General features: G+C 50.6%; 124 protein-coding genes and 1 pseudogene (1 of these 125 cut by a window edge). 39 read left to right on the top strand and 86 right to left on the bottom strand.

From position 1 onward, the window contains the following. Window positions 1-114 precede the first annotated feature (114 nt). From FGB90_RS10005 to FGB90_RS10015, 3 genes are all read right to left on the bottom strand, one after another. Window positions 115-1,185 (bottom strand): tetraprenyl-beta-curcumene synthase family protein, encoded by a 1,071-nt coding sequence (locus FGB90_RS10005; RefSeq protein WP_138810711.1) that lies wholly within the window; start codon window positions 1,183-1,185, stop codon window positions 115-117. A 273-nt stretch (window positions 1,186-1,458) separates the two neighbouring features. Further along, window positions 1,459-2,697, bottom strand: a complete 1,239-nt coding sequence (locus FGB90_RS10010; protein ID WP_138810712.1) for a M14 family zinc carboxypeptidase — start codon at window positions 2,695-2,697, stop codon at window positions 1,459-1,461. Window positions 2,698-2,871: 174 nt separating this feature from the next. After that, window positions 2,872-3,483, bottom strand: coding sequence for an AAA family ATPase (locus FGB90_RS10015; RefSeq protein WP_138810713.1), 612 nt, complete (start codon window positions 3,481-3,483; stop codon window positions 2,872-2,874). Window positions 3,484-3,590: 107 nt separating this feature from the next. On the opposite strand from FGB90_RS10015, the gene FGB90_RS20125 reads away from it, so the two are divergent. Beyond that, the gene (locus FGB90_RS20125; protein ID WP_281280041.1) at window positions 3,591-3,719 is read left to right on the top strand and encodes a hypothetical protein; all 129 of its coding nucleotides are present in this window, start codon (window positions 3,591-3,593) and stop codon (window positions 3,717-3,719) included. Between the two features lie 290 nt (window positions 3,720-4,009). Here the strand turns inward: FGB90_RS20125 and FGB90_RS10020 are convergent, their stop codons facing one another. From FGB90_RS10020 to FGB90_RS10035, 4 genes are all read right to left on the bottom strand, one after another. Then, the gene (locus tag FGB90_RS10020) at window positions 4,010-4,942 is read right to left on the bottom strand and encodes a ribose-phosphate diphosphokinase (protein ID WP_138810714.1); all 933 of its coding nucleotides are present in this window, start codon (window positions 4,940-4,942) and stop codon (window positions 4,010-4,012) included. 207 nt (window positions 4,943-5,149) lie between these two features. Further along, window positions 5,150-5,485: a hypothetical protein gene (locus tag FGB90_RS10025; protein WP_138810715.1), complete on the bottom strand. Its 336-nt coding sequence runs from the start codon at window positions 5,483-5,485 to the stop codon at window positions 5,150-5,152. Window positions 5,486-5,508: 23 nt separating this feature from the next. Next, window positions 5,509-5,925 (bottom strand): hypothetical protein, encoded by a 417-nt coding sequence (locus FGB90_RS10030; RefSeq protein ID WP_138810716.1) that lies wholly within the window; start codon window positions 5,923-5,925, stop codon window positions 5,509-5,511. Between the two features lie 137 nt (window positions 5,926-6,062). Beyond that, complete coding sequence (locus tag FGB90_RS10035) at window positions 6,063-7,436, bottom strand: MATE family efflux transporter (RefSeq protein ID WP_138810717.1); 1,374 nt, start codon at window positions 7,434-7,436, stop codon at window positions 6,063-6,065. A gap of 139 nt (window positions 7,437-7,575) precedes the next feature. Between FGB90_RS10035 and FGB90_RS10040 the strand changes: the two genes are divergently transcribed. After that, window positions 7,576-7,815 carry a hypothetical protein gene (locus tag FGB90_RS10040; RefSeq protein WP_138810718.1) on the top strand — a complete coding sequence of 80 codons (240 nt, stop codon included), beginning with the start codon at window positions 7,576-7,578 and terminating at the stop codon, window positions 7,813-7,815. Between the two features lie 394 nt (window positions 7,816-8,209). Here FGB90_RS10040 and FGB90_RS10045 read toward each other — a convergent pair whose 3' ends face one another. From FGB90_RS10045 to FGB90_RS10060, 4 genes are read right to left on the bottom strand one after another with little or no spacing between them, the layout of a single operon-like run. Next, entirely contained in the window at window positions 8,210-9,358 is a 1,149-nt protein-coding gene (locus tag FGB90_RS10045) for a glycoside hydrolase family 43 protein (RefSeq protein WP_138810719.1), read from the bottom strand. Continuing rightward, the gene (locus tag FGB90_RS10050; RefSeq protein WP_138810720.1) at window positions 9,355-11,133 is read right to left on the bottom strand and encodes a glycoside hydrolase family 2 protein; all 1,779 of its coding nucleotides are present in this window, start codon (window positions 11,131-11,133) and stop codon (window positions 9,355-9,357) included. The genes FGB90_RS10045 and FGB90_RS10050 overlap by 4 nt, the downstream gene beginning before the upstream one ends. A 53-nt stretch (window positions 11,134-11,186) precedes the next feature. Continuing rightward, entirely contained in the window at window positions 11,187-12,410 is a 1,224-nt protein-coding gene (locus FGB90_RS10055; RefSeq protein WP_138810721.1) for a family 1 glycosylhydrolase, read from the bottom strand. A gap of 22 nt (window positions 12,411-12,432) precedes the next feature. Continuing rightward, window positions 12,433-13,467 carry a family 43 glycosylhydrolase gene (locus FGB90_RS10060; protein WP_138811205.1) on the bottom strand — a complete coding sequence of 345 codons (1,035 nt, stop codon included), beginning with the start codon at window positions 13,465-13,467 and terminating at the stop codon, window positions 12,433-12,435. A 391-nt stretch (window positions 13,468-13,858) separates the two neighbouring features. Between FGB90_RS10060 and FGB90_RS10065 the strand changes: the two genes are divergently transcribed. The 5 genes from FGB90_RS10065 to FGB90_RS10085 all read left to right on the top strand — a co-directional run bounded on the left by FGB90_RS10065 (window position 13,859) and on the right by FGB90_RS10085 (window position 19,044). Continuing rightward, complete coding sequence (locus FGB90_RS10065) at window positions 13,859-15,190, top strand: ABC transporter substrate-binding protein (protein WP_138810722.1); 1,332 nt, start codon at window positions 13,859-13,861, stop codon at window positions 15,188-15,190. Between the two features lie 97 nt (window positions 15,191-15,287). Beyond that, window positions 15,288-16,229, top strand: coding sequence for a carbohydrate ABC transporter permease (locus FGB90_RS10070; RefSeq protein ID WP_138810723.1), 942 nt, complete (start codon window positions 15,288-15,290; stop codon window positions 16,227-16,229). A 15-nt stretch (window positions 16,230-16,244) separates the two neighbouring features. Further along, a complete protein-coding gene (locus tag FGB90_RS10075; protein WP_138810724.1) occupies window positions 16,245-17,078 on the top strand; it encodes a carbohydrate ABC transporter permease in 834 nt (277 codons plus the stop codon). A gap of 5 nt (window positions 17,079-17,083) precedes the next feature. Further along, a complete protein-coding gene (locus tag FGB90_RS10080) occupies window positions 17,084-17,740 on the top strand; it encodes a DUF624 domain-containing protein (protein ID WP_138810725.1) in 657 nt (218 codons plus the stop codon). A gap of 116 nt (window positions 17,741-17,856) precedes the next feature. Continuing rightward, window positions 17,857-19,044: an ROK family transcriptional regulator gene (locus tag FGB90_RS10085; protein WP_246056137.1), complete on the top strand. Its 1,188-nt coding sequence runs from the start codon at window positions 17,857-17,859 to the stop codon at window positions 19,042-19,044. 85 nt (window positions 19,045-19,129) lie between these two features. Here the strand turns inward: FGB90_RS10085 and FGB90_RS10090 are convergent, their stop codons facing one another. Further along, the gene (locus FGB90_RS10090; RefSeq protein ID WP_138810727.1) at window positions 19,130-19,684 is read right to left on the bottom strand and encodes a DUF3267 domain-containing protein; all 555 of its coding nucleotides are present in this window, start codon (window positions 19,682-19,684) and stop codon (window positions 19,130-19,132) included. 127 nt (window positions 19,685-19,811) lie between these two features. On the opposite strand from FGB90_RS10090, the gene FGB90_RS10095 reads away from it, so the two are divergent. Together FGB90_RS10095 and FGB90_RS10100 are read left to right on the top strand one after the other, a co-directional pair. Continuing rightward, window positions 19,812-20,537 (top strand): MerR family transcriptional regulator, encoded by a 726-nt coding sequence (locus FGB90_RS10095; RefSeq protein ID WP_138810728.1) that lies wholly within the window; start codon window positions 19,812-19,814, stop codon window positions 20,535-20,537. Window positions 20,538-20,687: 150 nt separating this feature from the next. Further along, entirely contained in the window at window positions 20,688-21,401 is a 714-nt protein-coding gene (locus FGB90_RS10100; RefSeq protein ID WP_138810729.1) for a 3-ketoacyl-ACP reductase, read from the top strand. A 230-nt stretch (window positions 21,402-21,631) separates the two neighbouring features. On the opposite strand, the gene FGB90_RS10105 is transcribed toward FGB90_RS10100, so the two are convergent. After that, window positions 21,632-22,114, bottom strand: a complete 483-nt coding sequence (locus FGB90_RS10105) for a hypothetical protein (RefSeq protein WP_138810730.1) — start codon at window positions 22,112-22,114, stop codon at window positions 21,632-21,634. A gap of 256 nt (window positions 22,115-22,370) precedes the next feature. On the opposite strand from FGB90_RS10105, the gene FGB90_RS10110 reads away from it, so the two are divergent. The 5 genes and pseudogenes from FGB90_RS10110 to brfA form a co-directional block, all read left to right on the top strand. Further along, window positions 22,371-22,808, top strand: a complete 438-nt coding sequence (locus FGB90_RS10110) for an OsmC family protein (protein WP_138810731.1) — start codon at window positions 22,371-22,373, stop codon at window positions 22,806-22,808. A gap of 13 nt (window positions 22,809-22,821) precedes the next feature. Then, window positions 22,822-23,196 (top strand): YidH family protein, encoded by a 375-nt coding sequence (locus FGB90_RS10115; RefSeq protein ID WP_138810732.1) that lies wholly within the window; start codon window positions 22,822-22,824, stop codon window positions 23,194-23,196. Between the two features lie 29 nt (window positions 23,197-23,225). Further along, complete coding sequence (locus FGB90_RS10120; RefSeq protein WP_138810733.1) at window positions 23,226-24,641, top strand: MBL fold metallo-hydrolase; 1,416 nt, start codon at window positions 23,226-23,228, stop codon at window positions 24,639-24,641. A gap of 18 nt (window positions 24,642-24,659) precedes the next feature. Then, window positions 24,660-25,046: a rhodanese-like domain-containing protein gene (locus FGB90_RS10125; protein WP_138810734.1), complete on the top strand. Its 387-nt coding sequence runs from the start codon at window positions 24,660-24,662 to the stop codon at window positions 25,044-25,046. A gap of 102 nt (window positions 25,047-25,148) precedes the next feature. Next, window positions 25,149-25,364 (top strand): annotated as a pseudogene (gene brfA / locus FGB90_RS20235) (ribosome rescue factor BrfA); the annotation flags it as partial. 76 nt (window positions 25,365-25,440) lie between these two features. Here the strand turns inward: brfA and FGB90_RS10130 are convergent. The 3 genes from FGB90_RS10130 to FGB90_RS10140 form a co-directional block, all read right to left on the bottom strand. Beyond that, window positions 25,441-26,532 carry a M42 family metallopeptidase gene (locus FGB90_RS10130; protein WP_138810735.1) on the bottom strand — a complete coding sequence of 364 codons (1,092 nt, stop codon included), beginning with the start codon at window positions 26,530-26,532 and terminating at the stop codon, window positions 25,441-25,443. Between the two features lie 122 nt (window positions 26,533-26,654). Beyond that, window positions 26,655-27,104: an NUDIX hydrolase gene (locus FGB90_RS10135; protein ID WP_138810736.1), complete on the bottom strand. Its 450-nt coding sequence runs from the start codon at window positions 27,102-27,104 to the stop codon at window positions 26,655-26,657. 396 nt (window positions 27,105-27,500) lie between these two features. Then, complete coding sequence (locus FGB90_RS10140; protein ID WP_138810737.1) at window positions 27,501-28,478, bottom strand: hypothetical protein; 978 nt, start codon at window positions 28,476-28,478, stop codon at window positions 27,501-27,503. Between the two features lie 397 nt (window positions 28,479-28,875). Between FGB90_RS10140 and FGB90_RS10145 the strand changes: the two genes are divergently transcribed. Continuing rightward, complete coding sequence (locus FGB90_RS10145) at window positions 28,876-29,442, top strand: AAA family ATPase (RefSeq protein WP_138810738.1); 567 nt, start codon at window positions 28,876-28,878, stop codon at window positions 29,440-29,442. A gap of 51 nt (window positions 29,443-29,493) precedes the next feature. Here FGB90_RS10145 and FGB90_RS10150 read toward each other — a convergent pair whose 3' ends face one another. Together FGB90_RS10150 and FGB90_RS10155 are read right to left on the bottom strand one after the other, a co-directional pair. Next, entirely contained in the window at window positions 29,494-30,021 is a 528-nt protein-coding gene (locus FGB90_RS10150) for a hypothetical protein (protein WP_210237233.1), read from the bottom strand. 215 nt (window positions 30,022-30,236) lie between these two features. Then, window positions 30,237-30,701 (bottom strand): DIP1984 family protein, encoded by a 465-nt coding sequence (locus FGB90_RS10155; RefSeq protein ID WP_138810740.1) that lies wholly within the window; start codon window positions 30,699-30,701, stop codon window positions 30,237-30,239. 231 nt (window positions 30,702-30,932) lie between these two features. Between FGB90_RS10155 and FGB90_RS10160 the strand changes: the two genes are divergently transcribed. Beyond that, on the top strand, window positions 30,933-31,295 hold the full coding sequence (locus FGB90_RS10160) for a hypothetical protein (RefSeq protein WP_138810741.1): 363 nt from the start codon (window positions 30,933-30,935) through the stop codon (window positions 31,293-31,295). A gap of 149 nt (window positions 31,296-31,444) precedes the next feature. On the opposite strand, the gene FGB90_RS10165 is transcribed toward FGB90_RS10160, so the two are convergent. The 3 genes from FGB90_RS10165 to FGB90_RS10175 all read right to left on the bottom strand — a co-directional run bounded on the left by FGB90_RS10165 (window position 31,445) and on the right by FGB90_RS10175 (window position 33,668). Beyond that, window positions 31,445-31,921 carry a DinB family protein gene (locus FGB90_RS10165; protein WP_138810742.1) on the bottom strand — a complete coding sequence of 159 codons (477 nt, stop codon included), beginning with the start codon at window positions 31,919-31,921 and terminating at the stop codon, window positions 31,445-31,447. Further along, window positions 31,922-32,674: a class I SAM-dependent methyltransferase gene (locus tag FGB90_RS10170; protein WP_138810743.1), complete on the bottom strand. Its 753-nt coding sequence runs from the start codon at window positions 32,672-32,674 to the stop codon at window positions 31,922-31,924. It abuts the gene before it with no gap. Window positions 32,675-33,113: 439 nt separating this feature from the next. Continuing rightward, a complete protein-coding gene (locus FGB90_RS10175) occupies window positions 33,114-33,668 on the bottom strand; it encodes a DUF3231 family protein (RefSeq protein WP_246056138.1) in 555 nt (184 codons plus the stop codon). A gap of 387 nt (window positions 33,669-34,055) precedes the next feature. Between FGB90_RS10175 and FGB90_RS10180 the strand changes: the two genes are divergently transcribed. The 3 genes from FGB90_RS10180 (at window position 34,056) to FGB90_RS19670 (ending at window position 37,106) form a co-directional block, all read left to right on the top strand. Then, the gene (locus tag FGB90_RS10180; RefSeq protein ID WP_138810745.1) at window positions 34,056-34,889 is read left to right on the top strand and encodes a manganese catalase; all 834 of its coding nucleotides are present in this window, start codon (window positions 34,056-34,058) and stop codon (window positions 34,887-34,889) included. 95 nt (window positions 34,890-34,984) lie between these two features. Further along, a complete protein-coding gene (locus FGB90_RS10185) occupies window positions 34,985-36,937 on the top strand; it encodes an aconitate hydratase (protein ID WP_138810746.1) in 1,953 nt (650 codons plus the stop codon). Between the two features lies 1 nt (window position 36,938). Beyond that, window positions 36,939-37,106 carry a hypothetical protein gene (locus tag FGB90_RS19670; RefSeq protein WP_171051778.1) on the top strand — a complete coding sequence of 56 codons (168 nt, stop codon included), beginning with the start codon at window positions 36,939-36,941 and terminating at the stop codon, window positions 37,104-37,106. A gap of 54 nt (window positions 37,107-37,160) precedes the next feature. On the opposite strand, the gene FGB90_RS10190 is transcribed toward FGB90_RS19670, so the two are convergent. Further along, window positions 37,161-37,658 (bottom strand): spore coat protein, encoded by a 498-nt coding sequence (locus tag FGB90_RS10190; RefSeq protein ID WP_138810747.1) that lies wholly within the window; start codon window positions 37,656-37,658, stop codon window positions 37,161-37,163. A 207-nt stretch (window positions 37,659-37,865) separates the two neighbouring features. Between FGB90_RS10190 and FGB90_RS19960 the strand changes: the two genes are divergently transcribed. Next, on the top strand, window positions 37,866-38,576 hold the full coding sequence (locus tag FGB90_RS19960; protein ID WP_171051780.1) for a hypothetical protein: 711 nt from the start codon (window positions 37,866-37,868) through the stop codon (window positions 38,574-38,576). 163 nt (window positions 38,577-38,739) lie between these two features. Next, the gene (locus FGB90_RS10200; protein ID WP_138810749.1) at window positions 38,740-40,668 is read left to right on the top strand and encodes an electron transport protein; all 1,929 of its coding nucleotides are present in this window, start codon (window positions 38,740-38,742) and stop codon (window positions 40,666-40,668) included. A 41-nt stretch (window positions 40,669-40,709) separates the two neighbouring features. Here the strand turns inward: FGB90_RS10200 and FGB90_RS10205 are convergent, their stop codons facing one another. Together FGB90_RS10205 and FGB90_RS10210 are read right to left on the bottom strand one after the other, a co-directional pair. Then, entirely contained in the window at window positions 40,710-41,381 is a 672-nt protein-coding gene (locus FGB90_RS10205) for a reverse transcriptase-like protein (protein ID WP_138810750.1), read from the bottom strand. Window positions 41,382-41,394: 13 nt separating this feature from the next. Further along, window positions 41,395-42,081 (bottom strand): MerR family DNA-binding transcriptional regulator, encoded by a 687-nt coding sequence (locus FGB90_RS10210; RefSeq protein WP_138810751.1) that lies wholly within the window; start codon window positions 42,079-42,081, stop codon window positions 41,395-41,397. A 135-nt stretch (window positions 42,082-42,216) separates the two neighbouring features. Here FGB90_RS10210 and FGB90_RS10215 point away from each other — a divergent pair, with 135 nt between their 5' ends. Further along, on the top strand, window positions 42,217-42,708 hold the full coding sequence (locus tag FGB90_RS10215; protein WP_138810752.1) for a DUF6022 family protein: 492 nt from the start codon (window positions 42,217-42,219) through the stop codon (window positions 42,706-42,708). Between the two features lie 38 nt (window positions 42,709-42,746). On the opposite strand, the gene FGB90_RS10220 is transcribed toward FGB90_RS10215, so the two are convergent. Then, on the bottom strand, window positions 42,747-43,010 hold the full coding sequence (locus FGB90_RS10220) for a DUF4190 domain-containing protein (RefSeq protein ID WP_138810753.1): 264 nt from the start codon (window positions 43,008-43,010) through the stop codon (window positions 42,747-42,749). Between the two features lie 169 nt (window positions 43,011-43,179). On the opposite strand from FGB90_RS10220, the gene FGB90_RS10225 reads away from it, so the two are divergent. Next, window positions 43,180-43,746, top strand: a complete 567-nt coding sequence (locus FGB90_RS10225; protein WP_138810754.1) for a GrpB family protein — start codon at window positions 43,180-43,182, stop codon at window positions 43,744-43,746. Window positions 43,747-43,920: 174 nt separating this feature from the next. Here FGB90_RS10225 and FGB90_RS10230 read toward each other — a convergent pair whose 3' ends face one another. Genes FGB90_RS10230 through FGB90_RS10250 form a run of 5 tightly spaced genes read right to left on the bottom strand, consistent with a single transcriptional unit; the run spans window position 43,921 to window position 47,772 of the window. Further along, window positions 43,921-44,499, bottom strand: a complete 579-nt coding sequence (locus FGB90_RS10230) for a hypothetical protein (protein ID WP_138810755.1) — start codon at window positions 44,497-44,499, stop codon at window positions 43,921-43,923. Beyond that, window positions 44,492-44,857 (bottom strand): ASCH domain-containing protein, encoded by a 366-nt coding sequence (locus FGB90_RS10235; protein WP_138810756.1) that lies wholly within the window; start codon window positions 44,855-44,857, stop codon window positions 44,492-44,494. The genes FGB90_RS10230 and FGB90_RS10235 overlap by 8 nt, the downstream gene beginning before the upstream one ends. After that, window positions 44,857-45,426: a GNAT family N-acetyltransferase gene (locus FGB90_RS10240; RefSeq protein ID WP_138810757.1), complete on the bottom strand. Its 570-nt coding sequence runs from the start codon at window positions 45,424-45,426 to the stop codon at window positions 44,857-44,859. Before FGB90_RS10240 ends, FGB90_RS10235 begins: the two co-directional genes overlap by 1 nt. Window positions 45,427-45,484: 58 nt before the next feature. Then, entirely contained in the window at window positions 45,485-46,732 is a 1,248-nt protein-coding gene (locus FGB90_RS10245) for an MFS transporter (protein ID WP_171051781.1), read from the bottom strand. Further along, a complete protein-coding gene (locus FGB90_RS10250; RefSeq protein WP_171051782.1) occupies window positions 46,717-47,772 on the bottom strand; it encodes an ArsR/SmtB family transcription factor in 1,056 nt (351 codons plus the stop codon). Before FGB90_RS10250 ends, FGB90_RS10245 begins: the two co-directional genes overlap by 16 nt. A 127-nt stretch (window positions 47,773-47,899) precedes the next feature. Between FGB90_RS10250 and FGB90_RS10255 the strand changes: the two genes are divergently transcribed. Next, window positions 47,900-48,286 (top strand): DUF2512 family protein, encoded by a 387-nt coding sequence (locus tag FGB90_RS10255; protein ID WP_138810760.1) that lies wholly within the window; start codon window positions 47,900-47,902, stop codon window positions 48,284-48,286. A 161-nt stretch (window positions 48,287-48,447) separates the two neighbouring features. On the opposite strand, the gene FGB90_RS10260 is transcribed toward FGB90_RS10255, so the two are convergent. From FGB90_RS10260 to FGB90_RS10305, 10 genes are read right to left on the bottom strand one after another with little or no spacing between them, the layout of a single operon-like run. After that, window positions 48,448-48,906 carry a hydrogenase maturation protease gene (locus tag FGB90_RS10260; RefSeq protein ID WP_138810761.1) on the bottom strand — a complete coding sequence of 153 codons (459 nt, stop codon included), beginning with the start codon at window positions 48,904-48,906 and terminating at the stop codon, window positions 48,448-48,450. Further along, window positions 48,906-50,315, bottom strand: coding sequence for a nickel-dependent hydrogenase large subunit (locus tag FGB90_RS10265; RefSeq protein ID WP_138810762.1), 1,410 nt, complete (start codon window positions 50,313-50,315; stop codon window positions 48,906-48,908). The genes FGB90_RS10260 and FGB90_RS10265 overlap by 1 nt, the downstream gene beginning before the upstream one ends. After that, window positions 50,308-51,219, bottom strand: a complete 912-nt coding sequence (locus FGB90_RS10270) for a hydrogenase small subunit (protein ID WP_246056139.1) — start codon at window positions 51,217-51,219, stop codon at window positions 50,308-50,310. Before FGB90_RS10270 ends, FGB90_RS10265 begins: the two co-directional genes overlap by 8 nt. After that, window positions 51,216-51,716, bottom strand: coding sequence for a cytochrome b5 domain-containing protein (locus FGB90_RS10275; RefSeq protein WP_138810763.1), 501 nt, complete (start codon window positions 51,714-51,716; stop codon window positions 51,216-51,218). The genes FGB90_RS10270 and FGB90_RS10275 overlap by 4 nt, the downstream gene beginning before the upstream one ends. A 57-nt stretch (window positions 51,717-51,773) precedes the next feature. After that, window positions 51,774-52,769, bottom strand: a complete 996-nt coding sequence (gene hypE / locus FGB90_RS10280) for a hydrogenase expression/formation protein HypE (protein WP_138810764.1) — start codon at window positions 52,767-52,769, stop codon at window positions 51,774-51,776. A 4-nt stretch (window positions 52,770-52,773) separates the two neighbouring features. Further along, entirely contained in the window at window positions 52,774-53,880 is a 1,107-nt protein-coding gene (hypD, locus tag FGB90_RS10285) for a hydrogenase formation protein HypD (RefSeq protein ID WP_138810765.1), read from the bottom strand. Continuing rightward, entirely contained in the window at window positions 53,855-54,088 is a 234-nt protein-coding gene (locus FGB90_RS10290; RefSeq protein WP_138810766.1) for a HypC/HybG/HupF family hydrogenase formation chaperone, read from the bottom strand. Before FGB90_RS10290 ends, hypD begins: the two co-directional genes overlap by 26 nt. Window positions 54,089-54,090: 2 nt before the next feature. Then, complete coding sequence (locus FGB90_RS10295; RefSeq protein ID WP_138810767.1) at window positions 54,091-55,266, bottom strand: Kae1-like domain-containing protein; 1,176 nt, start codon at window positions 55,264-55,266, stop codon at window positions 54,091-54,093. Next, a complete protein-coding gene (gene hypB / locus FGB90_RS10300; protein ID WP_138810768.1) occupies window positions 55,251-55,910 on the bottom strand; it encodes a hydrogenase nickel incorporation protein HypB in 660 nt (219 codons plus the stop codon). Before hypB ends, FGB90_RS10295 begins: the two co-directional genes overlap by 16 nt. Then, window positions 55,900-56,289 carry a hydrogenase maturation nickel metallochaperone HypA/HybF gene (locus tag FGB90_RS10305; protein ID WP_138810769.1) on the bottom strand — a complete coding sequence of 130 codons (390 nt, stop codon included), beginning with the start codon at window positions 56,287-56,289 and terminating at the stop codon, window positions 55,900-55,902. The genes hypB and FGB90_RS10305 overlap by 11 nt, the downstream gene beginning before the upstream one ends. A gap of 543 nt (window positions 56,290-56,832) precedes the next feature. Here FGB90_RS10305 and FGB90_RS10310 point away from each other — a divergent pair. The 5 genes from FGB90_RS10310 to FGB90_RS10330 all read left to right on the top strand — a co-directional run bounded on the left by FGB90_RS10310 (window position 56,833) and on the right by FGB90_RS10330 (window position 62,322). Further along, entirely contained in the window at window positions 56,833-58,683 is a 1,851-nt protein-coding gene (locus FGB90_RS10310) for a M4 family metallopeptidase (protein ID WP_138810770.1), read from the top strand. A 274-nt stretch (window positions 58,684-58,957) separates the two neighbouring features. Then, window positions 58,958-60,106: a S8 family peptidase gene (locus FGB90_RS10315; RefSeq protein ID WP_246056140.1), complete on the top strand. Its 1,149-nt coding sequence runs from the start codon at window positions 58,958-58,960 to the stop codon at window positions 60,104-60,106. A gap of 254 nt (window positions 60,107-60,360) precedes the next feature. Then, entirely contained in the window at window positions 60,361-60,738 is a 378-nt protein-coding gene (locus tag FGB90_RS10320) for a GntR family transcriptional regulator (protein ID WP_138810771.1), read from the top strand. Beyond that, a complete protein-coding gene (locus FGB90_RS10325) occupies window positions 60,735-61,616 on the top strand; it encodes an ABC transporter ATP-binding protein (protein WP_138810772.1) in 882 nt (293 codons plus the stop codon). The genes FGB90_RS10320 and FGB90_RS10325 overlap by 4 nt, the downstream gene beginning before the upstream one ends. Beyond that, a complete protein-coding gene (locus tag FGB90_RS10330) occupies window positions 61,603-62,322 on the top strand; it encodes a hypothetical protein (RefSeq protein WP_138810773.1) in 720 nt (239 codons plus the stop codon). Before FGB90_RS10325 ends, FGB90_RS10330 begins: the two co-directional genes overlap by 14 nt. A 100-nt stretch (window positions 62,323-62,422) precedes the next feature. Here the strand turns inward: FGB90_RS10330 and FGB90_RS10335 are convergent, their stop codons facing one another. From FGB90_RS10335 to FGB90_RS10350, 4 genes are all read right to left on the bottom strand, one after another. Further along, the gene (locus FGB90_RS10335; RefSeq protein ID WP_246056141.1) at window positions 62,423-64,246 is read right to left on the bottom strand and encodes a Xaa-Pro dipeptidyl-peptidase; all 1,824 of its coding nucleotides are present in this window, start codon (window positions 64,244-64,246) and stop codon (window positions 62,423-62,425) included. Between the two features lie 285 nt (window positions 64,247-64,531). After that, window positions 64,532-64,801 carry a hypothetical protein gene (locus FGB90_RS10340; protein ID WP_138810774.1) on the bottom strand — a complete coding sequence of 90 codons (270 nt, stop codon included), beginning with the start codon at window positions 64,799-64,801 and terminating at the stop codon, window positions 64,532-64,534. An 85-nt stretch (window positions 64,802-64,886) separates the two neighbouring features. Next, complete coding sequence (locus tag FGB90_RS10345; RefSeq protein WP_138810775.1) at window positions 64,887-65,303, bottom strand: putative signal transducing protein; 417 nt, start codon at window positions 65,301-65,303, stop codon at window positions 64,887-64,889. 133 nt (window positions 65,304-65,436) lie between these two features. Further along, complete coding sequence (locus FGB90_RS10350; RefSeq protein WP_138810776.1) at window positions 65,437-66,036, bottom strand: hypothetical protein; 600 nt, start codon at window positions 66,034-66,036, stop codon at window positions 65,437-65,439. Window positions 66,037-66,225: 189 nt separating this feature from the next. Here FGB90_RS10350 and FGB90_RS10355 point away from each other — a divergent pair, with 189 nt between their 5' ends. Beyond that, a complete protein-coding gene (locus tag FGB90_RS10355) occupies window positions 66,226-66,312 on the top strand; it encodes a YjcZ family sporulation protein (protein ID WP_138811209.1) in 87 nt (28 codons plus the stop codon). Window positions 66,313-66,359: 47 nt separating this feature from the next. Here the strand turns inward: FGB90_RS10355 and FGB90_RS10360 are convergent, their stop codons facing one another. From FGB90_RS10360 to FGB90_RS10415, 12 genes are all read right to left on the bottom strand, one after another. Then, a complete protein-coding gene (locus tag FGB90_RS10360; RefSeq protein ID WP_138810777.1) occupies window positions 66,360-66,809 on the bottom strand; it encodes a GNAT family N-acetyltransferase in 450 nt (149 codons plus the stop codon). Continuing rightward, window positions 66,793-67,119: a hypothetical protein gene (locus FGB90_RS10365; RefSeq protein ID WP_138810778.1), complete on the bottom strand. Its 327-nt coding sequence runs from the start codon at window positions 67,117-67,119 to the stop codon at window positions 66,793-66,795. The genes FGB90_RS10360 and FGB90_RS10365 overlap by 17 nt, the downstream gene beginning before the upstream one ends. A 276-nt stretch (window positions 67,120-67,395) precedes the next feature. Beyond that, the gene (locus FGB90_RS10370) at window positions 67,396-68,103 is read right to left on the bottom strand and encodes a nucleotidyltransferase domain-containing protein (protein ID WP_138810779.1); all 708 of its coding nucleotides are present in this window, start codon (window positions 68,101-68,103) and stop codon (window positions 67,396-67,398) included. Then, on the bottom strand, window positions 68,100-68,585 hold the full coding sequence (locus FGB90_RS10375) for a GNAT family N-acetyltransferase (RefSeq protein ID WP_171051783.1): 486 nt from the start codon (window positions 68,583-68,585) through the stop codon (window positions 68,100-68,102). Before FGB90_RS10375 ends, FGB90_RS10370 begins: the two co-directional genes overlap by 4 nt. Before the next feature lie 55 nt (window positions 68,586-68,640). After that, on the bottom strand, window positions 68,641-70,080 hold the full coding sequence (locus FGB90_RS10380) for an ATP-binding cassette domain-containing protein (protein WP_246056142.1): 1,440 nt from the start codon (window positions 70,078-70,080) through the stop codon (window positions 68,641-68,643). A gap of 62 nt (window positions 70,081-70,142) precedes the next feature. Further along, a complete protein-coding gene (locus tag FGB90_RS10385) occupies window positions 70,143-70,688 on the bottom strand; it encodes a GNAT family N-acetyltransferase (RefSeq protein ID WP_138810782.1) in 546 nt (181 codons plus the stop codon). Continuing rightward, on the bottom strand, window positions 70,675-71,520 hold the full coding sequence (locus FGB90_RS10390; RefSeq protein WP_138810783.1) for a DUF4037 domain-containing protein: 846 nt from the start codon (window positions 71,518-71,520) through the stop codon (window positions 70,675-70,677). The genes FGB90_RS10385 and FGB90_RS10390 overlap by 14 nt, the downstream gene beginning before the upstream one ends. 98 nt (window positions 71,521-71,618) lie before the next feature. After that, a complete protein-coding gene (locus FGB90_RS10395; protein ID WP_138810784.1) occupies window positions 71,619-73,685 on the bottom strand; it encodes an ABC transporter ATP-binding protein in 2,067 nt (688 codons plus the stop codon). After that, window positions 73,682-75,436, bottom strand: a complete 1,755-nt coding sequence (locus FGB90_RS10400; RefSeq protein WP_138810785.1) for an ABC transporter ATP-binding protein — start codon at window positions 75,434-75,436, stop codon at window positions 73,682-73,684. The genes FGB90_RS10395 and FGB90_RS10400 overlap by 4 nt, the downstream gene beginning before the upstream one ends. A gap of 510 nt (window positions 75,437-75,946) precedes the next feature. Beyond that, complete coding sequence (locus FGB90_RS10405; RefSeq protein WP_138810786.1) at window positions 75,947-77,137, bottom strand: DUF2812 domain-containing protein; 1,191 nt, start codon at window positions 77,135-77,137, stop codon at window positions 75,947-75,949. After that, a complete protein-coding gene (locus tag FGB90_RS10410) occupies window positions 77,134-77,430 on the bottom strand; it encodes a PadR family transcriptional regulator (protein WP_138811210.1) in 297 nt (98 codons plus the stop codon). The genes FGB90_RS10405 and FGB90_RS10410 overlap by 4 nt, the downstream gene beginning before the upstream one ends. A gap of 166 nt (window positions 77,431-77,596) precedes the next feature. Continuing rightward, window positions 77,597-78,811, bottom strand: a complete 1,215-nt coding sequence (locus FGB90_RS10415) for an FAD-dependent oxidoreductase (RefSeq protein ID WP_138810787.1) — start codon at window positions 78,809-78,811, stop codon at window positions 77,597-77,599. Between the two features lie 94 nt (window positions 78,812-78,905). Here FGB90_RS10415 and FGB90_RS10420 point away from each other — a divergent pair, with 94 nt between their 5' ends. Together FGB90_RS10420 and FGB90_RS10425 are read left to right on the top strand one after the other, a co-directional pair. Further along, on the top strand, window positions 78,906-79,520 hold the full coding sequence (locus tag FGB90_RS10420; RefSeq protein WP_138810788.1) for a TetR/AcrR family transcriptional regulator C-terminal domain-containing protein: 615 nt from the start codon (window positions 78,906-78,908) through the stop codon (window positions 79,518-79,520). A 148-nt stretch (window positions 79,521-79,668) separates the two neighbouring features. Continuing rightward, window positions 79,669-80,136 carry a hypothetical protein gene (locus tag FGB90_RS10425; protein WP_138810789.1) on the top strand — a complete coding sequence of 156 codons (468 nt, stop codon included), beginning with the start codon at window positions 79,669-79,671 and terminating at the stop codon, window positions 80,134-80,136. A 415-nt stretch (window positions 80,137-80,551) separates the two neighbouring features. On the opposite strand, the gene FGB90_RS10430 is transcribed toward FGB90_RS10425, so the two are convergent. Continuing rightward, window positions 80,552-81,304, bottom strand: a complete 753-nt coding sequence (locus tag FGB90_RS10430) for a class I SAM-dependent methyltransferase (RefSeq protein ID WP_138810790.1) — start codon at window positions 81,302-81,304, stop codon at window positions 80,552-80,554. A gap of 337 nt (window positions 81,305-81,641) precedes the next feature. Next, on the bottom strand, window positions 81,642-82,067 hold the full coding sequence (locus FGB90_RS10435; protein WP_138810791.1) for a VOC family protein: 426 nt from the start codon (window positions 82,065-82,067) through the stop codon (window positions 81,642-81,644). Window positions 82,068-82,234: 167 nt separating this feature from the next. Here FGB90_RS10435 and FGB90_RS10440 point away from each other — a divergent pair, with 167 nt between their 5' ends. Continuing rightward, complete coding sequence (locus FGB90_RS10440; protein WP_138810792.1) at window positions 82,235-83,065, top strand: alpha/beta fold hydrolase; 831 nt, start codon at window positions 82,235-82,237, stop codon at window positions 83,063-83,065. Window positions 83,066-83,092: 27 nt separating this feature from the next. Here the strand turns inward: FGB90_RS10440 and FGB90_RS10445 are convergent, their stop codons facing one another. The 4 genes from FGB90_RS10445 to FGB90_RS10460 all read right to left on the bottom strand — a co-directional run bounded on the left by FGB90_RS10445 (window position 83,093) and on the right by FGB90_RS10460 (window position 85,521). Continuing rightward, window positions 83,093-83,347 (bottom strand): stage VI sporulation protein F, encoded by a 255-nt coding sequence (locus FGB90_RS10445; RefSeq protein WP_246056143.1) that lies wholly within the window; start codon window positions 83,345-83,347, stop codon window positions 83,093-83,095. Between the two features lie 470 nt (window positions 83,348-83,817). Further along, entirely contained in the window at window positions 83,818-84,072 is a 255-nt protein-coding gene (locus FGB90_RS10450; protein ID WP_138810793.1) for a hypothetical protein, read from the bottom strand. A gap of 161 nt (window positions 84,073-84,233) precedes the next feature. Further along, the gene (locus tag FGB90_RS10455; RefSeq protein ID WP_138810794.1) at window positions 84,234-84,650 is read right to left on the bottom strand and encodes a flavoprotein; all 417 of its coding nucleotides are present in this window, start codon (window positions 84,648-84,650) and stop codon (window positions 84,234-84,236) included. 127 nt (window positions 84,651-84,777) lie between these two features. Continuing rightward, window positions 84,778-85,521 carry an SDR family oxidoreductase gene (locus tag FGB90_RS10460; protein ID WP_138810795.1) on the bottom strand — a complete coding sequence of 248 codons (744 nt, stop codon included), beginning with the start codon at window positions 85,519-85,521 and terminating at the stop codon, window positions 84,778-84,780. A gap of 261 nt (window positions 85,522-85,782) precedes the next feature. Here FGB90_RS10460 and FGB90_RS10465 point away from each other — a divergent pair, with 261 nt between their 5' ends. The 3 genes from FGB90_RS10465 to FGB90_RS10475 all read left to right on the top strand — a co-directional run bounded on the left by FGB90_RS10465 (window position 85,783) and on the right by FGB90_RS10475 (window position 87,949). Continuing rightward, window positions 85,783-87,357 (top strand): polysaccharide deacetylase family protein, encoded by a 1,575-nt coding sequence (locus tag FGB90_RS10465; RefSeq protein WP_138810796.1) that lies wholly within the window; start codon window positions 85,783-85,785, stop codon window positions 87,355-87,357. Window positions 87,358-87,451: 94 nt separating this feature from the next. Then, window positions 87,452-87,721 (top strand): hypothetical protein, encoded by a 270-nt coding sequence (locus FGB90_RS10470; RefSeq protein WP_138810797.1) that lies wholly within the window; start codon window positions 87,452-87,454, stop codon window positions 87,719-87,721. Window positions 87,722-87,760: 39 nt separating this feature from the next. Then, window positions 87,761-87,949 carry a hypothetical protein gene (locus FGB90_RS10475; protein ID WP_138810798.1) on the top strand — a complete coding sequence of 63 codons (189 nt, stop codon included), beginning with the start codon at window positions 87,761-87,763 and terminating at the stop codon, window positions 87,947-87,949. Between the two features lie 440 nt (window positions 87,950-88,389). Here FGB90_RS10475 and FGB90_RS10480 read toward each other — a convergent pair whose 3' ends face one another. The 3 genes from FGB90_RS10480 to FGB90_RS10490 all read right to left on the bottom strand — a co-directional run bounded on the left by FGB90_RS10480 (window position 88,390) and on the right by FGB90_RS10490 (window position 91,855). Beyond that, on the bottom strand, window positions 88,390-89,022 hold the full coding sequence (locus FGB90_RS10480; RefSeq protein WP_246056144.1) for an O-methyltransferase: 633 nt from the start codon (window positions 89,020-89,022) through the stop codon (window positions 88,390-88,392). A 631-nt stretch (window positions 89,023-89,653) separates the two neighbouring features. Continuing rightward, a complete protein-coding gene (gene fabF, locus FGB90_RS10485) occupies window positions 89,654-90,895 on the bottom strand; it encodes a beta-ketoacyl-ACP synthase II (protein ID WP_138810800.1) in 1,242 nt (413 codons plus the stop codon). Window positions 90,896-90,922: 27 nt separating this feature from the next. After that, window positions 90,923-91,855 carry a beta-ketoacyl-ACP synthase III gene (locus tag FGB90_RS10490; protein ID WP_138810801.1) on the bottom strand — a complete coding sequence of 311 codons (933 nt, stop codon included), beginning with the start codon at window positions 91,853-91,855 and terminating at the stop codon, window positions 90,923-90,925. Window positions 91,856-92,071: 216 nt separating this feature from the next. Between FGB90_RS10490 and FGB90_RS10495 the strand changes: the two genes are divergently transcribed. Continuing rightward, window positions 92,072-92,464, top strand: a complete 393-nt coding sequence (locus FGB90_RS10495; RefSeq protein ID WP_138810802.1) for a hypothetical protein — start codon at window positions 92,072-92,074, stop codon at window positions 92,462-92,464. An 82-nt stretch (window positions 92,465-92,546) separates the two neighbouring features. On the opposite strand, the gene FGB90_RS10500 is transcribed toward FGB90_RS10495, so the two are convergent. From FGB90_RS10500 to FGB90_RS10535, 9 genes are all read right to left on the bottom strand, one after another. Then, entirely contained in the window at window positions 92,547-93,845 is a 1,299-nt protein-coding gene (locus FGB90_RS10500) for a lysine N(6)-hydroxylase/L-ornithine N(5)-oxygenase family protein (RefSeq protein WP_246056145.1), read from the bottom strand. A 330-nt stretch (window positions 93,846-94,175) separates the two neighbouring features. After that, window positions 94,176-94,586, bottom strand: a complete 411-nt coding sequence (locus FGB90_RS19830) for a hypothetical protein (protein ID WP_210237234.1) — start codon at window positions 94,584-94,586, stop codon at window positions 94,176-94,178. Window positions 94,587-94,759: 173 nt separating this feature from the next. Further along, window positions 94,760-95,092, bottom strand: a complete 333-nt coding sequence (locus FGB90_RS10510) for a hypothetical protein (RefSeq protein WP_246056146.1) — start codon at window positions 95,090-95,092, stop codon at window positions 94,760-94,762. A gap of 463 nt (window positions 95,093-95,555) precedes the next feature. After that, window positions 95,556-96,110, bottom strand: coding sequence for a DinB family protein (locus FGB90_RS10515; RefSeq protein ID WP_138810804.1), 555 nt, complete (start codon window positions 96,108-96,110; stop codon window positions 95,556-95,558). A 39-nt stretch (window positions 96,111-96,149) separates the two neighbouring features. Then, window positions 96,150-97,112, bottom strand: a complete 963-nt coding sequence (locus FGB90_RS10520; RefSeq protein WP_138810805.1) for a BMP family ABC transporter substrate-binding protein — start codon at window positions 97,110-97,112, stop codon at window positions 96,150-96,152. Between the two features lie 112 nt (window positions 97,113-97,224). Next, the gene (locus FGB90_RS19680; protein ID WP_171051785.1) at window positions 97,225-97,392 is read right to left on the bottom strand and encodes a hypothetical protein; all 168 of its coding nucleotides are present in this window, start codon (window positions 97,390-97,392) and stop codon (window positions 97,225-97,227) included. 331 nt (window positions 97,393-97,723) lie between these two features. Continuing rightward, a complete protein-coding gene (locus FGB90_RS10525) occupies window positions 97,724-98,233 on the bottom strand; it encodes a YsnF/AvaK domain-containing protein (protein WP_138810806.1) in 510 nt (169 codons plus the stop codon). A gap of 105 nt (window positions 98,234-98,338) precedes the next feature. After that, window positions 98,339-98,824, bottom strand: a complete 486-nt coding sequence (locus FGB90_RS10530) for a YsnF/AvaK domain-containing protein (protein WP_138810807.1) — start codon at window positions 98,822-98,824, stop codon at window positions 98,339-98,341. 125 nt (window positions 98,825-98,949) lie between these two features. Next, window positions 98,950-99,723, bottom strand: coding sequence for a hypothetical protein (locus tag FGB90_RS10535; RefSeq protein WP_138810808.1), 774 nt, complete (start codon window positions 99,721-99,723; stop codon window positions 98,950-98,952). Between the two features lie 143 nt (window positions 99,724-99,866). On the opposite strand from FGB90_RS10535, the gene FGB90_RS10540 reads away from it, so the two are divergent. After that, entirely contained in the window at window positions 99,867-101,078 is a 1,212-nt protein-coding gene (locus tag FGB90_RS10540) for an NAD(P)/FAD-dependent oxidoreductase (protein WP_138810809.1), read from the top strand. A 36-nt stretch (window positions 101,079-101,114) separates the two neighbouring features. On the opposite strand, the gene FGB90_RS10545 is transcribed toward FGB90_RS10540, so the two are convergent. From FGB90_RS10545 to ctaG, 11 genes are all read right to left on the bottom strand, one after another. Beyond that, entirely contained in the window at window positions 101,115-101,873 is a 759-nt protein-coding gene (locus FGB90_RS10545; RefSeq protein WP_138810810.1) for an alpha/beta hydrolase, read from the bottom strand. A 228-nt stretch (window positions 101,874-102,101) separates the two neighbouring features. Continuing rightward, window positions 102,102-102,281: a YjzC family protein gene (locus FGB90_RS10550; RefSeq protein WP_138810811.1), complete on the bottom strand. Its 180-nt coding sequence runs from the start codon at window positions 102,279-102,281 to the stop codon at window positions 102,102-102,104. 253 nt (window positions 102,282-102,534) lie between these two features. Continuing rightward, the gene (locus tag FGB90_RS10555) at window positions 102,535-102,837 is read right to left on the bottom strand and encodes a HesB/YadR/YfhF family protein (RefSeq protein ID WP_138810812.1); all 303 of its coding nucleotides are present in this window, start codon (window positions 102,835-102,837) and stop codon (window positions 102,535-102,537) included. 132 nt (window positions 102,838-102,969) lie between these two features. Then, on the bottom strand, window positions 102,970-105,417 hold the full coding sequence (locus FGB90_RS10560; RefSeq protein ID WP_138810813.1) for a YhgE/Pip domain-containing protein: 2,448 nt from the start codon (window positions 105,415-105,417) through the stop codon (window positions 102,970-102,972). Window positions 105,418-105,714: 297 nt separating this feature from the next. Further along, window positions 105,715-106,299, bottom strand: coding sequence for a TetR/AcrR family transcriptional regulator (locus FGB90_RS10565; RefSeq protein ID WP_138810814.1), 585 nt, complete (start codon window positions 106,297-106,299; stop codon window positions 105,715-105,717). Window positions 106,300-106,397: 98 nt separating this feature from the next. Next, window positions 106,398-106,637: a molybdopterin converting factor subunit 1 gene (gene moaD / locus FGB90_RS10570; protein WP_138810815.1), complete on the bottom strand. Its 240-nt coding sequence runs from the start codon at window positions 106,635-106,637 to the stop codon at window positions 106,398-106,400. Next, a complete protein-coding gene (locus tag FGB90_RS10575) occupies window positions 106,634-107,104 on the bottom strand; it encodes a molybdenum cofactor biosynthesis protein MoaE (RefSeq protein ID WP_138810816.1) in 471 nt (156 codons plus the stop codon). Before FGB90_RS10575 ends, moaD begins: the two co-directional genes overlap by 4 nt. Beyond that, entirely contained in the window at window positions 107,101-107,619 is a 519-nt protein-coding gene (gene mobB, locus FGB90_RS10580) for a molybdopterin-guanine dinucleotide biosynthesis protein B (RefSeq protein WP_138810817.1), read from the bottom strand. The genes FGB90_RS10575 and mobB overlap by 4 nt, the downstream gene beginning before the upstream one ends. After that, window positions 107,616-108,902 carry a molybdopterin molybdotransferase MoeA gene (locus FGB90_RS10585; RefSeq protein WP_138810818.1) on the bottom strand — a complete coding sequence of 429 codons (1,287 nt, stop codon included), beginning with the start codon at window positions 108,900-108,902 and terminating at the stop codon, window positions 107,616-107,618. Before FGB90_RS10585 ends, mobB begins: the two co-directional genes overlap by 4 nt. Before the next feature lie 282 nt (window positions 108,903-109,184). Next, window positions 109,185-109,820 (bottom strand): SCO family protein, encoded by a 636-nt coding sequence (locus FGB90_RS10590; RefSeq protein ID WP_138810819.1) that lies wholly within the window; start codon window positions 109,818-109,820, stop codon window positions 109,185-109,187. 55 nt (window positions 109,821-109,875) lie between these two features. Then, window positions 109,876-110,823, bottom strand: a complete 948-nt coding sequence (gene ctaG, locus FGB90_RS10595) for a cytochrome c oxidase assembly factor CtaG (RefSeq protein ID WP_246056147.1) — start codon at window positions 110,821-110,823, stop codon at window positions 109,876-109,878. Between the two features lie 255 nt (window positions 110,824-111,078). Here ctaG and FGB90_RS10600 point away from each other — a divergent pair, with 255 nt between their 5' ends. Further along, the gene (locus tag FGB90_RS10600) at window positions 111,079-111,924 is read left to right on the top strand and encodes a Cof-type HAD-IIB family hydrolase (RefSeq protein WP_138810820.1); all 846 of its coding nucleotides are present in this window, start codon (window positions 111,079-111,081) and stop codon (window positions 111,922-111,924) included. 183 nt (window positions 111,925-112,107) lie between these two features. Here FGB90_RS10600 and FGB90_RS10605 read toward each other — a convergent pair whose 3' ends face one another. Next, window positions 112,108-112,846, bottom strand: the 3' portion of a protein-coding gene (locus FGB90_RS10605; protein ID WP_138810821.1) for a GAF domain-containing protein. 122 nt of this gene lie beyond the right edge of the window; 739 of the gene's 861 nt are visible here — the last part of the coding sequence; the start codon falls outside the window, past its right edge — the gene reads right to left on this strand; its stop codon occupies window positions 112,108-112,110.

Below are 112,846 nucleotides of genomic sequence, written 5' to 3' on the forward strand. Positions count from 1 at the left end.
CATGGTCCCAGAGGCTGGTCGGCCTTTCTTCACTTCTACTATAAAAAAATAGTAGCACAGACCATGGCCTTGGTCTGTGCTACTAATGTTAGTATGTTTCGTGATACTCTCCCTTTAATCACGTGTAGCTTTTCCCTGCCGGTACATCCAGTTATTCATGTAGAAAAACAAGCCTTCCGCTCCGCCCTTTTTAAGGATCTGCCTGCTTTTCTGCCTGAAAATCCGGTCTTTTTTCACCTTATCGTCAGAAAGGTAAATGGCAATCAGGCCCTTTCGGATAAAACGGTGAAACCGCTCGTCCGGGAGCCCTTCAATCCCTTTTCCCGCCTGCCGGTAAAACTCGCCGAGTCTGTCCAGCATCTCACTCTCGCTCTCGTAATAACTGCAGAAGTTAAGATCTCCTTCCCGTTCGTCTTCTTCCTGGTCGATATAGTAGTCAAGCATAATATGAAGCCCCTGAACCCACGGATAATATCCATCCTTAATTTGATCAGCCTCAGCCCGGCTCAGCTCACTGTTTCCCGCTGCATAGGAAGTCAGGCAGAAAATGCCGAGCGTGGACCCTGCGCATGCCGAAAACTCATACCAGCTCATTTCCGGAAGTTTACCCTGGTGCTTTTCAAACCAGGCTTCCAGAAGCGGAACCCGCTCCGACAGCTCCACATGCTTGTACACCTGCAGATCCCCGTAAAGAGAAGCCAGTTCAACATTGGCCGCTTTCACAACTTCGTAAGCGGGAAAAGTCCGAGCCGCTTCCTGGCATACTCTCACAAGTGAGGCCAGGTACCCGCCGTCCTCTTTTTCCTTTCGAAACCGGTAGTAATCCCTCACTGTTGCCCCCGGTGTCAGCGCGTCGGCCAGGCTCTCATGAAGCGCCCTGAAGTCATCGGCATCAAGGGATGTGCTACGGTCACACAGGTTATCAAGGTAGTCACAGATGGTCTGGTACGCCACAATAAATCGGATCGCTTCTGCCCTGTCCTTTCCCGCAAGCAGGCCGTAAACGGCCCCTCCCTTACAATGAAACGCCTTGTCATCAATACTCATGAGAGCTTGGGACCGCAGTTCAGGGTCGGGAATCCCCTCGGCAAAAGTACGCCATTTTCCAAGCTCCTCCCTCACGACCGGAATCACTTTCCTGTAAACCTGGTACAAAAGTGTCCACGAACGAGCAGGTACGCCCACATTCATCCCTCCATATACAGTCTTTATCTTTAGCATGTGCGAACGGACAGCTATAAATGCCAGTATATGGAGATAACTTCTTTTTTTGGCTGGAATATCCCTTCTGCTTCGGGAAAGTTGGGCCATAACTCCCTTCTTTTTCCGGGAGATTTGTCAAATTTTCTTGCCAGTAAGGAAAATACCCGTTCCTTTTTCCTGCTCTGCCCATGACACGCTGAAAAGCTGCCGGGCTTCAAGTACCCGGCAGCTCTGTAATACTATATTACATCCTTTTTACAAATTCGGCGGTCCAATCCGCGGGCTGTTGCGCGGAATTTCAGTGTCGTAGAATTCAGGATCAATGTCATAGATTTCGCCTGTGGCTAGTCCCAGCAGGGTCTCATAAAGTCCGATATAAGACTGCTGAATCAGCATGCCGCTGCCCTTTTGGCCGGTGTGACCGCCTGGATGCTGCTGACCGCGGGTTTCATAGAGCATGATCGCAGCATCGTTCAGGGAATAGCTGCCAAGTGCTGTCCCAGGAAGATCGACCTCAGGAAAGAGGGATATGGCACCGAAAGGAGAGTTCCCTTTCTGAAGTACCTGGTAGACATGGGAGTTCACCTGTTTGGATAGTTCCAGGGATTCTTCGCTCAGCTGGTAATCCACACCGTCGTAGGAAACCACATTATCCTCATCCACAACCTGACCAAGAATCTGAAGTGTATTCAGGCGGTCGTCATCCTCGGATACAGTATTGCTGTACCGGTGATGGTGGTCGATAAACAGATCCGGCTGAAGCTCCTCAAACACATCCCGGGAAGCCCTTGCTTCAGGAGTGACATAGAAACCAGGCTCTGTACCAAGACCTGGAAGAAGATCCGCATCTTCCGGTGACAGCTCAAAAGAAAGATCCGGGTGGAAGTCACGGTTCACATCATAGCCGAGCTCACCGCTCACCGCGTCTTCACCATGGTACCACGGTGCAGGTGTATCAGCGTCAAGTCCCCACTCTTCCGGCGTCCACTCCTGAAGGTTCCGGCGCTGCTTCGACTGCCCCTGCTCCACTTCGAATGTTTCCGATCCATCAGGGTTAAGCATCGGAAGAATGTATACTGTTACGTTATCGAGAATCTTTCTGACATCTTTATTGTTACTCATTGTCAGGTTGTGAATCAAACTGAGCGCAGCCTCTGTGCCGCCCTGTTCGTCTCCGTGAATCTGAGTCTGAAGGAACACTTTCGGGTTATCCGTGTCCGCATCACCGAACTTGGCTACGTAAATCGGGTAATCATATTCCGCGGAGTGACCCACCACTTCCAGTTCGAGCCGGTCGTGCCTGTCCCGCTCAGCAATCTGCTCCAGTTTCTCATGAAGTTCATCAGGTTCCATGAAACGCTCCAGCATAACCTGCTGCCCGGGCTGGATCCACGGACCATTCGGTTTTGACTGGGGTTCTGCTGCCGCCCCACCGGGCAGCACGACTGAAAGGGCCATTGTGGCCGCTAAACTCACGCCTAAAAATCTCTTCATTCCAACACCCTCCTTTATTTTTACCAACTCAATTTTCGCCTGTCTAAATATAAAATTCAACACTTTTCAGAAAAATAAGACAATAAATCCAGGTGTTTTTTTATATCTGGCGACTTTCGTCGGATACCGCCGGATCAACGCCCCGCCACATCTTCAATCAAGGGGCAAAAAGGTTCAGTTATTTATCACTACATCCGCGTTTTGTGCGGGGCGTATGTTTTTCAGATAATAATCCTCCCCCGCCCAGTAACGCCGCTGATATTTTGCGCGGCGGTCCTCCATGCTCCCTATGTAGTCATCCCGCTTCAGAACCCGCTCACAGCGCGTTTCCCTGGGGCAGTCAAGATAAATGACATAATCAAAGAATGGCAGCCACTCCGGACGCTGAAGGAAGATCCCCTCTAAAATTACCAGTGCGCCGGCCGGCACATGAAGATCCCCTGTTTTTACAGTATCCGCCCTGCGGCCGTAAAAGGGCAGACTGATCCTGCTCTTCCCTTCTGTTAACGGGTGGAAAAGTGTTTCTTTCAGCCTCCCGGCATCCCACTGAAGAAAATAATACTCGTACCACTCGGGATGACCGGTGTTGTACCGCTGTTTTCGGACAGTCACAAAGTCATCGATGTGAACCAGGCAGACGATTTGTCCCCGTCTTTCAATCTCCTGTTTCAGCTCGGCTGCGATCGTTGTCTTCCCGGCCCCACTCAGTCCATCCAGAGCGGCAACAGGGTTCCTGCACTTTCGCTTCAACGAAATCAATTTATCTGAAAGCTCATCAAGTTTCATAGACTTCAAGCCTTTCCTGGTCTGATTAAATCCCACAGTTTCACACTGGCCCGCCTTTCCTGTCCGGGAGTATACTTAGACTCATGAACCGGAAGGAGGTATCCACGTTGACTCTTCTCATCGAAAGTTTAACAGGGCTCTTTTCCCTTGCCGCAGTCTCACTTCTCGGCTTTCAGTTTATTGAATTTCTTCACGCTGCTTTGGATCTCCTGGCCCAGTACAGAAATCATTCCTGATTATAAGCGGATCCTGCCAAAACGGGCAGGGTCTTTTTTCGTTCCGGACCGGCGGGCTGAGCAGTCCGGGGGCCAGGCCGCTGCTAAGTACAAGTAATAAAGAATAAGTACAAGTAAACACAATTAAGTACAAGTAAATCCAAATAAGTACAAGAAATTCCGTTCTAAGTATAGGTAAATCCCGCTATGTACAACAAAACCGCCCCGCCTCCCCCGCTCCCCCTGCACACCAGCACTAAAACCAAAAACCCCGGCCTCCTCTCAAAAGGAAACCGGGGTCACAAAAGCCGTTATTCAAAAAGCGTACTCACTGATTCGTTGTTCTGTACTTTTTCAATCGCCTTGGCCAGAAGCGGAGCGAGAGTGAGGACGGTTACTTTGTCGATCGCCTTCTCCTCCGGCAGGAAAATCGAATCGGTCGTCACGACCTCAACGATGTCGGATTCCTCGATCCTGTCCATAGCAGGATCCGACAGCACAGGATGCGTGGCACAGGCGTACACTTCCTTGGCGCCGCGCTCCATAAGGTGCTTCGACGCCGTCGTAATCGTCCGTGCCGTATCAATCATGTCGTCAATAATGATCGCCGTTTTGCCTTCCACCTCACCGATGAAGTTCATACCGCTCGTCTCCCGGCGGTTCCGGTCGATGAGCGCAATCGGTGCGTCAAGAATGTCACCGATCTGACGGGCGCGGACGACACCGCCGTTTTCAGGTGCCACTACAACAACATCCTCAAGATTTTTCCCTTTAAAATAATCCGCAAGAATCGGAATCGAATTCAGGTGGTCCACCGGAATGTTGAAGAATCCCTGCACCTGCGGGGCGTGGATGTCCACCGTGATAATACGGTCGGCACCGGCTTTTTCAATCAGGTTTGCGATCAGTTTTGCCGTAATCGGCTCCCGGGAGCGGGCTTTGCGGTCCTGGCGGGAATACCCGAAGTACGGAATCACGCAGTTAATCGTGTTGGCTGACGCACGCTTCATGGCATCCACCATGATAAGAAGCTCCATCAGATACTCGTTCCCCGGCGTGGACGTTGACTGGACGAGGTACACATCGTCACCGCGGATACTTTCCTCAATATTCATCTGGATTTCACCGTCGGAAAAACGCTTGATCGTGCTTTTCCCCATCTCGGCACCGAGATGGCGGACAACATCCTCTGCAATCTGCTCGTTTGAATTCAGGCTGAACACTTTCATTTTTGCTGTGGTCATAAGGACCTCCTAAAGATATGTACTGGTCGATTATTAGTATAAAACGAAACGGGAATTTTCGCTAATGGAAGGGATTGGATGGCCGGTATGCTCTCAACGTATTTTCCCACGAGAAAAAGTGTTACTTATACATTAACCACTCCATCCCCCAAACTAAACCCAATACAAAGCAACCCCCGCCCCGAAAAAGCGAAGGCCTATCTCCTCTTATACCGACGACACATCTCCCTTTCTGACCTTCCAGACTGTTCTCACCAGCTGGATCAGCAGAAGCGCTGCCGCCGCATACATCCCGCCCGTCATCGCCGTACCCAGCGGAAACAGCGTCCCGGCAAGAAAAAGCCCGAGAAGCCCTGCCTGAAAGCAGATCGTCCGTCTGCTGTACTCCTCCATCAGCAGCGTCTGTGCGATCGATGCCGCCCCAACCGGGATCATAAACTGAAACACGTATGCCGCTGTCCCTGTCTGAAACACGAAAGCTCCCACCACGACTACACTCATAAGAATCAACTGGTAAACAAGCAGTCCTCTTCTTTTACCCATCAGACAAGCTCCTCCCCTTTTTGCTACTGCCGCTCCAGTTCAAACCTTTCTTCTTCATCGTCCCATTCCATAAAGACCGTAATTGTCTCCAGGTCCGTGTCCGGCCCTGCACCGAGTGCTGTCTGGCTCATACTCAGTTCTCTGTCATCCAGCGTACTCTCACCATCGAATGTGTACGTTCTTCTCCAGGCGGAATTTGTAAGCTCGTACCCGTAGGTTATTTCAGCCACATCAGCCAGCTCTTCCCGTTCTCCCTTGTATCTAATGTCAAGCGCCTCTGTCGAAAAGGTTTCCTCACTCGCCCCTCCTGCTCCGTTGGAATACTCCAGCGTATACACTCCGCTCCAGTGCTCGCCCTCTCCAATGTACACAACCGTTTCCGTCTGGGAACAGGCCGAAGCTGCCAGCAGTAAAAGTGCGAATAATAAGACTTTCCCCACCACACATCACCTCCGAATAAAAACTGCTTACTCACTCTTACGCTCCCGCGCCCGTAAAGTTCCCAATTTCAGCCAATTTCACTTCACAAAAAAAGAGCTCCCCCTCAAAAGGGGAAGCCCGATCAGCCTGAACTATCTTAATTTTCCACAAACGGCACATCCGCCTGCTCGGCGCGGCGCTGGACGATCAGCAGCCGCACAAAGAAACCGGCTGCCGCACACGTGAGGCCCAGCGTAATGCCGACCCAGAGCCCGAACGGCCCCATCCACGTGTACGCAGCGAGCAAGTACCCGGCCGGAATGCCTACGAGCCAGTACGACACAAACGCTGTGTAAAACGGCACTTTCACGTCCTTGTAGCCCCGAAGTACCCCCTGAAGCCCGGACTGTGCCGCATCAGAAAGCTGGTACACGATGGCGATGATAATGAACTGGCCAGCCATGGCAACAACCTCCCAGTCGCTCGTGTACAGAAGGGCGATCTGTTCCCGGAAAAAGTAGAGAAATACCGCCCCCACCGCGAGAAATCCGATGGCGCCCCACACGCCGAGGTGGGCGTACGTCCGGGCAGCCTGAAACTTCCGGCCGCCGACGGAAAATCCGACCACGATCGTGAGCGCCATGGAAATGCTCAAAGGAATCATGAAAATGAGCGACGTAAAGCTGAGCGCCACCTGGTGCGCCGCCACCGTCACCGTCGTAAACATAACTCCCATCAGAAGCGTTACAACGGAAAAAATGCTCGACTCAAAAAAGATCGAAAGCCCGATCGGCACCCCGATCCCGAGCTGCTCCTTCCACGTCGTCCACGACGGTCTGAACCAGCGGACAAAGATCTGGAACCGGCGGATCATTGGAATCTTAAACGTCATTACAACGCTGATCACAAAAATAATCCAGTACGTCGCCGCTGTCGCGTATCCAGCACCGATCCCGCCGAGAGCCGGCAGGCCGAAATTCCCGAATATAAAGCCGTAGTTTAAAAGAATATTAAATGGCACGGCGATGATCACGATCGTCATCGTGATTCGTGTCAGCCCCTGGCCGTCAAAGAAGTTCCGCAGAACGCTCGCAAGAAACAGCGGCACGATCCCGAACGCAAGGCCGATCAGGTAGTGAAACGAAATATGATGCACCGCAGACTCCAGATTCATCACTCCAAGAATCGGCTCAAGCACCACACCACCGACCGCCACCACAATTGCCGCTATAACCACTGCCAGATAGAGAGACTGTGTCACAGCATAGGGAATCCGCTCCTTCTGACCGCTCCCTACGAGCTGGGCGATAATCGTTGTGACCGCCAGCAGGATCCCGTTTATCCCTGCAAAAATGGGCAGCCACAGGCTCGATCCGATAGCCACACCGGCCAGATCGTCCGTTCCCACGCGCCCGCTCATAATCGTATCCACCAGGTTCATGGCAAAAAAGCTCACCTGCGTGACCATAATCGGCCACAGAATCCTCAGAAACAGCTTCACTTTTTCCCGTCCCGACTCCACGTGTTCCATACCTGCTCACCTGCCAATCCGTTGTTCCAAAGATGCCTTCTGCTATCTTACACCATTTTGTAAAAAAAAGAAGGGTTTACGCCGTGAAGCGCCCCGGGAAGAGCCATGTAACGATATCTATAAAAGGAGAGGATCACTCATGACCCAGCACCGCCTGAACACACTTGAAGAAGGCCAGAACTACTCCGCAAAGGAACTGGACAGCTTCGTTTCCACAACAGACGTCGTCCTTCTTGCCACCAACGAGGAGCAGCTCTTCACCGAACCCGAGCGCCATTACCGCGTCGTCCGGAGTTTCAAAGGCTTCTTTGAGCACTCCTCCGAAAACGGTGAAAAATACTTCCGGGACAAAAAAGCGTATCTCGTGGAAAAAGTGTAGCTTCCGGAAAATGCACTTTTCAATCTCCCCAAAAAAGCACGTCCATCCTGCTCGGATCGGACGTGCTTTTGATTTCGTTTTCCTTACTTTCTCCACTTCACCCGTCAATCTTCCAGAGGATTAATCTCCATCCTGCTCGGGGCGTAAATTCGTCAGAAGTGTCCCCCTGTAGCCTGCCTGACTGTTCTGGAAAACTACAGCTTTCCCTTTTTGCGTCCATTCCAGGGACGCTTGTTCTATTCCATTCAGTCTAACCGATGCTTTCCCTTCGTACACCTCTGCCCGCAGAGTATGAAAGGCCTCGTAATTAAAATTATCCGGAAGGGAATTTTCCACTAAAAAGACGGTGTCAGCCTCGGCCCGCGCAAAAACAGCAAACATAGCGGCCCGCCTGTTAAATAACCCAGGAAAGATGGGTATTCTCGTCAATATAAGCCAGATGCCCACCAGCTTCCTCACCTTTTTCTCCGGTAAATGCCGCGTTTGTTTCGAACAGAAAGTCTTCATAAACGTGACCGGCAAGCCCTTCGTTTATCTCTCCAGCGTCGGTCATGAATCGCCCATCAAAATCCGCTGTGCGGGGCAGCGGCCGTTCCCAGGTAACAGGTGGCTCCAGCCGTATGTGATCCTTTTCCCAAAAGAGCCTGCCGAGACGCACTCTCCGTTCCGGCAGATCCTCGTCCGGTTCATAACCGTGATACACAATAAAATCCTCTACCCCATCCGGCCCTTTCACCACCACGTGATGGCCAGGACCGTGACAGGCATCATTCGTTTTTAAAATCGGCTCTCCACCACGCCATTTATTCCAGCTCTGATCTGTCATTCCACCATTTCCTATCGGGACATTTGAAGTCGCATAATATACGCCGTAGGTGTCATCGCCAAAGAATCCTGCACTGTACATCTGGTAGTAGATGCCCCTTCTTTTAAGAATAAACGGCCCCTCGTTCCAGAAAAAGGTGTTTTCTTTGTTGCCCTCCCACTCATGCTCCGGTTTAACAACCATTGCAGGATGACCGCTTAAAGATTCAAGGCTTGCCATCCGATCGACTACATTACCCGTTCCGATAACGCCGCTCGGTCCCCGTGTATGCTCGTTCCGTACGTTATAGAACATGTACCAGGAACCGTCATCATCCTTGAACGGATGGGCATCAATTGACCATTCATCGGTAAGCGGCTGCTCCGCAAGCGAAAACGGCCCTTCAGGAGATAGGCTTTTAGCCACCCCGATTCTTCTGATTCCGTCATCGGCACCGCCGTCTTCCCTCCTGACCGCGCCGGTTACATACATATAGAATACACCGTTATCGTAGATCACTTCAGGTGCCCACAGATCGATCTGGGCCCAGTGAGTCTGATCATCCGAAGCCTTCAGGGCAGTCCCGCACGGTTCCCAGTTTACAAGATCCGGGGATCTGTATACAGGTACCGTTCGGGGACCTGTGTGGTACAAGTAATACATACCATTGTGCTTCAGTACTGCCGGATCACCATGGTCGAGTCCTTTCACTGAAATAATCGGGTTTTTATATGTCATTTACCCTCTTCCTCACTGGTATAACGGTCTTTTTTTTGGCCTTCATTAATTAATCTGATCGTTTCCAGCGCAATTTTAGGCTTTCGGTCATACGTAAGCAATCCGTTGATCTCCTGCTCTACGTCCGTAAGCTGCGTATAACAGAATCCCTGTACAAGAGGGGATTCAAGCATTGCGGAGACCACATCATAATACCTGCGGGCAAAGTCCTCGTCATCAGTAGCGCCGGAATATCCCCACCCTTCCCATTCACTTTTCTTGTAGGCGATTCCGCCGAATTCGGTCACCTGAACAGGCTCACCTTGATAGCCGTATCCCGGCACATATATGAGCCTGTGGCCGGGCGTTGATTCCATAATTGTATCAACTGAAATGTAACGTTCCTTCAGAACTTCTTTGTCGCTTTCATAATCATGAATGGTACACAGGTCGGATTTTGTATGCTCCCAGCCATCGTTTGACATTACAAGGCGAGTGGAGTCAAGAGACTTGGTGAGATAGTACATACCAAGAGTATGATCCTGCTGTCGCTTATCCGCAAGAAGCTTCGGTACACCCCAGCTTTCGTTTACCGGCACCCAGGCAACAATAGAAGGATGATTGTAATCCCGTTCAACTGCTTCCTGCCACTCAGCTGTCATGCGCCGTACTGCTTCATCTGAATAGGTGTAGGCATTGGCCATCTCCCCCCATACGAGGAGACCAAGCCTGTCTGCCCAGTAGAGGTAGCGTGGGTCCTCAATCTTCTGGTGTTTTCTAGCTCCGTTGAAACCCATTTCCTTTGTCAGTTCCACATCTTTCCTGATTTCATCGTCTGACGGTGGGGTTAACAGACCGGCTGGAAAGTACCCCTGATCCAGAACGAGCTTCATGTAGTAAGGGCGGTTGTTCAGCATCACGATGCCGTTTTCGATTGAAATTTTTCTCATGCCGAAATAGCTTTCCACTTTGTCCATAACCTGGCCATGATCTTTTAACCGGAAAACTACATCATAAAGGTTCGGATGCTCGGGGCTCCAAAGACGTCCCTCGTCATGGACATGGAAATCCTGCAGTGAAATGCTTCTAGTCCCCCTGTTGCCGTTAAGAGTAAGCGAATCCACTGCCACCCGCTCTCCCTTGAAGCTGATTTCGACTTCAAGCTGCTGCCCGGGCTTGCTTCCATTCACCGTGTAATCAATGGTGATTTCATCTTTATCCACATCCGGTGTTAGCTTCACCTTTTTAACATGGGAAACAGAGACAGGCTCAAGCCAGACCGTCTGCCAAATCCCTGTGGTCCTTGTATAAAAGATTCCTTCCGAACGTTCTTTCCAGTACTGCTTTCCCCTTGGCTGATCCAGGTCTTTAACCGCATCTTCAACCCGGACAACCACTTCGTTATCGCCTCTTACCAATTCTCTGGTCACATCCGCGTGAAACGGACAATGTCCTCCTTCATGCGAAGTAACGTAAGTTCCGTTCACCCACACCTGAGCCTGGTAATCCACTGCCCCAAAATGAAGCATAATTCTCTGCCCGTTCCATTTCTCAGGTACGGTAAAAGTACGCTTATACCAGACCCGGTCATGAAAGTCCTGCTCGTTAATCCCGCTAAGTTCACTTTCATAACAGAACGGTACATTAATCTCCCTGGAAAATTGATGACTCTCATACCACCTGTTTTCCAAACCTTCATCCTGATCATCGAAATCAAATTCCCATTTGCCATTCAGGTTCATCCATTCTTCACGGACAAACTGCGGGCGTGGATACTCCGAACGTGGAATTGACATACTGACGCACTTCCTCTCAAATTGAATGATTTGTTTTTTCTGCATGTTTAAAATTAATCACTGTTCTTTGCCAGCTCTTGAAACTTTCTGTATACGCTGTTTTTTTCCCGAACAAGTACACCATCTTTCATGACCAGTGTAATTAAACCAAACGGTAAAAGCTCGTCCTCAACTGATTTTCCCGAAGTCCGGTATTCCCAGTCTACAAGATCCATAAAGGGAAACCACGTAACCCCAGTGACCGGCAACCCTTCGGAACGAAGCTGCATGCATGCCTTTTTACTCGCCTCAAGCCATTGATTTCTGTCATATTCTGAACCTCTGAAACTTGTTTCCGTAATCATTACCGGCTTTTTGTACCTCCAGTAAAACTCGCGGATAATGTCACTCATATCCTCCTCATCACCCAGGATATGAGGAGTAATAATATTACCCATATTATCCCGTTTAACTTCGTGTACACTGAATTGCGGGTAGTAGTTTACCCCGATGACGTCAGGCTCGGTCGGATTTTCCAGAAACACTTCAAGCTCGGAGGGGGTAATTCCATAGTCGAGAAGGAAAGAATAGAGCGGGTGCTCGGAATTGATCTTTCCCTGAATCAATTCCCACATCACCATGCTGTTTTCATTCCACAGCTGCGCCTCGTCTTCGAGCTTCTCATCCCGGGTATAATACTTCTTAGTAGCATCCACATGGACAAAAACAGCATCAGGTACTTCTTTCGAAACGCTTTCAACAGTCTGTATAATCCCCTTGCCCAGCTGGACTATCAGACGGTAAAAACCGCTAAGACCCTTCTGGTAAGGTGGCCACACACCGTTCCACCCGCAGAATTCAGCATTCACATAGGGCTCGTTCAGGGGGGTGTAATATTTAATAAAATGTCCATAACGGCGGGCAAACGATGCGGCATACCGGCTGACAGCCTGCGGATATCTGCCGTTTAAAAACTCCCCATGAAGCCAGTCGGGTGTTCCATAATGCATCAGGTCGATAATGGGGACCAGGCTCCTGTTACTGCTAAAATAATCCATTACTTCATCAACCCAGGACCAGTCGTATACACCTTCTGTTTTCTCCACCCTATGCCACGGTATTCCGTACCGGATCATCGTTGCACCAGCGGCCCTCGCCTTTTCAAGATCCTCTTTCCAGTAAGTATAATGCTGTGTCAGTTGATATTCATCAAGCGGCCGCTCTCCCTTTTCAGTCTGTGTGACAAATGTATTCTCAATACCGACGGCCCATACAAGCGGTTCCAACTCCTTGTTCATTCCCGTACCGCCCTTCCTGAAATTACTGTTCTATGGCTGGCCCCTCAAGAGGCCCTTCCCCCGGTACACCGTCTTCAATTACCGGCCATCCGTCTTCCCAGATGATGCGGTCAAGCATGAGAGGGCGTCTTGTCACACCACTTCCGATCCAGGGGTTGTCCCTGTCGATTGCGTGATAGAGCATCCAGTCCTGACCGGCATCATCAGTGACCACAGCGTTATGTCCGGGGCCGGCAAATCCCTCCCCACCACTGAGAATTACTGTTCCGCTTGACTCGTTCAGATCATTTCCATCCTGATCCAGGTAGGGTCCATCAAAAGCTTCCGCCCGGCCGACAGCTACTCTGTACTCACTGAACTGTCCTTCACAGCAGGATCCCTTGGATCCGAAGAAATAAAAGTAATTGTCTCGCTCGATAATATATGGAGCTTCAAAATCTGTCCCCGCAATCTGGAATTTTTCGCCAACATAATCAAACCCATCATCGGAAATTTCTATTCCCCATATGCCGTACCAGCTGCCCCAGAACAGGTAGGGAGTGCCATCTTCTTTTATAAACAGCTGAGGATCAATGGAATTTGGAACACCGATTTCCTCACTGTCAAACAGCTTCCCCTGATCATCAAACGGTCCAGCCGGGTCATCCGCTACAGCCACTCCGATAGCAGGATTTGGATCTCCCCACGTAGACTGTGAATAAAATAGATAATACTGGTCATTAAACTGGACAATGTCAGGTGCCCAGATGCCTCCATCATCCTTCCAGTCGGGTTTTGACTGAAATGCCTCACCCACATACTCCCAGTCAGTCAGGTTATCGGAGCGGACAATCGGGACAATCCTGCTACCCATTCCGTCACCCCAGTTGTCCTCCGTACCATATGCGTAAAAATATCCATCCTCACCCCTAATAACTGACGGGTCAGCAATAACTGGTTCAAATACCGGATTTTGATAATCAGGCCCAGCTTCCGGGGTGGAGTCATTCGTCATAAAATAGATGCTTCCTGCAGCAAGTACAGCAGCCGTCAGCACCCCCGCAAGGACTTTTTTCATCAAAAAATTCCCCCTGTTCCTGCAGCTCAGGCTGCAAACAAATAAGTAAATTTAATTAATTTATATATCCATCTTACATAAAACGCTTTCATTTGTTAACTGTTTTTTTGAATTTTTCTGTTTTCATTAACGGGATCCTTGATGTATTTAAACAAACCCCTCTCTAATCCATTTCTATCTATTTATCAGACAATTGATTTTTTTTAGAAATAAAGCTTGCCTCCTCTCGTCGATTACGTTAGGATGAGCATAGAATATAAATTTAATTTATAAAGTAGAGAAAAAAGTTCTTTTTTTACTCTATTAATGTAAGCGCTTTTAAACTCGATTTCGGGATTGTGAGTGAATCAGTCACTCTTCCATATACAAACCTATTAAGGGGGAAACAGTTATGAAAAAAAGCAGATTTCTATTGTCGCTTGGACTTGGGACAGGCCTTCTTGCCCTGTCAGCGTGCGGGGACCAGCCTACGCAGGAAGATCAGGCAGGCGACGGGGAAAACGGTGACGGAGATGCGGAAGAGCAGGTTGAGACTGAGACGCCGGGTAACGTAGGCGATGCTGATATCACACTTGAATTCTGGAATGGGTTTACCGGACCCGACGGTGAGGATATTGCGAAGATTATCGCGGATTTCAATGAAGAGCACGAAGGCGAAATTGCGGTTCGCACCCAGACGATGCCCTGGGATAATTTCTATGATCAGTATCGTACGGTCGTTACTGCAGGCGAAGCACCAGACATAGCCATCATGCACCTCGACCAGGTGGCAGGCTATGCGAGATATGATCTTCTGACGCCGCTTGATGAACTGTTTGAAGGTATTGGTCTGGAAGAAGAGGATTTCATTTCGGAAGTATGGAATGCAGGAGTTTACGAGGACAACCGATACGCGATTCCACTTGATGTGCATCCGCTTACGCTGTTCTACAATGTGGATCTGCTTGAAGAGGCCGGCTATTCCGAACCGCCTGAAACCTACGACGAACTCGTTGAAATGTCACTTGCCGTTCAGGATGCCACAGATGCCTACGGGATCGCGATGCCGGTCTACTGGCCAAGTAATATGATCTTTTACAGCTCTCTTGTCTCCCATGGTGGAGAAACTGTGAGTGAAGACGGGATGACGGCTCTTTATAACTCCCCTGAGGGTGAGGAAGCTCTCCAGAAAATGGTTGATCTTGTTTATGAGCATGAAGTATCCCCTTCCGATGTCCAGCAGGATGGTGAAGTGACACTGTTCCGTCAGGGTAACAGCGCCTTCCACCTTAACGGAATCTGGATGACTGCAGGTTTTGAGGATCAGGACGGTCTTAACTTTGCTGCTGCTCCGGTACCGAGCTTCGGTGGTGAAGAAGGCGTCTGGGCAGGGTCTCATAACTTCGTACTTCCTGTTCAGCAGGATGAAGATCCGGAAAAACAGGAAGCAGCCATGAAGTTTATCGAGTATGTGTCCGAAAATAGCCTTCAGTGGGCAAAAGCCGGACAGGTTCCTGCTTCCTACTCTGTTCTGGAAAGTGATGAATTCAGAGAGCTGGAGCATCAGTACAACGCTTCTCAGCAGACATTCGTCTTTCCACCTGCCACAGCGTTTTATGCTGACACCTGGGGACCAACCGGTCCAGCTGTTGACGAGACGATGCTCGGACAGCTTGATCCAGCTGAAGCACTGGAGCGGGCAGCACGCGAAGGTGAAGCAAACGCCGAAGAGGCTGCACAGTAACGATTCAATCTCTTAATGTAAGTTACCGAAGAGTATAACCTGGATATAATGAGGAGGGAATTCCCTCCTCATTATCAAATTAGGGAGAGGAATGAGTATGAAACTACAAAAAAATGGCGGCATTCCACTGCAAAGGCCGGTTAAGCCCGGCAAAACAGACTGGAAGGAAAAATACGCGCCTCTGTTATTTATTTCACCGCATTTATTCTTTTTCATTATTTTTCTGGCCTATCCTACGATTTACGGGATTTATATCAGCTTTCACAGCTGGAACTTTTTTACCGACGCAGCGTTTGTCGGTCTTCAGAACTATGCAAATATCCTGTGGAATACAGACAGCCTGTTCTTTGACTACTTCTGGTCTGCCTTCAGAGCGACGCTCATTTTTGTTATTCTATCAGTTCCCTTTCTTGTAATAATTCCTTTGTTTCTCGCAATTGGGATTAACGCAAGACCTTTCGGCCACAACTTCTTCCGGGCTTTGTTTTACGCACCAAGTCTTCTTTCGGTTGTTACAGTTGTTCTGATCTGGATCTGGCTTCTTGATACGAATGCCGGACTCATTAACTATTATCTCGCCTATACTGGACTTGATGCCATACCATGGCTGACCCGTGCACCCTGGGTGTGGATTTCCCTTGTCCTGATGACAATCTGGTGGACAATCGGTACAAATATGATTCTGTTTCTCGCAGGTCTCAGTGAAATTCCCGACCACCTTTATGAAGCCGCGAAAATTGACGGAGCCAATAAAATTCAGCAGTTTTTCCATGTGACCCTGCCGGGGCTGAAAGCACCAATGGCTTTCGTTGTTATCATGACCACACTTGCCTCATTTAACGTAATGGCCCAGCCCCAGCTTGCTACCGGGGGAGGGCCCGGATACGAAACGCGGGTGTTAATTCTGTATATATATGAAGTCGGTTTTACAGGTGGAAATCCGCGTGCCGGTCTTGCGGCAGCGATGTCCGTCATACTCGGGATGATACTGCTTTCCATCAGTTTAATTCAGTTTAAATTAATGACAAAGGAAAAATAGACAGGAGGAAATACAATGGCTGTAGAAGATAAATCTTCAAAGTGGCTCAGTTTCATCTTTTTGAGTATAATGGCGCTGTTCTGGATTCTGCCGCTGCTTTGGGTTCTGTCAACTTCCCTTAAGCCCGAAAGTCAGGCAATCTCCTGGCCAATCCGGTGGATCCCGGAAACCATCACCTTTCAGAATTACATGGACGTCTTCGTTCGTCAGGATGTTCCCATTCTCAGGTGGTTCTGGAACAGCTTCTTTATCGCAACCGTTCACACGGCTTTAATGCTGCTGTTCAATTCCATGTCTGCCTACGCCTTTGCAAGGCTTAAGTTCAGAGGCCGGGATATTCTGTTCTGGAGTCTCATGGGAACCATGATGATCCCACCGGTGATGAACCTGGTACCTCTCTACGGACTCATTAGTACACTTGGATGGGTCAATAACTATGCTGCAATGATTTTCCCGGGTCTTGCCAGTGTTTTCGGTATCTTTTTGTTAAGGCAGTTTTTTATCGGAATTCCGCACGAACTGGAGGAAGCAGCACGGATCGACGGAGCCTCAACCTTCTTTATATACTGGAAAATCATTCTCCCGCTTGCTAAGCCTTCACTGGTCGTTCTTGCCCTCTTTACCTTTATGGCAAACTGGAACGACTATCTGTGGCCTTTAATCGTTACAACAAGCGCGGATATGAGGACACTGCCGGTTGGACTTGCCATTATGCAGGGGCAGTTTAACATACAGTTTGCAAAACTTATGGCCGCAACACTGTTTTCTGCCCTTCCGGTGATTATTCTCTTCATCTTCGCCCAGCGCTTTATTGTGAAAGGCATTGCCCTTAGCGGAATCAAAGGATAGTTGCTATGAGACATGCATTGACTGTTTTTTACCGTTCGATATTTGATACGTATCAGAATCTGGGTACTGTATTGTGGGCCACTGTTTTATGGTGGCTCAGCATCCTCCCTGTTTTCACCCTTGGCCCTGCAACTGCAGGGCTCATTTATGTAATCAGGCAGAAACAGCTTGGAAAATCAGTCCGCCCAGCCGATTACTGGTATGCTTTTCGCCTCTACCTGAAGCCAGGTCTCGTCTTTACACTGCTTTACCTGCTAGTGAGCGTGCCGGGGGTCGTCTACTTTTTCCTTCTTATACAGGGCGGCACCTTCCTAACCTACTTTGGCGCGATCATAGTTCTTTATATCCTGATCTTGTGGCACCTGCTTTTGCTTTATGCCATGCCGCTTATGGTGGAGCAGCAAATTCATTCCTCTTCCCTGCTCCTCAAACGGGCGCTCCGTCTTGTAACGGAGAATTACATTTTTACAGTAAATATAGCGCTATACATGGTAATATTAACTATTATCTGTACTGTGATTTCCATTTTCATTGTGATCTGGTCAGGGTGGATTGCGATGACCGCCTGCAATGCCATGCGATATCTTATGTCAAAATACGATAATACCTACTCTTTTAATCCTGAAGTTAAATGGGGACGTGTATGGCGGCCGTGGAAATAACTTTCATTCTTCAGGAGTCTCTACGAAAAGGTTTGTCACTTCAGTCCGGTGAGTTTCTATAAGAATAGAGGTTTAAAAATATGACATTTATACCCAGAACAGGAAGCTTTGAAGGGATGAAATCGCTGAACAAAACAGCCATCCTTAATCTTGTCCGATTGCAGGGGCCGATCTCAAGGGCACAGATTGCAAAAATAACAACGCTTACTCCGGCTACTGTCGGCACGATTGTGAGCGAACTTCTTAAAGAAGGTATTTTAATAGAAGAAGCTGACCGGGGCAAGTCAAGGGGCGGCAGAAAACCAATCATGTTGAGCATTAATGCAACCAGGTTTTATGTAATCGGCGTCTACGGTGCAGCCGAAGTAGTGAATACAGCAATTGCATCTCTGGATGGAAAAGTGAAACAGGAAGTGACTCGGCCTTTATCCTCTCCCCCATCAAGGGAAGATTTCCTGAATATCATTAAAGAGAATATTCATCAGGTTATGAATATGGAGGAAGCCGGTGAAGAATCTGTCATCGGGGTCGGGGTTGCCATGCACGGTCTTGTAGATACAGAAAATGGGGTTTCGGTTTTTGCCCCCCATCTTAATCTCGAGAATATTGCCTTAAAGGAGCATCTTGAGCAGGAGTTCGCTGTGCCGGTTTTTGTGGAGAATGATGTCCGGGCCCTTACTTTAGCTGAAAGCTGGTACGGGGAAGGACAATCTGTTTCCAACTTTATTTGTATCAGTGTTGGTCGGGGGGTTGGGTCCGGTATGGTTTTAAACAATAAGATTTTCCGAGGACCATCCCAGACTGCGGGTGAAATCGGGCACACAACTGTCGATGTTGGCGGCCCTCAATGTCACTGTGGCAATCATGGATGCCTTGAAACCTATGTCTCCGAGCACGCTATTCTCCACCGTATAAAAAAAGGCATGCGGATGGGCAGAAGTACCGTTCTGAACGAGTGGCTGAGAGAAGATGAAAACCACCTTACACTGGAAATGGTTTTTAAGGCTGCTGCTGAAGGTGATTCCCATGCGATTGAAACACTTGAAGATGCCGGCAGGTACCTTGGAATTGCAATTGCCAACCTGATTAACCTTTTAACCCCTTCTAAGATTATTCTTGAGGGCCGCCTCTTTAAAGCAGGTAATGTGATACTCACTCCTCTTCACCAGATGGTCGAAAAAGGTTCTCTTCGTCATACAAAGGAAAAAACGAATATCACCATTTCTTCCCTGGGCAAGGCAGGGATGCTGACCGGGGCGTTTACACTGGTCCTTAATAATATCTTCATCCCCGAGGAAGGATAATTCAAATTACATTTCCACTAGCTACGCACCAAAGCACGTCCATCCTGCTCGGATCGGACGTGCTTTTCCTTTCCTGCTTTAATCGCTATGCCCTTTTCACATACACCCTGCAGCCGATTTCACTCGGATGATCCTCCACGAGAGCGTCCCGCTCAAACTCCTCAATCGAGCGGATAATCAGCCAGTCCCCGATCGAGCCGACCAGAAGAATCGTCCCCACCATCATCCAGAAATGGCTTCCCGTAAGAAAGGCATACGCAAGCGGCCCCACACCGAGCACAACCGGGAGCATGACGGCAAACCGGTACGCCCCTGCCCGAATCGGCACTCGGCAGTGGGCATAGGGCGTGACACTCTTCCACATTACACCGAGCTTCACATCCCCCGGCTTTACCTTCCCTGCCACGATGTAGCCCAGCGCATGAAGCAGCTCATGTAAAAAAAAGAAAACGATCACCGTCAGGGCCATCCAGAGCAGCTCCATCATCTCTCCATCCCTGCCTCCCCACACAATTCGGAAGGCAATCAGGATCACCACAAACAAGGTTCCGCCCCAGACCAGCCCTTTTTTGTTGGCAAATTTCGCTGAAAACGTCCGGTCATATATCTTGTACTTCTCTTCGTTCAACTCATTCTGCACCCGTTTCCCCCCGTACCCTGCTTTTTTTCCACTCTACACCAGGTTTTCAGTGTTCTTCAACAGATCCCGGTTGACCCTCACGCTGCGTGATACTCTAAAGTAAGAAACGAAAGGAGGTGCCGGAATCATGAAAATCAAAGAAGCTGCCGATCTCGCCGGTGTCAGCGTCAGAACCCTTCACCACTATGACGAAATCGGACTACTCACACCCGACACTGTTACTGATGCCGGTTACCGGCTTTACTCGGAGGCGAACCTGGAAAAACTCCAGCAGATTCTCTTTTTCAAAGAGCTGGGCTTTTCCCTTCAGAAGATTCAAGTCATTCTTGAAGATCCGGATTTTGACCGGAGTGAGGCACTCCAGCTGCAGCACGAGGCGCTCCTTGAAAAAAGGCAGCGGCTGGACCGGATGATCAACACGATTGAAAAAACAATCAGACACGAGAAAGGAGAAATCGACATGAGCAGAAAAGAGAAATTTGAAGGCTTTGACTTCAGCACGAACCCATACGAAGAGGAAGCCCGCCGGCGCTGGGGAGACGAGGCGGTCGACCGTTCAAACGAAAAGGTGAAGCAGTTTGACCAGAGCAAGCAGGAGGAAATGAACGCCCTCTACCGGGAACTCGCAGCAGTCCACCACCTGGATCCAGCGTCCAAGGAGGCCCAGGAGACGATCGGAAAATGGTACCGGATGCTCCAGCAGTTCGGTAATTACACCCCTGAAATGTTCCGAGGACTCGGGGAAATGTACGTGGCTGACGAACGGTTCACAAAAAACATCGACCGGTTCGGCACGGGTCTCGCCCGCTTTATGAAGGACGCTATGGCAGAATTTGCCGACAGAAAAAAATGACCTTTACCCGCCATGCGGACAACCCCGCATGCGGGGTTCTGTGTTAATGCGGTTTATCTATGTTATGGTGAAAAAATAGAGGGCAGTTTCGCCTGACAACTTTGAATGTAAATAATAAATTTTTATAATCAGAAAGGATGAACTAAACACATGCAGTCACTCGAAGGAAAAAATGCACTCATTACCGGCGGCAGCCGGGGAATCGGTCTTGCCACAGCCAGGGAACTGGCAAAGGAAGGCGTACGCCTCGGTCTGATCGGCCGCTCCGGAGAACACCTTGCTTCAGCTGAAAAAGAACTCAAAGATCTCGGCGCCACGGTGGTTACAGCAGCTGCCGACGTAGCAGACGAAGCCGCCGCGCACGAAGCTGTCAAAACAATCGAAAATGAACTGGGCGCCATCGACATCCTTATCAACAACGCCGGCATCGCCATCCGCGGCAAGTTTGCCGACATCCCGGCTTCCGACTGGCAGAGAGGATTCGACGTCAATGTGATGGGCATCGTCCATGTCACCCAGGCCGCCCTTCCGAAAATGATCGAAAAGAACCGCGGTGACATTATCAATATTTCCTCCATGTCCGGTCTCAAGGGATCGAAAGGCTCGAGCGCCTACAGCGCCACAAAGTTTGCCGTAATCGGTATGAGTGAAGGCCTTATGCAGGAGGTCCGCCCCCACAATATCCGCGTGAGCGTCCTCACACCGAGCCTCGTGGAAACGGATCTCACCCGCGGTGACGCCGAGCGTGATCCGGAAAAATTCACCCAGGCCGAGGATCTCGCCGAGTTCATGGTGAGCCAGCTTAAACTCGAACAGCGCACTTTCGTAAAAACCGCCGCTCTGTGGGCAACGAATCCGTTTTAATCAAAAAGCAGGGACCTGACGTTAACTCGTCGGTCCCCGCTTTTTTATACCCGGTTCCTTCATTAAAAATTCAGTTCGCTACGTTCGAGGCCGATTTCGCTACGTTGACCCGGGTGTTCGCTACGTTCAGTGCTGATTTCGCTACGTTGGCCCGGGTGTTCGCTACGTTCGAGGCCGATTTCGCTACGTTGGCCCGGGTGTTCGCTACGTTGCCAGGCTACCCTCCCCGGCTACTGTTCCTCCCAGTCCTCCCACTCGAGTTTCACGCCCCAGCGGCCCGCCAGTTTCTCGAGCTTTTCCTCGTACTCGATATATTTCTCATCAGACTGCATGAGCAGATCGAATGCCGTCTCCTCCCCTGACTGCCAGGCTTCCTCTGACGCAATATGAAGACGAAGCGATTCATTATGAAGCTCGTGAACTTCAGCAAGCTTCTCCTTCCCGATCGTTTCGCCGATAGCTTCCGACCGTTCCAGAATCTCCTTCAGCCCGGGCAGCAGCCTTTCCTCTGAGAACACCATAAGTGCCTCCTCGCTGTCGCCGACGGTCGCCTCTTCATCCATCAGGGAAAAGTAGTCCTCCGTCAAAGCGTAGGTATCATCGAGATACTTCTCCATCGCCCCCGTGTTTCCAAACGCCTGCTGGGCAAAAAAATACCCGCCGATTCCGATCACCATCACACTCACAAGCACACTGATGAGTTTCCTGTTCACTTGTCATCTCTGCCTCTCCAGCTAAATTGATATTGAATAATCTGATTATAGTCCGTTTCCCTCCGGCCGCCTCATGCCAAATGACCCATTTATTTCCTCCTCTTAGAAAAAAATGATAATACACTGCAAACCCAGCAACAATACAACTGTGTTGACAAATCCCTATATACCCCGTACAGTATACATATACCCCTTAGGGTATTTAAAAGTGAATTTTCCCCACTGAAAAAACAAATCAACCAGGGAGTGGTACGCGATGAAAAAGATGAACATGAAGGTTACTGTACACGCAGAAGGAATGACATCCGAAGCAGCAGCTGGCAATCACACGTTTACAATCGACGAAGGTACCAGAATGGGTGGAAAAGACAGCGGCCCAAACCCGCTCCAATCCGTCCTTGGCGCCCTCGCAGCCTGTGAAAACGTAACAGCCCGCATGGCTGCAAAAGAAATGGATTTCTCATTCGAATCGATGGATTTTCAGATCCAGGGTGAATTCGACCCGAGAGGATTTATGGGTGAACCAGGCGTCCGCCCTTACTTTGAAACGGTCACTATTGAAGCCACTGTTAAAACAGATGAAAGTGAAGACCGCCTGAACGAACTGAAAGAAAAAGTCGAGGCACGCTGCCCCGTATATACAATGATGAAAGAAGCCGGCGTTACCATGAACGACACATGGAAAAAAGCCTAAACGGGTAACAGAGATGAGTACAGACTTACCCCGGACACCTGAATCATCCTGCATTCAGCAGCACCTGGCCAACGAACGGACTTTTCTGGCATGGCTCAGGACGGCCATCGCTCTTAAAGGGATTGGCTTTATTGCCACAAGCCTGCACTTTACAACGCCGCTTGGAAACAGATTTTCCTCAGCGATGGCCATGACCCTGAGCGCTGCCTCGTTTTCAGCCGGTACGATCATCATTATCGCAGCGGCACTGCTCTACTTTAAAAACAGGAAAACAATCAATACCGGCAGTTTCACTTCGTCTTCAGTAATGATTACCGCATCTGCAGCTGCCGTTATTCTGGTAATGTCTTTACTCTTTGTTTATTTTCTAACCACCGCCCGAATGTAACGGGTATCAAAAAAATGGAGGGATACAATATGTTTCTAAAATACTTTTACGACGAATCACTTGCACAGGCATCCTACATGATCGGCTGCCAGGCGACAGGCGAAGCCGCCATCGTTGATCCTGCACGGGACATCGGTCCTTACATCCGTACAGCGGAAAAACAGGGCTTCACCATTACCGCAGCCCTTGAAACCCACATTCACGCCGATTTCGTTTCCGGAAGCATCGAGCTTTCCGACCGCACCGGTGCCACCGTGTACCACTCAGCGGAAGGCGCCTCAAACGGCGGCTATTCGTTCCCCGCTTCCGTGAACACAGCCCCGGTCCGTCACAACGACACGATCGAACTGGGCAAAACCCTGTTCAAAGTGATGCACACCCCGGGCCACACGCCTGAGCACATTTCATTTTTGCTCACCGACGGCGGGAACCCGGAAAAACCGATCGGTATCTTTACAGGCGATTTCGTTTTTGTCGGTGACGTAGGCCGCCCTGACCTGCTCGAAAAATCCGTTGGGGTGAAAGATTCTGCAGCCGAAGGGGCGAAACAGATGTTCAAATCACTCGAGCAGTTCAAAGAGCTGGAGGACTACCTTCAGGTCTGGCCGGGACACGGAGCAGGAAGCTCCTGCGGAAAAGCCCTCGGTGCCGTGCCAACCACGACTGTCGGTTATGAAAAGCAGTTCAACCCGGCGCTTCAGTACGACGACGAGCAGTCCTTTACCGAGTTTCTCCTTGACGGCCAGCCGGAGCCGCCTGCCTACTTTAAGGAAATGAAGGAACTGAACAAAGGCGTCACCGGCCTTCTTGCCAGCATCGAACAGCCTGTCGAATTCGCCTTCAGCGAAGGTAAAATTCGTGAGCTCGCCCAGTCAGACGAAAATATTGTAGTCGACACAAGGTCCTCATCCCTTTTTGCCCAGGGTCACCTGGAAGGAACGATCAACATCCCGTTCCCTGACGGCTTTCTCGAGTGGATGGGCTGGCTCACAGACTACCGCCAGAACGTCTACCTCATCGCAGGACCCGAGGATCATGACAAAATTGCCGCGTCCCTCTACAGCATCGGGATCGACAACGTAAAAGGGTTCTTCCCGCCTAAAACCGTTGAAAAGGCAAAAGAAAAACAGACGTACGACACGATTCCTCCTGCAGAAGTGAAAGAAATGAAAGACGAAGGAGAAATCCAGATCGTTGACGTACGCTTTGAAAACGAATGGAATAACGAACGGATTCCTGACGCCATCCACGTGATGCTCGGTAACCTGCCTGAAGAGGCAGAGGAAAAAATACCGAAGGATCAGACCATTGCCGTACACTGTGCCTCCGGAAAACGGTCAGCTATTGCAACGAGCATCCTCCTGAACAAAGGTTACGATGTGAAAAATATCGGCGGCGGCTTTATGAAGTGGAAAGCGGAGAACCTCGAAACGGAAACACCGTAAAAGCGGAGGAATGAACCTGTGAAAAATAAATTCTGGATTGTAATCGCATCCCTCCTCCTCGTCTATCTCGCCTACGATCATTTCAGCACTCCGGATGGTGTCAGCCAGATCAGTGCCGGTGAGCTGGAGGAGCTGATTGCAAGCGACGGTGACCACTACTTCCTGGACGTCCGGGAGACCCATGAATTTGCAGAAAGTCACGTGGCAGGAATGACGAATATCCCGTTATCTGTTCTCACCGATCAGCTGGACCAGCTCCCTGATGACAGGGAACTCGTCATCTTCTGCCGCTCCGGCAACAGGAGCATGCAGGCTGCAGAAATCCTCCAAAGTGAAGGTTTCGAGCAGCTTACGAACGTCCGCGGCGGCATGAACGCCTGGAACGGCGAAACCGTCACACCATAAAATAAAGAGCGAAGACGCCGATTGAGGCGCTTCGCTCTTTTCCTGTGGTAAACTATATAGATGGAACTACTCTTCCAGCTTATTAAAAAGGAGCGATTCATCATGGCCAGGAGCAAGGCAAAGAAAAAACGCGCCCACGCGATCCGTAACGGAAAGCGCGACGCCACCCTGTCACGGGGAACGATCAGCGGATTCAGCACACATGAAAGACGTACCAAAACCAAAAAGGATGCCCTTCACAAGTCACAGACCAAACACAGAAAGAAATCCCTCCCGCAGCAGCCAGGCCGCGACGGAGGGATTTTTTATTTCCTTCTATATGAAGAACGTACGTTTTTAATTTGCTGCAGGCAGAAACTTATCACTAAAACTGCCTTAAATCCGCGGGAAAAACTTACGCCTCTTCCGGCAGAAATCCGAGATCGCCCCAGTTTTCCGCATCGGTTACCACTCGCTTCAACAGCCGGTAGCCAGCCTCAAAATCCCGCAGATCCGCTACTTCAACCGGCGAATGGGAATAGCGCCTCGCAAACGTAATCGCACCGGCCAGGACCCCTTCCCGCTCCAGGTGCACCGCTGCCAGATCCGTTGTCGCACCGCTCATGACTGCCATCTGATACGGCACGTCCTGCTCTTTTGCATAGCGTGTGAGCAGTTTTTTCACTTGCGGCGACATAAGGTTGCCGCGCACCGCTCCTCCGGCAAGGGCCGGAATGACCGGACCGTTTCCGATGGCCACCGGATACCCGCTGTTCACACTGTCAGGCGTATCGGCACACGGAATTGTATCCAGGACAATTGCAAAATCCGGGTTCACATTGTACGTGGCCACCTTTGCCCCGCGAAGGCCCACCTCTTCCTGAACGGCCACCACACCCACAACCGTCCCGGCAAAGTGACGATTCCGGCTAAGCTCCTCAAACAGCTGAAGAAGAAGCACACAGCATGAACGGTTATCGACCGCTTTTCCGCAGATCAGGTTTTCATTTGTAAATTTTTCAATGGCACTTATGTAACTCACGGGTGAACCAACTTCAATTCCCATCTCCGTCACTTCTTCACGGGATACAGCTCCAACATCCACATAGAGCTCGCCCATTGCCGGCACTTTGCCCCGCTCTTCTGCTGTCTGCAGGTGGCCCGCTTTAACTCCCACGACCCCGAAATGGCCGTTCACGTTCACTTTCCGTCCAATAAGGAGCGATTCAATCACCCCGCCGGTCCGCTCCACCTTCAGAAACCCCCGGTCATCGATGTCCCTGACCACGCACCCGATTTCGTCAGAATGGGCGCTCACCATCATCTTCGGCCCCGGCTTCGTTCCCTCAATCACCGCGTAGAGGTTCCCCATGTGATCCACTTCCACCTCGTCAGCCACCATCCTGAAGCGGTCTGCAAGCGCCTTAACCACATGCATCTCCTGACCCGGCGTCCCTTGAATTGCCGCAATTTCCTTAAGCTGTTCGTAAAAAAGTTCCGTATTCATGAATCGGTGCCCCCTGTATGTAAGTTTCCACGATCATACCATAGTCAGAACATTAGGACGATCATTCATACTCGCCTTTAACCTGAAGCCTGACGTCCAGCACAACGGCACTCCTGCCTCCATCAACCCTTGTGTGCCACTTTTCCCCGGTTCTGATACGCTGCACCCTGCCGGCCGCAGCTCTCTCTATAAAGCTCCCCGAGCGGCCTCTTCATCCTGGCATACGCTTCAGCCTCATGAAGCTTCATCCATACAACCTCTTCGATTTCATCGGGCATCACCACTTCCATCTTTCCCCCAAGTATTCGTCCGAAAAAGGTGAAAAACACAGCATGGTTACCTGAATCTTCATAGTAAGCTTCCTGTACGTCTGCAATTCCATATACAGCCGCTTCAAGTCCCGTTTCTTCCCTGACTTCTCGCACCGCCGCATCCTCCAGCCACTCACCCGCTTCCACAGCACCGCCTGGCAGCGTAAAGTAGGATCCTTCACTGCCTATATTTTTCACCATCAAAATCTGCTCTCCCGTGTCATCAAACAGCAGGACGTGTGTGACATCCACTCTGTTCATTCGGCTCCACTCCCCTTTTTGTAAATAGCTGTTTTCGGAAAGATTGTTGTTTTATTCCGCTGCAGGCGGACGCTTTCACCACAGGCACAAGTGCGACATCCGTTCATGCTTCACGGTGTCTTCTATGCCGCGGGCATCGCTTCAGCCTCCTGAGGAGTGCTTCTGCTTCTTCCTCTGCAAGGTAAGCTTCGAAGCTGTATGCGTCGAAGCAGCACGAAGCAATCACAGGCTGTAAACGCTCACACCTGATGCTATTCCCGCCGGAGTCGCCGCCTTTCGCTCTATAGTTAATTTGATCAATAGCAGCAATCTATACGAACACAGCCTTGTAAATAGCCTGCAGGAATACCAAAGAACCGGTCTGCTCCCAGGCCGGCTCCCATCCACTCCATCACATTATTCTGCTTGTGGAAGAATCACCTGCTCGTCATAAAATTCTCCGCCACCGCCGCCAAAACCGGTATAGTAGACGTCCCCTTCATCATCACGGATCCGGTAAACCGGAGCCATCGTGTATCTCCCCTCACCGATCGCATCGCGGATTTCACCTGTTATGGGAAAATAAATGAGGAGCTCTTCCTCGCTCAGTTCAAGCGGAAACGTGACCGTCTCTCCCGTAAACGTGCCACCGTCCATGTATTCATCAAGATCCGAGTCCGCTGCCCCCAACTGAACCTTCAATTCCTCCTCGAAGTAATCATCTTCCATCCCCGGAAGCCATGCAATGATTTCTTCAAGGGTATGGCCGGATGGACCGGTCATGCTGAACACGTAACCTGTGGAATAAGCATCCCCTTCTTCCTGTATCGGTACATGGCCGTTAAAGTCCCAACCGTCATCCGGAAAGCTTCTATTTCCATCTTCATTCTCAATCATTCTTACCCTGTAGGAATCGGTCAGATCAAACCGCTGATGTTCTCCTTTGAACACCCATGTCATTTCGGAAAGGTCATACACTTCCGCAAGCCCGTCTTCCCGGATCAGCATCTCCCGGGATCCTCCATCAATGATTTCCCTATGGCCATTCAGGCTGAGTGAAAGATTTGCCAGGCCATACCGTTCATACCAGCTTCCTTCGTATAGAATTTCGACCTCAACCTCTCCTTCAATAATTGCAATTACCTGCCCCGTCCCGTCCCTCAGTTCAACATCCTCCACCTCAGGAATTGCCTGAAACGGATGCGCCTTCACCCAGGTAACCGGCAGCACAAACTCCGCTGTTTCCTCACCCGCATCCACAAACACCAGGTTCAAACCATTCCCATCCACCGGGTACACCCCGGATGCCAGTGGACTCTGCAACTGCCACCAGATCACCGCTCCAGCCACCCCTGCCACCAGAACTCCCGCTAAACTCCACAAACCTTTTCCCACCACAGTTCCTCCCTCAACTGAATTACCTGAGCCGATTCAAACGCTCTATCTGAATCTATGTAACTCCCGTTCAGTCAAACACCTTAATAAAGGCATTAACAGAAGCTGTAAACCGCCCCAGGTGAAAGACAGGGATGCCTCCTGTCCGCCCCCACATAAACGGCCGACCCCCCTGCTGTGTTTTTATAATGGATTTTCAGCATATTCAGCACAGCTTCCATAAAATCCTTCTTAACAAAAAAAAGGACAAATAATCACCTCATTATTTATGGAAATTCAATTCCAAATCCAGAGGCTTATGATACTCTTAGATTATCTGAGTATATTGCATAAGGTAAAACTTCACTCAACCAACGAAGCAGAATAGTTCAATAAAAGGGGAAGGGGAAACAAAACAATGAAAAGGTTAGCCGTTATTACAGTCGGTAAGACCCACAGTGGGAAAAGCACCTTTGCAAGGGATTTAGAAAGACAACTGCAACACTCTTTTGTTTTGGATCAGGATAATCATGCTGAATTTATTAATAAATTTTACCCGATGCTGCAGCCAAAGACCGGCCCTAATACTCTCAAACATTCAATCTCCAAGTTAATTGTTGATTATGCTAAGGAACACACGGATTTACATATCATTGCGAGCAGTGCAAATCGGAACAGAAAAGGCAGGGAGTATCTCCTTGAGGAAATATTTAATCCAGATGAATTTTTCCGCGTTCTGGTTCATTTCGATATTCCGGATGAAATTCTCTATGACCGGGTTATTCATAGTAAACGAAGTACAGCTATCTTCAGAGGATCTTATTCAAACTTCAAGGAAGTGCTCCTGAGACAACAAGCTGAATCTCAGTTAGAGGATGTCGCAGATCCTGAAGCAGGAGAAGCAGACCATTTATTTGTTATTAGGCAAAACGAAGAAGCTGATTCTGTAATAAAAGAGATTGTTGGTATTTCCAAGTGTTTATAATTGAGTTCCAGCCCAGTATTCAGCTACAGGGAGCGCAAATCTGTCCATCTGCTAACCTGCTGTAAATTGAGCGAAAAGCATCATGATGCCGAGAAAAACAGCGAAGAAACCCACAATTTGAGCCAGAATGATCCGCCAGTCCCCTGCCGGCTCCCCTGCAGCAGTCCTGAGAAAAAACCTTAAAACAGCCGGAACCACAAACAGTACCGCAAACCCTGCCGCAAATACCCATGGGGAAAATCCATGTTCCGTAACAAAATAAAGGATAGCCAACAGGACAGCCCCGCCCCAGAACAAACTCCAGAATGCGTACGTTTTCTCCATTCCCGCCTTAAATCCTTCCAGGGATACAAACAGACGATTCTCCTCCTTTATTCTGAAGAACTTTGAAGCAAAAAGCCCAATAAAAAAAAGCACATTCACCACCGTAACTGCGATCAGCACAATCGCAAGAGGACCCGGCGAAAGCAGAAAATTTTCGTTCATTAAGACCTCACCTTCCTCCGCACCAATGAACAGATTGCTGAAGTAAAACAGCCCCGGTACACAGACTGTGCCGGAGCTTCCTTCTGTCTTCACCCTGTCCCGCCCTCACGGCGCGTAAAAATCAGTGCGTGGTTGTAAGCTGTTACTTTTCCCTGTTCACATGTGACAGTGCTGGGTATAAGTGGTGAAAGAGGACTCGAACCTCATTGGGACACCCCTGGTCCCTTACCTATTGTCCGGCAATCCCTGCCGGCGGGCTGCACTCGCCTTTTTACATGCCGCTACCAACTGAAATTCCTGAAATGCTCTTATGCCTGGTCTTTTAAATCCGTCCGCCAGTTCAGCTCCTGAATCCGGGTATCCACTTCCCGGTACCTCTTCGAGAGCTCGTCCACTTTTTTCTGCAGATCCCTCACATTAAACGGTGTTATGTACTTAATTTCCGTTCGGGAATAGCGGTCCTGCTTCAAAGATGCCTCCGCAGCGAGATCACTGTAGATTTCCCGCTTTTTCCCGATCATATCGCGTTCAATCAGGGCATCGCCAAGTGTCCATTTTTCGTCGTAATTCGTCTCGTGATTTGTGCGGCTGATCTGCTTTACGAGAGTATTCAGCCGATTGACATCGAGCAGAAGCTCTTTCCCGAGCTCCTTTGGATCTTCCGGCGGGGTCTCCCCCTCCTGCACCTTTGCATAATTCAACATCCGCTGCTTCAGCTGCTCGACACGCTTCTGCAGATCCGCCCGTTCAATCAGTGCTTCTGCAAGTTTCATCGACTCCCACGCTCCTTTTAAACTATTTACCTATTATACTATAATCTTACAAAAGTCGCGTGGATTTACCCAGTCCCTCTATGAAATTGGTGGAGTCATTATCCGATAGTCCAGCAAATAACTATTTCCAGGCATGCTTAATGAAAACTACCATCCTGATGGTTGTAAATCCATGCATTTCCATTGAGCAGGCATAAAATAAGCAGAATCTTTTTGAAAGGAGGGAAAAATATGAATCAATTTGCCGCGCTTATCTCATGGACCCCGAGCACAGGCACACTGACTTACAGCGTAAATGGTGTCACTCAGACAGCAACAGTCCAAACAACGACGACCCCGCGCCTGGCTGCATTCAACCGGTTCCGTCCAGGGGACCCGGTCCGCCCACTCGTGGCGCGATGGAACAATCTCATCCAGATGACCAGTGGCCGGGTTATTTTCGGTGAGACATTCGACACTGACGTAGATACCTTCTCTATGCTCACATCTGCGTTAGCCGCTCATAACGCAGACATGCAGCTCCATCTGCAGCCAAATACAAATGTTGTAGCCTCACTCCGACCCGTTCCTTTTCTTCCACTAAATCCAATATAAAAATACAGGTTAATCTCTGCCAGTTTTAGCATATAAACTAATAAAGTGTTTATATATCAACTGGAAATAAGCATACCAATTATTGAGAAGTGGTACGCTTTTTCTGTGCTATTGATTGTTTTCTCTCCCGGAAACTGAACCTGCTGGATTTACACACTGGTTCTACTATTTCTGTCGTCCTCAAGTTTTTTCTCTATTTGCATAATATGATGACGATCGTGCTTTATAAACATCTTCACAAAGCTTTCCGGGGAAAACCGCCGCTTCCCTTTACCGATCGTAAACCTGATGGCCGGATCCATCCCCTTCAGTTCCTGAACCAGCTTCTCTCTTGTTTTCACAAACATACTAACGATTTCCTCCACCGAAACTCCCTCAAGCCCATTAATGGCCTCCCTGTTAAATCTGTCATGGTCCGGAAATGCTGGAAGCACCCCTCCGTCCTCCATGTGCGGCACCATATTCTCCAGCAGAAAGCGGTCCCACATATACATATGCCCGACAATCTCCCTGATACTCCACTTTCCTTCAGCAATTGGTTCATATAAACCATCGTGGGAACCTTCCGCCATTAACGACTCAATCGGCTCTGCAGCCTGTTCAAATTGATCGAAAGTCGATTTCATTCACTCTCCATCCTTTCTGCACTGAAAAATGATCGTTGTCGGAAGTTTCGATGCACGCTCTGCGGTATACCAGCTGTTGGCGTCCTTCTCGAGGTCACCGTCGCTCAGCCGCACTTCCTCAACGATCTGTTCAATCCGGAATCCCGCACGGGCCAGGGTATTGACGTATGTACTGATTTTGCGCTGCTGCATCACTGCCGGCTCGTGCCACGACTTATGTTCATAGGCTCCTTCTTCGAGGTAGGATTTTGACAGTGTAAGCCCCCTGTCTTCCTCTGTTATGCGGTTATACAGCGGGTGCTCCCAGCTGAATACGAACGTACCACCGCTTTTTAATGACCGGTATGCGCCGGTCAGCGTCCGCTCGAGATCGGTCGTCCATCCGAGGGCATAGACCGAGACGATCAGATCAAAGTAGCGGTCAGGCACCCCGGGATTCTCTTCCATCGGTGATTCAAACAGATGAACCGGCACCCCGCTTTCGGACAGTACATCCTGCGCGGCGCTGATCTGCTGTGTGGAAAGGTCAATGCCCCACAGTTCTGCTGCCCCCCGCTCCTCGAGATACTTCAGCGAATGACCGCTTCCGCACCCGAGATCGAGCACCTTTTTCCCTGCGATTTCCCCCAGCAGATTCAGTTCATTTTCCGTTGGCGCAAGCGGGCCATATTCCGGCAGCGGATTTCTTCCATAAAACCGACCTGCTACCTGATTCCAGACTTCCTTATTTGTCTTTAATGCTTCCAGATTCATTTCCTCACCCTTCCTTAACTTCCCACCGAACATACATTCGACATAAGATGAGTGAATTCCTTTTTTATTTCAAAAAAACCGGGTTAGCGGAATCCTGGTATTTATCCTGATTAAATGCAGACGAGCCAATATGCTCTTAAACAAAATGCTCCGTTAAAGTCCATTGTTGATTTCCGCTCACTGCCCACCCTTTCCGCGGGCACCACTTCAGCCTCCTCGGGAAAACCACCCTGCGGGGTCTTCCGTCGGTGCTTCTTCCTCTGCAGGAAAAGCGTCGAAGCAGATCACAGCAATTTCATGAAGCAGAAGTTCTTTGCTGTTCCCGCAGGAGTCTCGGACGTCCGCTCCAATCAACTTTCTTTAATAATCAATCTTAAGCTTTAGCAGAGCCAAAAAAAAAGACCACCGGAGCCTGTATGGTCCGATAGTCTTGGCCTGATTAGTTTTCTTCAGGGCGCTTTACGTGAAGAGGAGGCGGAATGAGCCAGCCTTTCTGTTTCAGCATCTTCAGAAGTTTGGCCCCATTCTGGGCTTTTGTCATATGGAACTGCCCGAACATCATGGCAACATCCTCACGTGTGCTCTGCCCCATTGCCTGGCTGCAGGCCACAAGCCCTGCGGCAAGATCCTTCTGCACGGATGCAGCGATTTCAGGATCGTTGAATCTCGCTCCCGGCGGAATTTCCTCAAGGTCTGCGTCTGCCCGTTCAGGCGGACTCGGCGGAAGCGTCACCCCATTCGCCTTCAGCATGTTTGTAATCTCATCGTCTTCCTGTCTGCCCTGCTCAATCAGGTCGTTGATGAATTTTCTCAGCTCTTCGTCCCCGCAGTGATTTGCAAGTGTCTGATAGGCAGCCTTCGCAGCTTTCACTGTCGAAAGGTGCGTCCAGACACTGAACACTTCACCGTAATGAAGCGGTTCATCCTGCGGATTTCCTGTCATAATACCCATAAAAGCCCTCCTGAGGTTCATAGTGTGGTCTCCTTTGTCCATTTGATGACCAGGTCTAGTGTGAGTTGAATCGTGGTTTATTATACCAGCGGCCTTCTTATCACATGATAAAATTTCATTCTGTGAATAAATCCCAGTTATCCTCAAATATTACTCAATGATCAATCAATATTTGAAAGGGGACACCGAACCGTGAGTATTTTTGACGAAATGGAAATGAACCGAGTCGGGAGAAAAACCGCGAAACCTGTAAACCGGGATGAACTTTTCCAAAACCCTCTCATACACAGAGAGATCAAAGGCAATGCCGTATTTGCCCCTCTGGACCTGAAACGGATTTGGAATCTTCCCAGGTAAAACTTAAAAAGCATGGTACATCCTCTTTCCTAATACAATGAATAGCAGTGCAGACCAGGAAGGAGAGTTATCATGTTTTTTCATATGAAGGAACTGCAGTATCATGCCAAGCCGAGCCGGCCTGATCCTATATTTGCAAGACAGCTTCAGGAAGTGCTTGGAGGGCAGTTCGGGGAAATCTCTGTTGCGATGCAGTATCTGTTTCAGGGGTGGAACACCCGCGGTCACGATAAATACCGGGATATGCTTATGGATGTGGGAACCGAGGAGCTCGCCCATGTGGAGATGCTTGCCACGATGATTGCCAGGCTGCTTGACGGAGCCGAGCTCGGTGACCAGGAAAAAGCCGCACAGGATCCCGTGATTGGAGCCGTCATTGGAGGTATGAACCCCCAGCACGCCATCGTATCAGGACTTGGGGCCATGCCGGCTGACAGCAACGGCAACCGATGGACAGCGAATTACATTATTGCAAGCGGAAACCTGCTTGCGGACTTCCGTATGAACCTCACTGCCGAATCCCAGGGACGCCTCCAGGTGACCAGACTTTATGAATCAACAAGCGACCCGGCAGTTAAAGATATGCTCTCCTTCCTCATCGCAAGGGATACGATGCACCAGAACATGTGGCTCGCCGCAATCGAGGAGCTGGAATCGCAGGAGAATATCGTGGTTCCGAGCACTTTCCCGAGAGAGCTTGAAAAACAGGAAGTCGCCTACGATTTCTACAGTCTTTCCGAAGGTGATGAATCAAGCGCAGGCCGCTGGGCCCAGGGTCCGAGCATGGACAGTATGGGAACTTTCCAGTATTACTCTCAGGGTATTGCCTGGGGTGGAAAACCAAAACTCAACGATGCTCCTCCTTATATCTTCAACACCCCTCCGTGGGTGAGACCTTCCAGGTAAGCCGGCATTCGTGCCGGCTTTTTTCATGTCCGGATGGAAAAAAATCATTTTCTTCCCCTGAACGGTAAAGAATACTCGTTAAAGGAGGAAAGACGATGCCAGAAAACGTAACGCAGAAATTAATCCGCTCCCACCTCGTTTCCGGAACGATGGAACCTGGTGAGGAGATCGGTCTTAAAATTGACCAGACGCTCACCCAGGATGCCACGGGCACCATGGTGATGCTCGAACTGGAAGCAATGGGCCTGGACCGCGCAAAAACAGAAGCTTCCGCACAGTACGTGGATCACAACATTATCCAGGCAGACAGCAAAAACCCCGATGACCATCTGTTTCTCCGGAGTGCCACCAGAAGGTTCGGCATGTATTACAGCCAGGCAGGCAACGGTGTAAGCCACCCGGTACATATGCAGCGGATTGCCGTTCCCGGTAAAACACTCCTCGGATCCGACAGCCACACGTGCGCGAACGGCTGCATGGGTATGCTTGCCATGGGAGCCGGCGGGATCGATGTTGCCATGGCCATTGCAGGCGAACCGGTCTATATCAAAATGCCGAAAATATGGGGAATCGAACTTACCGGCACTCTTCCGGAATGGACGAGCGCAAAAGATGTTATTCTCGAATTTCTCCGCCGTCATGACGTGAAAGGCGGAGTCGGCTATATCCTCGAATACTACGGTTCCGGTCTTGATTCCCTCGACGCCATGGACAGGCACGTCATTGCCAACATGGGAGCCGAACTGGGGGCCACCACCTCCGTCTTCCCATCCGATCAGGAAGTGAAAAGGTTCCTCGCAACCCAGAGACGCGAAGAGGACTGGACTGAACTTACAGCCGACGCTGGCGCCGGCTACGACCGTTACGAGCAGATCGATCTTTCCACAATCGAACCGCTCATCGCCAAACCGTCCAGCCCCGGTAACGTGGTTACAGTCAAAGAAGTGGAAGGTGAACCGATCTACCAGGCTTATATCGGCTCTTCAGCCAACCCCGGTTTCCGTGACTTTGCCGTAGCGGCAGAGATTGTAAAAGACAAAAAAACAGCCAACGGTATATCATTCGATATCAACCCTTCATCCCGGCAGATTCTGACGGACCTGATCAACGAAGGACACCTTTCCGGACTTATTGCTGCAGGCGGAAGAATTCACCAGGCCGGCTGCAACGGCTGTATCGGTATGGGCCAGGCTCCGGCCACTGGAAGAAACAGTCTGCGGACAACCCCCCGCAACTTTCCGGGACGGTCGGGAACGAAAGAGGACAGCGTCTTTCTCTGCAGCCCCGAAACCGCAGCCGCCTCCGCCCTGACCGGTAAAATTACGGACCCGAGAAGTCTCGGAGAGAAAGCTCCTGTGGTGAAAGAACCAGCCAGGCCGACAGTGGACGTGGACCTCCTTGAGGTTCCCCTCCCGCCTGAAGAGGCTGCCGAAGTCGACCTTGTAAAAAGTGGAAACATAACATCCATCCCGCCGATGGACGAGCTTCCCGACGAGCTTGCGCTTCCTGTCCTGCTGAAAATGGGAGACAACATTTCCACCGATGAAATCCTGGCGGGCGGTGCACGCGTGCTTCCATACAGAAGCAACATTATAGAAATCTCGAAGTTCACGTTTGAAATCGTCGATGAACATTACTACGACCGGGCAAAAGCAACCGTATCAAAAGGCGGCCATGCCATCATAGCCGGAGCGAACTACGGCCAGGGGTCCAGCCGGGAACATGCCGCTCTTGCTCCACGCTATCTTGGATTAAGGGCCGTACTCGTGAAAAGCTTCGCCCGGATTCACTGGCAGAACCTGATTAATTTCGGGATTCTCCCCCTCACTTTTCAGAACGACGACGATTTCTCCCTGATCAGCGGTGATGACCTTCTGATTATAAAGAATATCCGGGCAAGTCTGCAGCAGGGTCAGGCGATCACTGCCGTCATCCAGTCATCCGGAAAAAGCATCACTCTTAATCACGGGCTGACAGAACGCCAGAAAGATATCATGCTTGCCGGCGGGCTTATCAACTGGATTAAAAAAAGAAAAGGAGCTGACTGATGTGACCAGACACACCCCTTTATGCCTTGCCTGTGAAGGCAGCGGCCTTCTGATGGACGATGAGGAATGGCACTATACGTGCACCATCTGCGGCGGTTCAGGTGAATATACCTCGTCAGTGGCATCCGAAGTCCAGGACACCGACCCCAACCACAGAACACTTGAATAGGAAAAGACAGGCGGGCATAATATGCCCGCCTGTCTTTATTATTTGAGGGGTGAATTAATAGCTCTTATCGATCGCCTGACTTGCCAGCTCCACATCCCCTTCAAGAAGAGCTTCCAGATCGTAGGAAGGATAGTCACTGCGTGCATACATAAAAGCAAACACTTTCCCATGTGCCAGAATGGCGTTATTCAGCTGGTTTCTCAGCGTCTCACGCAGGTCGGATGTAGCGGTTTCCGTAATGGCAATACTGTAATTTCTGACGCTCGTTTTTAATAATCCCAGTAAATCTCCGGCGTAAAAAGCCGTCTCGTCCTGCCGGAACGTTCCGACCGATTCCGGCACCGGGGCTTTAGGATAATACTCCAGCAGTTCCCTGAGGTTGTTCGTTATACCTTCAATCACTTCCTGATATAACCGCTGCAGCTCTGAATCCGCCACCTTACTGTATGCTTTTTTCAATCGAATAAGCCCTACGGCCTGAAAAGCCACCAGCTCATGTATTTCCAGTGTTTCGTGCCAGGCAAGATGATTTTCCTGAATTGAATTTTCCATTCCTTTCCCTCCCTGAATACATTCCATTTAACATATTCAGGTAAATTCTGCCGGCATCTGTCCATGTGGAATTTGGGCATCTGCTCCAGCACTTTCTTATAAGGCACATTGGAAAATTTTAGACCCAATATTTTAACGCCCTCTACCCATAATAAACAATGTGCTTAACAGAACGCTTAAGCATTCAATTCGCAGGGAGGCAGTTAAATGGTCGAATTTATTCTGATCACACTGCTGGTTCTCGCCGGAATTGCCGTATGGTGGACGGTTAGTGCCCGCAGCGCTGAACCGGAACCGCATCCGGCTGAAATCCCGGCAGACCAACACCACCACAATTTCAAGGAGGAATATGCTATGGAACGTGAATTCGAATCCCAGAGAGCAAAAGAAGCAGCCCGCAATGCTGCAAAAGAACGCCAGGCGCAGCGTGCAAGCAAAGCTGAAATCGAGAAAGTTGTTGACGCTGAAATCGGAAGCGAGCTTGCTCCTCTGAAAAAACAGCTTGAATCCATTCAGCAGACACTTAGCCAGGCCCAGCAGCAACAGCAGCAGGGTCAGCAGCAGCAAGGGCAGCAGCCGGGACAGGGCAGCAGCCACATGCAGGAAATGTCTGCAGAACTGTCCAACCAGCTTCAGCAGTTCTCCAACCAGGCTCACCAGCAGCAGCAGCAGACTTTCCAGCAGCTTCAGCAGTCCCTTCAGCAGGCAACTCAGACGCTTCAGGATGTTGGCCAGTCTCTTCAGTCCTTTAACGTTCTTGAACAGATCAACCAGCAGATGGAGCAGTCCAAGAGCCAGCTTCAGCAGCAGGCTCAACAGGGGCAGCAGACCCAGCAAGCTCAGCAGCAGGCTCAGCAGGCCCAGCAGGCTCAGCAGGCTCAGCAAAATCAGCAGAACCAGCAGAATAAAATGCAGTAACCTTGTACCGGCAGAGCCCGGAAATTGGATTAAGCCCGGGAAACCGGGCTTATTCTGTGATAAGCCCACTCTTATTATCTGATAACTCTTCTGTACCTGTACATAACCGCCAACCGTTGTTTAACCTTCGTTTAACCGACCAGAAACAGAGGTGACAGACCTAATGAAGAAAAAAATCTGGTGGCTGACTGCCGCTATAGTCGTGGCAATCGGTATTATTACCGCTTTTACGATTGAATTCGAGCACGCCTACATACCGGATGATAACGATCTCCTCGAGGCTGACAGGGACAGCTTTCGGGGGTTTGACGTGTGGGGAGAAAGAGTGAAAACGAACCCTCATGCCTCTCAAACCGGGCAGGCAAAGCTGCCGGAAGGGTCTGTAGAGGTGGATGACCGCCTTCTGGCTCTCGGACGCGAGGAATTTTATACCGAAACATTCAATAACGACGAATATATGACCGATATCGTCGGTATTACAAGCGGAGCCATCACCCTCGGCAGCATTGTGAAAGCCACCGTCATGCTCATGGGTCGCGGCACGGATGATCTGCAGGTTGCCCTGGCGAAGGATTTAACAATCGGGGACCGCACATATAAAAAAGGTGAAAAAGTCTCCACAGGTATGGATGTGGCAAAAGGCTCGTTCACACCGATCGGCATGCCGATCGAATATTCCCGCGGGAAAATCCGGGCCGGCGCCAGCTGTGCATCCTGCCATGCCACGGTTGACCGGGATACAGGCAAAGTCATCGAAGGGGCGCCAAACGCCAATTTCAACGGCGGTCTGCTGCTTGCGATGGCACCCAACTCGGCGGCCTACTTTACAAATACCGAACTGGAAGTTGAAAAAGTAAAGGAATACATGGACAAAAAACGTGCAGTCAAAGGGGAAGACGGGGATACAGAGTTCCTTCCCGATCCCGAAAAAGTCGAGGCCGCAGTCGATGAAATGCTCGTCAAGTGGCCACAGGGGAACTTCGACTCCACCATGGACCTTGAAAACAACCCGTCACAGATTCCCGATTCCTTTACACTGCACGATCACCCGTACGGCTGGAACGGGTTTGCCTCAGTCGGCCCTTTTAACGGCCTCAGTGTACTGAATAACAACGTTCACGCCCAGAACTCAGATCTGCTCGCCCAGTTTGAGCAGAGCAGCGAACTGTTCGATATGGATAAGGAGCAGTACATCGGGATGATTCTTCAGAACGCAGCCAATCCGAATTACCGTTACGACCCGGACAGCGGTGAGAAACCATCCGAGTTCTTCGCAAAGCTGGATGATACGCCTGATGTTCCCGGAGTCAATGAAATGATCAGACCGCCGACATTCCCAAAGCTGTCGCTGTATTCCCCTAACGGGACAGTGATCAGTTCTCCCGGCCACCGTGTCGGCGAACAAATTAATGCCATGTCCGCTTTTCAGAATGCGCTCCGGCCTCCACTGAAAAAGAATACAGAGGCTGCTTCAGTGAACGCCGACCTTGGGCGCGATGTATTTGAAAGAGCGAACTGTCTGAGCTGTCACGCAGGAGAAGGGTACACGAATCACAGCCTTATTCCCGCCGAAGAGGCAAAAACGGAGCCTTCGAGGGCGAAAGCATTCAGAGATACGGCCAAACTCATGGAAGAGCCGTGGATTTACTCTCCCGATACGCCGGTTCCGATACCGGAAAATGCCAGGAAAATCAGAGTTCCAACCGATCACCTCTCAGAGGCCCAGCTCGATCGCACACTTGCTCAGGGGAATCCCGGCGCCTACAAAGTAAAAGGACTCATCGGTCTCAGATGGAGCGCACCCTACCTCCATGACGGCGGCGTAGCTGTCGGACCTGATGAGGAAGTAGACCTTGGTCTGCCCGGCACCTGGGAGAAAAACATCCACCCCGATGCAGCAAACAGCCTCAAAGGGCTCATTGACCGCGACCTGCGGGATAAGATCATGAGAGCCAACAGGCAGAATACGGATCTGCAGGAAGCCCACGTGACCGGGGAAGGCCACGAATACTGGGTCGACGAGGAAGCCGGCTTCTCCGAAGAAGAACAGCAGGCGCTGATTGATTACATTCTCGACTTAAAACTGGATTAAATCAAAAAAAACAGCCATTTCGGCTGTTTTTTTGTGCATGCTCACTTATCCTCCGAATTATCAATCTCGACCCTGCTTCTCACCCCTACACCCTTTAGTGCCTGCCCGGCAAGGTGATCGGCTTCCCGATTCTCTTTTCGCGTCACCAGCTCATAATTCACTTCCACCCCAAGCGCCTGCCACTTCGCCTCGATCCGGTCTGCCCAGCTGTTCAGCCCTTCATCCATCACCGGCCATTCCCCCGCCAGCTGATTAATCACCACCTGGGAATCACCGCGGACTGTAATCGGGAGCCGGCCCGCACCGAGCGCTTCAAGCTCCTCCGCCGCAAGCAGGAGGGCCGCATACTCCGCTTCATTGTTCGAAGCAACGGTACCACCATGTTCGTTCCGGCGGACACGCCAGCTTCTGCCGTTCTGCTCATAGTATACTGCCGCACCGAGCCCCGCTTCACCTGACTGTTTATCAAAACCACCGTCAAAGTAGACGACTACGTGGTGGGGCTCATCCTCCACCTCCCGGACAAACCTGCGAAGCTCCTTCAACGTCCACGTCCTGTCTCTCCCGTCAAAAAAAACGACACTCTTCAAACGCCCCGTCCTCTCCAGATCCTCCGCGAGGGAAATCGCCTCCTCTACACGCATGTCCCCGGAACTGAACCCGGTTTCCAGCCCTTTAGCCGTTCTGTATACGATCTCCAGCCTTACATTCATCAATCGTTCCTCCTTATTTTCCAAGCAGAAGTAAGAGTTTTTCCAGAGAGGCATAAGCATGGATCTGCTTTCTGTTCCGCTTATTTAACAGATTTATCACTTCATCAGCCAGTTTCAGGCAACCATTCTTTCCCGCAAATGCCGGGTCTTTGAACTTCAGTTTAAGTTCCGCACTTTCACTCGTATAATCCGTATGGTTTACTGCCAGAAGCAGGCTTACCCTTGCAAGCTGCAGATGATCAAAGCCCCGGTACCCGCTCTCGGGCTCCCGAAACGGATGCAAATAACCTTCCCGCTCCCAGTACCGGAGAGCCGAAGAGGATACGCCCATCTTTTCTGCTGCTTCCCCTGTTTTCAACAGAGCTGCCGGTTCTCCCTGCAGCCATGCAAGTTCTCTTGCCCTCTCCACCGCACTCCGTTCCTTCCCGCGCTGAATCTGCAGGTCATTAAGAAACCACACTGCTTCTTCAACCCGGTCTTCCCGCACGCAACGAATTACCTGGACTGCCGCGTCCATCCCAAAACCGTCGGAAAGGTCGGTCACGCATGCAAACCAGACTTTGTGCTCTTCTGTATATACTCTGTACCCGCTTTTTGTCCGTTCCGCAGGCGGCACAAAACCACGGGCTTCATAGTGCCGAAGTGTGCTCGTACTCACACCGAGGCTTCGGGCAATGTCAGCAGGTTTCAAACGCTGCAAAGTACCTCCCCCTTTAACCTGATTGTAAAGTTAACAATATCATATCCTTTGCAGTTGAGATAAAAAGCATTAACTTTCCCATTTGCTTGAAGGTTGTACCATTAGACTGTACGAACAATTAAGGAGGGATTCATCATGCAGACACCTGCTTTTACTGCTGATATGACCATTTCCCAATTGGGGACCGCACTTTCCTCTTATGTTGAGGAGAAATGGAGAATTGTACTCGAAAACGACCTCGAAGAATTTCAGGCAATCTTTCCTGAATACGAAGATGCCACATACGGCATCTTTACAGAAAGACTGCTCGCAGAAGTCTGGAAGGACGTTGAACAGGCAGGATTCAGCACTGCCGCTGAAACGAAGAAAAATGACTTTGTTATTGCCAGCTTCCTGCATTTCAGCAACTCACTTGAAAAAGATACCTGGGGCCCGCCAGGCTACGAAAAACGTGTCTTCTGGATTGTCGTGCAAAACAATAAGAACGAAAAAATCGGAACACTCCTGTTTGAACTGCCTCACTCCCACGCGGAATTTTCCGTGCCGGAAGCGCCCCGCTTCCTCCCGCTCTCCACGATAGAGGGAAGGGAAATCCGATCGGAAATCAGAAGACGGAACAGCAGATAAAAAAAGGCTGCTCGTGAATGAGCAGCCTCCATTATTCATCAGAAAAACGAAGCAATCAGTACAAGACTCACGATCGTATACGCGATAATGCCGCCGATGGAACAGATCCGTCCGGCGATGGCCATGTACTTTCCGCCGCCTTTATCCGTTTCGATCTCCTTAAGTGCCCGGTTTGCAAGCACAATGCCCCCAATTGCCGCAAGAAGCCCCATGTACGGCAGGACCAGGGATAAAATTCCGAGCACAAGTGACCAGACTGCTTTTTTGTTCTTCCTTTCCTTTTGATGATGCAAAGAAATCACGTCCGTTTCCGCCTGTAAAAAAGCAGCGGCTCACAGTAAAGCCGATGCCGGCAGTCATTTTTTCTACTTCTATTATACCGTAATTTCCCCTTCATAAACAGACTGTTCCCCGCCCCCCGGAAGCGTTAAACTGAACTTTACACATTTTAAAAAGGAGCTGATCCCGTCTATGACACCAGACCTGGGCCTGAACAAAAACGAAGTCCGTATTACCGATTACAATCCCGACTGGAAAAAAGAAGCTGATCGTACAATCTCAAACATCCTGAAACACACCGGCCTCCAACCGGAACAGGTTGCCCACGTCGGCAGCACTGCCATCCCCGGCATCAAAGCAAAACCGATCATTGACCTCGCCGCAGCCATCCCTTCCCTGAACGAAGTTGATGACTCGCTCATTTCCTCACTGCGCCGGTCAGGATTCCTACGCCTTCGTGTGGAGCGCCAGAACGAAATTGTCTTTGCCCGTTTCAGGGACAGCTCTTACCAGGTAAAAACTCATTTCCTCCACCTCACAGAAGCGGACAGCGACCTCTGGCATGATCTGATTTTTTTCCGCGATCACCTGAACGCAGCCCCTGTTGCACGAAGACAATACGAACAGCTCAAACTCGCCTACACCGCCCGCACCTCAGAAAACATTTCCGACTACACCAGCCATAAAGAGCAGTTCGTCAAGTCCATTTACCGCCTGCGAAAAAACGGAAAGAGGCCGGGATATGGTAAAAGTGTTTAAATGAGAACCTGAACAAACAGTGACCAGAGCTAATGAAATATGCGCCGACACATGCGGGAGGAAAAGCGCAGGTGAGCCCCCGCAGGGCAAAGCACGCGGAAAGCGGCGTATATTTCAACAGTGATCTACCTGCGCACACCGCATTTTTTGTTCGGCCTTAATCCCCTGCCTCCCTCAATCCCCGTAAGTACTTCTTTCAATCAGCTGACCGTCACGGTCATACGTTGACACATCCCACGATCCGATTTCCTCAAGAAAGTTCTCTTTGTTTTCAGTGTAGACGAACCTGGCCTTCCCCTCATCACCCTGACGGCCTTCCGGAAGCAGGTCGGGCTCCCCCACTTTCTCTCCGTCCTGTTCAAAAACGACCCGCTCCACTGCCGGATCGAGTACCGTTACAACGAGGAGCTCACCGAAGTCGGGATGCGACATGCCGCTCATGTAATAAGGGTACTCTTCCCCTTCGCGGTACTCATTTAAATCCTCAAGCTCATATGTAAGAGTATAGTTCCCTATAAATTCCCAGCTGCGGAAATTCCTTTTGTAGACTGCTGCCCTGTGCTCGTTCTTGAATTGGTCTTCAAAAAACACAATCGCAGTGCCTTCCTCTGTATGTTCAATAAAACCGACATTGAAAATTCCCCGCTTATTCAGATCGTTCCATAGCTGCTCTTCCGCACTTTCCCACTGGAGATACATCATCAGTACGACCGCTCCAGCGAGCATCACCACGAGCCATTTCGTACTAATCACCCGTCACCACACGATCCTCTTCAGACAGATTTACATAAAGCGCCACTGTCCCCCATTCAAGCTCCCGTTCACGGGGATATATCTCATACATACTCTCCACCATCTCATCGATCGTCCAGCCGGCCGCATCGAACCTCTCTGCCGGTATGGCTTCAAACATCGCCTGAAACGTGGGGTAAACCTCCACATTTTCCACTACCGCGGTCAGCTTCCCATCCCCGGGGATCCGGGTAAAAACGATCTCATCACCGGCTTTAATCCGCCTCCGTTTTTCATCGTACAGTCTCACCTCCACCGCTTTACGCCCTGACGCCATCGAGCGGAACGGCTCCTCACACAACCCCATAACATGTTTCATCAGCTGCTTCTCTCCTGTTCTTTTATCAGCGAATACACCGCCATATCCCGGCTTTTCCCCTTGATGATGTATTCCTGCTTCAGAATTCCTTCCAGTTTAAACCCGAGCTTTTCAAGCACCCTCCTGGACTGGACGTTTTCCGTTATGGCAGGGGCCTTGATTTTCACCAGATCAAGGTAATCAAACCCGTAGGCAATCACCCTGCGGGCAGCCTCCGCGATCAGTCCCCTGCCCCAGTACTCTTCCGAAAGGACAAATCCCAGCTCGGCACGGCGGTGCTCCGGAAACCAGGCAACAAAATCGATCGTCCCGATGACGTTTCCCGTTTCTTTTAATTCAACCGCCCACGGTGCAGGTCTGCCCTCTTCGTACTGCTTCAGAATAAAACTCACAAACTCCTCCGAATCACTCAGCGTCCGGTGCGCCTCCCAGGGCAGAAATCGTGATACCAATGCGCTGGAAGCGTATGAAAAAAGGTCCGGCGCATCTTCCAGCTGAAAAGGCCGGAGACGCAGTCTTGCGGTTTCCAGTACCGGCAGATTCGAAAAGAATACCTGTTTACGATTCAAAGCGACCACTTCCTTTTTCCATACCTTAACATTTCCTGCCAATTTCACCCACTCATTTTCAGGATATTTTCTTTATTTCAGTCACACTGTCCCGGCGCCTCCCGTAATAGACCGCCAGTGTACAAAGCCCAACGAGCGTGAGTACACAGGAGAGTACGCCCACGGATATAAACAGCGACGGCAGATCAAACCGCGTCGCCCAGAACGTGCCGTACACAACCCCCAGAGGCGTGGCAGCAGTGGCAATAAGAAAACGCACAGTAAAGACCTGCCCGCGAATCCGGTCCGGCACAAGCTTCTGATAAAGCAGGTTACTGTACACATTCCAGACCGGCATCACAAGTCCCGCTGCCGCCTCAATCAGAAGGGCTGCCCAGAGCACTGTCACCAGGCCGAGACCGATGTGAGTCAATCCCCCGGCAAAGAGGGCACCGATCATAAGCGCGTACATCATCGCGCGGGCAGGCTCACGAAACCCGCCAACAATGTACGATCCCGCCACATAACCAAGGGGGAACATGGCTGCAAACAGACCGTACGCAAACGAGGATCCACCGAGCACTTCAACGACGTAGGGGATGTACATGACCTGGGTGGCAAAAACAGCAAAATTGATCACCGCGATAAAGAAACCGAGAAACAGCAGCACCGGATGCTTCCGGTAAATCACCACTCCCCGCTTAAACTGGCTCCACCAGGAACCCGTTTCACCTTTTTCCCGCTCTCGGACGTCCTCCTGTATCTTTCCGGCCATCACGGCGGAGATCAGAAACAGCACCGTCACACAGGCAAGAGCCGCCGCACTTCCCCACGCTGCCACAAAGACGCCAGCAAGGGGGAGCGCGAGGAGCCGCATAATCTGCACGAATCCCGCCACCCTGGCGTTCGCTTTTACGAGCGCCTTCTCCGTTACAAGCTTTGGCAGGAGCGCCTGAGCCGCCGCATCAAAAAACACAACCGAAATGAGAAATGCTCCTATGTAAAGGGCTGCAGGGGTGAGCTCCCCCAGACCAGCGAGTACGAGCAGACCCAAAAACGCCGTCACTCTTATCGATTCCGAAAACACCATGACCCGTGTCCTGCGAAACCTGTCTATATACGGTCCGACCGCAAACTGCACGAGCATACGCGTACCGATGCTTATGAGCCACAGCCCGCCCATCGCTAGCTCCGAACCCGTGATTTCATAGACAAACCACGAAATGATAAACGTTCCAAACGTATGGGCAAATGCCGATACGCTCATACTCCCGTACAGCAGCCGGAACCCCCGTCCCCAGAGCGGGCCCATCAGCGTTCCTTCCACGCAAGGTAACCTTCAAGCTCCCCTGCTTCTGTCCCTGGAAAATTGTCTGCCAGCCTGTATCCTTTCTCCCCTGTCCGCACGATCTTAGCTGAACGGAGCATCCGCAGATGGTGGTGCACCGTCGTTTTTCCCATGCCAAGAAGCTCTGTCAGTTCTTTAAGGGAAAGTTCACTTTCAGAGAGATGCTTGACGATTCTGAGCCGCGTCTCGTCCCCAAGTGCTTTATATTTCTGAACGAGCATCATCGGCGGCTTGTACACATCATCCGCCTCCAGCAGGCTCTCGTCAGCCACCGGATAAAAAAACACCTTCGTCCCCGGCCTCTCCGCCTGAATCACCCACGGACGGTAGCTCACCTGGGGCACAAGCAGAACGTTCGTTACCGAAGGCTCAGGAGGGTAGCCGTCCTCACCGCCGAGCGCCCACGTGACGAATGCCTCCGGATCAAGCCTGTCCTGCATCGCCCGTTTCGCCTCCAGATCCCGATTCAGAATCTGCTCTGTTTCATCGAGGGTGTGATCCATCACTTCACGGAACCATCTCTCGGTCAGCTTCAGAATATGGCGGCGAAGTTCGTCCCCGTCAACCTCTGCCAGATATCTGATGAGCCCCGGGAAAAAGAGATGACCATCGACAGCGTTCAGTAATTTCTGAACAGCGTCATCGTCACCTCTCACAGCCCGTTTCGTTTTTTCCTCCCACTGAACACCGAGATAAGGAAATGCCCTTTCCTTCAGCTCGTCCGCACCGATCTCTTCCACGTACGCTGCAAAAGAATCCGACTTCCTGCAGCCTGACTCCGCAATCAGATCGAGGAGCACCTTCCAGGTGTTATGTTCCTGTGCATAAGCAAGCTCCGTCTTCAGTTCTTCGCTGAGTCCCTCTTTCACCTTTTTCCAGTACCGGCCATCCCTTTCAAGTGAAGGGTGAATCTCCGGATAGGTAATCACGGCAATGCCGAGCGCTGCTTCGTACAAGAACGAGCCGTCGACTGTAACTTCGTAAGTGGATCGGGCAAACGTTGTATCGATCATTTTCATTTCCATCATCTCCCTTATCCCTCATACTAAATTAACCGTACAAAATATTCAACATATTTTGAACGAAGAATAGAAACAGAGGAAAGAAGCCACCCTAAAAGAAACACTGAACCGGAGGGAGATATCCATGCCCAGGCTGACGCACCATCTGACTGCACTCGCCATCAAATTTGTGATTACCGGGTTTGTTCTGATCGTGATTTTTCCGGCCTTCTACAGTGAACCGATGTGGGGCACGATCGCCCTGACCGCCATCATCACTGCAGGAGGCTACGTGCTCGGTGACCTGGCCCTTTTGAGGGTCTCGTCCAATCTGGCTGCCTCTATTTTCGACTTTGCTTTTGTTACAGGCGTACTTATGGTTGTAGGTCCGTTTTTCTACGGGTTTGTCTCCATCTGGATTGCCATGCTTGCAGCAAGCCTCGTCGTCACAGGAGAATTTGTGCTCCACAAATACGTCCAGCGCTTCGTGTTCGGACTTGTGGATTCCGAAGAGCCGTCCCCAGTGGAATAACAGCAGCCCGAAAAGAGGCTGGGACAGAAGTGTTTTAATAGGTGAAATACGAACAATCAATTCGCGGCGCAGGTAAATCGCTCCTGAAATATTCGCCGCTTACCAGCCTTTTGTTCGGATTCTCATCAAAACACTTTACTTCTGTCCCAGCCACTTTTCGTTTACTTAAGGTTTTTACAGATGATCCTCAAAATCTCCTCGGTCTCGTCCGTAATCTGCGCTCTCATTCTTTCGAGCTTCGTGCTCAGGCCCCAGTGAACCGCCACCTCCGCCGGTTCAATCCCAATCACCTTCGTTTTCCCTGCCAGGGGGTCCTGAAACAGGTAGGAAAAAAGGTGAATGTTATGTGGAGAAACAGGAATGGTTTTGTCACTGTTCAGCTCCTCCAGATTCCAGCACGTCACTTCCCCCGGTAAACCTCCGCAGAGCATAGCATCCACAACTACAATACCATCGGCCTGATCCACCTCACCGAGACAGAAATCAATGTCCGTTTCCCCGATTACGTACCTCAATCCGGGCAGTCTGCCCCTTTCCCTGAGCCCCTCCACAACAAAGAGTCCGATGGCATCGTCCTTCATCAGTCTGCTTCCGATTCCAATGACCACGATATCTTTCATTAGAACACCCTGATCGTCTTTACAGGTTTTCCGCTGACGCTCACGTGGGTCGCACAGCTCATACAAGGGTCAAACGAGCGGAGAATCCGGCCGATCTCCACCGGTTCATCCGGGTTCTGCACCGGTGTCCCCATGAGGGCTTCCTCCCCCACACCCCTGAAACCCCTGTCATCAGCCGGAGAAAAGTCCCAGGTTGAAGGGGTGATGATCTGATAAAATGAGAGCTTTCTGTCTTTTAATTTCAGCCAGTGACCGAGGCCGCCACGGGTCGTATCGGTGAGCCCTCTCCCCTGAGCTGTCGTTTCAGGAAGCGTATACTCAGCCTGAACATCTGTATCGGGAATCAGCTCCCCGAGCAGCGTTTTCATGATGCCTGCAATTTTCAGGGCTTCAATCGCTCTGGCAATGGTACGGTCCATGGCGGAAACGCCGTTTGTATAGTCCCCGCTCAGGATTAGGCGCGCCAGCGGCCCCACTTCCATGGGCAGACCATCATACCTTGGCGCCTTGACAAACGAATAGGCTGAGGCTTTTTTTCTGTCCGGTTCGGGCATTTCCTCATCAGGCTCATAGGTATTTTTTGCTCCCCGGTACCACGCCCGGTCGATGTTTTCAGTAATTTTCCTTTCGTCAAACGGCTCTTTTCCATCCCGGGTCCAGACGAGAGGATCCACGTAAAGGGTTCCCAGCTCCCTGTACCGGTCAAAAGCCCCGTACGTCATCAGATTCCCGTAACCCCCGCCAAGCCGGTAGTATTCCGGGTAGTAACGGGCAATCTCGTACACATCCGGAACCATTTTTTCTTCAATAAAAGCCGTCACTTCAGTCAGAATCGATGAAAGACCGGCCACAACCTCAGCCGTTGCCTTCGTCGTGACTCCCCCGACAAACACACCGTGATTGTGAGGGGCCTTCCCGCCTAGAATTGCCAGCATTTCATGACAGCGCCGGCTGATCGTCAGTGATTCGAAGTAATGCCGGGACAACTGTGCCGTGGCAGCGGCAGGGACACGGAAATCTGTATGGTCAGCCTGAAACAGCGGATTCTGCTCAATTTTCACGAAATCCGGAAGCGTGTACTGGTAAAAATGGCGGATATGATTCTGAAGGAATTCGCAGCAGTGAATTATGTCCCTCAAATAGCGCCCCTGCTCCATCGGTTCAATATTCAGAGCATCCTCAAGAGCAAGGGACGATGCCATGGAATGGGCAGCCGAGCAGATACCGCAGATCCTCTGGGTAAAATAGACCGCGTCAAACGGGCTTCGGCCCATCAGCATCTGCTCAAATCCCCTGAACATGTTTCCTTTAGTCTGTGCATCCACTACCTGGCCGTTTTCCACCTTTACGTCCACTTCCATAAACCCGCTGATCCGGGTCAGCGGGTTTACTACAATCCGTTTACTCATCCTCAACCACCCTCGTTGTGTCATAACTGATAAACGGCTCCATCGCATCGGGAAAGCCGAACTGGGCACAGCCGATACAGGGGGTATTTGCCCCAATCGGCCAGTTCACCCCGCTGTTCCACTCCTTTGTCGGGCAGTCCGTCCGGGTAACTGGCCCCCGGCACCCGAGCTTGAACAGGCAGGTGGGGTCCCCGAGCTTCTCGGCAAAAATGCCTCTATCAAAAAACGGCCGCCTCGGACACCGGTCGTGAATAAGGGTGCTGTAAAACATCAGCGGCCGGCCGAGACTGTCCGTATCCGGCTTCCCGTACAGCACAATATGGGCGAGGGTGCCGAGAAACCAGCGGGGATTAACAGGGCATCCGGGAAGCTTAATCAGTTCCCTGTCCGGCAGTACGCTCTGCAGCCCGACGGACTCGGAAGGATTCGGCCTGGCTGCGGATACACCGCCATGGGTGGCGCAGGCTCCGACAGCGAGGATTGTGTCTGCTTTTTCTCCGAGCATCCTCGCTGCCTCAAGACCTGTAAGAGGGCTGCCATTATGCATCCCGATCACGTTATACATCCCTTCATCCCGAAGCGAGACAGCCCCTTCTACAGCCAGAATGAACGGTTCGTTCATGGCTTCAAACAGTTTTTCAGTTGCCTGCGCCCCTTCTGCTGCCATGAGGCTGTTACTGTAGCGAAGGTTCACCATGTCGTTGACCATGTAGGCAAAATCAGGATTTCTCCCGTTTAACAGGCTGATAATATTTCCCGAACAGCCGTTAAGCTCAAGATAGACGAGGTTCTGCTTCTGAAACCTTCCCATGTCCTTGGATCGCCGTGCTGCACGGACGAGCCGCTCGGCCACCGCATCGTTTGTCATCGGTTCCGGAGGCAGGATTCCCTGATTACCTCTCACTGTACCAGCCTCCCCACGACCGGAAGCTGGGCGAGGATCGCTTCCTGTCCCGCATGACACGAGGCGAAAGCAGCCGTATGATCTTTCCCTGCAGGAAGGCCGAAATGCGTGGCCGCCGCCCACGTCCGGTTGTTCGTAACATCATACACGATTCCGTTCACCGCCACATAGGCAGCCCGGCCGTTTTTCCCGTCATAGCGGGCCAGCTCCTCCACTGTAAATGTCCGGCTGTTTACACCCGGCGCAGCATTCTGCATACTGTTTCCGCTGTTGACCACCTGGCCGGGCATCCCGGCAGTCTGCACCGGAGGAGATGCTGCGTTTACCGCAAGAAGTTCACTGGTCACATGCATGTCTGTCACCGTATCCCATAACCGTTGCAGGTAGAGCCGCCGTTCGGGCGTATCCCCGCTGACTGCCCTTAGAGAAGACAGATCATACCTTGCCTGCGTCACCAGCTGATTCATCCGCATCCGAAGCAATTCGGTGTTTGACATGGCCCAGCTCCTTTTTGCGTCATTCCTGTCATTGTATGAGGGTAAAGGCTGGTCTTATTAACAGATCCTCGGCAGAAGGAGACCGGAGAGGCGGTGGAGTCTCCTGGTCGCTCCCGCCGCCGTCCTCATCAGGAGCTTTCCTGCTCCGCCAGAGCCTGTCACTGTGCCGATGATCTGTGCCTGTTTTCCTCTATCCTCCCGGCGAAGACGTGCAAGAATCCGTTCGGCATCCTCCTCTGCTGTCACAAACACAGCCTTGCCTTCATTGGCAAGGTAAAGGGGATCAAACCCGAGAATATCGCATGCACCCTCTACTTCACGTTTTACCGGAACCGTCCCTTCCCACAGTTCCATCGTGACGTGATGGTGTTCACAGATTTCCACCAGCGCTGTCGCCAGTCCGCCTCTTGTAGGATCCCGCATGATCCTTACTCCGCTCAGCCCTTCGGTAATGGCGCCAAGCATCGGATGCAGCGAGGCACAGTCGCTCTTCACATCACTCAGCAGCCCGAGTTCGTTTCGTGCGCTGAGTATGGCAATCCCGTGATCCCCTACGGTCCCGCTGATAATGACCTTATCCCCTTCCCTGATTTCCCCGCCGCTTCCGCCGTACAACCGCCCAATCCCGGCCGTATTAATAAAGACACCGTCTGCCTCTCCTTTTGAAACGACTTTTGTATCCCCAGCCACGATCGCCACACCTGCCTTAGCCGCTTCAGCAGCCATGGAGGAGACAATCGCTTTCAGGTCACTTACAGGAAAGCCCTCTTCCAGAATGAAACCTGCCGTCATGGCAAGTGGTACGGCTCCGGATACGGCGAGATCATTGACTGTGCCCGTCACTGCCAGTGTTCCGATATTTCCACCGGGAAAAAAGAGCGGCTTCACGACGAAACTGTCGGTTGTGACCGCAAGTTTCCCCCCGGCACTTCCAATCACAGCAGCATCATACCCTGCATGTTCCTCGTTTCCGAACGCTTTTACGAACACGTCTCGGATGAGCCGTTCTGTCAGCTCTCCGCCTTCCCCGTGGGCAAGACTGATTCTTTTCATCCGCCTACTCCTCCCTCATGTACTGATAGTGTGCCGCGCACGTGCCTTCCGTCGACACCATGCAGGGTCCGACCGGGTTTACAGGCGTGCATCCCCTCCCGAACAGCACGCATTCCTCCGGTGCAATCCGTCCTTTTATGATGTCGCCGCATCGGCATTTCGTTTTCCTCGGTGGAGGTACGGTCACGTTAAAACGTTTCCCTGCATCAAAGGAGGCGTACTTCTCCTTAAGCACGAGACCGCTGGCAGGAATCGACCCCATCCCCCGCCACTCTTCATCGGAAAAAGTGAAATAAGTGTTCATCATGCTCTGTGCGACTGGATTGCCGCCCTGTCCGACGACGCTTCTGTAATCGTTGACAACAGCATGCTTTCCCTCACAAAGCATCCGGACCAGCTTATATGTGCCGCTTAACAGCTGGACCGGTTCAAAACCGGTAATTACACCGGGCAGCCCGTATTCCCCGGTTAAAAAATGGTAGCTCTTTTCCCCTGACACTACCGATACGTGTCCCGGCAGAAGAAAACCGTCCACTTCCGCCTCCTGGGAGTCAAGGAGGGTCCGCAGCACCGGTTCCACGAGTTTGGTTGTCATCCAGATGGAATAATTTTTAAGCTTCAGCTGCTCTGCCTTCCGCACCGCCATGGCCAGTAACGGAATCGTCGTTTCAAAACCGATGCCGAGAAACACAACTTCTTTTTCGGGATTCCGTTCGGCAATGGTCACGCTGTCCACAGGGGAATAGACGACCCGGACATCGTTCCCTTCCGTTCTGGCATCCACCAGGGACCGCCGCGACCCGGGCACTCTCATCATGTCCCCGAACGTGCAGAGAATCGTATCCGGTTTTCCCGCAAGGCCGATCATGGCGTCGATGGCTTTCTGGTCCGTTACACAGACCGGGCAGCCGGGCCCTGCAATCAGTTTCACGTCATCTTTCAGGGCGGTTTTAATGCCGGACCTTGCAAAAGCCATCGTGTGGGAGCCGCAGACTTCCATGATGACCGGAAGTCTTTGATGCTGCTTTTTGAAAGTACGAGCCGCGTTCTTCACTTTTTCCACCGAAGACCGGATCACCTCGGGGTCAGTATAGAAATTCATCACGTCCATTGAGCACCCTCCTCCATTCAGCGATACTCTCCTCAGCGTACGTCCGGTCGATCACTGCCATCGCCTGCCCCGCATGAAGCAGAACAAAATCCCCCACCTTCACTTCAGGTACAAAAACGATCCCAGCCGTCATCCCTGCCCCCATCACATCCACACGAGCCTCTTCCCCGCTGATTTCAAGGACCTCTGCCGGTACTCCGATACACACGCCTACCCTCCCCCTTCCTGCTTCATCTGCTCTCTCTGCTGGGCAGCTATGAGAAGCTGGCCTGCAGCCAGTCCCCCGTCATGGCACGGGATTCTGTTATGGCTGTAAACCGTAAAGCCTTTCTCCTGAAGCCCGCAAGTGATGGATTCCTTTAGAAGCGGATTCTGGAACGATCCGCCCGAGAGAACAACTTTTTTATCCAGACCGGGGTGAAGAGCAGCCAGCTGCGCCGTTACGCTCACACAGGCGTCAATAATCGTCCGGTGAAACCGAAGAGCGATCCGGTCTGTTTCTTTTCCCTCACTTTTTTCCTGCACGATCTCCCATAGAGCCGGCATCATATCGAGTTCCACCAGGGCTTCTTTTTTACAGCTGAGCCAGGAGTAGCTTTCTGCCCCCGCCCCGCGCTCCAGGGCTTTTTGGGCACAGTCCGTTAAAAGAACAGCCCCTTCTCCTTCGTAGTTCGCGGCATGACAGAGTCCCAGAACGGCACTTACCGCGTCAAACAGCCGTCCGCACGTACCGGCGGGCGGTGTATTGAGACGGAGCCGGACCATCTGCTCAATCAGGTTAATCGCCTGTTTTTTTTCAGGAAAAAAGCTGTCCGCCAGTTCCCTGCCCTCACCTGGAAAGGCATCAAGAAGCATGCCGCAGGCGGCCCGCCAAGGTTCCCTCACCGCCCGGTCTCCTCCCGGCAGAGGGGAATAACGGAGATGGCCGAGCCGCCTGAAACCGGCAGCATCTCCGTACAGAAATTCAAATCCCCATGTACAGCCGTCCGTTCCGTAGCCGGTGCCGTCGAGAATAATACCGAAACACGGCTCGTGAATCTGATTGTCCAGCATGCATGACACGTGGTGGGCATGATGGTGCTGCACCCCAATTACGGGAGCCTCTTTATTGACCTCGATAAACCTCGTTTCATAGAGGGGATGCATGTCCGCCGCCACGACCTCTTCCTCAAACCCATTCCGCTGTCTGCAGAAAGCGAGTCTTTCTTCAAAACGTGCTTTTTCCTCCTCGGTATGCAGCTCTCCACCAGGTGCACTGAGGTAAACGGTGCTCCCTTTCCCGAACGCAAATGCACTTTTCTGATTGCTGCCGAGAGCGAGAAGCCCGTCTGTTTTCTCCCCGGTTTCAATTTCCGCAAGGTTAACCCGTTCTAGCGGTTCAGGCACTGTTCCGCCTCCCTTTTCAGCCAGCTGATCCAATCATCCATTCCGTCCCCTGTCTTTGCCGACACACTGAGAAAACCGGCAGCGGGGTTAATGTTCCGGAGATCCTCTTTTGCCCGGTTCACATCAAAATCAACGTAGGGAAGCAGATCCGCTTTATTTACCACCGTCAGATCGGTCCTTCTGAACATGACCGGGTATTTTGGAATTTTGTCGTTGCCTTCGGGTGTACTGAGGAGTGCTACTTTCCGGTGCTGCCCCAGATCGTACCCGGATGGACAGACGAGATTTCCGATATTTTCGATGAAAAGCATGTCCGTCTGCTCCAGATCGAACGCCGCAAGTTCACGGGCAATCATTTCCGCGTTCAGATGACACCCTCCCACCGTATTGATCTGAACGGTTTGCACACCGAGACGCCTCAGTCTCTCTGCATCACGGTCTGTGGCAAGGTCGCCTTCTATGACCGCGATTTTAAAATCCTTCTGCAAAGCAGTGATCGTCTGTTCAAGAAGCATCGTCTTTCCCGCCCCGGGCGAGCTCATCAGGTTCACCGTAAACGCCCCGGCCCCCTCAAACCGCGCCCGGTTCCCTGCTGCCACCCTGTTCTGTCTGCTTAAAACGTCTTTCTTCACATTAATTTTCATTGATCTCCCTTCCTTCAAAAGCGTCTACTCTGAACGTCTCGCCGCTGATCAGGTCGGCCTCAGGTCTTTCACAGCCCGGACAGAACGCCAGGCGGTAGTCAGGCTTAAAAGTACATCCGCACACACGGCAGCGTGCAAGGGCCGGTTCAGACTTTACGATCAGGTCAGTCTGTTTTGAAATTGGCCCTCCACTGAGCTCGCCACGAATACAGCCGAACGCTATTTCAAGCGCATCCGGAAGCACATTTGACCATTCACCGACAATCACTTCAATCCTGGTCACTTCCTCCATTCCGTTCTGGTACGCCTCCTCTGAAACAATGCGGATGATTTCCTGCATCAGTCCCCATTCGTGCATCACGTCCACCTCAGTAAACATTATGCAGCCCCCACCGGGTACAGACGTGCAGACTGACTCCGGATTCTCCCGTAATCCGCATTTAAAAACCGGAGCTGTTCGTCTGGTTTATTCAAGTCTTCCAGACCATCGACACGAGCTAATATTCCTGTTCTCTTAAAAATCGACAGATTCTACCTTCCCGGCCTGGCGCAGGTGATCATTCGTCACTGTAATAAAGCATGAAAGTCCTAATCGCCCGACACCAATCGAGATTTCAGCACAAAACGACAGTCTATTTCGACAAATCTTCCCTTATCGGGAAAACGGCTTTATAAGTGAACCCCGGGACTTTTTCGGGTATCGAAAATTTCATTTCCCGTGACTTTCTCATCAGACTGAATTGACGATCAGCTCCTCCAAAGGAAGCAGCCAATCCTGTCGTATTTTTGCGGATTTTATTTGAAGCTTTAATCGAGACAAAATAATTGACAGAATATTCTGTTGAACTATCCCCTGAATTTATCTAAGCTGGAATTAGTTCGAATACCGAACAATCAAAAACGGAAAGCAGAGGGGATTTTTTTGAAGAAAACGGTATCACTCGTATTATCGGGACTGATTCTCGGCTCGGGTTTTTTAGCGGGCGGCGGATCCGGACAGGCTGATGACCAGTTCGGGGCGCTGGGAAAGGACAAGGAACTAAAAGTACTTAACCAGAACGGGCAGGGACCTCCTTCCTTTGTAGCAGGTATGCTGTCAGAACGGTTTGAAGAAGCCAACGGCCAGAATGCCAAACGGTTTCTTGAAAAACACAGTGACACGTTTGAAATGGATGCCCCTCTTCAGAGCCTCGAGGAAGTACGTTCCACTACCGACGATCTCGGTATGACCCACGTACGCCTGCAGCAGAAAGTAAACGGGGTGCCGGTGGACAGAAATGAACTGAACGTACACTTTAACGAAAACAACGAAGTCACTGTCGTAAACGGAAACTATGACAGCCAGATCGACAGTATCGAACTGAACACCACACCGGAGCTGGCAGAAAATACAGCTGTTTCACTGGCGAAGGAAGCTGTTGATGCACCGGATTTCATTGAATTTGAAGAGTCCGAGCTGGTCGTATACCCACATGAGGATGACTATCATCTTGCGTACCGGGTTAACCTTGAATTCCACAGCGGGGATGCCGGTAACTGGTTTATTTATGTTGACGCACATACCGAGGAAGTTATCGACAGTTATAACGCAATGACCGGCATCGGCCACTGGGAGGAGTTCCTTGACACGGCACCGGAAGAAGGAGCTGATTTCGGCGGCACCCTCCAGGCCAGCGGTGTAACACCTCTCGCCGTTGATCCCGGCAATCTTCGTCCTGCCGGCGGTAAGGGCCTTGGTACAACCGGTGTCCAGAAAAACCTTAAGCTCGGCCACGGTCCGGGTGAAGACGGAGGGCGTACATTCTACCTTTCCGACAACACCTCCGATGAGTTCGATGGAATCTTCACCTATAACATGAAGAACACGACAAACCAGATGTCGCTGTATGAAAACGACAACGCTTCCTGGAAGGATGTTCTCTACGAGGGGGACAGCAGTTCATGGGAAACAGTCGGTCAGGGACCTGGTGTGGATGCTCACAAAAACTCACGCCTCGTGTACGAGTATTTCAGGGATAACCACGGCCGGAACTCCCTTGATGACGAGGGAATGGCGATCGAATCACGCGTCCACTACGCCACCGAATTCAACAATGCCTTCTGGAGTAACGGGCTTGCGATGATGACATACGGGGACGGCGACGGCCAGCAGTTTATTCCGCTTGCGGCACTGGATGTTACTGCCCACGAAATGGTGCACGGCATCACCCACTATAACGGTGGACTCCGTTACCGCTTCGAGACCGGCGCCATTAACGAAGCATTTTCCGATACCTTTGCCAGTATTGTTGACGACCGCAGCTGGCACGTGGGTGAGGACATTATGGGTGAAGCGTGGCTTGAAGACGGCCGTTTTGCGCTCCGCAGCAGTGAAGACCCTGGTCTCTTCCCGGTAAATGAAGCCTTCTGGGCCTACAGTATAGACGGGGAAGGCCGCTATCCATCCCATATGGATGAGTTCTACTTCCTGCCTGGCAACATGGATAACGGAGGCGTCCACATCAACTGTACGATCCTCCAGCACTCTGCCTACCTCGTATCCGAGGAGTACGGCATGGGACGTGAAGTCGTCGCTGATGTATGGTACCGCTCCTATGACTACCTGCACTATGATGCTTCATTTGCGGAATTCCGCGAGGCGATTCTTCAGTCCGCCATCGACCTGTACGGTGAGGACAGCGAAGAGTACGACGCCTTCCTCGGCGCTTTTGACGACATCGGCCTTTACGAAGGCTGGGACTATGACGAGAACTTCCGTGATCCGCTCTGGTAGAATAAACAGTCTCATCCCTGTCCGCAGTTATAGCGGGCAGGGATTGTTCGTTAAAGAGATATTTACACCATTTCCAGTCCCGGTCCCATTTGCCCATAACGATCCACTCCATACTGAAAAGGACGTACAGATATCTCCCCATACCCTGCTGCAGAATTAGTCTCATCTATGCAATTTTCTGTAAAACAGTGGCGGGCACAGGCGTTCCCTGCTAGATTAAGAACCACGGCATAAATTGTCGGACTATTCTAAACAAAGGAAAGGGCTGGTTGGGTTGTTTAAGGGGAAATTTCTATCCAACGTAACGGCAGGTGCACTGGCAGCAGTACTCCTCGCGGGAGGAAGCGGAGCATATGCCAACGGAACGGGCAATGGTCCGGGGGAAATGAAGGAATACTTAGTCGGGTTTGAACCGGGAGCCGCTGCAAATGGAGGAGCAGCTCAGCTCGTCACCGGTCTCGGCGGTGATGTGGAGCATGAATTTGAATTCGCCGACATCATGCACGTGACACTCCCGGAGCAGGCACTGCAGGGCATACAGAATAACCCGAACGTGGCGTTCATCGAGGAAAACTACGAAGCCGAAGCTTACGGTCAGACTGTACCGTACGGAATTGAAAATATCGGTGCCGTTGACGTACAGCAGAATGACGGAAACACCGGAGACGGCGTAAGCGTCGCCGTTCTTGATACGGGCATTCAGCCCCATGAAGACTTAAACGTTCTCGGAGGGGCAAGCTTTATCTCAGGCGAAACGACGTGGGAGGACTTCAACGGCCATGGGACACACGTAGCCGGTACGGTGGCAGCTCTGGATAACGACCTCGGCGTACTCGGTGTGAGCCCCGATGTGGACCTGTACGCTGTAAAAGTTCTTGACGCCAATGGCGGCGGGTCCCACGCTTCCATCGCCCAGGGAATCGAATGGGCCGTACAGAACGATATGGATATCGTCAACATGAGCCTCGGCTCAAGCACAGGTTCCACAACGCTCCGCCAGGCTGTGGATTATGCCCACAGTGAAGGCGTGACACTCGTTGCTGCTGCAGGGAACTCAGGTTCGTTCCTCTGGCTTAACACGATCGGCTACCCGGCAAAATACGATAACGTCATTGCAGTCGGGGCTGTCGATGAAAACAATAACCGCGCTTCTTTCTCCAGCGTCGGTAATGAGCTTGACGTGATGGCGCCGGGCGTTGGAACGCACAGCACATACCTGGACAACAGCTACGCTTCCCTCAGCGGGACAAGCATGGCCTCACCTCACGTAGCAGGAGCTGCTGCCCTTCTGCTTGCCCATAACCCGTCTCTCTCAAACGAAGGGATCCGCAGTGCGCTTAACAGCACAGCCATTCCTCTCGGCAGCCACTTCTACTACGGAAACGGCGTCATCGACGTCCGCGCCGCAGTGGATGCGCAGTAATAATAAATCCCGTCCTCAGACTGCTGCGGACGGGATTTTTCTGTTCACTATTCAAATGCCGATAGCCGCCACAATCGTAATCATCCAGTATCAGCTTATTCCACATCAAAGGTACAGAGTCCCTCCACCTCTGTACCTTTTTCTGATTCTCCCACCTGAAAATCGATTGACAAAAATAAACGAACGCATTATGGTTATATACATAACTATATAACCATATAGCACTTGTGCAGACAAAGGCGGTGAAATGACAGGTGAGCAAAGCCTTCCACGATAAGAAACCAATATTTCTTCAGATCAGAGACCGGATTGCTGACCAGATTGTAAACGGTCAGCTTCAGGAGCATGATCAGATTCCCTCAACGAACCAGCTCGTTCACTTTTACAAAGTGAACCACATAACCGTTTCAAAAGGCATTACGCTGCTCGTGGACGACGGCATCCTTTACAAGAAAAGAGGGGTCGGAATGTTTGTTGAAGAGGGGGCAAAAGAGACACTCATGAAGCAGAGAAAGGAAGCATTTGCAGAGGAATATCTCCTGCCGATGATGCAGGAGGCGGAGAAACTCCAGCTTTCCGAAGAGGAAATTAACAGGCTTATGAAAGATCTGAAAGGACGTGACAATCGTTGAACATAAAAGCAGACCGTATATCGGTAACCTATAAAAACACCACAGCACTCCATGACCTGTCTTTTACACTGGAACCAGGAAAAACCTACGGCCTTGTCGGCAGAAACGGCGCGGGAAAAACCACCCTTCTCTCACTCCTCGCCTCTTTCAGGAAAACTGACTCGGGCCGTCTGGAAATAGACGGGGAAAACCCATTTGAAAACGCCCGTCTTATGTCTGAGATTGCATTCATCTACGAAACTGACTACAGCGATGAACACGAGCCGGTGAGCAGCTACTTCGATTTTACCGCCAGGTACCGAAAGAACTTTGACCGTGCCTACGCAGAAAAGCTGGCCAAAAAATTCTCCCTCGGACTTGATCAGCCTGTTCATAAACTGTCCAAGGGAATGCAGTCAGCTCTGAATGTCATTATCGGCCTTGCAGGACGCACTGAAATTACGATTTTCGATGAAGCATACAGCGGAATGGACGCACCCGCAAGAGAAATATTCTACAGGGAAATTATAAATGAAAAGGAGAAGCACCCGCGCACCATGATCCTCTCCACTCATCTCGTATCGGAGATGGATTATCTGTTTGACGAGGTGATCATTATTCACAAAGGGCAGCTTCTGCTTCAGAAAACCGCTGACGAGCTGAATGAACAAGGGTTAACCGTTACTGGAAATATTGAGGATGTGGACCGTTTCACCGAAGGGCTGTCTGTACTAGGCAGCGAAACTCTTGGTGGTACAAAACGGGCAAAAATCTACGGTTCACTCAGTCAGGATCACCTGGAACAGGCCGCTGCTTCCGGGCTGGAAATCGGCACTTTGCCCCTGCAGGATTTATTTATTTCATTAACAGAGGAGGAACACGGTCATGAAGACAGCTGACTGGAAAAAAACCGGTGTTGACCTGTTCGCCATTCAGGGGAAATGGACACTCTGGTTTCTTCCCATCGTATTTGCAGTGTACACAGGTCTGAACATCTTTTCACCGGCTGAGGAACTGGGGGAAATAAGCTTTCTTACCTTTGTCCGGACCCCTGCCAACATTTTCATGCTGATCTGCGGCATTATCATTGTCTTTGCGTTCCTGACACACTTCGTGAAATACGGGGTCACACGCAAAAATTATTTTATCGGGACTGTTATTTCAGCAGCCGGCCTCTCTCTCACGATCATGACTGTCAGTATGATCCTGACAGGCGGCTCAGTCGCCCTGCAGCAGGTTATCCCCCTGTATACGCAGGTAACACCAGAACCCTTTCTGAATACTGGTTCTCAATGGATCCTTCCGGCGCTTGCATCCTTTTTAAGCATGCTTCTCTACTACATGGCCGGCTGGGGAATTGCAATCGGCTTCTACCGCTATGGCGGGTGGGGCGGTGCTTTTGCTATTATCTCTGCGGTTTTTCTGATGGCGATAAGCGATATATTATGGGCAAGGGAATTTCCAATACCGCTTCCTGGCGTACCGGCAGTGGACTTTTCCATCGTCCCTGTCCCGTTCCTGTTCCTGATCCTGATGATGATTATCTCAGGAACCATCTGGCTGCTCTATCTCATCACAAGAACCACTCCGATTAAGGTGGAATAATAATTGGGCAGCAGTAGTGGGGGGATAACCCTCGGTTGCTCCCGCACACATTTAAAGATCCCGACCGCAGACTGCTGCGGCCGGGATTTTTTCCTATTCCCTATTCAATTTTGCCTCCCACGATCGGAAGCGTCACTTTACTACGCGTCGGCAGTACCGAAAGTTCCGTCCCTGCCTCCGGACGAATCGTATAATCATAATCACTCGCTATCAGCACAATCCCGATCCGGCTGCCTTCCTCAAACACATAATCGTGCGGCTGCATGTCCCATTCAAACGTATAGTCCCGCTCCGGCGTAATACTGATGGAGCGTTCCTCGCCTTTTATATTCTGAGGATCCATCCAGCCTCTCGTTATAATATCCGCATCCCCGTTTTCATCGTATTCCACAAGAAGTGCGGTCAGGTTGGCCACCGGCCGGTCAATATTGAGACGAATGCTCACTTCAGGCGTCCCGCTCATGTGAACAGGAGAAGTAAGCTCGTCTGTGAGATACACTAAACGATTCTCATGATCTTCCCCGGGACCGGCTACAAGGTCATCCGCTACCGTCTGAGGATCATCAATCAGGCTCTGACGATCGTGCGGGCGGTTTGGCACAGGACTGGTATGAATCGTACCTGTTCCTTCCGTTTCGCCTTTAAGCCACAGTGTAGTCTCTTCTACATCTGCATGAGGCCAGGCTTCCTGCTGCACCCAGTCCCGGTTTTCCCGCTGGATGTTTACTGTCTCCTCATCCATGATCCCGTTTTCAATGCCGTACAGCCAGTAGTCAAACCAGCGGTGACGCTCTTCGTTCCAGAGGGATGCCGGCGGAGCACCGTGCCCTCCCTGGTGAAGCCAGAGCTTACGATCCACATCATGGTTTCCAAGCTCGTTCCACCACTGGGCAAACTGCTTCGTCTTCACGTTCCAGTCATTCAGGCCATGAGCGAGAAGTACGCTGGCTTCAATATCCTTTACACCGTCAAGATAATTACGCTCATCCCAGAAGTCGTTGTAATCCCCGGTGACCCGGTCCTCGTCCTCCACCATCTGCTCGAGGACAGGTTCACAGATCTCACTGTCGGAGCGCGTAGTTACCAGCCCGGCCAGAACGCTGGCATCCTCACCCTGCCAGCCTCCAGGGGCCACAACGGCGCCATTGGCTCTGAAGTAATCATACCAGCTGCTGATCGCCACGATCGGCACGATCGTTTTCAAACCTTCAACCCCTGTCGTTGCCACACCGTTAGGCAGCGTTCCGTTGTAGGAAGCACCGATCATGCCCACGTTTCCTGTCGTCCAGTCTGCTGCGACTTCGTTTCCATCAGCATCAAAAGCTCTGGCACTTCCATTCAGCCAGTCGATCACTGCCTTTGTGCCCATGATTTCATAGTCATCCCCAGTTGTCGCGCATCCAGTGGATTTCCCGCTTCCGATACTTTCACCTAACACCACTGCATACCCGCGCGGCACAAAGTAGTTTCCAAGAGCACCGAGGTTCTGAGGCTCTGCGTGCGGTCCCCTGCCTCCCCGGTTCCCCGGATGAGGCACGGGATTTAAATCCACGTCCACATCAAAAAACGGGTACGACCAGTCAAGACCTGCCCGGTATGGGCTCATTTCATAAATGACCGGTACCTCGACGCCCTCTTCCGTATCCGGTCTCATCACCTGGACTGAAACCAGGTCCAGTTCCCCGCTTCCATCGCTGTCCACTTCCGTCTCAACCCAGAGCTCTTCGATGATAGCATCCTCCGTCTCATAAATCGGACTTGTTTTGCCATCCTCCAGTTCTATGTACGTGGAAGATAACTCTGATTCGGGAATGGTTCCATTAAGAGGAATCTCCCCATCTGCCTGAACCTCCCCCTGGTACCCGAACACAGAAGTAAGCAGCAGCCCGGACAATGCCAGTGCAGTCATGCGTTTTCCGTTCATTTTCCAGCCTCCTTTGGTTTATAAGAAAGGAAGTCCGACGAAGCTCCCGGACTTTTTTCTTTTTCAGGCAAAAGAGTACCAGAAAAATAGCGAGAAAATTGTCACTTTTCCGCAGTAAAACGCTTTTATTTCAAATTACGGAATATTACCTACCCGAAATACCTTACTCCCACTTCTAAACTCATACGATCATATCTGAACATATAGTTCCATACGCCCGGATCGTAACAGCCTCCCAAAACACGTGAAAAGGCACAGATCAGTCTGTGCCTCCAGTTAAATCTATTATTTTACCAGCTTCGGTCTTAAAACCGCCCGGTTGGCGTGGAACTTCATAATAAGACCGAACATGGCCAGCGTAAACGGAACAAGTGCAGTAAAACTCTGAACGAGAACCGCCGCAAGAAAGCTTACGGAGGTAAGGCCGATGATCATGAGATCTGAACCGCGGAGCCGTTTAGCTGCATCGTGCTTCACCCAGCCTCTCATAAACAGGATGGTATACAGACCAAAAATCAGTGTCAGAAAGAGCAGCAGGATCCCTGATAAACCCATCCAATCCCTCCAGCATGGTTAGTTAGTGTTAACATACTACCCGCCTGGACAGAGATTCATGCCACTCAGTCAGCATTTTTTAAACTCAGAATAAAAACAGCAGCACACACATAACGATAAATCCCCTTGCAAGCCACTTTCTTCTCTTTTTGCCCGGATCCTCTTCCTCGATCGGCTCATCCTCTGTCTGGTCAGGTTCCTCCTGGACAGGTGCGACCAGTTCGCGTGCCTCAGCTGCCCGCTCCCTGTCTGCAAAAATATCCACACCGAAACTGGTCTCCCCCATATAGACGCTCAGGTAACCACCAGCTTCACGGTATTCCTTGAATGCCCGGATGCCGTTTGATTCAAGAAGTTCTGTAAGCATCGTTGCCTCCATTTCACTGGAAGCCGTGGTAAGATGGATGGTTTCAACGAACTCCGTCTCCCTGAATTCCGGTTCAGAGACGTCCTGCTCGATCAGATCAGTGCCGCAATCGCTGCAGGTCTGCTTTTTATTCACATATTCTTCTCCACAATCAGGACAGTATTTCACAGGTATCCCCCCTGATTTTATATACGGAATTGCAGACCGAAAGTTTCAGCGTTAATTCATAGAGAAGGAGATACGAAGACAGGCAAGGCTTACCTGCTGATCAGTTCTCACCGCCGATGCCGTGACGCTTCACGACCTCCCCGTTCCGGTCATAGGCCGTTATAATTGAGTTGTACAGGTGCTCACCGTCACCTGTGTAAATGAGCCACATCCGGTCATTTCCATGGCCGGGAATCATCGCACGGTAGGTCCTCCCCAGATTACTCGTAACATCAATCCTCACAATGTCGGGATCATAAACATATCCATAAATAAGATCCGTGAAGCCCTCTTCAAACGAACGGTGAAGACCGACATACTGCACGTCCATCTGCTTCATATGAGACTCGCCTACAAGCGGCTGCACACTGCCCCCTTTATGCTCCCAGCCGAACAACCCCCGCTCGAACCTTTTTTCTCCGAAGTACCGCTCCCGCTCCAGTCCATACTGGTAAAATACAACAGCTTCATGGTCGCTGAGCATTTCCAGATGGGAAATCTTTATAAAAGGGTGATCGAGACTTTCCATATGGCTTTCAACCGCTTCTTCAACTTTCTGCGGGGAGAGAGCCAGCAGAAACAGAACAGCCAGGGCCGCGAGACATGCCACCAGCATGGCATAACCGCTTGTTCTGTTTTTCATCAGTAGAAATTCAGCCACCGGCGCTCCCTCCTTCAATAAATGGTAAAAATTACTTTTTTACTTCTATAAAATTACCATATTTTTGGGCTTCTGGCTACATGATCCCGGTACTTAAATAGAAACTCCACACTTTACCCTGTCCCTTCACCTAAACAGAATACCTCGTCTTACATACACTGCTAGTAAAGCGACAAGGAGGTGTTTACCATGAGTCACGGAAACAACAACGTTTTTGCGTTCACTGTTGTCATCTTTGTTCTGCTTGTAATCGTAGGCTGTGCCTGCTACTACTAATCTCTGTAACAGAAACAGCTGCTCCTTTATTCAGGGGCAGCTGTTTTTTACATAAACTTTTCCAGCTTCACAAGTGGCAGACCATCATTTGTCCTCAATTGCTTCGACAAGCGAAAACCTGATTTCCCGTAAAAAGCCACCGCCGGATGATTTTCTGCCGCCGTGGAAACTTCCAGTCTTTTAACATCCTTCAGCTGACTTACATGGGCCAGAAGCCGTGTGGCGATGCGCCTTCGAAAAAAGTCAGGGTGTACCACAAGACGGTGAATGTCCATCGTCCGGTGAACCATCTTAAAACTGATTACACCGCAGACGACCTCGTTTTCCACGTGGCCAAAGAACGTTTCCCCGCATTCTTTCAAGACAGACGCCGAATCGGACAGGCCCGGTATACCGTCATAGCCAATCAGGTCAGCCTCAGCCTGATAAGCCGGCTTCTGGACAGCAATCACCGCTTCCGCATCAGAAAGAGAATTCATATCAAGTAGTCGGATCACCACTCCGCTCCTTTCTCCGCACTTTTCTGAAATTCCATGCGTTAATCAGAAAAAAGCCCGTAATCCAGACAATCCCCGCAGCGAAGAAATATTCAACCAGGTTTATATGGACGTGGCCGGTAAAATAGACAGGATCAAGCAGCATCAGGCGGCTCTCGGGAAGCCCCTCACCGTGATGGGTGAGAAACCGAAGGGGAAACCCCGTTCTGTGCTGCGATTCTGTTACTGTAAAAAACGGATAAACAAATATGGACAGGGCAGGCAGCAGGAGGCTGATCGCTGCAAGCCACTTTTTCTGTGCTGACGTCACCGAACTCCTCCTTTAGTCGATCTCTATTACTACCTTACCACCCTGATTACAGAATAATCACATATTTCTGCTTACCAGTTAGTTTTGCAATCTCTTAATCTCCTTTTAAAGGATACTTTTGCTTATACTCCTCGTAATCCAGCACCTCAACAGTATTTGACCAGTGCAGGACAGTTCCTGTGAAATCCCTGATACCAAGACCCGGCATTTCATATGTTTCAGCATTACTGGCTGTTCCTGTGGCATCCTCTATTAATGATAGTTACCTGCTACTGATCATACTTTCCCGATGCTGAATCCGTTAAACAGTCTCCCGCCGTGTTCCGCAAGCACGTCATCAGTAAAACAAACCGCCTGTTCTTTTTCCCCTGTCCGGTAATAGTGGTCAAACGCGCGGGTCAGCCGTTCTGCCAATGACGAATCAAACTGCTTAAGGGCACGGGCATGCCACTTCGAATCCCCGCACCAGGCACCGTTAGTCCGGAGAATGAACTCGCTCAGCTGGATCATAAGGGAGCCGGCAATGAACAGCCCCTCGTCTCTTCGTTCGGCCCCCTCAAAGTCCTCCAGAACATCGGTCAGAAAATACCGTTTCAGAGCGATCGTCTTCCTGCTCCACGGCTCCGGTCCCTTTTCCAGGAGATCCCTCGCTTCGGTCCGAATGGCCGCGAGCACCCCTGTATCACGGATCACCTTTCCTTCTGCCACCATCCGCGGCATGGACGGCCGCCCCCGCTCACAGTCGCTTGAGAAGAAGTGTCTGTACGACTCCAGATTGTGGACAAACACCTCAACCGGCCACTGTTCAAAAATGAAAGATTCCCGGTAGGACTGCAACGTCTCACTGTCAAAAACCACGATATCAAGATCGGATGTGGCAGTGGCTTCGCCGCGTACAACACTGCCTGAAAGAACGGCACCGTCACAGCCTGGAAAAAGTGAGTCTATCAGGTTCTGCGCTGTCTGATATGGTTCAGGTTTCATCGTCCCATCCCTCCTTCCCCGGGTTGCAGCTCGTAGCGGTGGGAGATTTTCTTTTGCCGATCCTCTCTATGAAACCCCCGTCTTTCATAAAAAGCAGCCGCTTCTTTTGTATCCGTATAGAGAACAAACGCGGTGAACTGTTTTCCACCGTCACTGATAATGCTGTTAAGCAGCAGCGATCCAAGCCCCTTATCCCTTAACACTTTCCTGATGTAAAAACGCCTGATTCTTCCGGTTTTATGATCTCTGCTGAACGGATCCCGGTTCAGCCCGCCTATCCCGTGAAGCTCACCGTCCCGGCTGAAAATGCCGTAAAGACCTTCCCCGGGCTCTTCAAAACGGTTCAAACCCCTAAAGTAATCATCCTGGAGGCGCTCGAGAAAACGGAAGCCTTCCGCCCGGCTTTCGTTAACCAGAGCGGTGAGATCGACTGTTTTTAAATCATCGATTTGCCTGACAAAGAACTCCGGTTCATTCTTCACAGCTGACAGCACCCTCTCTCAAAAATGTAGTCTTGTCTATCATTTTATAAACCTCTTACCTTTTTGTAAGGTGCAGTTTCTTTGTTGCCACTGCATCTGCGAAATGTTCATTATGATCCACAGCGATCATCGTTGGTTCGTACTCCCTGATCGATGCAATCAGCTGCTCTACAATAAACAGATCAAGATAATTGGTCACTTCATCCCAGATAAATAACTGATTCGAACCAAGGATTGCATGGGCCAGAAATACTTTTTTCTGTTCACCCTCACTCCAGTGCCTGCTTGTCTGATCCGAAAATCTGGAACGCTCCATCCCGAGCTGGCGCAGCAGATGGAGGTATTCTTCTTTTTCCCGGAAGGAAAGCCTCCCGAGCAGGGAGCCATAATCTTTTTCCCGCTGATTTTTCTGCTCAAGAACGGAGAGTTTTTCCGGCATCTGAACACGGTGTTCACCGGTTGTTTCAACTTCCTCTCTTCCAAGCAGAAAATTAATGAGGCTCGATTTTCCTGCCCCGTTTTTACCCGTGATAAAGAAACGGTCATTCGGATAAACATCTGCGTCAACCGGCTCAAACAGAGGCTTTCCGTTACGTAAAATCGAAAAGTTTCTGAGATACAGAATCTGATTGCGGGGCACCTGAACATTCATTTTTAATCTGTCTGCCTGTTCAATATTGCTGATCAGACTCCTTTTTTCCTCAATCTTTTCTTCTGTCCTTTTACGGATCGCTTTTGAGCGTTTCATCTGTTTGGCAGCGAGCCTACGTTCCGAAGCGTCCTTTGTACTGTTTTCCCGCTGAAGCCCCCAGGAGCCGACTCTTCCCGAAACGTCACTCAGCCGCTTAATTTCTTTACCGAGCTGGGAATTTGTTTCCCGGGAAAGATGATCGGCCCGGTCTTTTTCCCGTTTCCATTCATCAATGTTCCCTTTGATAAGATCCACACTTTCCCTGTTGATGGCCAGCACATGATCGACAAAGGAATTCAGAAAGCGCTGATCATGACTGACCACGATAAATCCTTGTTTGTTTTTCAGATACTGTCCAACCACATTCCGTCCATCCGCATCCAGATTATTCGTCGGCTCATCAATCAGTGAAAACGACTGTTCGTTGAGAAACAGTTCAATGAGCAGAAGTTTTGTCTGTTCACCGCCGCTCAGCTCCTGAAATCTCCTTTGTAAAATTTCCGGGGAAAGCTTCATGTATGACAGCTCCCGTTCCAGTTCCCACGGCTCTTTAGCCGGATTGTTTTTCAGGAGCATTTCCTCTGCCGTTATATTTTCAGATGGTTCCGGGTACGTGGGGAAATAGCTGAACCTAAGTGATGACCGGACGGAACCTTCATAAGGGAGCTGTTCGAGTAAAATCTTCAGGAAGCTCGTTTTCCCACGGCCATTCCGGCCGATCAGCGCCAGCTTCCAGTTTTCGTGAATACTGAGGTTCACATCTTCAAACAGCGGCTCCATCATGGAGTCGTACTGAAACGTCATATTGCTGATTAGAATATTTCCTGTAATTAGCCTCAGCTCCTCTTTTCAAATAGCCGGTTCTCTCACCGAAGCGCCTCCCACTCCCGCCGGAGCACCCCCATTTTGATGGCATCATACAGCTTTCCATCCACCTGCCTCGCCTCGCGGATGCGTGCTTCCTCTTTCATCCCGATCCGGGCGGCCAGTTTTATCATCCGCACGTTCCCTGACCAGGTGCTCATTCCGAGCCGGTGGATTCCAGTCGCCTCGAACAGATAGTCAATCCAGAGGCGGTAGGCCTCAGTTCCGAATCCCCCTTCCCAGAACGTCGGGTTGTAGATAACGATCCCGGTCTCCAGCCAGTTCGTGTTCCGATCCACCCAGTAACAGCCGACCGTGCCGATTACCTCCCCATCTGCCTTTACTATGAGCGTGTCCGGTACCCCGGGCTCAATCTCTCCCCACATGTCAAAAAAAGCCTCTCTGCTGATTTTTCCCTCTGGTATGTACGGCCCGTTCCACTTTTTTGCTTCCTGTTTCGGTTCTTCAAACTTCCAGTAGTAAATTTCCTTTATATCTTCTTTCGATGCCTTCACGAGCACCACTTTCGATCCTTTAATTTCTACCATACAGCCCCTCCTGTTCCGGCCTTGTAAACGTCCACTTCGCCACTTCATCGGCATACTTCGGCCATGCCTTCACAACAAGTGCCCCCACGTCGTCAAGCAGAGACTCAAGTTCTTTAACGCCAGCCTCAGGCGCTGCCGTCAGCACCTTATCCATCCGCTCGGCAGCACGCACCGGCTTCACCGTCATCTTCTCAAGCGACTTCCGCTGCCACTTCATCGCCGGATGATGAACGTACATCCGGTTCAGGGCAAACAGCATCTGCATTATTTTCTGCTGGACGTCCGTCACAACACTGTACAGCATAAGCCAGTCACCTCTTGCCGTTAGTGCCTCCCGGTTATGCCACCTGCTTCCGGGTTCAATGCACTGCCGAAGCACCGCGTTCTGAAGTTCGTCCGGATAGTCTGCGGCCATTCCATGCAGGCAAAGGAACAGATCATTCCCTGCTAGCGGTATTCCATCATTTACGGAAGCCACCAGGCACTGTTTTTCCGGACACGGATCTGCCTCCATCACTACATCACGAACGACCTTCTCCACCGTAACGGTGAGAAAACTGCTGATCTCGAACTTCACACCCCCAGCCGTATACGCCTCGGACCATTCTTCGTCCTCGTACGGGTAAAAGGACAGAAGTTCGCCTCCAAGCTCTTTCACAGCCAGAAGTCTGTCCCCATCAGACGGCTCCTCCCGCCAGAGAACGTTCAGTTCAATATCGGAAAACCGGTCGTCCCAGCCGCGGGCCACCGACCCTGCCAGAATGACCGCCTCCACTTTCGGATTCGCCTCATAGTAAGCGGCTGCCTCCGCCGCTTTCTGCTTAAGATTCATCGATACTCTCTCCTTCAGGTGAAAAAACAGGCAGCCTGCACCACGCCGGCTGCCTCAAAATGAAACACTGTTAATCTATTGCTATCCCTGCTGATCATCTATCCCGCGGGTGATTCCTGCTCCTTCTGAATACCCTGCTGGAGCTGATACATGTAATAGTACGTTCCTTCAAGCGTCATCAGCTCGTCGTGGTCGCCGCGCTCCAGGATCTCACCCTGGTTCAGAACGATAATCTGATCCGCCGCGCGGATCGTGGAAAGACGGTGGGCAATTACAAATGTCGTCCGCCCGTCTTTTACCACATCGAGCGCCTGCTGGATGACCGCTTCTGTCTCCGTATCGATGTTCGCCGTCGCTTCATCAAGAATCAGGATCGGCGGATCGAACACGAGGGCACGGGCAAAGGAAATGAGCTGGCGCTGCCCTGCAGAGAGGGTGCTTCCCTTCTCTTTCACCTCTTCGTCAATACCGCCCGGAAGCGCATCGATCATCTCGCCTGCCCCCACTTTTTCGAGAGCCTCCCGAATCTGTTCCCGGCTGATCCGCGGATCATCGAGACCCACATTGGAAGCGATCGTTCCGGTAAAGAGAAACGGATCCTGAAGCACGATCGCCATATGCTCCCGCACTGCCTGCTTTGACAGCGACTGAATGTCCGTTCCGTCAATGGTCACCGTTCCTTTCTGGTGATCATAGAACCGGAACAGGACGTTCATAATCGAACTCTTACCGGAGCCTGTATGGCCGACAAATGCCACCGTCTCCCCCTGATTCGCCTCAAAGGAGATGTTCTTCAGTACATAGTCCTCATCGGTGTAGGCAAACGACACCGAATCAAACTTCACATCCCCGCGGAACCTCGGCACCGATCCTGCCTCTACCTGCACACCGTCCTCATCCATGAGCTGGAATACCCGCTCTCCGGCGACCCTTGCTTCCTCAAGCTGAGCCAGCTGGTTGACAAGGTTGTTCACCGGCTCAAACAGACGGTTCAGATAATCCACGAACGCGTAGAGTACACCGAGGGAAAACACTGCTCCCACGCCCACTGACGCCCCGCCGAAATACCAGATGAGTCCCACGAAGGCAATGTTTCGGAACAGGTTCACCAGGTTAAACGAAGTCATGGCGTTCAGCGACAGCAGCTTGTTGTTGTACTTGTAGTGCTCGCTGTTGACTTCCTCAAACTCCCGGTTCACTTCTTTTTCCCGGCCGAACGCCTGAATGACAGGCATGCCCTGGATGTTCTCGTTGATTTTACCGTTGATCTCACTGAGACGCTCGCGGATCACGTGATTGTACTTCGCTGCAAATTTCCTGTACAGCATCGCCCACACCACGAGAATCGGCAGCAGCACGAGCGCTGCCGTTGCGAGACGAGGCTCGAGGATAAACAGGGCAATGTAAATCCCGATCAGGTAAATAACACTCGTAAAAAACGTGGCAAGCACCCGAACGTAGAGCTCCCGGATCGCTTCCGTATCGTTTGTGACACGGGAGAGAATTTTTCCTGCCGGATGTTTGTCAAAGTACTTTACCGGCAGCTGCTGCACTTTTCCAAACACATCGTTTCGCATCTTCTGGATGATCTCGTTCGCAGAACGCTGAAGCAGGAAACTCTGGTGGTAGTGAAGAAATGCCCCGAACGCCACAAGGAGGAAGTAGCCTCCCATGAGCATCACAAGGTACTTCACTTCCGGTCCGTAAAAGGTGAACGTTTCATCTGCCGTAAGCGGCACAGCGTCATAAACCGCCGATTCGTCCCCGCGGGTCACCGTCAGCGTGCTCCCGTCAAGCTCACGGGCTCCGTCGAAGGTGATCGGGTCCTCTAAAAAGATGAACGTAATCCCCACTTGCAGAAGCTGCGCTTCACCGATCTGCTCCGCTTCTCCTTCAAATCGGTCTCCCCGGATAAACGCCCGGTCATCGTAAACGACCTCGGCCGCAGCCGCGTCGTCCACTTCCACCCATTCCCGCTCGATACCGAGAATGTGGTTATCGATCATGTGCTTGGCGATAAACGGCCCGGTCAGTTCAGCGGCTGCCGCAATCGCCAGAAGCACGAGTGCGAAGATAATGGTTTTCTTAAAATCAAGTGCGTAACGGATGAGCCGGCGCGTCGGCGTATTCTTTCTGTTACTGTCTGTTATTTTCGTGTCCTTCATCGCGCAGGCACCTCCGATCTTTCTTCCATCTGCTGGGCCGCATACTGCTCGGCGTACCAGCCTCCTGTTTTTATCAGTTCATCATGAGTACCACGTTCACTGATGCCCCCGTGATCGAGCACGATAATCTGATCTGCGTGGCTTACAGCCGACATCCGGTGAGCGGAAATAAACGTCGTTTTCCCCCGCCGTTCGTTCCGGATGTTCGTAATAATTGATGCTTCCGTTTTCGCATCGACTGCGGACAGGGCATCATCGAGAATCAGGATCTCCGGATTTTTCAGGAGAGCCCGTGCAATGGACACCCGCTGCTTCTGGCCTCCTGACAGCGATACCCCTTTTTCCCCGACGAGAGTTTCCACGCCTTTAGGGAACGTCTTGATATCCTTAGTAATCGACGCCAGATCCAGCACGCGCTTAACCGCCGTTTCCTCTGCCTCCGGGCGGCCGAACAGCACGTTTTCCTTAAGCGTCTTGGAGAACAGGAACTGATCCTGGGGAACGTAACCGATCCAGCTTTTCAGTGCCTCAAGTTCGATCTCCTCTACCGGGATGCCGTTAACGGCAATCGTCCCTTTCCCCGGCGGGTACTCCCGAAGCAGCTGTTTAAGGAGCGTCGTTTTTCCGGCCCCCGTCTTTCCGACAATCCCCACCGTCTGCCCTTTCATAACCGACAGATCGATATTATCCAGTGCATAGGCTTCGGTGCTCGGGTACTGGAACCGGACACTCTGAAACGTAATCGTCTCCGGCCGCTCAAGCCGCCTTGGCTCCGGCTTGTTTTTCACGTCAGCCTCGTAGGCGAACGTTTCATTCAGCCTGTCAAGAGACGCGTTCCCCCGCTGCATGATGTTCATGAGCTCACCGAAGGCAAACATCGGCCAGATGAGCATTCCGAGGTATATGTTAAACGAGACGAGCTGACCGAGCGTAATTTCGTTACGGAACACAAGAAACGCACCGTAACCGAGCCCGATCATGTAACTCATGCCCACAAGGATCTTGATCGTCGGCTCAAACAGAGCATCGATCCGCGCAACCGAGATATTTTTTGCCAGCACATCGTCTGTGGATCTGCGGAAGCGCGACTGATCGTCTTTTTCCTTCACAAAAGCACGGACTACCCGCACGCCGGCAATCGATTCGAGTACCTGGTCGTTTAAATCACCAAACGAGTTCTGTGCTTTCGTAAACCGCTCGTGCAGCATTTTTCCGTACTTTTTCATGAGCCACGCCATGATCGGCAGAGGCAGAAACGCAGCAAGCGTCAGCTTCCAGCTCACGAGAAACCCCATCATGAACAGGATTATTACGAGAAACACGGTGGCATCCACAAGGGTCAAGACCCCGAACCCGGCAGTCTGGGAAATCGCCTTCAGATCGTTCGTCGCCCGGGCCATCAGATCCCCGCTTTTCTTTTTCTCATAAAAGGTCGGCGTCATCTTCATGAGGTGGCCCATGAACCGCGATCGGAGCGTCCGCTCGATGAGGAAGGCCCCGCCGAACAGCTGGCGCATCCAGACGTAAGTAATCACGTAAATCACGATCATGAGCACGACCATGAAGCCGATATACATAAACAGCCGATCCCGTGTCATGATCCCCTGATGAATATCATCGATCACCACACCGATCAGGCGCGGCGGGATCACCTCAAGAAGGCCGACAAAGATAAGCAGCCCAAGGGCAAGCGAATACCGCTTCCACTCAGCTTTAAAAAACCAGAATAATTTCCCTAACACAGTAAACATACATTCTCACATCCTATTAAGTTGTTCTTTCATACCGTTTACAAGTCCGCTATCCTCCACCTGGCTCCACAAGTTCCTCGTACCGGCGTCCGGTTTCCATCCATTTTTTCAATGCATTCATCAAAATCACTCCATTGGTAAGTATTTATGTGAAGGCCATTCCGGCCAAAACACCAAAAAAGCGCACGAGCTCCCTGCTCATGCGCTGCACGTCTCCCCGGGTATAAGGGGATGGTAAAAAAAGACGTAAAAAAGCGCAGTTCACAGGCGTAAAGCTGTGAACCGCGCTTGCGTTTAAAAGAAAATCCCGGTTTTAAAGAATACTAAACCAGTCCATTCCCTTTAACGAAAGTGGAGTCACAGCTGATAACGATGCTTTGTGATGACAGACGTACAGTGCTGTACTTGATCATGCTGTTCTCCTCCTTTCAAAGAATGGTTTATTTTACGCTTTCAATCGTAGCACTATTGCAAAAGTTTCGTCAACCAGTTTTTTCTAAACCCACCGTTTTACATATTGGCCCGGATCATTTTCCTGCGCAGCCGGAAATACGAGCGCCAGATTTTTATAATAAGCCATGAAAAAGTTAGCGTCGCAAAGGCAAAAGCACTCATCTGAAACAGCAGGCTTCTGTTCCCCCGCTCAAGTAAAGACGACGGATCGGTGAGCAGAACTTCCAGGTTCAGGCTTCCGAAAAACAGATACATGAGCACCATCGGCAGAAACAGCACGGTATACGTAAACGCCATTTTACGGACGGGATCGGTCTGCTCACGAGGGTCTGTAAAAAGCTCAGGCTTCTCTTCTCCCGGTCCGTATTCCTTTCGCCAGATAGCCAGCTTCATCATCGCCGACCTGGAGGCATACGCATTTTCCCATCCTGCTTCCCGGTGCAGCTCATCGTATGCCTCCCTGGACAGGTTCTGATAATCCACCTTCATACTCACCTGCCGGGGCTTATCCTTAATAAAGTGAAACCGCACACCCGGCCAGCTCACCCTGTGCAGGTGCCAGCCGGATGCCTCTTTCTTTTCCAGCCACTCTTCAATGAGGTCCGGTTTGTACATCCAGCCGATTTTTGTAACTGCTTTTCTCTCTCCCCGAACGATCCGCGGAACAGGCTGATCCGAAAGGGAAACCCCTCCCGTACCACTTTCCTCGAGAAGCCCCGCGTTTGTTTTCCTGATTTTCAGTAAGGAAAATACCGCACTCATGAGAAACGCGAGCCCCAGCCCGTAACCTGTATACGTAACCGCCCAGAACGGACTCGGTTCCCGCGTTACCTCTCCGCCGGCATCCAGTACAATGCCTGTAAGAAAAATAAAGTTCGCTGTACTTGCGATAATATAGAACATAAAAGCCCAGTACACATAGTAATGAATCCGGTTACGTCTTACGACCGGGTCCCGGACCACAGACGTGGCAGGTGCTTCCTCCCCTTTGTGTGCCAGGACAAACCACCGGCCTGAGGAAACCGTCATTTTCCAGCCGTCTTCCTTAAGTGTCCGCGGCAGAGCGTGAGGACGGATCTTTTCATATCCTATTTTGTACACTTTAGACGCCGGCCTGCCTTCCTCAAAAGTAAAAACCCGGCGTTTTCTGCTGAGGCCGGTAAAATGCCAGCCTTTCTCCGCCATCTTCCCGAGCCACTGTTCCGTTTTCTGGATATCGTAGCTCCAGTACGGTCTGAACTTTCTCATTCCTCTCCTCCTCCCCAGTACTTCTCAGCGTTCCGGTGCAGTTCAGCGATCCGATTTGTCTCTTCTGTCAGGAGCGCCCTGCCCGTTTCCGTCACTTCATACACCTTTTTCCGGTGCTCATCGGCAAACACGATGATGATCCCGTCTTTCTGCATCTTGGTGAGCGTCCCGTATACCGTTCCCGATCCGAGCACAATCCGCCCCCCGGAAATCATCTCCACGTGTTTAATTATTCCGTAACCGTGACGGGGCTCGGTAAGGGAAAGGAGGATATAAAAGGCCGTCTCGGTCATTGGCACATATTTTTTCAATACTTTTTCCAGTTTCAAACGGACGTTCCTCCCTACTATGTCGCACTGTGATATATTATACTCTGACTATATCACGACGTGACACACCAAACAAGAATTTTCTTCCAGAAAAACAGCCTTCCACCCAATTGTGGAAGGCAATATCCTATCATAACCTATTCCTATTAAGTTCTTTTCTGACATCATATTCGTAGATCCACCGATTGCCCCGTTCTCCGAAGAGAGGAAAAATCACCTTAAGCATCTGATCTCTGAACCATGCCCCAAATGGGCTCATTTCCCTTTTCCCGTCACCGCTTCTTCGGCCCTGTTCCACGATTTTTTCCACCCGTGGCCTCCGGTCATTTTCAAAGCGGGATAAAGCGAGGGAAAAATCATCGGAACAGCGGTCAAGAAGCATCGCCAGGTAAAAAGCGTCTTCCAGCGCAAGTGAAGCCCCCTGTCCTGAATTTGGACTCACAGCATGAGCCGCATCTCCAATCAGCACGGTCCTCCCGCTGTACCACCTTGGAAGTGAAACAATATCATGAACATTTCCTCTGATCAGTCCAGTTGTCTGTTCAATGATTGTCTCCACAGGCTTATGCCAGCCACTGCAAAGCTCCAGCAGCTCCTGTTTAACAGACTGCTGACTAAACCCGGTCATTTCCACTCGGCTGAGCGGCTCGTCTGATGTAATATTCACCCACCACATCAGTAAAGGATCCTCTTCATTGAATATTCCATAACCGAAAAAACCTTTTCGTCCGAATGTCATATTAAGATTCCTGCTTTGCAAGTCGAATTCCGGGACATTTCCAGCAGGCAGCCAGCCCGCAATCCATTGAAGTCCTGTAAAGTCAGGATCCGGACTATCAGGCAGCACAGCTCGTCTCGTTTTTGAATGAATACCGTCTGCACCGATCATAAAATCCCCTTCTGCACCTGTTCCATCTTCAAACTCTGCCCATACCGTTCCATCGGGTTTTGTCCCTGCATCGACCAGCTTTTTTTCGAACTGGATCTCAATTTTCTTTTCTTCCAGATGACGGAGCAGCACCTTGTGAAAGGCAGCTCTCGTAATGTTTACCGCCGGATGACCATATTCCTTTTGAACATTTCTGTTCATCCTGCCAAGCTGTTTGCCTTTCTGGTTTCGGAAATACATCTCACTGGCTATGGAACCACTCTCAATAACATCCTTCTCAATGCCAAGTTCGTGGAGCACTCTCATTCCATTCGGGGCCAGCTGCATGCCTCCGCCGGCTTCAACTCCCCCAGTACCCGCTTCAAATATAACCGTCTCCCAGCCTGCACGCTGTAAAAAAAGTGCAGCAGCAGCTCCTGCAATCCCGCCGCCGATAATCAGTACTTTTTTATTCATTTTATACACTCCCTAACAGTGTTAGTTTATAATCTAACACTGTTAGGTTACACTGATCATGTTATTATTGTCAATAACAGGAGGTGTATTTTAAATGGAAAAACAGCCCACGAGAACAGTAAGTAAGGAGCGTGTGATCAAAACGGCGCTGGTTCTTCTTCAGGAAGAGGGCTTTAAAAAACTCTCCATCCGTAAGCTTGCTGATAAGCTCGATATTAAAGGTTCATCCCTTTACTGGCACTTTAAAAACAAGTCTGAACTTCTCGAATGGATCAGTGATGAAATCTGCAGACAGATCCCTCTCCCCAATCCTGAAAACGACTGGGAAAAAGAACTGACTGCACTCGCCCTTCATTACCGTGACGTTCTGCTGGAGATACGTGATGCTGCCTATGTCATGGTCGAATCCATGCCTTCAACACCGAACCGGCTGAAACTCATCTCCACAGCCAGTGTTCTCTTTAAACAGGCCGGGCTGAAGGAAGAAGACATATTTTCATCTGCATGGATGTTTGATAACTACATAACTTCTTTTGTAATTGAGGAGTACCGGTACGAGAAAATGAAAGAATCGCCACCGGAACCCGGTACTGTGGAAGAAATGGACCTTCCCTTTGATTTCTCCATCCCTGACACGGAAAAAGAATTCCGTTTTGGTCTTGAAGTACTGATCGCAGGATTTAAAAGTAAAGCCGGCGAGGGAAAGTGACAGCCAGAGACACTCCTGCTTTCTGCATTAGATACTGCAATTCATTAAGCGCTGCGGGGGATTTCATAGTCTGGTCTCAGGAAGATCAGGCTTATGTCTGGTTTTATTTTCCTGTACCCGGGTACTGACGGGGTAAGGAGGGAGTGCGATGGGGAAGAAAATTGACATGAATACAAAGCAGCAGTATCTTTTCGGGGTTATTTTCGCCATCGTATTCGGAGGAATCATCCTCCTATTCACCCTGACTATGCCGAATCCCCTGATCGGCATAGTGACCGGTTATGCCGTCGCCACCGGGCTTGCCCTTTTATTCCGCTATACGATTTTCGAGCGGTATTTCAAAAAAACGGACGAGAACGAAATGACCAGGGCCGACCGGGATTTTAATATGTACAAAACACCCCTCATTATGGCGCCTCTCTTCGTTGGGATCCTCACTCCCCTCAATTACTGGGTCAATAATTTCAACAGCTGGTCAGAATCACTGCTTTACTCTGTCATTCTTCTTGTGTTCATCCTGCCTGCTATTCTCCTTATACACTACATCCGCATGCGCCGCAGAGGATACAGGCTGGATAAAGGCTACTTCGTGAAAAAAGAGGACACTCCCCGGTAACGGGTGTGCCCTCCTGCTGTCTGAAGCCGCTATTTTGCGGTTTTTATTGGCCGCAATTAATCCTCTAAACCGTAAAAGGCTCGGACAGAAGTGTTTTAATAGATGAAAATCCGAACAATCAATTCGTGTCGCAGGTAAATCGCTCCTGAAATATACGCCGCTTTCCGCGGGAAGCGGCTGAGCCTCCGCGTGCTTCGCTACTTAAGGGGTCTCACCTGCGCTTTTCCTCCCGCAGGAGTCGGCGAATATTTCATCCGCTTGTCAGCCTTTTTATTCGGATTCTCATCAAAACACTTTACTTCTTCTGTCCCAGCCACCTTACATTTATTTATCTGTACTTATTCTGATTTACTTGTCCTTAGCCTGAAACAGCGCTCCCGCCAGTCTGCCGGAACAGCCCCACCGCCCCAGCAGGTTATTTCACCGCCTCAAACGTCACCGTCTGATCCGCACGCTCCGGCGGCCTGCCGTACTCATAGTCCGCAGATACCACTACATCCTGGAACCCGATATTCTCCAGAATCATCCGGAATTCCTCAATCCCGTACCAGCGAAGTGGGAAGCGTTCCAGTTCCGATTCCACGAGCTTTCCCCCGCGCCAGCGCTCATATCGTCCATGGGAGACCGTCAGCTGATTTACGTGATCCACTTCCACAAGGGTATTTTCATGGGTAATTCTGTCACCGTTTTCGCAGTCCCATGTCCGCACACTCACACGTCCTTTTTCAAAATCTGTCTGCAGAAATACATCCAGAATGAGACGCCCGCCGTCAGCCAGGTGTCTGTAAAAGTTCTCAAGTGCGCGTATGGAATCCTTTCGATCACTGATGAGCAGAAACGTTCCCGTAGGTACAATCACCGCTTCGTATTTCCCGCTCCGCTCAAATGTGACCATATTATCCTGACGGAGCTCCGCTTTTACGCCGTGCTCCTCACAATTGTGCCGGGCAATGGCGAGCATCTCCCCGGAAAGGTCAAAACCTTCCACGTTGAACCCCTGCTTTACCAGAGGAACGAGAATCCGCCCCGTTCCGGTGGCCGGCTCCAGGACCTTGCCGCTCACGCCTTTCAGTCTTTCGCTGTAGTACTCAACATCGCCGAAGGAGTGTCCTGCCGGCTTGTCCATATCATAAACTTCTGCTGATAAACTGCTGTAATATCCGAGCATTTTTCTGCCTCCATTGTTACATCTGTTTCCGTTTGGAAAAAACCTTCCAAGGGTATGTTCCACATAAGCCGGTAATCAGGAGGTTTATCCCAATGGAATGGTTTTATGGTGTCATCGGTATACTTTTTGTCGTCGTTGTTGCATTCCGTGTCCGCCATCTGCTAAAAATCTCACGGAGAAAGGGGTAAGTGCGTTGAATCCTGCATTTCTATTTATCCTTGTCTATCCTGCGGTTTCTCTCGGGATCATCTTCGGTCTCAGTGCTGTTTTCGGATGGTCCCCCAACATCAGCACTTTCGTTCTTCCCGTGGCCCTCGTCATCACAGGCATTATCAAATTACTCCGGAGCTGACTGCTGTTTTTCCAGATTGAGATCCCAGATTCGCCCGAAGCGGTCTTTTACTTTCGCATACGTGGCACCCCAGAACGTATCCTGCAGCTCCATCAGCACTTCGCCGCCACCCCGAAGCCGGTCATAATAATGGTGAATTTCTTCCTCTGTTTCCATCTCCAGAACGAGAGCAACATGGTTACCGGTCGTCACCGGAGACCCTGGAAAAGCATCGGACACCATAAAATACAGCGGTCCTTTCCTGAACCTTGCATGGAGAATTCTGTCTTCCGCTTCCGGAGGGGTCGGAAAATCCGCTTCCCCGAATGTCTGCCGTTCCGTCACTTCCCCGTCAAACACCTGCTCATAAAACGCCAGCGCTTCTGCTGCTTGCCCGTCAAAGATAAAATACGGTACCGCCTGCTGTTTCATTTTCATCGCCTCCTGATTTTTCTGTTTTCATTATACCTCGTACCTCTGTAAGCTCCTACAGAAAATTGAAAAAAATCAGACTGGTACTGCCGCGCTTTTTAGGTATAGGCAATCTTTTCCGGGAATATGAATAGAGATCTTAAAAAAGCACCCGGAGGTGTAACCGAATGACGGTCATAAATGAAAAATACATTAAAACAGACGCTGGAGTTGAACTGTTTGTCCAGGAAGCCGGAAGCGGCGACCCGCTCGTTCTGATTCCCGGATTTACGTTTACAACAGAAGTGTTTGAAAAGCAAGTCGACTATTTCTCCAAAACGAACCGTGTCATTGTTTTAGATCCACGCAGTCATGGAAGATCCACTGTCGTTCTCCACGGGAATGATTATGTTACTCATGGAGCCGACCTCCATGCTGTACTAGAAGCACTGGAGGTTACCAATGCAGTAATCGCCGGCTGGTCATTTGGCTGTCTGACTGCCTGGGAGTATGTAAAGCAGTTTGGCTATGACAGGGTCAAATCAATGATTTTCGTCGACATGCCACCCAAATCGTTATCCGCAGACCCGCAGGACTGGTCTGAAGGTCCGCTGGACGATATTGCGGGCATTTACAACGCATTTTTACGTGACTCCAGCGGACAGAGAGACTTCATCTCCGGCTACATCACCCAGGTAATGGTACAGAGAAAGCTCGAAGAAAAGGATTTAACCTGGCTTGTCGAGCAGTCGTTAAAAACTCCTTATTATATTGCAGGAAACCTGTTTGCCTCAGGGATGTTTTCGGACTGCCGGGAGGAAGCGGAAAAAGCGGCCAGACAGGTGCCGACCCTTAACGTCGTGGCAGAGCACTGGGCCGAAACGGCAGTAAAGTATATAAACAGACTGACCCCTGAAGCGAAAGTGGAAATCCTGGGCGGCCATATGATGTTCTGGGAGCACAGTGAAAAATTTAATCGGATCGTAGAGCACTTTATAAAGGAGTCAGGCAAAAACTGAAGGCTGTCGCCCTGCGACAGCCTCTCGCTACTTTTTATCATCCATCATTTTCTTGATTTCTCCAAGATCCTTCGGCGTCTTTCCGCTTAAGATCGTCTGTACAAGCTGATCTTCCTTCTGTTTGGGGATCTTTCTATTGGCCAGCTTTGATACACGCTGGATCAGGTCTCTGACAGTTGCTTCATCCTTGAAATTGGCATCTTTAACCGAGTTGGCAAGTTTCATGACAGAATCCATTTTTACCCCTGTCTTCTTCTCGAACCCTTTGAACATATTAAACATGGACAAAACCCTTTCTTATTTCGGTTTCTGCATAGAGCAGAAACCTGTTCTTCTTTCATCGTATGCAGAAAGGAAAAAAGGGTCCGTCCCGGTTTCATAAAAAAAGGCTGTGTTCGTATAGATTGTTGCTATTGATCAAATTAACTGTAGAGCGAAAGGCGGCGACTCCGGCGGGAAGAGCAGGAGCAGAAGACCCCGCAGGGACGAGCGTTTACATCGTGAGTTCACTTCGAGCTGCTTCGACACAGACGCTTCGGGGCTTTTCGGGCAGAGGAAGAAGCACGAAAACTACTCTGTCGGCTGAAGCCTGCCCGCGGAAAGCGTCCGCCTGTAGCGGAATAAAACAACAATCTTCCCGAAAACAGCTTAAAAAAAAGGATCAGGCTGAACCTGATCCGATGTTGTGCATTATGTATAACTATACTGCAGAAATTCACCCTATCTGCGCCTTCAGTTATATGGCGGCTTCTTTACCGTCTGCCCTTCTGAAGATACAGCCGCTGCGCATCCTGAAACGTCCTTGCCCAGCTTGTCTGGGTATAAGCGTTCATTTTCGGGTAATACAGCTGAACTGCGTAACGGTCCTTTGCAGGCACATAATTAATCGCCTTGTACACCTGACTTCTGGTCTGTTGTAAAACGGTGAAATCGTAAAGCTCCCACCCTTTTTTCATCGATTTTCTTCTCGCTTTGTAAACTGTCTCGTCCTCTACTGTAAGGGCCATGCCCCTCACCCTCTCCTGCTGATTCCCTATGTAATTGGTACTAATTACCTCAATTATATCATTCAGCCCATTTTTGTAAACGGTATTTCACAGAAAAATCAGCAGGAAAGGACATAAATTTACACGATTGAACGAACCCCCCCCTCCGTTTTGTAAATTACTCAGCTGAAATGTACCTTCCCCAGATTCTCCGCAGGAATGCCTGCCTCAATATAACTTCTGACCAGCTTCCACTCATCCGTCCCGTCTTTTTTGAAAGTCTGAAACAGGACATTCCCTGTGTCCATCCGCTTACCGCCAATGTCCATCGTTGCCGAGACGACCATCATCACTTCATCCGTTCTTAATGTAAAAGTTGCGATTTCTTCAAGCACCCACTTTGCATTGTTTTCTTTCACAAACGTAAATCCCTGTTCCCAGCCGGACACCGATTCCCCGAACCCGAAATCCACCGGCTTCCCGCCGTTGATTTCCCGTCCCTGATAGTCTTCTGCAATGATGTTTCTCAGACTGTCAATCGAAGAAGATCTCCATACTTCATAGTAGTGATCTGCAAATTCTCTGAATGATTGATCCATGTGAACCTCCATTAAATATTTTGTATTTTTACAGATTCCATATTTAGGATAAAAATTCCTTTTTTCCACGTAAAAAAGCCGGGGATTCTGTCGACCCGGCGTGTTTACTGTATTGGTCTGTCCGCTTTTACTTCTGCAGCGGTCTCACTGTAACCTCGTTCACGTTTACCGCAGGGGGCTGGCTTACTGCGTAAAGCACAGCATTGGCAATGTCATCGGCCTGCAGTTTTTTCATTTCTCCTGCACGCTCCTTAAAGCGTTCAAGGATATCCTCATCGGTAATATGTTCGGCAAGTTCGGATTCCACTGCCCCCGGTGAAATGTTTGTCACACGCACACCGGTTCTGGAAAGTTCCTTCTCCAGCCCCATACTGAGGGCGCGGACAGCATACTTCGTCGCGCTGTAAACACTGCTTGACGCAAACACCTCATGACCGGCAACAGAGGACACATTGATAATATGGCCGCTGTCCTGCTCGAGCATGGATGGGAGGGCGGCATGAACACCGAAAAGAACACCTTTAATGTTCACATCGACCATCTTCTCCCACTCGTCAACTTTATCCTTGGCCATAAAGGAAAGCAGCATCACGCCCGCATTGTTTACAAGCACGTCAATTTTTCCGAATTCATTCTTCGTTTTCTCCACAAGGGCTTCCATCTGGCTCCGGTCGGTAACATCCGTTTCTGCAACGAGAACCCGCTGACCGGTTGCCGATTCGATCCGGTTTTTCAGTTCCTCGAGCCGTCCTGTACGGCGTGCAGCAAGCACCACATCGGCTTTCTGCTCGGCTGCCCTGAACGCAATCGCCTCACCGATTCCACTGCTTGCACCGGTTACAACAACGACCTTTCCTGATACATGTTCCATTTCGCACCTCTCCTTTGGGTAAAAAGTTAAGCACGTACTCTTTTAACCTACCATGCACCCGTGGGAAGAGAAACTGAGATGCTCTTTTTTCATGTAATGCAGTACAGAAATTTCTTCCATTTTATCAGTTTATCAGTGACTATTGCAGGGAATGCCGTACGGTGACATATGTTCTTAGTACTACTTTTTACATATTTAAACACTGACATTTGCCCTATTGTGTCTGTTATACTGCATTTGACAGATTAAAGGAGTGGAAGAATGAAACGCTTCACCGGCTTTTGCACGGGCGTTACCGGTGCGATTTTTCTTGCCGCATGTGCAGGAGGAACAGAAGAGACAACCGTAACCGAAAATATCCAGCAGTCATCCTATGATGATATTAATATAATTACCGAAAACGGCAAGGGTGACGCTTACCGCTATTCACTCGTTTATCCTTCCGTCCAGGGTCTCGATGCAGGGGAAAAAGTTGAGGACGAGGGCTGCTCCCTGCTGAACGCTTTTATTGAGGAAGCGGAGCAGGCACACGAAGAGGATGATGCTCCGTTTACATTCCAGTCATCCCTTGAAGTCGATGCCCCATTTGACAGAGAGTATATATCGTTTTTAACAGAATACGAATACAAAGTGGATGAAGCAGTTCACCGGCAGACGTCAGTAAGTTTTGAAGCGGAAACGGGAAATCGGGTTACGCTGTCCGATGTGTTTAATGAGGAAGTGGACTACCTTGGTGAGCTCGCAGACCTTATGGAAACGAAAATGACAGCTATGTTCGGAGATGCTGTATATGAAGACCACGTAAAGGAACTGACACAGGCTGAACCGGAAAATTACGAATCATTCATGCTCACCGATCACGGGCTGATTTTCGCCTATAACCGTGGTGAATGGACCCGGGAATACTTCGGTGCCCCGGTTGTTCTTCTTCCCTACGAGGATCTTGCTTCTGTTCTGGACAGTGATTTTGCAGAAACAGCCGGAGTGGAGATCCCGGAGGAAATGGGAGAATCGGCGGCTGAGAATGGAAGTTTTCCGGAAGAGCCGCCGGCTGAATTGGAAGAAAACGGACAGGAAGCGGAAAACGGAAACCGCGAGGAAGATAACGACGGTGAGGAAGGCAACGGGCACGGCAGTGAGAACGGGGAGGATGGAAACGGCAGCGGGGAAAACGGGAATGGTGATGCAGCGGAAAACGGTGATGATACCGGCAGCAGCGGAGGCACTTCCACGACCAGTGAAACGCTTGGAATCGGTAACGCTCCTGCCAGTGACGGTGCTCCCCGGGTAGCTTTGACGTTTGATGACGGGCCCGACCCGGATCTGACTCCAGTGCTCCTGGACCATCTCGATGACTTCGGTGCCAGAGCGACTTTTTACGTCATTGGAAGCTATACCCAGTCTTACCCGCATATTGTAGAAGAAACCTTCAGCCGCGGCCACGAAATCGGCAACCATACGTGGTCCCATCCGGATCTGACCACACTCGGTGAAGAGGAGATTGAGCACGAACTTACTTCCACAAGTGACGTCATTGAGCAGGTAACGGGCGAAAGACCAGTCACTTTCAGGCCGCCGTACGGTGCCATAAGCGGAAGGGTTCACACCATGACAGACAAACCGGAAGTGAGATGGACGGTTGATTCCCGGGACTGGCAGGCCGGGTCCACACAGGAAATTGTCGACCGTGTACTGCCTCACGTTCACGACGGAGCTGTGATTCTCCTTCATGACATCCACCCCCGCTCCATCGACGCAGCACGGATCATTCTTGAAGAACTGAGCGCTCAGGGGTATGAATTTGTGACAATTTCAGAACTTTACAGCCTGAACTAGTTTAATGGCCTCCTCTGCCATCAGAGGAGGCTTTTTATTAGTCTGCCGGTTTGCTAAACTTGTATAAAAAGAACAAATATGAAGGAGTTTTATAATGAGTATTTTTGGCAGAATTATGCTCGTTTTCTTTACAGGAATTATGCTGGCAGCCGGAGGCAGCTTCGTTCTTCTGTTTGCAGCCTATATAACTACAGACTTCTTATTCTACGCTGTTTTCACCAGTGGAACTCTTGCTTTGATCTGGCTGGTTCTGTCCCTCGCTATCTTTGAGGTGCTCGGCGGAAAAAGACTCGGAATTGCCCTTGGTCTCTGCGGCGCCGCTGCCCTGGCTGTACTGGCCGGTTTTTCCTTTTCCCAGGCGTGACCAGGAAGCTGTATTTGGTGAAATAAAGGGGGAGCGGAAATGGATCTGATATTCTTGTTATCTATTGGGTTCATCCTTGTCGGGTTTGCGGCAGTCATTTTGGCAAAAAGCAGGATTGAAAAACAGCAGGGAAGTACCAGCCTTAAAGTCTGGTGGATTGTGGGAACCACAGTATGGGGAGTCATTAGCATTACACTGATTCCGTGGCTGTTTAACAGAGGTTTGTGAATAAAGCAGCGGGGAGCAGCCCCCGACCCTGAGCAGTATTTCAGCCGGGTCGTATTATTTCTCCTGTATTTGCACCGGGTTTTAATACGATTCGCACTTTATCGTATTATTTCTCCTTCACTTTCACCGGGTTTTAATACGACTCGCACCATATCATATTATTTCCCCTTCACTTTCACCGCGTTTTAATACGACTCGCACTTTATCGTATTATTTCTCCTTCACTTGCACCGCGTTTTAATACGATTCGCACTTTATCGTATTATTTCTCCTTCACTTGCACCGCGTTTTAATACGACTCGCATTTTATCGTATTATTTCTCCTTCACTTTCACCGGGTTATGATACAACTCACACTCTAAAATCCCTCCAAAAACAGAACGGCAAAGGTTTAAACAGAAAGCCGGCCCTCTCCCCGAGTGCCGGCTTTCAAGCATGGTTTATTTCTTTACACGGCTTACGAGCAGACCGTCCCCGATCGGAATCAGGAGGGATTCAAGCCGCTCATCGCTGGAAACAAACTCATTGTAGCGCCTGAGATGCTCCGTGTCTTCCTCACTGTTATTCGCGTCTGCCACCCTGCCGCCCCACAGGACGTTGTCCGCAGCAATAATCGCTCCCGGTTCGGCACAAAGCAGCGCAGCCTCCAGGTAGGGAATGTAATTCCCTTTGTCTGCATCGATAAAGAAGAAATCGTACGTTTCCCCTTCAGAAACAAGATCGGAGAATGTTTCAATCGCGTCTCCTGTGCGATACGTTACTTTATCTTCAAGCCCTGCCCGGGCCACATTTTCCGCTGCCACCCTCGCGTGCTTTGGTTCCAGTTCAAGGGACGTGAGCTTCCCGTCCTCAGGCAGTCCCCTTGCGAGCCAGATACTGCTGTAGCCGCCAAGAGCGCCGACTTCAAGCACGCTTTTAGCTTCGGTAAGTTTAACAAGGAGGGAGAGAAGCTTTCCTGTCTCAGCCGGAACGCTGATTTCAGGCATGTCATTCTGCTTAAGTGTTTCGTGTATGCGGGAAAGACTTTCATCTTCCTGGGCGAAAAGATTGCGTATATAGTGGTTCGTAGTCACGCCGCCACCTCTTTCTGTCAGCTTTATCTTATCAGTGTATAGCCCCCGATAAGGGAAAATCAAGCGTTTCGCCTGCCGGGAAAAAAGCCTCGGCTTTACGTTTTCCATTGTTTGAAAAAGGTTCTTTTTAGAAAGCTGTTTTCGGATAGATTGTTGTTTTATTGCGCTGCAGGCGGATGCTTTCCGCGGGCATCGCTTCAGCCGACAGAGTAGTTTTCGTGCTTCTTCCTCTGCCCGAAAGCTCCGAAGCGTCTGTGTCGAAGCAGCTCGAAGTGAACTCACGATGTAAACGCTCGTCCCTGCGGGGTCTTCACCTGATGCTTTTCCCTTTTCCCGCTGGAGTCACCGCCTTTCGCTCCATTAATAATGTGACCAATAGCAACAATATACACGAACACAGCCTTTTAGAATGATGGCTGCTTTATTCCGCTGCAGGCGGGCCCTTTCCGCGGGCATCACTTCAGCCTCCTCGGGAAGACCGCCTCCAGGGTCTTCAGTTAATGCTGGTCCCGCAGGAGTCGCCGCCCTGCGCTCCAAAATAATATTACAAAAGCAGTAATCAATCCGAATACAGCTTTCAAAAAAGCCCCGGATCCCGTCTCCTGACGGTCTCCGAAGCTCCATTCATCACTTACTTCACGAACTTCTTAAATACCAGCGTGGCATTATGCCCGCCGAAACCGAGCGAGTTACTGAGAACCGTATCGACTTCCTGTCGGCGCGCTTCGTTTGGCACGTAGTCGAGGTCACATTCCTCATCCGGGGTCTCCAGGTTCATCGTCGGCGGAATGATGCCTTCCTCGATGGCCTTCACCGAGAAAATTGCCTCAATCGCACCGGCTGCACCAAGGAGGTGACCGGTCATGGATTTCGTGGAGCTGATTGCAAGTTTTCGTGCATGATCACCAAAGACCGTTTTAGCGGCAATGGTTTCATACTTATCGTTGTACTCCGTACTCGTACCGTGGGCATTCATGTACGTAATCTCCTCAGGTGCAAGCCCTGCATCCTTAAGAGCCTGACGCATGGCACGTACGCCGCCTTCCCCTTCCGGAGCCGGTGCCGTCAGGTGATAAGCATCTCCTGTCGCACCGTAGCCAACGATTTCACCGTAAATACGGGCGCCGCGCTTCTCGGCATTTTCAAGGGATTCAAGCACGAGAATACCCGAGCCTTCCCCCATTACGAAGCCGTCACGATTTTTATCGAACGGACGGGAGGCTGTTTTAGGATCCTCGTTACGGCTCATGGCCTGTGCGCTCGTGAATCCGGCAAAGGACATTTCCGTAAGCGGTGCCTCCGCGCCTCCTGTAATCATGATGTCCGCATCGCCGCGCTCAATCACTTTAAACGCATCGCCGATGGAGTTGGCACCGGATGCACACGCTGTTACCGAACAGCTATTGATCCCCTTTGCCCCAAGCTGAATGGATACCTGGCCACTCGCCATATCAGGAATAAGCATCGGGACAAAAAACGGACTCACACGGCGGTGTCCGCGCTTTTCGTAGAGACGGAACTGCTTCTCGTAAGTTTCCATGCCGCCGATTCCGGATCCAATCCATACACCTGTACGTTCGGCATTGGAATCATCGATTGTCAGGTCTGCATCCTTTACCGCCATATGAGCTGCGGCAACAGCAAACTGGGTAAAGCGGTCCATTTTCCTTGCATCACGCTTGTCCATATAGTTGGCAGGGTCGAAGTCTTTCGCTTCGCCCGCCACCTTTGTAGGAAATTCCGCCTCAGGGTACCGGTCAAAAATATCGATCCCCGATTCGCCGTTAATCAGTTTTGTCCACGTCTGTGCAAGATCACTTGCTAAAGGTGTAACCGCACCCATGCCGGTTATCACTACTCTATTTTTCTTCATTAATGTCGGCTCCTTTCTCTCCGTATCCTATTTTCCCCAGCGGATTGCAACAGAACCCCATACGAGGCCTGCACCGAATCCGACTAATACGACAATATCATCATCTTTTATTTTACCATTTTCAAGCTCATGCATTAAAGAGAGCGGAATGGAGGCCGAGGACGTATTTCCGTAACGGTCCACCGTCTTACTCATCTTCTCTTTCGGCAGGTCAAGCCGCTGCCTTGCACTCTCCATAATTCTGATGTTCGCCTGGTGCGGTACAAGGAAATCACAGTCGTCTTTTGTGAGGCCGGCTTTTTCAAGAGCGTTGATGGACGACTCACCCATCTGTCTCACAGCAAACTTAAACACTTCCCGCCCGTTCATCAGGAGGTGCTTCTCCTGACGGATGTGAGACCAGCCGCTACCGTCCGCTCCGAGCTCAAAGGACAGGATTCCTCTGTCTCCTGAAACAGGAGCAACGACAGCTGCTCCGGAACCGTCACCGAATAGAACAGCGGTATTCCGGTCATCCCAGTCTGTAATTTTGGACAGCTTTTCCGTACCTATCACGAGGATTTTCTCGTAAGCCCCGTTTTCCACAAACTGCTTCGCTGTGGCAAGTCCGTACATAAAGCCGGCACATGCCGCCCCAATATCCATGGCAGCTGCTTTCTTTGCACCCAGGCGGTCCTGAACCATGGCAGACACCGATGGAAAACGGTACTCTCCCGTTACAGTAGCGGCAATGATCAGGTCAATCTCCTCAGCTGCAACTCCGGACTTCTCCAGTGCATCGAGTGCAGCAAAGTAAGTCATATCCGTTGTGTCCACATCATCGGATGCGATTCTTCTTTCTTTTATCCCCGTACGGGTCTGAATCCATTCATCAGTCGTGTCAATTTTCTGTTCAAGTTCTTTGTTGGTCACCACATGATCAGGTACATAGGTGCCAATTCCCCAGATCCCAGCTCTCATGTAAGATCCTCCCTCTGGCCGGTAACCGCCCGCACTCACGTCCGGTTTCCGATCAAAATTTCTTCTGTAAACAGAATTTTATAGTTAATATTATGACCTAGTCCTAATCGAAATGCAATGCTTTTCCTTTTTAAGGACAGTCCCCCATACACCGCACGATCTTTCTGCATAAGGTAAATATAGACAAAATACGGTGAAAAAGGAGGCCTGACGCTGATGGCTGACCGCGACAACGAAAACTCTCCGTTCGGCTTTTTTGACCAGATCATGTTCGGAAGTCCACCGGCCGCCGCGAAACGGGAGCAGGAGAAAGAGACCGGTCCCCGGGGAAACTGGCTGTTCGGAGGATGGGGAAATCCGCACGAGGAGGAACCTTCCGATCATAATCCGGAACAGGAAGAAGAAACGGAGGAAGACCCCCTTGCCGATCTCGACGAACCGACACCGGAAGAACTTGAGCAGATGGAACGGACGATGGAGCAGATAACCGCTGTGATTGCGTTTGCCCAGTCTGTTAAACCCTACATCAGGCATCTCACCCCTGTCTGGGATGCCCTGAAAAGCTATGGCAGCAGCCCGGACCCCGGTGAAAAAAAGAACAGCAGGTAACCCGTCACTTTTGACTCATCCATCCCTTATCCCAGAATAAAAGCTGATTCCGGTCCGGACCGGAATCAGCTTTTTCTCATCTTCAGAGCTTTCTTGCGTCAAAATTCTGAAATACATTCTTGTCGTAGATCGGGAACTTCTCACGTCCGAGCAGATGGTTAATAATAATTTTGTTCCGGTGTACCGCAAGGCCCAGGTTGGTCGAACCGATCCCGTGTGAGTGGGATATTCCGCTCTGCACATAAATCTCGTTCGGCACCTTCACTTTCAGCCGGTAATCGGGCTCCACTTCATATCGGCCTTTCTCATCCCAGGAGATGTGCTCTTCGATATCCTTAATGAATCCCGGTACATGAGGATGATAACCGGTACCTACGATTACCACGTCACTTTCCCGGGTAAACTCGTAGTCCTGCTCCCACTGGCGGCACTGAATTTCATAGGTGTCCCCTTTTTCGCGGATCCCGTTCACTTCCGTCAGCACCTGAAGATCCACATTAATCTCCTCGTTGGAAACGGAGTTCTCATAGAGAAGGTTATAGATGTCTGTTATTGTGTGGGAACTGATTCCTTTATAAAGAAGGTCCTGTGTTTTAAAAATCCGGTCTTTTTTATCCTGCGCAAACTGATAGAAATAGTTTACATAGTCCGGGGAAAACTGCTCGACAGTGAGCTTTGATTCCTCCATGGAAAAAAAGCTTTCGGAACGGGTAATCCACGTGAGTTTGTAGTTATGCTCCATCCGTTCCTTTAACAGCTCACGAAACGCCTCTGCCGCACTCTGACCTGAACCGACGACAGTGACAGAACGGGCGTCACGACAGCGGTCCTGGTAGTCCAGAAACTGGGAGGTATGAAAAACCCGGTCCGATGCCAGTTCCCTGAACGCTTCCGGAAGTACCGGCGCACTCCCCGTACCGAGCACCAGATTTCTGCAGTGGAACGTTTCCTGCTCATTCGTATGGATATCCTGAACCGTAACCGTGTACTGTTCTTCCGTTTCGAGGTAATCCAGCTCCACGACTTTTTTGCCGAAACAGCAGTTATTCAGTTCGCTTTCCACCCACTTGCAGTAATCGTTGTATTCCCTGCGCGGGATATCAAGGCGCTGAAGAAAATAAAACGGATAAAGCCGGTTTTTCTCTGCCAGGTAATTCAGAAAACTGTAGCGGTTCGTCGGATCCGCAAGAGTAACAAGGTCCGCCATAAACGGGACCTGGAGACGGGTACCCACTATAAGCATCCCGGGGTGCCAGTCAAACTCCGGCTTCTGGTCAAAAAACACAGAATCTATTTCAGGCGTATCCTCAAGAAGAGCAGCAAGGCTCAGGTTAAACGGGCCGATTCCAACGCCCACAAGATCGTACACATGATGATCCAAAGCAGTTCCTCCTTCATGGTTTTCTGTTGCAATTCCTTCGTGCTGAGTGTATCTATGTAAGAGCATGTAGAAGGAAAAACAGATAAAAATCCGCTCATCGGCGGATGTATGAATAAACTAATTCTATCAATCCTCGGGAAGGAGGGCAAATAACCGTCTGCAAAATGGCCCGGTGATCCGGCAGCAGAGGTTTATTCAGTCCGGCATCCGGGCTCCCCGAATAATGGTTCGCAGGCTTATTCTATGCTTGGTCGCCCTTCCCCCTCAGCCGATTTCCGATCCACACAAAAACCCTGCACAACGCAGGGCATTTTGTATAAAGCTGAGTATCTAGAGTGTGGAGCTGTAGTATGGCGTGTTTCCGAACCCGTGAGTACCTGTTCCATAGCCTGCAAACTGCTGTCCGCCGAAGTGACCGGGACTCTGTCCGAACTGCGGACCGAACTGTGGACCAAAGCCGGGACCGAACTGCGGGCCGAAACCCGGGCCGTACTGTGGACCGAAACCAGGGCCGTACTGTGGTCCGAACGAAGGACCAAACTGCGGACCAAAGCCGGGGCCAAACTGGGGACCGTACAGCGGGCGGGGACCAAGGGCGCCAACCAGAAGCCCTCCTACAGCCAGCCCTCCCAGGAAAGGCAGTACCGGAAAATACCGATCCGGATACGGCCCCGGACCAGGACCGGGTTTGCCGCCGCGCATTCCTCCGTAATAATAAGCTGGATGATGTACCATTGTCATCGTTTATTGTCCTCCTTCAGTATTGCTCACATGGGGAATAAGCCTGTTCCCTGCTATCATATGAGGACAATCGGAACACGAGCCTGTCTTTTAGGGACAAATTGTTCCGCAGACGCCCGGTTTTCAAGGTTTTCGCCCGGTCAGCTATGGACTGTCGTACCCCCAGCTGACTTTTACTCGTCCGCTTTTTCTTCTGCCATTGTTTTCATCAGTTCCTCAAACGCTTCATCCACCCGGGATTTCAGTTTTGCCTCTTCCTCATTTTTCGGTTCATACTGCTGGAGTTCCTCGTACGTGGCAAGGAAATCCTCCACCTTGGCCGTCCCGATCTGCGCCATGGCCAGATGAACAAGAAAGGTAACATTCGGTTTGTCATCCTGGTGCAGCAGGGGCTTCAGCGGTTCCAGCAGCTCCTTCGCTTCCTCAAAATCCTTGCTGTGTACTGCTTTATAGCCTTTCACGACGCGATCCGCCATGGATTTAAGTGCTTTGTTCTGTTCTGCCAATCCGATCCTCTCCTTCACTTTCATCATTCCTCTATCCTAAAGAAACCGCGTGGCTGATGCAAGCAGAGAAGATTTCGGAGCATCAGGAGCATGAAGCACCACTATTCCGGGCAGCGCCCTTTTCTGCTGCCTGAATCCCTCATTGCCCGCTTTTTCCGCCGGCCACCGAGGGTCATACCTCTTTCGTGAGAACAAAAACGCTGGCGTATCCTTTAAGATAATGCTCCGTTTCACGCCGTCCGTTCGCTTTCCGAGGCGGTCCGGGAAGCCTCCTCGGGCTATCGCCCTGTGGGGTCTTCCCCAGGCCCCGTCTGCCGCAGGAGTCTCACTGCCGGCGTGAAACTCCGCATGAGACCTATTAACTGCAGAAGACGTAAGCCTTTGCCTCATTTAACTTAAGCACTGGATTTTACAGTTTCCATTACCACGAAAAGACCCCTGCACCAGCAGAGGTCTTTTCCTTTTACATCGAAAGATATGGCGTATTGAAATGGTCCCATTTCTCCCTCGTCCCGTTCATCATCCGGAAAATAAGGGCAATCTGGCCTCTGTGATAGGCTTCGTGATCGATAAGATGATAGAGAACCCACTCCGGTGAACAAAGGGCCTTTTCCCCTTTTAAATTCACTTCCAGGGAAGGGCGTTTAAACTCGATATCCGACATTTTCATATAGTGCTCACGCGTCAGCATCCGCACCTCTCCGAGACGGGCAAGAAACCATGATTTTTCTTTTCCTTTCGGGCACGTGATTTCCTGTTCTTCACGGAAGCAGAACCTTTCCCTGTCGCCGTCACTGAGTGATCCCTGCTGGAGTCCGACTCTGTTCCAGAATAATTCAATCTGGGCGAGATGAAGAAGGTAACCCGCAGGGGACGGAAGCCCGTTTGTCTCATAATAAAGATCCCCGTCGTCCACATGATCAATCATTTCTAGCAGTTTTTCCCTCGTTTCGATGAGACCGTCCAGCAGATAACGGGAGTCCCTCGCCTCTCCTGAAGAAAGCTCTCTGATTTCCATGGCTCACACTCCTATGAAAGGATCAATTTTCCTGCTCTTTTATTCTTCGATCTCGAATGGGAGTTTTCCTGTCTCCTCATAAATTTCAACATAACCGTCAAGCCACTTGCGAAGATCTTCCGGCACATCCCGGCCGTAATCACCGAGACTGACGAGCCCTTCGGTAAAATCGTAGTATCTGTTGCCGCTGTCCAGTTCACCTGCGTCAAACTTTTCAGCCACCCGCCGGTACAGGCGTTCCACTTCCTGGACGGTACTTGTCAGCACCGTTGCTTCCCCGAGATCGAGCTGGTCCCCTACGTAACCGATGGCATAGTCGTGATCCGCCTTCACCTGCTCAACGATGGCCACATGAAATCCGTCACCAGCCGGATAAAAGACATCCGCACCGGCGTCCTTAAACTCTTTATGTAATTTAAGAGCCGCTTCCTCATCGATCCAGCTCCCTGTAAAACCTGTATGTACTTTCATATTATCTGCTGCAAATAAAGCACCATCGGCAAACCCTGCTGCTTCAGGCTGCCATTCTTCGGCTCCGATTACGGCAACTGTCCCGGTATCACTCATTTTTCCTGCAAGCATCCCGGCAAAATACCCCATAGCATAGCCTTGAAAATGCAGGCCGGTTATGTTTTCCCCGCTCACTTCACCGTTTACACTGATAAAGTGCAGGTCCGGAAAATCCCCGCTTATCTCCATAATCGGTTCAGCGTAAATCGTGCTGTGCCCGAAGACGAGGTTCACCCCTTCATCCGCAAAGCGCTGGACGGCCTCACGCACTGCTTCGGTAGTGCGGATGTCCTCTTCCACATATACATCCACATCCATGGAGGCATGCACATGAAGCAGGCCCTGGTACCCTTTCCGGTTCCATCCCTCATCGTCATACGTATACGGCAGCAGCAGTCCCGCCTTCTCCAGTTCCCCACTTTCAGCTGAAATTGTACAGCCTGTCAAAAACGCCAGTATAATGACACAAAAAACGACTGTTCCCTGCTTCATCCGACCAAACCCTTTCTGCCGCCCGGGCATATTAGGTATTTCAGACTATTCGTTATCCTTTACTTTTCGACAGTCCTGCCGGTGAATCCCTGTTTCCAGCTTTACAGTTTCGTTACGGCTGTCTTACGAATCTATGAAAAGACCATTCCCCGAGCACTGCCAGAACGATCGCTGCAACAACAGCCACACCCTGACCCATTCCAAGCGGCCCTGAAAAAAGTAAGTAACTTCCAAGTGCAATAACAGCGAACAAAACGATTCCTGCAAGCAGCTGTTTCATCTGCTCCACCTCTTTTCACACAATTACCTTCTATCATCGCAAATCACTATACTGCCTGCAACCATCAGCCCCACCCGGAAATTATACTCAAAAAAAGAGGCCGGGACAGAAGTGGTTTTACAGACAGGAATCCGAACAATCAATAAGCGGTGCAGGTATATCGCTCCTGAAATATTCGCCGCTTTCCGCGGGAAGCGGCTGAACCTCCTCGTGCTTCGCTGCTAAAGGGGGCTCACCTGCGCTTTTTCTCCCGCAGGAGTCGGCGAATATATCTTCCGCTTGTCAGTTTTTGTTCGGATTCTCATCTGAACACTTTCCTTATGTCCCAGGCTCACGGATCCTCCCTTTGTTCCTTTACGTCTGCATCCCCTTCAACCTCAACGTCGACTGTCTCTTTTTTCAGAGGTGTTCTGATTGTTTTCATTTCCTCAACCTGCTCAGTGGTTACGTCTACTTCGGCAATTTTCACCGGCTGTTTGCTAATGTTAACCTCTTCCTCTTTTACAGGAATGCGAAGCTCCTCCTCGTCACCGGTTTCAATCACCATTTCCTCCCGTCTTACTGGTACCTTGAATGTTTTTTCTTCTTCCACTACCTCTTTCCGTACTTTCACCTCACCTGTCTGTACGCGTTTCTTTTTAATTTCGAGCTCCTCTTCCTTCAGCTCCATTTTCTGTGAAGAGTCCTCCCGATCCTGAACCTGCTGCTCACTGCCGCTTCCCTTCAGCCGGAATAAAAGGGCACCAATCAATCCTCCGCCCACGATACCTGAGATAAAAAAACCTGTTAGCCACCCTGCAATACCGCCGGCAAGAAGCCCGATCACAATATACCTGGCCATACGTTCACCTCTTCGTTGTTTTTTCTATTTTGCCCGGGAGTGAGGAGGAATATAAAAAAGGATGCCCTGAAAGCCTGACCAGGCCTTCCGGACATCCCGCTGACGTTATTTTTCTTTTTCATTCACAACGTCTGCTGTACCATGGGTTTCAACATCTGCAACTTCCTTGTGAAGAACATCGTGGACCTGTCTGTTCTCTTCCACTGAACGTTTATGGGCATTTACTTCCCCTGTAACGACAGTATGCTTATCCACGTCAACCTCTTCTGCAGTTACAGGAATATGAACCGTCTCCTCTTCGGAAATCGGGTCATCGGTCGGTTTGTGGTCTACTGATTTTGTTTCAATGACAACCTGATCATGGGAAACAGGAACGTTGACGGTCTGTTCCTCTTCCACAATCTCCTTGTGAATTTCCACGTCTCCCGTTTCATCACGGTGTTTATGGATATCCAGCTCTTCCTGTCGAAGATCAATATGGGCATCATCTTTTGCAAACTCAGTGTCCCTGCCTTCGCGGCGGACCTCTCTGCCCTCTTCACGTTTTCCGCTGCGTTCCTCGTTTCCGTTAAACATGCCAAAAAAGCTCATGATGTGACCCCCCGGTTTAAGAAGTAATGGACTAATGTCCACCTTTACATTGTTCACCCGGAAGTCAGTCACCATCCACTTTAATAAATGGGCATGCTGGTTTTAAGTGGAGACTGAACTGCCCTTTACCCGCCTTTCCTCCCGGATCCCGTTTTATCCATCCAGGCAATCTGCTCTTCAAGTCCCTTCTCTAACGGGCGTCCGGAGACTTTTACTACCAATCGCTTCATTTCATCAGATCCATTCTTTTTCTGCTCATCACCCTCCGGATCGCTGGGGCCGCCTTCTTTTTCCCCGTTAGCTTCCGTCCTGCCGACGCCCTCAGTCTCACCATGACCGTCGGATTCCTCCTCAAGCAGCTCCCGGCACCAGTCCAGCTCCTCGAATCTGTCAGCCAGGAAGCGGACGCCTTTTTCCCATGTATCCGGCATATTTTCGGTGATCCTCACGTACAGCTTCTCCTTCATTTCAAGAAGATCGAGCACTGCTTCTGCTGCATCTCCTGCGTGAACAAGCCCCTTCCCCTCCGATAAAGTCCATTCACGAAACCTGCTTACACTTTTCTCCGCGCCTGATATTAGAGCGGCAAACCCTCCGTCCTCCGGCTGGAAAGGACCGTAGAGAGGGGGGAGCAGGATGTCCCCCTCTTCACGTCCTGCCACCACCGCCTCCCCTGGATACTTTCCCGCCCGTTCATATTCATTCACAAGCGTCACGTCCGCCTCTTTTTCCTCAAAAGAAACAAGGCTGTTTCTCGCAAATAGCGCTTTGATCATTTCCTGTTCCTCAGTCAGCTTTCCGTCTTCTGCTAAAATGATTTCGATTCCCCGGGCAATGGCTTCCTCACAGAGGTGATAACCAAAGAAATCAAGTCCGTTTATAATACGTATACGCTCCATTTTTTCCCCTCTTCCTCATCACGTACTGTCTCATTGTATGACGGGTTTTACCGGGCTTATGCCGGCAGGGATCCAAACAGGTATAAACGCCGCGGGACGGACGCACGCTAACTGGAGACCAACCATACAAGGAGCGACGTGCTATGGAGCTGCATTCGGGAAGCCTTTACTGGCCCACAACACTTAAACAGTACCCTGAGTATCCGAAACTTGATCAGCCGGCAGAATGTGACGTGCTGATTATTGGAGGCGGTGAAGCCGGTGCCCAGATGGCTCACCGGCTGTCTCTGTACAATATCGATACGATCCTCGTTGAAAAGAACACGGTTGCAGGCGGCTCGTCCTCGGCAAACACAGGGCTTCTTCAATTTGCAAACGACAAGATGCTCACCTCATTTGCCAAAAAGCTCGGGGAAGATAAGGCAGTGAAGTTCTACAAAAGGTGTCTGAAAGCGATCGACGACCTGGAAGTCTACACCCGCAATCTCGAGTTTTCAAGTGATTTTATCCGACGCAAATCCCTCTTCTATGCCAGCAGCAGAAGTGATGTTAAAAAGCTCCTTAAAGAGTATGAAATGCTTCGCAAGCACCGCTTTCCTGTAAGCCTGCTTCAGCCGCATGAAATCAGTACATTCTTTCCGTTCGAGAAAGACCTTGCCATTCTTTCGGACCTTGACGCGGAAATCAATCCGTTCAAACTTGTGGTTGCACTCATACGGGAGGCACACAAAAACGGGGTAAGAGTGTATGAAAATACCGAGGTTCTCGGCCACGAATTCGCGAAAGACAGCGGGGGCACGCACACGTTCCGGACCCCGAAAGGAACGATCGAGGCTAAACACGTAATTTACTGTACCGGCTATGCGACAGCGGAGTTTGCCAATATAAAAAAAGCCGTAAACAACAGAAGTTATGCCATCGTCACCCAGCCTGTCAAAGATCTCTCCTCCTGGCACGAACGGGTTCTTATCTGGGAAACGAAGCAGCCCTACCTGTACATGAGGACGACCCCGGACAACAGAATCGTGGCAGGAGGCCTCGATGAACAGATTAAAGACCCAACTGATGATCCCGGTGTGCTCAGGGAAAAAGGTGATGAGCTCCTCCGTCTCGTACGCGAGCATTTCCCTGTTATCCCCGACCTGGCAATTGCCCATGAGTGGAGTGCCACATTCGGCGAGTCCAGGGACGGACTTCCTTTTATGGGAAACCACCCGAAACACGAAAACGTCTTTTTCCTTCTCGGGTATGGAGGAAACGGCTCGGTCTACTGCACGATTGGCGCCGACATTATTAAAGATCTTATCCTCTACGGCTACAGCCCGGACAGCGCGTTAACAGCCCTGGACAGATAAAACGAAAACACGATGGCCCTTATGCCCATCGTGTTTTCACAGTTTTCGGAGCTCGTTATACCCGGCCAGAAATTTCCTCACCGGTCCCGCGAAATCAGGCAGCTGTTTACCGGGAAGAAAGACCGTCAGTTCCACCGGTGCCTCCCTCTCCCTGAGTGTTTCGGCAAATGGCCGGCTGTGCTGATCCAGCGGGTACGTACGCTGAAAAACACAGTGAAAGATTCTGACCATCGTTTCGGGACATGTTTTTTTCCAGAGTGCAGAAGGCAGTTCCACAGCCTTCTCCTGAACTGCTTCATCCTCCCCGTATGCAGCTGCCAGTTCCTTTTTAAACCGCTTGTAAAAAAACAGGCTGCTTCGCTCATGCTCCAGGTAGGCTTTAAGACTGAGACACGGATTATAAAGGACAACGGACCTGAGCTGGTCAGGGTGATCTGCAAGGAGTCTCAATGCAAGAAGCGCGCCCATTCCTTCCGCAAAAACATGAAAGCGCGGATTAAGAATTTCCGTCTGGAGCGTTTCCTTGATCACCCGTTTGGTCAGCCTGTAGGCTTCTTCATTGCCCCAGTGCCTGCCGTACTGGTTTGAGTACACAATCGTATAACCTTCGTTTTTAAGCAGCTCAATAAACCTGCGGCGGTCGGGATTCTGGTGCCACAGACTCGTATTACCCCCTACATAATGATTGACATCCCCCAGAATAAGGATGAGAAAACCGTTGGGACGCTCAGGCAGGTGAACGACCGCCTGCTCTCCTTCCATCGTAAAGTACCGCTCTGTAACCTGCATGACCATCTCCCGCTCACCTCACGCTCAGATTGTGCCCCGTGGACACACGCTTACCACCATCCTATTCAGCAGGATAAAAAAAGGCTGGGTATGAGGCCCGGGCACTGCACTGATTCCGCATTTGTCATTTTTTCATCTTATTCCCGAAGCTTTTATTCCATGACAAAAAAAGACGGCTTTCATCTGTAAATGAAAACCGTCCCTGTATTTTATTTAACTGGAAGCACTTCAGTATTACGGCTTGCGCTGGTATGTCCACTTACGGTCTTTGTTCGTGAGAGCGGGAAATTCCTGGCCTGCCTCCAGGTGAACCTTCTTCGGTTTGTTCACCATGCTCCCTGTCTCACCGATTTCCACGTAGAATCCGTTATTCGGCGCTTTTTCACCTGACTCGAACTGACGCTTCTGCCCCATAAGAATCCCTCCCTTTAATTGAATGTTCTTAGGTTGCTCATCCGGAAGGGAATTATGAGCGGAGGAAACTACGGGAGCCGGAAAACATATTCGCGGAGCCCCTGCTTTTCTCCGGGCTTTATGGGCGGGAATTGTGATTAATACGTGAAAATTACAATGTACACGCGAAAAACATCAAATTTACGCGATTCCCTCTTTCAACCCTTTCCGCGCAAAAAAAAACCGGCCCCTCATCCGGGAACCGGGATTCCAGCTACTGCTTTTCACCTGTTTCATGCAGATACTCAATTTCACCTTTATCCTCATTGAACGATACTGTAAGGTCCTTATCGTCAAAGTACCATTCATCCTTTTTCTCCACGTAAAAGGTGAAACCGCTTTTTTCTTCTTCTACAGCAGGGTCTTCAGGGTCTTTTTTTGCCACGGCAATAGAAAAACCGCTCTGAAAATTACCACAGCCGCCGTACCGTACATAAAGCTGAACTGCTTCGCCCTTTTCCAGTTCGAACTCATCCTTGAACCATTCCACTGCTTTATCTGATACATCAAGTTTCATGTCAAAAACCTCCACGTTTACTGACTTATACGTGCTGTTTTCCCCTTCTCAGGGCAGGAATAAACAACCCCTTTATGGGATTCACTTTGCTCAGCATATCACGAAATCCTTTTGCCCTGCTACCGAAAACACTCAGTCAGTTTTAGTCTGCTCCTGATCATCGTGAATCATCGGCAGACAGAGCTTTTTGTATGTGAACCTGTAAAACAGGAACGCACCGGTCAGCATTAGAAGCCCCAAGCCGGCCAGAAACGTTACGCTCTGAAACAGAAAGACCGGACTATCCATGAACACAACCGAGCGGAATCCGAGAATCGAGTAGGTCATAGGCAGCCAGCCGTGCACCGTCTGAAGCGGCGATGCAAGCAGTTCAACCGGGAATGTCCCCCCACTTCCCCCAAGCTGAAGAATGAGAAGAATGATCGCCACAAACCGGCCGGGGTTGTCGAGCACTCCCACAAGCGTGAAAATCAGACTGATAAACACGGCGCTTACAAGATACGCAAACCAGATAAATGAGACCGGGGAAGCAATGTCAAGATTCAGCCCGAAAAACAGAAAAGCCAGCAGAATCGTTACCTGAGCCGAACCGGTGAGCAGAGCCACCCCGAGTTTGCCTGTAAACCACTCATAACCATTAGCATGGGGCCCGAGAGGATCGCGGAAAGGATAGATAATCGACAGCGTGAGAGCTCCTACATACAGACCAATCGATAAGAAGTACGGGGTAAGTCCTTCCCCGTATGAATAATCTGCGCCGCTTCCGCCTTTCGCTTTTACAGGAGAAGAGACCATCAGCTCGTGCTGCCGTTCCGGGTCGAGATTTCCCATTACAGAAGCAAGCTCATCGAGGTTTTTGTGAAGACTCACAGTTCCTTCTGCCAGATTATCCAGTCCATCTGCAAGCCCGAAACTGCTTTCATGGGCTTCACGGATCCTCTCTTCCAGGTCTGCCGTTCCGCTTTTGGTCCGTGCGGCACCTGCCACCAGATCGTCCAGCCCTCCACGGACGCTCTCCTCCATTTCAAGTGCGTCCTTATATTTTGTTTTCGCCTGATCGAGGGTGCTGTTTATCCGGTGGAGGTGATTTGCCAGATCTTCCTCTTTTTTCTGGATGCCGGTTAGGTGATCAGCCGGTTCAATGGCATTGAGCACTTCCTCCACCTGGTCTGCTGCTGCTGACAATTCGTCTATGACCTCATTTACATCGTCCAGGTACTCCCCGCCTGCTGCAAAAAAGTCTTCAGCCGCGGACTGTTTTTCTTCAGCTGCTTCAGCACCTTCCTCCACCTTGTCGATAGCATTTTGAAAACGGGAATACTGTTCCTCTGTTTCAGAGAAACGTTCATCTATTTCAGCCTGAAGTTCCGGTACGCGCTCAAACTTCTCAAGCCCTTCTTCGTACCAGGAAGATACAGACTCATTTTCTCCCCATTCGTCACCGGCTATGTCCGGAAGCTCCCGGTAATGATTTTCTGCATCGTCCAGAATGTCCAGCGGTCTGTTAAGGATCTTTTCCAGTTCCGCAACCTGTTTCCCGGCACCGGCAGCAGTCTCCTCTGCTGTTTCAGCTTTTTTAAGCACTTCTTCTAAAACCGGGCCCACATCTTCTGACAGCTCCTGCCATTCCCTGGTTTTTTCCGAATGGACAGCAGCCGCCTCATCAAGCAGGCTTTCGGTATCCTCGAGGATCTCCTTCACCCGGGCCGCATCTGCCTCCAGTTCTTTGGACTTTTCCGCCAGACGGTCAAATTCACCTGCTGCTTCTGACACCTGACCGTCTTCCAGAAACTCCTCCGCTCTGACCGTATGTTCCCGGACGCTCAGGAAAGTATCCTCAAGGCCGGATACCTCCAGACTTTCCGTAAAGCCGATCCACTCACTCCTGAAAGTCCGGGTACCTTCTTCAAGCTCACCTGCCCCCTTTGTCAGTTCCCCGGCGCCTTCTTCAATTCTGCCAAGACCGGCTCCAAGATCTTCACTTCCGTCCCGTGCCTCCGTGCTGCCTGCTTTAAGGTCCGAGGCCCCCTCTTCAAGTTCCCGGACCAGTCCGGTGAAACTGCTGAACGAATCGGTGGCCACCTCTGCATAGGCAAGAGTGAGTGCTTCAGACAGTTCACGTTCCATCGACTCAACCGCATTGGCAGCAATCTGGGAGCTCACATAGTTGTAGTCACTGTTCACTTCATAATAGAGCTCTCCTTTTACCGGTTCTTCTCCTGCAACACTTGCCACATTTTCGGAAAACGACGGTGGAATACTGACCAGGAAGTAATAGTCAAATTCCTCCATCCCCTGCCGGGCAGTCTCTTCATCCACAAAGTGAAAATCCAGCTCCGGACTTTTCGCAAGTTCTTTTGTAAAATCGTCACCTGCGTTGATCTGTTCGCCGTCCACTTCCGTCCCTTTATCCTCGTTAACAACGGCAACCGGAAGAGCCTCCACCTGGCCGTAGGGGTCCCAGAAAGACCAGATGAGTACACCTCCGTACAGCAATGGCATGAGCATTATTCCAGCCAGGGCCAGCATAAGCTTTTTTCTCTGCATGATGCCTTTAAGTTCTTTTTTCAAACCTCTCACAACCGCATTCTCCTTTTTGACCACTTCGTTCACATAGTCATTTTTATTTAAAAAAAAGCTCTATTCGGAAAGATTGTTGTTTTATTCCGCTGCAGGCGGACGCTTTCCGCAGGCATTGCTTCAGACGGGGCAAATTCCTGCTTCTTCCTCTGCCAGTTAAGCTTCGAAGCCGGCTCCGTCGAAGCAACTCGAAGATTACTGAAGGAGTAAACGCTCGTCGCTGGAGTCGCTGCCTTTCGCTACGTCATTATTTTTATAATGCAGCAATCAATCCGAAAACAGCGTTAATAAAAGGAATTACCTTTTTTCGTTATGAATCAGGGAGTAGATAAAATGTTCTTCCAGAATAGCTGCGATTTCCTCTTTTCCCAGCGCCCCGTATTTCTCCTCGTAGTCAAATACCAGTGCCATATACTGTTTGTACAGAAGAAAAGCTGTAATTCCTGACTCTTTCATCGCAAGTTTCCCCTGCTCCTGTGCCTGCTCCAGCACCCTTTTCAGACAGTCAATAATCGCATCCTCGACCTTTTCCAGGGCTCTTTTTGAATGATCTGTACCGAACATACGGACTTCGTTTGCCAGTTTCATCATTACCTGATGATCGCGCCGGAAAGCAAGAAGCTGGTAAAGGGCGGAGTGCAGATTTTCCGAAACAGACCGCTCCGGCAGAATGTTCGTGTAAAACACCTGCTCCATTTCGGTTATTACCTGCTGAAGTACAGCATCAAATAGCGCCTCTTTGTTCTTAAAGGCGGTGTAAATGGTTCCTTTCCCGATGCCTGCAAGAGCTGCCACTTTGTCCATCGTTGTTCCTTTGTATCCGTACATGGCAAAGGAGGATGAAGCTGCCTCCAGAATGAGTCCTTCCTTGTTTTCAACCATCGCCGGTCAACCTTTCGTTGCAAATTAAAAATGACCGGAATTAAGATCCGGTCATTTACCGTTGAAGCTATTATAATACGGACGGGGCAGGAAATCAATCAGCCTCCGCTTACGGGAGGGATGAAAGCTACCGTATCTCCGTCACTGACTTTTGTATCAGCCCGGGCGTATTCCTCGTTAACTGCAGGCATGGCATTTTCAATCCCCTGAAGCTCAGGGTAATCCGTAATGAGCCGTTCCCTCAGCCCTTCCACGTTCAGCCCGTTTTCCGGTTTCAGCTGCAGTTCACGCCGGCCGAGACGCTCTTCAAGCTCTGCAAATAAAAGTACGCGTATCACTCGATATCCCCCTTTTCAGGACTGCCGCCTGGATAGGCGGTCGTTTCCCGCTGGTCTCCGATCCAGCTTGATCCGTCCTCCCAGTGTTCTTTTTTCCAGATCGGAACGATTTCCTTGATCCGCTCAATCGCAAAGCGGCTTGCTTCAAATGCATCGGCGCGGTGGGGCGTGGCAACGGCGATGACGACGGCTATATCGCTGATGTCCAGCTCCCCGATCCGGTGTGTGATGGCCACTTCCGCATCCGGGAAGTCCCGCACGATTTCATCGCCGATTCTGGCGAGCTGCTTTTCGGCCATCGGCACGTAGGCATCGTATTTTAAATACAGGGTCTTTTTCCCCTTCGTCATTTCCCGTACGGTTCCGATAAACGTATTCACGGCTCCGGCATTCCGGTGGGTAACCTTATCGATTACGGCGGTTACATCCACCGCCTCGTCCGTGATCGTAAAGCGCGACTGTGTCATTGCGTATCATCTCCGGTCAGTATCGTGGTCAGGGCAGTGAGAACCTCTTCTCGCCGAGTAAGCGGAAGCGCCTCTATGCCGTGCTGTGCGAGTGCGTCCTTCTCTTTTTCCCCGGGACAGAGAACGGCTTCAATGCTCGTGCTCTTCCGGAGGAGTTCACTGTCCTCCGGTCCGCGGAGGATGACGGCTTTCGGGTAGTTTTCGGTTTTATACCCTTCAATCAGGATGATGTCGGGGCCGGTAAATTTCATGAGTTTTACGAGTGTGGGCAGTGGCGGTGGGTTGGAGCCGGTCCACTGAAACTCCCGTCCGCTCACCACGAGTGTACTTTCTGCTCCTGCCCGACGGTAGCTGCCCGTATCTTTCTGTTCATCGCCCGAAGCAAGGGGCGTATCATCGTGTCCGTGATGTTTGATCACACTCACCACATATCCCAATTCGATCAGGCAGCCGGTCCAGTCGGTGATGAGTGTTGTTTTGCCGGAATTGGAGTACCCGGTCACCTGGAAGATCATGGCCGTGTTTTCTCCGGCAGTTTAACCGGTTCGCTCCCCGGTTCATTCAGAAGGAGCACATCAACCTCATCTCCCGCCCTGTAGCCACGGGTTCCTCCCGGTAAAAGAGTGAGCGTATTCGTATGGGCAAGCGATGTTACGGCAGATGATTTGTCAAACCCTGCAGGGCGGGTCGTGAGTCTTCCTTCCCCGTTGAAACGAGCATCGCTTCGAATGAGTCGGGTAAACGGGTTGGCTTTTGGAAAGTCCTGTCCGAGAACCGCTTTCGTCTGAACAAGGTACGGCCTGGATGCTCCCTGCCAGGTGCGGAGCCACGGGCGGGCGTACAGTTCAAAACCGACAAAGCAGGCGCTCGGATTTCCGGAAAGGCCGAACAGGGGCATGCCGTCAAGCTCAGCCACTGTTGTAACGCTTCCGGGACGCATGGCAATTTTATTAAAGAGCACATTGGCCCCGAGCTTGTCGTAGATGGCCGGCAGGTAGTCAAAATCCCCCACCGACACGCCCCCCGTTGTAATCAGGGCGTCCACTTCCCCGACCGCTTTTGTAACCGCATCGTAGCAGGCGTCGAAGTCATCGGCCAGCTTTCCAAAGTAGCGGGGTTCTGCGCCTGCCTTCTTCAGCTGCGAGGCCACCATGTACGCATTACTGTTGCGGATTTTACCCGGCTCCATTGGTTCGTCCACTTCCAGGAGTTCCGTACCGGTGGCAAAAATCCCTACTACCGGCCTTCTGTATACGGGCACTTCCGGATAGCCGAACGTGGCGAGCAGCGCTTTGACTCCGGGTGTAATATCGGCCCCTGCTTCCACGAGGGGGTCGCCTTTTTTCGTTTCCTCCCCTTTAAAAGAAACAAAGTCACCTTCTTTAAAAGGGCGGGTAATTTCGATCATGGCTGCACCGTTTCGGGTCACTTCCTTTGTGAGCTCGAACATGCAGATGGCATCACAGCCTTCGGGCATCATCGTACCGGTCATGACCCGTACGGCCTGACCGGGCTTTGTGACAGGCTGTGCCACTTCTCCGGCACCGACCGTCTCGGTGACTTCGAGGTAGACAGGGGTTTCTGATGTGGCGCCGGCCGTGTCTTTACTCTGCACGGCAAAGCCGTCCAGGGGTGAGCGGTCAAATGGGGGAATGTCGTGGTCCGCGTAGATCGCTTCAGCAAGAACACGTCCGTCTGCTTCTGTAATCGGCACCCTTTCAATATCCCCTTTTCTGCTGTATGCCATAACCCTGCGCTGGGCTTCAGGCACAGGAATCGGTGTGCGTTTTTCAATCATAGGAAGTGCTCCTTTCCCGATAGAAAACTCGTCTTTCGTATGTATTGATTACTGTTATTTTAGCAGGGATCTGAAAGCCTTTCCATGAAAAGCGGAGGTTTTGTGTGCTTCATGCAGTATAATGCTCCGCTGCACAACTTCCGCTTCCTTCCTCGGTGGTCCGGGCAAGCTCCTTCCTGTGGGGCCCATGCCCCCGGCTGCCTCAGGAGGCTGTCTCCAGATGCCGGTTCGTGTCCATAAAAAAACACCAGCCCTGTATCAGGACTGGTGTATACCACGCTGTTACAAATCAAGATACTTCAGATCCGCAATGATGGCATCGAGATCAAAATCCCGTTCCCCGTTGTACATGCGGATCGTCTCTCCCTCATCGTTAAACAGGAAAAACCGGATCGGGTGGCTGATATCACTGGCGCCGCTCTCCGTTTCAATTGGCATAATCCGGCTTCGCATGCCGCTTAGAACAAGTTCCTCGAGGGTCTCCGTATCGTACCCGGTGAGGAAATGCCAGTTGTCAAAGTCCGCTCCGTACGACTCCCCGTAATCCTTCAGCCGCTCCGGGGTATCGAACTCCGGATCCACTGTGAAGGAGACGATCTGAACATTTTCAATGCCTTCTTCTTGCATAGCCTCCTGCACACTTACCATGTTCGGTGTCATCGTCATGCAGACGGTCGGACAGCGGGTAAAGATCGTTTTGGCCAGGTAGTAGGTTCCTTCAAGATCTTCGTCGGTTACCGTTTCCCCGTCCTGGTTCACAGCCTCAAAAGAAGACATCTCCCACTGGCCTTCCTCCCGTTCTGCCTCGGTCAGATCTATAACGGCCTCGAATTCAGCGGCCGGATCCTGATACAGAAAACTGCAGCCTGCAAGTACGATCATTCCAACAGCAGCAAGGCCTGCTTTCAAGTAGCTCATCGTGTTTCATCCTCTCAAAAAACGGCCCCCGTTCAGAGGGCCGGATTTCTCTTCATTATGCATTATGGGTGCGTGAGTCCGTATCCACCATTTCGTAAACCGCAAACTTGGCATCGTCTTTTTTGTTATCGGAACGGTCACGGTTCATCCACTGTTTAAAGATGTACCCGATCGCCACACCGTAGACAAGCTCCTGAACGATCTTCATGATCGCCCCGCCAAGCTGCTGATCGTGAGTTGGTGAAAGCGGCGGCAGTGCTGCCGATCCCGAAAACAGCTCATAAGGGATATCCGCCCCTGCAGGAAGACAGTAGGCAATCGCCATCGCCCACGTTGCCGGATCGGTATAGGTGGCATAAAGAGGTTCACCTGCAAAAATGATCAGTGCACAGGCCGGGGTAATCAGAACCCCGTTACCAAACATGTATCCAATCTTTTTAAGTTCCGAAAGCTCGTAGCGGGTCTCAATCCTTGGTATGAGGTGCCACCACATCACACTGGCTGCAAAAAACATCCCCAGCTGGTAAATGTTATGTGCGCCTTCGTTCGTTAATAACCGGTCAAACATAAACGGCAGGTGATAAATGGAAAACATCGCGTTAAACAAAAGCAGACCGAGAATCGGTAAACCAATTACGGTAAAGACAGCTCGTACCGGCTTCAGGTTTGCCAGAGGGGTGAATACCCAGCTCGGAAGCCCGAGAAGCAGAAGCGGAGGGGCAATTAAAAAGGCAATCGCCATACTCAGCATGTGCATACTGAGCATCATGTGTCCAAGCACGTAGAGCGGTCCCCCGAATCCGAAATAAAAGGCAATCAGCCCGATATGAAAATACACTTTGCGGCGAACGGGAACCGGTTCGCTTCCATCAAATTTATGTCTCAGCGGCCCTGTAACCCAGAAGTACAGTGCACTGAAGATCAGCAGCATGACAATCAACTCCGGCGTCCAGAGCGTACGCGCGGGGAAACTGGAAAACAGGGTTTCCATAAACTGACCCATCGTTCCTCACTCCTTTACTGTGTTCAATTCATAAGTGTCCGAAAAAAATGTATGTTATACTGAAAATCTGTTTTTACAAATAAAACGCCTCTCTCATTCTAACATGGTTGGGCACTCATATTGTACAGTAAAAGGTACGGTTCACAAAATTGACCCAACTGTTTCAATTCCTTAACTGGTACATTCTGCTGAAATAGAATCAGCGGCATCTCTGCCGCTTTTCAAAACACTTCAGAACAAAGGAGGCACCATCCGATGAACCGCCACTTAATAGCCGTGGATCTTGACGGCACTCTTCTCTCAGAGCAGAAAACGATATCGCCCAGAAACCGGGCCGCCCTTGCCAAAGCGAGAGAGCTCGGCCATGAAGTCGTCATTGCAACAGGACGCCCCTACCGTGCCAGCTCACAGTATTACCGTGAACTTTTTCTTCAGACTCCGATCGTCAACTTCAACGGCGCATTTGTTCATGCTCCGAACGACCGGACGTTTGAAAGCAGCCATCGTCCCCTCGATGAGGAGACAGCAAGGACAATCATCCGTACATGCGAGGCTTTTCAGGTGAAAAATATAATGGTTGAAGTGATGGACGACTACTACCTCCGTCACCTGAACCGGGGTTTTGCAGAGGCCTTTACACTCGGCACCTCTCCGGTGGACTACGGTAACCTTGAGCACCTGCTGGACGCCGATCCCACATCCATCCTTATTCACCCTGAAAAAGGTCAGGAAAAAGAGCTGACCTCTCTTTTAAACGAAGCCCATGCCGAAGCCACTGAGCAGCGGAACTGGGGAGCACCCTGGAACGTGATTGAAATTGTCCGCGGCGGAGTAAACAAAGCAGCCGGCCTCTCCAAAGTAGCCGCGCACCTGGATATCCCAAAGGATCGTATCATCGCATTTGGTGACGAGGATAACGACCTGGAAATGATCGACTACGCCGGTACCGGTGTAGCCATGGGAAATGCCATTAATCAGCTTAAGGGTATTGCCAATGAAACGACGTTTACAAACGAAGAAGACGGGATTGCCCGCTTTCTTGAAGACCGGTTTAAATTTGCAGCCGACCCCAGCGCTCACCTCGGCCGCTCCGGCGATTAAAGCTAAATATGTCCAGCCGTTACATGGCTGATTATCGAAAACATACCTGCGTGAGGCAGCACTTCAGCTTTGCCCCGGACAACCAGCTATTTTGAAATAAATACAGGAATCAGCAAAAAAGGCTCCAATTATCAAAAAAGATAATTGGAGCCTCTTTTACTTAAATTTTATCAGCCTTTTCCATCATCCACTGATTTCGGCCTCATCTTTTAAACCAAAAGAGCGAAGAGCTGCTTCAAGACTCATAAATGTTTTTGTTCCTGAATATTCGAGGGCTTCCATTGCCGCTCTTTTCCTGGCAATATCAGGCGTAATCCCCGAGTAAACAGGCTTTACTCCCATAATGCGCAGGGCATCCGGAATTTTCAGGAGGCTGTCGGGAAAATGAAAGTCAGAAATGACGAGACCGGACAGGTCAAATATAAAGACAAGAGTCTTCTTTTCCGCACAGTGGGCCAGCACTGCTTCCGAAACGCGTCTGGAGCGTGTTTCATCCATAATACCCTGAAGCGAGAGAACGGAAATATTTCCCGTTACCGGTACAATAGGCACAGCAATTGACTCAACAAGCCGGTTTGTATGATCATAGTCAATCAGATTGGACAGTACGTCAGCAAAATCCTGAACAAGACGTTTATCCTTGTCAGTAAACGTCTTCTCTGATTTGCTCATGACACATAAAGTTCCGAAAAGTTCGCCGTCTCCATCTCTCATGGTCACACCGAGAAAACCTTTCAGGTTCAACTGTTTCGTCACTTCAAGTTCACTGGTCAATTCATCTTTTGTAAGATCCGATATCGTCAGTGCATTTCTATTTTCAATTGTAAGCCTGCAGTACGTTCCTGCGTAGGCAACAGCATACTTCTCGGGAATCAGTTCTTCAGCTACGTTTACCGAGCTGAGAACAGTCATTTCCTTTTCA

This window comes from Alteribacter natronophilus, from assembly GCF_006007885.1.
Taxonomy (GTDB): Bacteria; Bacillota; Bacilli; order Bacillales; family Salisediminibacteriaceae; genus Alteribacter; species Alteribacter natronophilus.

Bases quoted from the DNA above. Each gene is read 5' to 3' on its own strand.
- FGB90_RS10010 (WP_138810712.1), bottom strand. From the start codon at position 2,697: ATGAAGAGATTTTTAGGCGTGAGTTTAGCGGCCACAATGGCCCTTTCA.
- FGB90_RS10015 (WP_138810713.1), bottom strand. From the start codon at position 3,483: ATGAAACTTGATGAGCTTTCAGATAAATTGATTTCGTTGAAGCGAAAG.
- FGB90_RS10020 (WP_138810714.1), bottom strand. From the start codon at position 4,942: ATGACCACAGCAAAAATGAAAGTGTTCAGCCTGAATTCAAACGAGCAG.
- FGB90_RS10025 (WP_138810715.1), bottom strand. From the start codon at position 5,485: ATGGGTAAAAGAAGAGGACTGCTTGTTTACCAGTTGATTCTTATGAGT.
- FGB90_RS10035 (WP_138810717.1), bottom strand. From the start codon at position 7,436: ATGGAACACGTGGAGTCGGGACGGGAAAAAGTGAAGCTGTTTCTGAGG.
- FGB90_RS10040 (WP_138810718.1), top strand. From the start codon at position 7,576: ATGACCCAGCACCGCCTGAACACACTTGAAGAAGGCCAGAACTACTCC.
- FGB90_RS10045 (WP_138810719.1), bottom strand. From the start codon at position 9,358: ATGACATATAAAAACCCGATTATTTCAGTGAAAGGACTCGACCATGGT.
- FGB90_RS10050 (WP_138810720.1), bottom strand. From the start codon at position 11,133: ATGTCAATTCCACGTTCGGAGTATCCACGCCCGCAGTTTGTCCGTGAA.
- FGB90_RS10055 (WP_138810721.1), bottom strand. From the start codon at position 12,410: ATGAACAAGGAGTTGGAACCGCTTGTATGGGCCGTCGGTATTGAGAAT.
- FGB90_RS10060 (WP_138811205.1), bottom strand. From the start codon at position 13,467: ATGAAAAAAGTCCTTGCGGGGGTGCTGACGGCTGCTGTACTTGCTGCA.
- FGB90_RS10065 (WP_138810722.1), top strand. From the start codon at position 13,859: ATGAAAAAAAGCAGATTTCTATTGTCGCTTGGACTTGGGACAGGCCTT.
- FGB90_RS10070 (WP_138810723.1), top strand. From the start codon at position 15,288: ATGAAACTACAAAAAAATGGCGGCATTCCACTGCAAAGGCCGGTTAAG.
- FGB90_RS10075 (WP_138810724.1), top strand. From the start codon at position 16,245: ATGGCTGTAGAAGATAAATCTTCAAAGTGGCTCAGTTTCATCTTTTTG.
- FGB90_RS10080 (WP_138810725.1), top strand. From the start codon at position 17,084: ATGAGACATGCATTGACTGTTTTTTACCGTTCGATATTTGATACGTAT.
- FGB90_RS10085 (WP_246056137.1), top strand. From the start codon at position 17,857: ATGAAATCGCTGAACAAAACAGCCATCCTTAATCTTGTCCGATTGCAG.
- FGB90_RS10095 (WP_138810728.1), top strand. From the start codon at position 19,812: ATGAAAATCAAAGAAGCTGCCGATCTCGCCGGTGTCAGCGTCAGAACC.
- FGB90_RS10100 (WP_138810729.1), top strand. From the start codon at position 20,688: ATGCAGTCACTCGAAGGAAAAAATGCACTCATTACCGGCGGCAGCCGG.
- FGB90_RS10110 (WP_138810731.1), top strand. From the start codon at position 22,371: ATGAAAAAGATGAACATGAAGGTTACTGTACACGCAGAAGGAATGACA.
- FGB90_RS10115 (WP_138810732.1), top strand. From the start codon at position 22,822: ATGAGTACAGACTTACCCCGGACACCTGAATCATCCTGCATTCAGCAG.
- FGB90_RS10120 (WP_138810733.1), top strand. From the start codon at position 23,226: ATGTTTCTAAAATACTTTTACGACGAATCACTTGCACAGGCATCCTAC.
- FGB90_RS10130 (WP_138810735.1), bottom strand. From the start codon at position 26,532: ATGAATACGGAACTTTTTTACGAACAGCTTAAGGAAATTGCGGCAATT.
- FGB90_RS10135 (WP_138810736.1), bottom strand. From the start codon at position 27,104: ATGAACAGAGTGGATGTCACACACGTCCTGCTGTTTGATGACACGGGA.
- FGB90_RS10145 (WP_138810738.1), top strand. From the start codon at position 28,876: ATGAAAAGGTTAGCCGTTATTACAGTCGGTAAGACCCACAGTGGGAAA.
- FGB90_RS10155 (WP_138810740.1), bottom strand. From the start codon at position 30,701: ATGAAACTTGCAGAAGCACTGATTGAACGGGCGGATCTGCAGAAGCGT.
- FGB90_RS10160 (WP_138810741.1), top strand. From the start codon at position 30,933: ATGAATCAATTTGCCGCGCTTATCTCATGGACCCCGAGCACAGGCACA.
- FGB90_RS10165 (WP_138810742.1), bottom strand. From the start codon at position 31,921: ATGAAATCGACTTTCGATCAATTTGAACAGGCTGCAGAGCCGATTGAG.
- FGB90_RS10170 (WP_138810743.1), bottom strand. From the start codon at position 32,674: ATGAATCTGGAAGCATTAAAGACAAATAAGGAAGTCTGGAATCAGGTA.
- FGB90_RS10175 (WP_246056138.1), bottom strand. From the start codon at position 33,668: ATGGACAAAGGAGACCACACTATGAACCTCAGGAGGGCTTTTATGGGT.
- FGB90_RS10180 (WP_138810745.1), top strand. From the start codon at position 34,056: ATGTTTTTTCATATGAAGGAACTGCAGTATCATGCCAAGCCGAGCCGG.
- FGB90_RS10185 (WP_138810746.1), top strand. From the start codon at position 34,985: ATGCCAGAAAACGTAACGCAGAAATTAATCCGCTCCCACCTCGTTTCC.
- FGB90_RS10190 (WP_138810747.1), bottom strand. From the start codon at position 37,658: ATGGAAAATTCAATTCAGGAAAATCATCTTGCCTGGCACGAAACACTG.
- FGB90_RS19960 (WP_171051780.1), top strand. From the start codon at position 37,866: ATGGTCGAATTTATTCTGATCACACTGCTGGTTCTCGCCGGAATTGCC.
- FGB90_RS10200 (WP_138810749.1), top strand. From the start codon at position 38,740: ATGAAGAAAAAAATCTGGTGGCTGACTGCCGCTATAGTCGTGGCAATC.
- FGB90_RS10205 (WP_138810750.1), bottom strand. From the start codon at position 41,381: ATGAATGTAAGGCTGGAGATCGTATACAGAACGGCTAAAGGGCTGGAA.
- FGB90_RS10215 (WP_138810752.1), top strand. From the start codon at position 42,217: ATGCAGACACCTGCTTTTACTGCTGATATGACCATTTCCCAATTGGGG.
- FGB90_RS10225 (WP_138810754.1), top strand. From the start codon at position 43,180: ATGACACCAGACCTGGGCCTGAACAAAAACGAAGTCCGTATTACCGAT.
- FGB90_RS10235 (WP_138810756.1), bottom strand. From the start codon at position 44,857: ATGAAACATGTTATGGGGTTGTGTGAGGAGCCGTTCCGCTCGATGGCG.
- FGB90_RS10250 (WP_171051782.1), bottom strand. From the start codon at position 47,772: ATGAAAATGATCGATACAACGTTTGCCCGATCCACTTACGAAGTTACA.
- FGB90_RS10255 (WP_138810760.1), top strand. From the start codon at position 47,900: ATGCCCAGGCTGACGCACCATCTGACTGCACTCGCCATCAAATTTGTG.
- FGB90_RS10260 (WP_138810761.1), bottom strand. From the start codon at position 48,906: ATGAAAGATATCGTGGTCATTGGAATCGGAAGCAGACTGATGAAGGAC.
- FGB90_RS10265 (WP_138810762.1), bottom strand. From the start codon at position 50,315: ATGAGTAAACGGATTGTAGTAAACCCGCTGACCCGGATCAGCGGGTTT.
- FGB90_RS10275 (WP_138810763.1), bottom strand. From the start codon at position 51,716: ATGTCAAACACCGAATTGCTTCGGATGCGGATGAATCAGCTGGTGACG.
- hypE (WP_138810764.1), bottom strand. From the start codon at position 52,769: ATGAAAAGAATCAGTCTTGCCCACGGGGAAGGCGGAGAGCTGACAGAA.
- hypD (WP_138810765.1), bottom strand. From the start codon at position 53,880: ATGGACGTGATGAATTTCTATACTGACCCCGAGGTGATCCGGTCTTCG.
- hypB (WP_138810768.1), bottom strand. From the start codon at position 55,910: ATGAAAATTAATGTGAAGAAAGACGTTTTAAGCAGACAGAACAGGGTG.
- FGB90_RS10305 (WP_138810769.1), bottom strand. From the start codon at position 56,289: ATGTTTACTGAGGTGGACGTGATGCACGAATGGGGACTGATGCAGGAA.
- FGB90_RS10330 (WP_138810773.1), top strand. From the start codon at position 61,603: ATGAAGACAGCTGACTGGAAAAAAACCGGTGTTGACCTGTTCGCCATT.
- FGB90_RS10335 (WP_246056141.1), bottom strand. From the start codon at position 64,246: ATGAACGGAAAACGCATGACTGCACTGGCATTGTCCGGGCTGCTGCTT.
- FGB90_RS10340 (WP_138810774.1), bottom strand. From the start codon at position 64,801: ATGGGTTTATCAGGGATCCTGCTGCTCTTTCTGACACTGATTTTTGGT.
- FGB90_RS10355 (WP_138811209.1), top strand. From the start codon at position 66,226: ATGAGTCACGGAAACAACAACGTTTTTGCGTTCACTGTTGTCATCTTT.
- FGB90_RS10370 (WP_138810779.1), bottom strand. From the start codon at position 68,103: ATGAAACCTGAACCATATCAGACAGCGCAGAACCTGATAGACTCACTT.
- FGB90_RS10380 (WP_246056142.1), bottom strand. From the start codon at position 70,080: ATGACGTTTCAGTACGACTCCATGATGGAGCCGCTGTTTGAAGATGTG.
- FGB90_RS10385 (WP_138810782.1), bottom strand. From the start codon at position 70,688: ATGGTAGAAATTAAAGGATCGAAAGTGGTGCTCGTGAAGGCATCGAAA.
- FGB90_RS10390 (WP_138810783.1), bottom strand. From the start codon at position 71,520: ATGAATCTTAAGCAGAAAGCGGCGGAGGCAGCCGCTTACTATGAGGCG.
- FGB90_RS10395 (WP_138810784.1), bottom strand. From the start codon at position 73,685: ATGAAGGACACGAAAATAACAGACAGTAACAGAAAGAATACGCCGACG.
- FGB90_RS10400 (WP_138810785.1), bottom strand. From the start codon at position 75,436: ATGTTTACTGTGTTAGGGAAATTATTCTGGTTTTTTAAAGCTGAGTGG.
- FGB90_RS10405 (WP_138810786.1), bottom strand. From the start codon at position 77,137: ATGAGAAAGTTCAGACCGTACTGGAGCTACGATATCCAGAAAACGGAA.
- FGB90_RS10410 (WP_138811210.1), bottom strand. From the start codon at position 77,430: ATGACCGAGACGGCCTTTTATATCCTCCTTTCCCTTACCGAGCCCCGT.
- FGB90_RS10415 (WP_138810787.1), bottom strand. From the start codon at position 78,811: ATGAATAAAAAAGTACTGATTATCGGCGGCGGGATTGCAGGAGCTGCT.
- FGB90_RS10420 (WP_138810788.1), top strand. From the start codon at position 78,906: ATGGAAAAACAGCCCACGAGAACAGTAAGTAAGGAGCGTGTGATCAAA.
- FGB90_RS10425 (WP_138810789.1), top strand. From the start codon at position 79,669: ATGGGGAAGAAAATTGACATGAATACAAAGCAGCAGTATCTTTTCGGG.
- FGB90_RS10430 (WP_138810790.1), bottom strand. From the start codon at position 81,304: ATGCTCGGATATTACAGCAGTTTATCAGCAGAAGTTTATGATATGGAC.
- FGB90_RS10435 (WP_138810791.1), bottom strand. From the start codon at position 82,067: ATGAAACAGCAGGCGGTACCGTATTTTATCTTTGACGGGCAAGCAGCA.
- FGB90_RS10440 (WP_138810792.1), top strand. From the start codon at position 82,235: ATGACGGTCATAAATGAAAAATACATTAAAACAGACGCTGGAGTTGAA.
- FGB90_RS10445 (WP_246056143.1), bottom strand. From the start codon at position 83,347: ATGTTTAATATGTTCAAAGGGTTCGAGAAGAAGACAGGGGTAAAAATG.
- FGB90_RS10450 (WP_138810793.1), bottom strand. From the start codon at position 84,072: ATGGCCCTTACAGTAGAGGACGAGACAGTTTACAAAGCGAGAAGAAAA.
- FGB90_RS10455 (WP_138810794.1), bottom strand. From the start codon at position 84,650: ATGGATCAATCATTCAGAGAATTTGCAGATCACTACTATGAAGTATGG.
- FGB90_RS10460 (WP_138810795.1), bottom strand. From the start codon at position 85,521: ATGGAACATGTATCAGGAAAGGTCGTTGTTGTAACCGGTGCAAGCAGT.
- FGB90_RS10465 (WP_138810796.1), top strand. From the start codon at position 85,783: ATGAAACGCTTCACCGGCTTTTGCACGGGCGTTACCGGTGCGATTTTT.
- FGB90_RS10470 (WP_138810797.1), top strand. From the start codon at position 87,452: ATGAGTATTTTTGGCAGAATTATGCTCGTTTTCTTTACAGGAATTATG.
- FGB90_RS10475 (WP_138810798.1), top strand. From the start codon at position 87,761: ATGGATCTGATATTCTTGTTATCTATTGGGTTCATCCTTGTCGGGTTT.
- fabF (WP_138810800.1), bottom strand. From the start codon at position 90,895: ATGAAGAAAAATAGAGTAGTGATAACCGGCATGGGTGCGGTTACACCT.
- FGB90_RS10490 (WP_138810801.1), bottom strand. From the start codon at position 91,855: ATGAGAGCTGGGATCTGGGGAATTGGCACCTATGTACCTGATCATGTG.
- FGB90_RS10495 (WP_138810802.1), top strand. From the start codon at position 92,072: ATGGCTGACCGCGACAACGAAAACTCTCCGTTCGGCTTTTTTGACCAG.
- FGB90_RS19830 (WP_210237234.1), bottom strand. From the start codon at position 94,586: ATGACAATGGTACATCATCCAGCTTATTATTACGGAGGAATGCGCGGC.
- FGB90_RS10515 (WP_138810804.1), bottom strand. From the start codon at position 96,110: ATGGAAATCAGAGAGCTTTCTTCAGGAGAGGCGAGGGACTCCCGTTAT.
- FGB90_RS10520 (WP_138810805.1), bottom strand. From the start codon at position 97,112: ATGAAGCAGGGAACAGTCGTTTTTTGTGTCATTATACTGGCGTTTTTG.
- FGB90_RS19680 (WP_171051785.1), bottom strand. From the start codon at position 97,392: ATGAAACAGCTGCTTGCAGGAATCGTTTTGTTCGCTGTTATTGCACTT.
- FGB90_RS10525 (WP_138810806.1), bottom strand. From the start codon at position 98,233: ATGGCCAGGTATATTGTGATCGGGCTTCTTGCCGGCGGTATTGCAGGG.
- FGB90_RS10530 (WP_138810807.1), bottom strand. From the start codon at position 98,824: ATGAGCTTTTTTGGCATGTTTAACGGAAACGAGGAACGCAGCGGAAAA.
- FGB90_RS10535 (WP_138810808.1), bottom strand. From the start codon at position 99,723: ATGGAGCGTATACGTATTATAAACGGACTTGATTTCTTTGGTTATCAC.
- FGB90_RS10540 (WP_138810809.1), top strand. From the start codon at position 99,867: ATGGAGCTGCATTCGGGAAGCCTTTACTGGCCCACAACACTTAAACAG.
- FGB90_RS10545 (WP_138810810.1), bottom strand. From the start codon at position 101,873: ATGGTCATGCAGGTTACAGAGCGGTACTTTACGATGGAAGGAGAGCAG.
- FGB90_RS10550 (WP_138810811.1), bottom strand. From the start codon at position 102,281: ATGGGGCAGAAGCGTCAGTTCGAGTCAGGTGAAAAAGCGCCGAATAAC.
- FGB90_RS10555 (WP_138810812.1), bottom strand. From the start codon at position 102,837: ATGAAACTTGATGTATCAGATAAAGCAGTGGAATGGTTCAAGGATGAG.
- FGB90_RS10565 (WP_138810814.1), bottom strand. From the start codon at position 106,299: ATGGTTGAAAACAAGGAAGGACTCATTCTGGAGGCAGCTTCATCCTCC.
- FGB90_RS10575 (WP_138810816.1), bottom strand. From the start codon at position 107,104: ATGACACAGTCGCGCTTTACGATCACGGACGAGGCGGTGGATGTAACC.
- mobB (WP_138810817.1), bottom strand. From the start codon at position 107,619: ATGATCTTCCAGGTGACCGGGTACTCCAATTCCGGCAAAACAACACTC.
- FGB90_RS10585 (WP_138810818.1), bottom strand. From the start codon at position 108,902: ATGATTGAAAAACGCACACCGATTCCTGTGCCTGAAGCCCAGCGCAGG.
- FGB90_RS10590 (WP_138810819.1), bottom strand. From the start codon at position 109,820: ATGAGCTACTTGAAAGCAGGCCTTGCTGCTGTTGGAATGATCGTACTT.
- ctaG (WP_246056147.1), bottom strand. From the start codon at position 110,823: ATGGGTCAGTTTATGGAAACCCTGTTTTCCAGTTTCCCCGCGCGTACG.
- FGB90_RS10600 (WP_138810820.1), top strand. From the start codon at position 111,079: ATGAACCGCCACTTAATAGCCGTGGATCTTGACGGCACTCTTCTCTCA.